Origin of the sequence: Streptomyces gilvus, from assembly GCF_022513565.1 — a bacterium.
Taxonomy (GTDB): Bacteria; Actinomycetota; Actinomycetes; order Streptomycetales; family Streptomycetaceae; genus Streptomyces; species Streptomyces gilvus.
In genome coordinates this window covers 1-113,832 of record NZ_JAKWBE010000017.1, presented here as the reverse complement: position 1 = coordinate 113,832, position 113,832 = coordinate 1, and the positions used below count along the sequence as shown (strand labels likewise).

Genomic DNA, 113,832 nt, shown 5'->3' with positions numbered 1-113,832 from the left:
TCGATGTAGCCGGGCGACAGGCAGTTGACGGTGATGCCCTTGGGGGCCAGCTCCGCCGCCGAGGTCCGGGTGAACATCTCCACGGCGGCCTTGCTCGCGCTGTACGCGGCGGCGCCGATCGCCGCCCGCCCGGCCACACAGGACGACACGTTGATGATGCGGCCACCCGCGCCCGTCGCACTGCCGGGCGCGGTCATCGGCGCGATCACCGCGCGTGTGCACAGGAAGACACCGGTCAGATTGGTGGCCAGCGTGGTGTTCCAGTCGGTCACCGACAGCCGGGCGATCTTGCCGTCACGGCTGACGCCGGCGTTGTTGACCAGGACGTCGATGCCGCCGAACGCCTCGACGGCGGCGGTCATCAGACCGGCCACCGACCGCTCGTCGGTGACATCCGTCTGGTGGTAGAGCAGCCGGCCGCCGTACTCGTCGGCCAACTCCTTGACGTCGTACGGGTTGCGCGCGGCGACCACCACCGAGGCACCCTCCGCGAGGCATGCCTCGGCGATCGCCCGGCCCAGGCCCCGCGTGCCGCCGGTGATGACGGCGGTCTGTCCGTCGAGCCTCATGGCTCCTCCAACTAGTGCGTGTGATGGGTGTGTTCGTGGGGCGCGGGCATGCGCGGCCCGTGCGTCAGTACCAGGTCAGCAGCGCCGCGCCCGCCGTCATGCCGCCGCCCACCGATGCCAGCAGCACCCGCTCGCCGCGCCTGAGGGGCCGCTCCCGATGGGTGGCGTGCAGGGTGAGCGGCACGGACGCGGCGACGGTGTTGCCGAGGTGCGGCGCGGTGTAGGCGACCCGCCGCGGGTCGATCCCCGCCTCCGCCACGAAGGTCTCCAGGAGCCTGGTGTTCGCCTGGTGGAAGACGAACCGGTCGATGTCCTCCAGGGCCAGCCCGCAGTCGTCGAGGGTCACGGCGGTCAGCTTCGCCAGCATCGACAGCGCGTAGTCGCGCACCGCCCGCCCGTCCATGCGGAAGAAGTGCTTCCCGGCGTCGCGGGCCTCCTCGTCGAGCGGCGTCCGGGTACCGCCGGCCTCCACCTCCACGTAGTGGTGGAACTCCCCGTCCGTGACCAGGTGCACCGACTGCAGGCCGTAGCCTTCGGGGACCGTGCCGAGCACGACGGCGCCCGCGCCGTCGCCGAACAGACTCACCGTGCGCCGGTCGGACCTGTCCATGATCGTGGAGAACATGTCGGCACCGACCAGCAGCACATGCTCACCGTGACGCCCGGCCCGCAGCAGCCCCTCGGCGACCGAGAGGCCGTACAGGAAGCCGCTGCAGACGGCGTTGATGTCGAAGGAGGGCAGCGCGGAGAGCCCCAGCTTGTGCTGGAGGATCGCCGCCGTGGACGGCTGCGGTACGTCCGGGGTGCTGGTCGCCACGACCAGCGCGCCGAGTTCGGCGCGCGCCTCGGGGCCGACGCCCTCCAGCGCCTCGCGGGCGGCGGGCACGGCGAGGTCGGACGTCGTGGTGCCCGGCTCGGCGTACCGGCGCTGAAGTATTCCGGTGCGCTCGGTCACCCAGGACTCGGGCATCCCCGTCCAGGTGCTGATCTGCTGGTTGTCGACGACCTTGTCCGGTATGTAGGAGCCGATCGACAGGACACCGACTGGCATGGTCCCTCTCCTGTTCCTGCGCTTGCGTGGGGTGGTGGACGAGGCGGCACGGGGCGTCAGTGACCCATGCCGAGCCCACCGCTGACCGGCAGCACGGCGCCGGTGATGTACGAGGCGTGCTCACCGGTGAGGAATCCGACGGCCGCCGCCACCTCCTCGGTGGTGCCGGGCCGGCCGAGCGGGGTCATCGCCAGGTACTGCTCAAGGCGGGCGGGGCGCACGTCGCGCAGCATGTCCGTCTCGACGAGGCCGGGGGCGACGACGTTGACGGTGATGCCACGGCCGCCCAGCTCCCAGGCGAGGGAGCGGGCGAGGCCCACGAGACCGGCCTTGGCGGCGGTGTAGTTGGTCTGGCCGGGCGAACCGGTGAACGCGACGGCCGAGGAGATGAGCACCAGTCGGCCCCAGCGCCCGCCGAGCATGCTCCGGGCGGCGTGCCGGGCGACCCGGATCACCGCCCGCAGATTGGTGTCGAGCACGGTGTCGACCGCCTCGTCGTCGAGCGCCAGCAGCAGCCCGTCCCGGGTGATCCCGGCGTTCGCGACCAGCACCTCGACATCGCCCTGCGCCGCCGCGACCTCCTTGAAGGCACGCTCCACCTGTTCCTCGTCGGTGACGTCGCAGCGCACCCCGAGCAGCCCGGTCGGCGGCTCACCGGTGCGGTAGGTGACCGCCACCCGGTCGCCGCGCGCGGCGAGCGAACGGGCGACGGCCAGACCGATGCCCCGGTTGCCCCCGGTGACGAGGACCGAACGGCCCGCGGGCGCACCGGCGTTCGTGGACCGCTGAGCCGTACTCACGCCGGGGTCACCACGATCACCGCGTTCTGGCCGCCGAAGCCGAAGGAGTTGTTCACCGCGGCGCCGATCTCCAACGGGCGTGCCTCCTTGGCCACGACGTCCACCCCGATGCCCGGGTCCTGACTCGTCAGGTTGGCGGTCGGCGGGACGAGGCGCCGCTCGACGGCGAGCACGGTGTACACCGCCTCGGCGGCTCCGGCCGCGCCCAGCAGATGACCCACGACACCCTTGGTGGAGGTGACGGCGGGCTGCTCGCCGAACACCCGGCGGATCATCCCGGCCTCGGTGATGTCGTTGAGCTGGGTGGACGTGCCGTGCGCGTTGATGTGGTCCACCTCGGACGGGTCGACCACGGCGTCGGCGAGCGCCGCCCGGACGGCCCGCTCGGCGCCGCCGCCCGTCGGATCGGGCGCCGACGCGTGATGGCCGTCGGCGGACGCGCCGAACCCGGACACCCGGGCCCGGATCCGGGCGCCCCGCGCCCGCGCGTCCTCGACCCGTTCCAGCACCAGCATGGCCGCGCCCTCGCCCGCGACGAAGCCGTCGCGGTCGGCGTCGAACGGGCGCGAGGCGGACGCCGGGTCGTCGCCCCGGGTGGACAGCGCGCCGGCCCGCGCCAGACTGGCCATCGCCGTCGGGGACATCGCCGCCTCGGCGCCGCCCGCCAGCACGATGTCGCAGACCCCGGCCTCCAGCAGGGCGCGGGCGTACCCGATCGCCGTGTTGCCGGACGCGCAGGCCGTGGACACCACCTGGTTGGGACCCAGGGCCTTGAGGTCCATGGCGATATAGCCGGCGGTCATGTTGACCGGCCCCATCACCATCAGCAGTGGGGAGACGAACTCCGGGCCGTCGGCCAGCCGGTTGCCGTGCTCCCGCTCGGCCGTGGACCAGCCGCCCAGCGACGTACCGACGACCACACCGACCCGGGGGCCCTCCCACGCGTCCGGGGCGAGTCCGGCGTCCGCCACCGCCTGCCGGGCCGCGACCACACCGAAGTGGCTGACCCGGTCCATGCGTACGGCGCTGCGCCGACCCAGCAGCGCCGCCGCGTCGAAGTCCGGTACACGACAGGCGAAGTCGACGGACAGGCCCGTGAGTTCGGGGTCGGTGGCCGCGGTGGACCGCCCCGACCAGACCCGTTCCACGTTGGCCTCGACGCCCAGACCGGCCGGGGTGACCAGACCGACTCCCGTGACGGCGACGTCGAATCGCCGGCCGCGCCCGGGACGCGCCTGTGTCCGGGTGTCCGTCATCGGGCCACCGCGGCCTTGGCGTCGATGACGGTCAGGACGTCGGCGAAGGTGTTGTCGGGGGTCAGCGCGGTCTCGTCGATCTGGACGCCGAACTCCTTCTGCACGATGACGCTGAGCTCGATCAGCGCGAGCGAGTCCAGGTCGAGGGCGTCGAAGGTGGCGGTGGTGTCGAGGTCCTCGGGAGCGACACCGAGCTTGTCGGTGACGAGGGTGAAGAGACGGTCCTGGTGTGCGGACATGGTGGATCTCCTTGATCGTGTGATTGCTCGTCGGTTGTCCGTCGGCTGTTCGTCGGTGCTGAAGCGGGGGCGTGCCGGACGGCCGGTCAGGGCCTGCCGACCACCACCGCCGTGAACGTGAACCCGCCGCCGCCGTTCAGCACGAGCGCGAACTGCCCGGGCTCCAGCAAATCGGTACGGGCCAGGTCGGCGAGGGAGGCGTTGAGATCACCGGAACCCACGTGCCCGGTGGCCCGGCCGAGGTCGAGCACCTCCGCGGAAGTGACGTCCCTCAGCGGAGGGATGTACGCCTCCTCCATGGCCTTGCTCCCCAGCCGGGGGATGACGGCGTGCCGCAGCCGGGGGTCGTCCGGGGCGAGTCCGGCGTCGGCCAGGCTCTCCTCCACGACGGCACGGATGCGCTCGGCGGCCGTCTTGAGGAAGAAGTCGACGCCGTACGCCTTGATGAACGCCCGCTTGGTGCGCCGTACGTCGATCATCGAACTGTGGCCCATGGGCGTCGCGTTGAGCTCGTCGTCACCCCGGTGCATGACTTCGAGTTCGGCCGCGACATCGGTCGCGAGGGAGTGCAGCAGCAGGTCCGGGGTGAGCGGGTGCGACGTCGCCGGGGACCCGGACGCCTCCGCCGCGCCGGCCATGCGGTGGACGAGGACGGCTGTGGCCGCGTCCCCCGCCGCCATGCCGTAGTCGCTGAGCCAGCGGTGCCAGCTCGGCATCAGGAACCGGTCGGCCGTCGTCACCAGCGCGGGCCCGGCGGCCGGGTCGCCCTGGAGACGGCTCGCGGCCAGTTCGATACCGATGGCCCCGCCGTTGCACTGCTGCAGCAGCCCGATCGGTACGGCGCGGTGGGCACCGAGCCGCCGGGCCACGTAGTGCGGGGCGGACCAGGCGTCATGGCCCTGGTGGTGGACGCTCGCGTGCAGGACCAGCGACAGCCGGCCGGCCGGGGCACCGGAGCGTTCGAGCACCTCCGTCGCGGCCTCGACGGCCATGTCCGGCGGCGCCGTGTGCTCGCTGACCGGCAGGGAGGTGTAGCCGAGTTCGCGGGCGGTACGGCTGTCGATGTCGCCGGCGGCCAGGGCGTCCTCGACCGTCTGCCGCTGTTGCGGGTACCAGGCCGCGGCGATCAGCCCGAGCGGTGAGTGCAGTCGCACGGACCGTCACCCGCCGTCCGCGGCCGTGGCCGCGTCCGCCGCCGGTGGAGCCGCAAGCCCGGCCACCGCGACGACGGCGGTGCAGACGGATGAGCCGTCCTGCTGGAAGTCGACGGTGAGGCGGTCGCCGCCGGAGGGGGTGGCGACGACCGCCACGGGACTGTCCAGCTCCACGAAGCGGCTGAAGGTGGCCTCGAAGGCGTACGCGTACCGCCGCTCGGCCGGCGCCCCGGCGACGAGCACCGCCGCCTGGCGGGCCGCCTCCATCAGGGCCATCGCCGGCACATGGTCCAGTGGGTGGTCGTACATCGCCGGGTGCTGCACGGGGACGTCGAGCAGGGCGGTCAAAGGAGCGGAGCCGCCCGGGTGTGTCACATCGGTCAGCACCACGTTCCCGGCCCGCTCACGACCCACGAGTCCGGGCGCCACGGGGACGCCTGTCCGCTCGTGCGGCATGTCGCAGGAGAGCGGTGGAACGGTTCCGCGGCTCTTCTCGCGGTGCGCCCCGTAACCGTCACGGCTGAGGTAACCGGCCACGATCCGGCTCGTCCCGGCAGGCCGGCCGCCGACGACGAACACGCACTCCAGCGTGGCGGCCAGCAGCCGCGTACCGCGCCGCTTGAGATCACGGGTGGTGACCTCGACGACGAACTCGTCCGGCGCCTCGCCCCGGGCCCGCAGCGCGGGCAACGCCGTGAACTCGGTGGTCCAGTCGCTGATCAGGAACGACGTGTCGTACGAGACCCCCAGCCACTGATGCGCCACGACGGTGACCGCCTGCCGGGCCGCCTCCAGGAGGAACAGCGGATCGAGCAGCGCGGGCCGCTGGGTGTGGTCGTTGTAGTAGCTGTGCGCGCGGGGCGCCTGGACCGCGACGGCGAAGGTGTCGTCGCCGATCCGTGCCGCGTCCGTGACGAAGACCTCCATGATGGCGCGGCGGTGCACCAGCACCCGGTCCATCGAACGCTGGTAGGCCGGTTCGGCCGCGGCCGGGGCAGCGCCCGGCCGCTCCTGCTCAGCAATGGTCATGCCCAGTCCCGTTCGTCGGTGGTTTCGTTCGGCGGCCCCCCGGGAGGCACGAAATCAGCCTCGCAGCCGCCTCTGAGGGCTCGGCCCAGAACACCGAGGGGTTCACTGACGGCTCCGCCACAGCTCGCCTGAGGCCGACGGCGGAGCCGATTCGAGAGCCGCTCGAGACTCACTGGAGAGACGGAAGGGACACGGCCCACAGAGAGCACAGGGAGAGGGGACAAGGAAAAGGGCCGCCCACCGGGGACGGCCCTTCACTGTTCTTCGCCATGCGGTCAGGACGGTGCGACCGCCAGGACGACCTTGCCGCGCACATGGCCGGTCGCGACCAGTTCGTGTGCCCGTGCCGCGTCGGCGAGCGGGAACTCGGCGCTGACATGGACCCGTACCTCGCCGCTGTCCGCCAGTGCCGCCAGTGCGGCGAGGTCGGCCGGGTCGGGGCGGACGAAGACGTAGCGCCCGCCCAGCCCGGTCACGTCGCCGGAGATGGACGCGAGGCGACCGCCCGGACGCAGCAGGGCGGGGGAACCGTGCAGCGTGTCACCACCCATCAGGTCGAAGACCGCGTCGACCCCCTCCGGGACCAGGGCCCGGACCCGGTCGCCGAGTCCGGGGCCGTATGTCACGGGCTCGACGCCGAGCGAGCGCAGGAACTCGTGGTTGCGCTCGCTCGCCGTGCCGATGACCCGGGCACCGAGAGCACGGCCGATCTGCACGGCGAGGGAGCCGACCCCGCCGGCCGCCGCATGCACGAGCAGTACGTCACCGCGGCCGACCTCCAGATGGCGGCGCAGCGCCTGGTAGGCGGTGAGGCCGGCGGCCGGAAGTCCGGCGGCGGCCCGCCAGTCGAGGGAGCGCGGCTTGTGGGCCAGGGTGCGCACGGGGGCGGCCACCAGTTCGCCGTACGTGCCGCGCTGCATGTGATCGGCGCGGACGTAGCCGACGACCTCGTCGCCCGGGGCGAACTCGGTGACGCCGAGGCCCACGCGCTCGACGACACCGGACAGGTCGCAGCCCATCACCATGGGGAAGTGCGACTCGAACCAGTCGTCGATATAGCCCTCCCGGATCTTCCAGTCTGCCGGATTGACCCCCGCGTACCACACACGGACGAGCACGACGTCCGGCCCTATCCGCGGCTCCGGGAGGTCCATGAGCCGAAGGACCTCCGGCCCTCCGTAACGCTGGATGGCGATGGCCTTCACCTGTGAACTCCCCTTCTTCCGACCGGCGTCGGCGCACCCATCGGGCGAAGGTGCCTCGTCCCCCGGGCGCTGCCACGCCGTACTATAGATGAGTGATAAGCCAGAGCTCTGCTTCACAAACGCCAATTGACATATGGTCGAGGACTCCGACAGAGTCGAGGCCATGCTCGTACTGTCCGCCACCGCCGGCAAGTTCGGCACGAACGTCCATATCGTCGCCGCGGGACCCGGATCGCCCTGTCTGATCGTCGACCCCGGGCACGACGCCGCCGACGCGGTCGCCGAGACCGTCCGCGCCCACCGGCTCGAACCCGAGGCGATCTTGATCACCCACGGCCACATGGACCACACCTGGGACGCGGTGCCGCTCGCCCGGCGCTATGGCATCGCCGCGTGGATCCACTCGGCCGACCGCTACCAGTTCGGTGCCCCGGCCAAGGGGCTGCCGGACACCTTCCCCCGCGAACTGCTCGTCGGCCACCCCGACCGGGAGCCCGACGAGGTCGCCGACCTGCCCGAACACGGCGGCGAACTGGCCTTCGCGACGGGCCGGGTCACGGTGCTCCACACCCCCGGCCACACCGGCGGCTCCGTGATGTTCCGCTTCGACGGCGCCGAGGCACCGCTGCTCGCCACCGGCGACACTCTGCTCGCCGCCGGCAAGGGGCGCGCGGACGCACCCGGCGCGAGCCCTCAGAGCCTGGACACCTCCCTCCGCATGATCGCCACCGCCTGTCCGGGCGACACCCGCCTGCTCACCGGACACGGCCCCACCAGCACCCTCAGCGAGACGGGAATCCGATGACGAACACCTCCCAGACCCCCGAAACCACTCAGACCCCCGAAACCACGATGCGCGCAGTCCGCTTCGAGTCCTTCGGCGGCCCCTCCGTCCTGACCGTCGCGGAGGCCCCGATACCGGAGGCACAGCCCGGCCGGGTCACCGTCGACGTCGAGTACGCGGGCGTGAACTTCGCCGAAGTGATGTTCCGCCGCGGCCAGTTCCCCGTGGACCTGCCGCACTTCCCGGGCCTTGAGGCGGTCGGCCGGGTCCGTGCCGTCGGCGCCGGCGTCACCGGCTTCGCGCCCGGCGACCGGGTGGCCGCCCTCACCCTGGGCGGCGGCGGAAACGCCGAGGTCGTCGAGGTGGGCGCGGAGCACACCGTACGGCTCGACGGCGAACTCGCCGAACTGGACGGCGCCCTGGCGGCCGGCGCCCTGTGCAACGTCACCACCGCACTGGGCCTGCTCACCTCGGCCGGCCACCTCGCCGAGGGGGAGACCGTGGTCGTCCTCGCCGCCGCCGGCGGAGTCGGCACGGCCGCCGCCCAGCTGGCCCGCTCGCTGGGCGCGACCACGGTGATCGGCGTGACCAGCACCCCGGCCAAGGCCGAGTACGCCCGCGGCTTCGGCTACGACAGCGTCGTGTCGTACGAGGAGATCGAACGGGAGGTGGCCGAGCGGACCGGTGGAGTGGGCGCCGACCTCGTTCTGGACTCGGTCGGCGGCGCGTTCCGCTCCTCCGTGACCGCCCTGCTGGCGGCCTTCGGACGGCATGTCATCTTCGGCAACGCGGCGGCGGAGGACGTCACCTTCGAGGGCAACCACCCCTGGTACACGAACAGTTCGCTCGTCGGCTACAACCTCGGCGGCGTTGCCGGCCGCGCACCCGCACTGCTCCGTGCCCACCTGGAACGCGCACTGACCGAGGTCGCGAAGGGCGGAGTTCGCGTCGACGTCAAGACACTGCCGCTGAAGGACGTCGTGCACGCCCACGAACTGCTGGAGACCCGGGCGTCCACGGGCAAGTACGTACTCGACGTCCGAGCCTGACCGCCGACGCCGACGCCGGCACCACCTCGCTTGTCCTTGATCCGACCCGCCAGCGTCAGCCCGAGCAGGTGCAGAATGCCCAAGCCGTACACCCGGTCGCGCCCCTCAAGGGTCGACTCGGCCTCAACGACCGCGCGGTTCACGATGGCCAACCCGCCAGCGAAGTCGCCCGAGTTGAGGAAGGGTCCGGCCTCATCGCGTGCGGCCTCCGTGGCGGCGATCGGGTGGGCACGCTCGGCGGCCAACCGTTGCTTCATAACGGCCAGCTCGGCGAGGTGCATCCACCGGAACGGGGCAGCAACCCAGTACATGACCGAGTACGTGTCGGCAACGCGGGTCCAGGCTCTCGCCCCGGCCCGCAAGGCGACATCGATACGCGCCGAGGCGGACAGCCTGAGCCTCTCCCTCACACACCAGCACCTGGGCCTGCCCGACGAGGCCCGCGGACATGCCGAACAGGCACTGAGCCTGGCCCGCGACCACTCCTTCCCCGTGGTGGAGGGCCACGCCCTGACAGCCCTTTCCGCACACGCCACAGCCGTCAAGCTCGGCCACGAGGCCCTGGCGGTACACCGCGAGACCGGCCACCGACTCGGCGAGGCCCGCACCCGCAGGGGACTCGCCCGCGCCCACCAGGAGACCGACGGCGCCACCGCTGAGCTGATGGGGCAGCAGGCCTTGGACATCTTCTCGGACATCGGCATGCCTGCGCAGGAGTAGGAGGACCTCGGTGACCGCATTTGTGCAGGGCACACACTTGCGGTGCTGGTCCACCAGAGCTTTCTCCAGACGGTTCCCGCATAGCTCGGCGCCATGTCGAGCAGGGCCGTGCCAGCGGCGTTGTGTGTGCCGACGCGGCGTCGCCGGCACCCGAGCAGGGGGACACGGTGACCGAATCCAGCGAAGGGATGCTTGTAGAGGCCCTACAGTGACCTCTGTTTGCCTCTCCATCTGGTTGACAGCGCCGCCGGGAGTCCAGCCCGGTCTCGCTGGTGCACCGGTGGCAAACCCTCCGGTGGACAGCCGGTGGACAGACGCCTTTGGACGGTGCAGCACGGGTCGGCACAGGCCAACGTGCTGCATGCGCTCTGATCAGCAAAAACGTCACGTAGGAACATGGCGAGGCACGACGCAACACGAACGCTCACGGTCTCGTAATGCGTAGGTCTCGGGTTCGAATCCCGAAGGCGGCTCTGTGGTGAACCCCAGGTCAAGCCTTTGACCTGGGGTTTCTTGTTTTCGTTGACCTTGGAATCCGGGCTATTCGGACACTTGTGGTCTACGCATCGTAATGCGTAGGTCGGGGTTCCACGAGATGTCGCCAGCGGTCGATCGCAAGGCTTTGACCTGTGGTTCCGGCTGCCGGGCCTCTTCCTGCTTCGGGGCGCGTTCCCTCAGACTCAGTGAGTGTCGGGCTCCGGGTCCGGCAGGGGGAGTTCGTCGAGGTCGAGGGTGAAGGTGCGGCCGTCGGCCAGGGGGATGGGGAGCTTGCCTGTGCCGTATGCGCGGGTGTGGGCGGTGCTGTAGCCGCTGGAGGTGGGCTCGGTGTGCAGGACGACTTCCCGGGCGTAGGGATCCACGACGAGGTAGACGGGGATGCCGTACCGGCCGTACTTCGCGGTGCAGTCGTCGTAATCCTTGCGTGCCGAGGACGTGGAGACGACCTCCGAGATCAACAGGACGTCCTCGAAGCTGTAGCGCTTGCCCTCCTTGCGCGCGTCCTCGCGCAGGATGGCCAGGTCGGGGGCAGAGTTCTCGTCGGCGGGGAAGTCGATGTAGACGTCCGAGGTGACCTTCGCGTGACGGCCGAGGGCGAGAGAGTCGATCTGCATCGACCTGATCGTGCTGGAGTGCTCTTCGCTCCGCGGGGTCATGATGATCTTTCCGTCGGCGCCGAAGAACACCACGTATCCCGCGGGGAACTCGGTGTGCGTGATCGCGTCGACACTCATGGACGGTGCTCCTTCCCGTGTGCCGTCATGATACGGCGGACAGAGCCGTCCCACGGGTGGACTTCCGTGGCGTGCGCTCACCACAGGGGGGAATCGGTCCGCACGAGCGGACGCCGTGACGCGGGGCGTGAGCTGGGCCCGTAGGTGTTCGGACCCAACAGCCGGCGTTGGGTGACTTCCAGGGGCGGCGGGCACCTTCCGGGTGGCCATGGGGTGGCCGGACGCCTTTGGACGTTGCCGTACGAGGTACCGGCGTCCGGTACGACGCATGTGGTTCGATCAGGCACAACGGCATCTGGCGGCATCAGTCGTCACCAGGGCCGGGCGGGCTGGATGAGCACCAGGTCCGCCGCTGTCCCGCCTGGGCCCGCCGGGTCACCCTCGCGATGCCGGCCCACGCCTTCCTCGCCGTCGTCCGCGCCGACGAACACGCACACCGGCCCACGCCGGACGACGTGATCCCGTTTGTCCTGCGACGAGATCTGCCGCCTCTTCATCGCGCTGGTCGTCCGGCCCGCCCGCGACACGGCCCACTCACTTGCCTGGTCCGACTGGCGCGGTCGCCCACCAGGCACGATCACGCACCAGTCACTACCGGAGGCGAACCGCATCCCCGACATCAAGATTACGAACTACTGCTGGAGGTGTGCCGCTTCACCAACGACGACCAGGGCAACCGCGTGACCACGGCGGCCGACGGCAGCACCGTCCGCACCGACACCTGGGACACCAACAACGCCCTGCCCCAGCTCGCCACCAACGCCGACGGCAGCGGCAAGCTGATCGCCGACAACTTCACCGCCCCGCTCGGACTGCCCCAGGCCGAACACACACCAGCAGCGGCACCGACTACGACCACCTCGACGGGAACGGCTCGGTCACCGACGTTACCGACGCAGGCGGAACCTCCCTGGTCCACTACACCTGCGACCCCTTCGGAACGCAGACGGCAACGCCGGTCGACGGCCAGACAGCACCGGCCGACACCTTCGGCTACACCGGCTGGCTCAACGACTCCATCCTGACCGGCAAGCTGGACCTGAGGGCCCGCACCCACGACCCGGCCACCGGCCGCTTCACCAGCACCGACCCGATCACCCTCCGCGTCACCGACCCCTACGTCAGCACCTACGTCTACAGCGACGACGCACCCACGTACGAGACCGATCCGAGCGGCGAGTCCGAGGCGCCGGGGCGCGGCTGGTGGGTCGGCGGCAGCACCTACCAGCACAACTTCGCGCTGGAGATGGCCTACGAGCAGGAAGTCGCCCGGTGCGGTGCGAACAACGTCTACGCCGACATCTCCGTCGCGAGGACCGTCACCGGCGGGCACGGACTGACGGTGCCCACCTACTGGAACGATGAAGCGAAACCGGATCTCATCGCCTTCGGTGTCCAGACGCCACGCGGAACCGGGTACGCCGTATGGGACGTCAAGCCCGCGTCGGCTTACGGGCGGAGTATCAAGAACTCGGTCGACAAACTCACCGGATACATCCACGGCTTCAGCAAGATGACGGGCTATCCCGTCGTGGCCGGCGGACCCCGTGGTCCCTGAGGCGCGCATCTATCCGACGGACCCCACCGGCGCGGAAGGGGTCATGACAATCTTCAACGGGGCCGAATGGAACCACTTCGGCATCCCGGAGCCGGTACCCGACCGCCTCTACCCCGCGTCCGACATCGCCCCGGTCTCGCTGACTCGGGCTGATCTCGGCGCCCGCGAGTACGACCCGGCCGGCCTCCACCGGCGGCGGGCTCGGTGTGCAGGACGACTTCCCGGGCACGGGGGTCCACGACGAGGTGGACGGGAATGCCGGACAGGCCCTACGAGCCTTCCGCGTGCCGGAGTCCGAGCTGGGCGCGGGCCAGCAGAGCCACCTCGATGTCCAGGCGGTTGTCGGCGAGCGGGTGGCCGAGCAGTTCCTCGGCCTTGCGCACGCGGTAGTGGACGGTGTTCTTGTGGACGTGCAGGCGTGCGGCGGCGTCGGTGAAACTGCCTCCCGCGTTGAGGAAGACCTGCACGGTCTCGCGCAGGCGGGCCGTGGCCTCGTCGTCGCGCATGAGGTCGCCGAGGACGCGCCCGGCCCACGCCCTGACGTCGGCGAGATGATCGACCAGGAGACCGGCCAGCGCGACCTGGGAGTGCAGGACGAGGGCGCGGTCGGGGCCGGCTCCGGTGGCGGCGACATCGCGGGCGCGCTGTGCGTCCCGGAACGTCTGCCGGAATCCGTCGAGGCCGGGAGACGGTTCGCCGATGGCGATGTGCAGTCCGGGGTGTTCACGGAGTTCGTCTTCGAGACGACCGGCGTCGAGGCCGGGCCTGCCGGTGGAGGAGATCCAGGCCCAGGAGGTCTGCTCGTCGGCGGAGATCGTCAGCGGCGCCTTTCCGGTGGCCGCCGCCAGCAGCGCGGCGCCCGCACGGAGTTGGGCCGTGACATGGCCGGCCGGTCCGGGGCCGGTCCAGATGACCGCGGCCAGGTGCCAGCCGCGCAGGGACGTCGACAGCGTCTTCTCGGCCGAGGCGAGGTCGAGTCCCTCGGTGTCGAGGACCGCGCGGACCTGGGCGGCGCGGGTGGCGTCGGAGCGGGCGTCCCACCGTCTGCGTTCGTTCTCGTAGATGTCGATGATGCGCTCGATGACCTGGTCGATGTAGCTGTTCACGAGGAGCGCGATCCGGCTCGTGGCCGCCAGTGCCTGGTCCGTGGGCAGGTCGAGACGCCCGAGCGTGGTCATGGCCCACTGCACGAACATGTGCTCGCCGAGCCGGTAGGCCCGCAGCAGGCTCTCCAGGGACAGGTCGTGCTGGGCGAAGCGGCGGGCGTACTCGGCCGCGGCCGGCGGCACGGTGATGTCGTCGAGGGAGATGTTCAGCGCGAGCATGTCGACGATGGCCGACAGGTTCGAGGAAGTGCTGGCGACCATCAGCCGGCGTACCGCGTCGTCGTGGCGGAACTCGGGGATGACGTCGACGAACATCGAGGTCATCTCGGCCGTCAGGTGCTCCAGTTCGGCCTGGATGCCCTTGGCGACATCCCGCACGACCTCGTCGACATGGGCGTTCATACCGGGACCGTACCCACTCGGGCGGCCGTTCGTTCCCTTTGTGACGGCGGCACAAAACGGCGGCCCCGCACTGGGACGCAAGCCCATGGCCGCCCGTGGGCGCTCTCCCTACCTTTTTCCTCACTACCTTTTTCACGGTGCGACTCAATGGTGAGGAAACGTGCTGCACATCTCCGCATTGCCGGATTCCCGGGCCGCCCGGAATCCCACGGGCCCCTGCATCGAGGACGACCACCGGCGACTCGACAACCAGGAATTCCTGACACGGGTCCACAACGCGGCCGCCGCCCTGCGTGCCCATGGAATAGGCGCGGGTGACGTGGTCGCCGCGGTTCTCCCGAACCGCCTGGAACTCGTCGTCATCATGTTCGCGGCATGGCGGCTGGGCGCCGCCGTCACCCCGGTCAATCCGGCGCTCACCGACCCGGAGGCCCGGCACCAGATCGAGGACTCCGGCGCGAAGGCGGTGATCGCCGACGACACCCGCGCCCTCGGAACACTGGACCTGGCCACCCTGGCGGAGCCGTCGAGCGGGGCCGAGCGCCCCGTCGCCCCCGCCTCGTCCGACTCCCTCGCCCTGATCATCTACACGAGCGGCACCACGGGACGCCCGAAGGGCGTGATGCTCGACCACGCCAACATCGCCGCCATGTGCCGGATGATCATCGATGGCCTCGGCCTGGACGAGACCGACCACAGCCTGCTGATCCTGCCGCTGTTCCACGTCAACGGGATCGTGGTGAGCGTGCTGTCGCCGCTGCTCGCGGGAGGGCGGGCGACGGTCGCGGGCCGGTTCGGCGCCTCGACGTTCTTCGCCTCGGTCGAACGCGTCCGGCCGACCTACTTCTCCGCGGTGCCGGCGATCTACGCGATGCTGGTGGCCCTGCCTGACGAGGTACGGCCGGACACCTCGTCCCTGCGCCGGGTGATCTGCGGGGCCGCACCGATGCCCGCCGAACTGATCGCCCGGTTCGAGAGCCGGTTCGGCGTGCCGGTCGTGGAGGGTTACGGCCTGTCCGAGGGGACCTGCGCCTCGACGCTGAACCCTCCGGGTGGGCTGCGAAAGCCCGGCACGGTCGGGCTCCCGCTGCCCGGTCAGGCCGTCGCCGTGATGGACGCCGACGGCAACCTCCTCGACGACGGCTCGGCGGGCGAGGTCGTGGTCCGGGGCCCGAACGTCATGCGCGGCTACCTCGGACTCCCCGAGGAGACGGCCAGGACGATCGTCGACGGCTGGCTGCACACCGGTGACGTCGGCCGTTTCGACGCCGACGGCTATCTCGTCCTGGTCGACCGGATCAAGGACATGATCATCCGGGGCGGGGAGAACATCTACCCCAAGGAGATCGAGAACGTCCTGCACGCCCACCCGGCGGTCCTGGAGGCGGCGGTGGTCGGCGCCCCCGATCCGGTCCTCGGCGAGGTCCCGGTCGCGCACGTCGTGCCCATGCCCGGCGCGGAGGTCACCGCCGACGACCTCATCGAGCACTGCCGCGGCTCGCTGGCCCGGATCAAGGTGCCGCTGACGGTGTCCCTCACCGAGGCCCTGCCGAGGAACCCGGTGGGGAAGATCGACAAACGGCGACTGCGTTCCTGAAAGTCCACTCGATTCCTTTCCGGGTGCGGTTCGGCGTGCCCGAAAAAAGTCGTAAAGAAAGGCTCCGCCATGGGGTTCAAAACAGGTGACTTTCCTCCCGTCGAGCCGGATGCATTCCTGGAGAAGCCACTTCAGGAACGTCTGAGAACGCTGGCCCTGCACTGGGTGGAATACGGCTTCGGGTCGCCGAAGATGATTCCGGCGACGTACGTGGTCAAGGTCCTCTTCCTCTACGTCCTCGCCGGGACCGCCCTGGCGACCTGGACCTCGGGGGTGGGCCCGTTCTGGGACGTCACGCACTGGTGGAACGAGCCGGTCGTCTACCAGAAGCTGGTCCTGTGGACGGTCTTCCTCGAAACGCTCGGGGTGGCCGGGTCCTGGGGCCCGATCGCCGGCAAGTTCAAGCCGATGACCGGCGGGATCCTGTTCTGGGCCCGGCCCGGCACCATCCGGCTGCGGCCGTGGAAGCGGGTGCCCTTCACGTCCGGGGACCGCCGTACGGTCGGCGACGTCCTGCTCTACCTGGCCTTCCTGCTGTCCCTGCTGCTGGCGATCGCCCTGCCCGGCGTGCCGGCGGCGTCGCTCACCGAGGCGCTCCCGGACAACACCTCCGGCCTGGTGCGCCCAGCTCTGCTCATCGCGCCGATCGTCCTGTACGTGCTGAACGGACTGCGGGACAAGACGGTCTTCCTGGCCGCCCGCGGTGAGCAGTACCTGCCAGCGCTGGTGTTCTTCGCCGTCCTGCCGTTCACCGACATGATCGTCGCGGCGAAGCTGCTGATCTGCGTGGTCTGGATCGGCGCCGGAGTGTCGAAGTTCGGGCTGCACTTCACCAACGTCGTCGCACCGATGGTCTCCAACAGCCCCTGCGTCCCGTCGAAGCGGATCAAGCGGCTGCACTACCGCGACTTCCCACGCGACATCCGCCCGTCGAAGGTGGCGACCTTCATGGCACACGTGGGCGGCTCGACCGTCGAGATCGTCACGCCGCTGGTGCTGCTGTTCTCCACGAACCGCTGGCTCACGCTCGCCGGCGTGGCGCTGATGGTCGTCTTCCACCTCTTCATCACGTCCACGTTCCCGCTGGCGGTGCCGTTGGAGTGGAACCTGCTGTTCGGCTACCTCTCGGTCTTCCTGTTCCTCGGCTTCCCGGCTGGGGACGGGTACGGCGTCGGCGACATGTCCTCACCCTGGCTGGCCGCCGGGATCGCCGCCGGCCTCGCGTTCTTCCCCGTTCTCGGCAATCTCCGTCCCGACCTGGTCTCCTTCCTGCCCTCGATGCGGCAGTACGCGGGCAACTGGGCCTCCGCGCTGTGGGCCTTCGCGCCGGGCGCGGAGGAGAAGCTGAACACGCTGCCCAACCGCCCGACCAAGAACCAGGTCGACCAACTCCAGGCGATGGGCTACCCGGCCGCGGTCGCCGAGATCACCATGCAGCAGACCATCGCCTGGCGGTCCATGCACAGCCAGGGCCGCGGCCTGTTCTCGGTACTGCTGAAGAACCTTCCCGACCTCGACCGACGCACCGTCCGGGAGGCCGAGTTCGGCTGCAACTCGCTGATCGGCTTCAACTTCGGCGACGGCCACCTGCACGACCTCAGCCTCATCGAGGCCGTGCAGGCACGGGTCGGCTTCGCCCCCGGGGAGTGGATCGTCGTATGGGTGGAGTCGCAGCCCATCCACCGCGGCATCCAGCACTACCAGGTGATCGACGCCGCGCTCGGGGTGATCGAGCGGGGTACGTGGAAGGTCGCCGACGCGGTCAGGGAGCAGCCGTGGCTGCCGAACGGTCCGATCCCGCTCGACGTCACCTGGACCAGCGAGCACGAGAAGCGCGAGCAGCTGGAGAGCAGGACGGCATGAGCACAGCGACCGTCGTCGGCGCCGGCCCCAACGGCCTCGCTGCCGCCGTCGCCCTGGCCCGGGAGGGTGTGCGGGTCACGGTGGTGGAGGCGGCCGACGAGATCGGCGGCGGCACGCGCTCCGGCGAGGCGATCCTGCCCGGACTGCTGCACGACCATTGCTCGGCCGTCCACCCGATGGCCGTCGGCTCGCCCTTCCTTCGGGAACTCGGCCTGGAACGCTACGGGTTGAAGTGGGCGCTGCCGGAGATCGACTGCGCCCACCCGCTCGACGGTGGCACGGCCGGGGTGTTGCATCGCTCGGTCGCCGAGACGGCCACGGGGCTCGGCGCCGACGGCCGGTACTGGCGGCGGCTGTTCGCAGGCCCGTCATCGTCGTACGACAGCCTGAGCGGGGACATCCTCGGCCCGCTGCTGCGTGTCCCCCGCCACCCGGTGCGGCTGGCCCGCTTCGGCGTCCCCGCCCTGGCGCCGGCGTCGCTGCTGGCGAGGACCTTCGCCACCGAGGAGGCCAGGGCCCTTTGGGGCGGGGTCGCCGCGCACGCCTTCCACCCCCTCGACCGTCCGCTCAGCGCGAGCATCGGGCTCGGCATCCTCACCGCCGGGCACCGGCACGGCTGGGCCGTCGCGGAGGGAGGCTCGCGCCGCATCACCGGCGCGATGGCGGCGCTGCTGCTCGACCTGGGCGGCAAGATCGAGACCGGCGTGCGGGTGCGGTCGGCCTCGGAGCTGCCGCCCACGGACGTGACCGTCTGGGATGTGGCACCCACGGCGCTGGCGGATCTCCTCGGCGACCGGCTGCCTCCCCGTGTCGCCCGGGCCTACCGCCGGTTCCGCTACGGCCCCGGGGCGTTCAAGGTCGACTTCGCGGTCGAGGGCGGTATCCCCTGGACCGCCCAGGCGGCGCGGCGGGCGGGCACGGTGCACGTCGGTGGCACGTTCGCCGAGATCGCCGCCACCGAGCGGGAGATCCACGCCGGGCGGATGCCCGAGCGGCCGTTCGTCCTGGTCGGGCAGCAGTACCTGGCCGACCAGGCACGGTCGGTCGGCGATGTGCACCCGGTGTGGACTTACGCCCACGTCCCGAACGGCTACACCGGCGACGCCACCGAGGCGATCACCGCCCAGATCGAGCGGTTCGCCCCCGGGTTCCGGGACCGGATCATCGGCACCGCCGTCCGCACCACCACTGGATTCGCCGCGTACAACCCGAACTACGTCGGCGGCAACATCATGACCGGCGCCAAGGACATCCCCCAGCTGATCACCGGACCACGCCTCACCCTCCAGCCCTACGACACCGGGCTGCCCGGCCACTACCTGTGCTCGGCGGCCACCCCGCCCGGCCCCGGCGCCCACGGAATGTGCGGCGCCCACGCCGCCGCACGGGCCCTGCGCCACCTGCGCGCCTGACACACCACCAACCCCCAGAGAAGGAGCCCGACATGTCCCGTCTCCAGGACAAGACCATCCTCATCACCGGTGCGGCGAACGGCATCGGCGCCGCCGCAGCCACCCGGTTCGCCGCCGAAGGCGCCACCGTGATCGCCACGGACATCGACGAGACGGCCGGAAAGGCCGTCGTCGAACAGATCACGGCGGCGGGCCGCAGCGCCGAGTTCCTCGCCCACGACGTGACGAGCGAGGACGCCTGGGTCCAGGTGACCGACCAGGTCCGCGCGGTCCACGGCCGGATCGACGTGCTGGTCAACAACGCCGGCATCTACCTCATCGCCCCGCTCGCCGACACCAGCGTCGAGGACTGGAACCGGCTCATGGCCGTCAACGTGACCGGCACTTTCCTCGGCATGAAGCACACCGCCCCGCACATGGCCGCCTCCGGAGGCGGGGCGATCATCAACCTCTCCTCGATCGCCGGGCTCGTCGGCGTCGCCGGCCACACCCTGTACGGCGCGAGCAAGGGCGCCGTCCGCACCATGACCAAGGACGTCGCCGCCGAGTACGCTGCCGCGAACGTCCGCGTCAACTCCCTGCACCCCACCTACGTCAACACCGCCATGGCCACCTACGGCGCCGCCGCCGCCGGGACCACCATCGAAGCCCTCGGCCCCGTCCTGTCCCCGCTCGGCCGGATCGCCGAGCCCGCCGACGTCGTCAACTTCCTGGTCTTCCTCGCCTCCGATGAGGCCGCCTACCTCACCGGATCCGAATACAACCTCGACGGCGGCGGCTCCACCCTGATCAGCGTCGGCTGACCACACTCCTGCCGCCGCGGGGGCGCTGATCCTGTTGCCCTGGTCGTATCGGGCGTGCCGCCTCAGCGAGCGTCGGTCTCCGGTTCCGGCACGGGGAGTTCTTCGAGGTCGAGGGTGAACCGGACCGCACCCCGGCGGGCCGTCTCATCCTGCGCGGCCCGGCCTTCACCTACTGGCCCGAGGTGCGCTCCCTGGTCGCCGCCGGTTTCGGCGTCTCTCCGGTGGCGGCCCGCGCCGCGGAGCACCATGTCCGCCCCGGTGTCGTCTTCGTCCCCTTCCGCGACGCCCCGGCCATGGAGTACGGCATTCTCGAACCCGCGGCCAAGCGCGCGCCGTGCGCCCGGCTCTTCGTCGAGTTCATCTCCGAACTCGTCGGTGTCACCGAAGCGGAGTCCTGAGCTCCGCTGGGACCGGCTGGTCCCGAGGTGTTCCGGTCTCATCGGTCCCGTCGGACGGTGAAGGTGGTGCCGGGGGCGGCGTAGTCGACGGGCCCGGTGAAGCGGGTGGCGGCGCGTGCCACCGCTTCCTGTGGGGTGAGGAAGCGGCCGACATGGGTGACGATCAGTCGGTTCGCGCCGGCTGCGGTGGCGGTCTCTCCGGCGTTCTCGGGGGTGTGGTGGACCTGTTCGCCTTCGGCCGGTGGCTGTGCGCTTTCGGCCTCGCACAGGAGCGCGTCACAGCCTTCGGCCAGTTCCGCGAGGCTGGTGCAGGGGGCCGTGTCGCCGGAATACACCAGCGAGGTGCTCGTCGTCTCGATGCGGACGGCGAAGGCCGGGATGCCGTGTGCCACCGCCCGGCTGGTCAGCCGGAGTGGGCCGAGGGTGGCCTGGTGCCCGTCGTACAGCTCGGTGACGTCGAAGGCGGATTCGACCGGGCTGCGGGTCGAGGTGTTGGTGAGAAAGCCGGCCAGCCGGTCGGCGATCCCCGCCGGGCCGTAGAGGGGGATCGGTGCGGTGAGACGGATGTCTGCGAACAGGGCACCGTAGTAGGCGGTGAGCAGGTCCGCGCTGTGATCGGCGTGCAGATGGGAGATCCAGATCGCGTCGAGCCGGTCCAGCGGGACGTATCGCTGGAGCGGGCCGAGCGTCCCGGTTCCGGCGTCCACCCAGATGCGGGTGCCCCCGCTCGACACCAGGTAGCCGGAGCACGGGTTGTCGGCGCTCGGGTACGGCGTCGCGCTTCCCAGGACGGTGAGACGGATGGGCTCGCTGTTCATCGGGTGATCTTAATGTCCGGGGTGTCGGTGTCGGGGAGTCAGTCGCGGTCGGGGCGGTAGTCGAGCCAGCGGCGGGTGCGGCCTGTCGACCTCTGGGAACCCGGCGAACAAGGACAGAGCTCAGTCCGTCCCGGAGTTCTTCAGGCCGTCGATCATCAGGGCGATCGTGAAGTCGAAGCGGTCGTGGACCGTCCCTGCCGTGAGCTCGGTGGCGTAGCGCTTTGTGTGGGGGAAGGCGTCGGGGAGCGCGGCGAAGCGGCGCAGGAGTTCGTCGCGGCTGACCACCCAGCCGTCGTCGCCGCGGCCGAGCCTGCTGCTCGCCAGGGAGACCTCGAGGCTGTGGGCGTTGACGTAGAGCATCAGGGAGTCGATCGCCCATGCGGCGGTCTGCGGGGCGATGCCCCCGGCGAGCAGGATCGCGAGCATCCCCTCGCTGAGGCGGAGTGTGTCCAGGTTGGACGGGGCGGCGGCGAAGGCCGCCCGGGAGATGCCCGGGTAGCGCAGGTACTGGTCGCGCAGCCGGGCGCAGACGCTCGTGATCTGCTGCAGCCAGGCGGCGGGGTCCGGCTCGGGCAGGTCGATCTCGGCGCACAGCCGGCCGATGAGCAGCTCGTCCAGGTCCTCCTTGTTGACCACGTGCGCGTAGAGCGAGGACGGTCCGGTCTCCAGCGCGCTCGCCACGCGCCGCATCGTCATGTCGGCCTCCTTCCCCGGCACGCCCAGCAGGCGCACGGCTGAGCCGCTGAGCCGCTGACCCGCTACCCCTCCGACCGCGGCGAGTGGACCGTCGTACCCACCTGCCCCCGCGGTGACGGCAAACGGGTGAGCCTGCTCGTACGGCGGCTCAAGACTTGGCATACGAAACGGCGTACTCAGGAAGTCCTTACCGTGAACGGCTAGCATCGCGGCCGACGTTGCCGACGGCGGATGGGATGAGCGCAATGGGGGACAGGGACGCGCCGAGGATCGCCGTCGCGGTGGTGACGATGGGCAACCGTCCCGACGAGGTGGACGCCCTGCTGGAGTCCGTCGCCAAGCAGGACCTCGCCCCCACCCGGATCGTGATCGTCGGCAACGGCTGCCCGCTGCCCGACTACGCGGCCCGGCTGGCCCTCCCCGGTGAGGTCACCCTCCTCGAGGTCGACGAGAACCTCGGCTGCCCCGGCGGCCGCAACGTGGCGCTCGCCCGGCTGCGGGAGTTCGGCGACGTGGACATCGTGGTCGAACTGGACGACGACGGCCTCCTCGTCGACGCCGACGTCCTCAGCCGCGTCGCCCACCACTTCGCCGCCGACCCCCGGCTCGGGATCGTCGGGTTCCGCATCGCGGACGAGCACGGCGAGACCCAGCGCCGGCACGTGCCCAGGCTCGGCGCGGCCGACCCGCTGCGCGGTGGTCACGTCACCGGGTTCCTCGGCGGCGGGCACGCCTTCCGTACCTCGATGCTGGATCAGATCGGTGACTGGCCCGCGGAGTTCTTCTTCGCCCACGAGGAGATCGACCTGGCGTGGCGGGCCGTCGACGCGGGCTGGCGCATCCTCTACGCGCCCGAACTCCTGCTCCAGCACCCCAAGACCTCACCGGCCCGGCACGCGATCTACTACCGCGTCAACGCCCGCAACCGCGTCTGGCTGGTCCGCCGCCGTCTCCCGCTGCCGCTCATCCCGGTCCACCTGGGCGTGTGGATGGCCGTGACAGTTCTGCGCAACCGCTCCCGGCCCGCCGCGCTGCGCGCCTGGTTCGGCGGTTTCGCGGAAGGCCTGCGGGAACCTGCGGGCGAACGCCGCCCCATGCGCTGGAGCACGGTGTGGCGCCTCACGCGCCTGGGGCGTCCGCCGGTCTTCTGAGCGGCGGCTCGCTGCCGGATGAGGGCTCGCTTGCGGATGAGGCGCGAACGGGGACGAGGATCCCGGTCGCTCACCTCCGCCGACCGGGACCCTCCGACGTCCCCCGGATCCGGCCGCGGCGGCGTCACTCCCCCGAGCATCGCGTTCTACGCGCGCACCCCCGGGCCGGCTCCGATGAAGTGATCACATCAGGTCGCGCCAACAGATCGCTAACATGTGGCCAGCGGTCCTCCGTGCCATCGTCCGCCACCTGGCGTGAAGTCGCCGCAGAGCGGTCGCGATCGGGCCGAACGGTAGCGGATCCCGGCGGGAACCGGTCAAGGAAAGGGTGGCGGGAAACCGCCGTGCGGAGGGCGGAATTCCGCCAAGAACGGTGGGTAGTTGGTGGCCATGGGGGAGTGGCGCGAACTGAGGTTCGGACTGCTCGGCTCGCCGGTTCTGTACGAGGCCCGGGGCGAGGCGTCCGCCGAGATGCTGTCCGTCGGCAGCCCCAAGCTCCGTACCCTGCTGGCCGCGCTGTTGTTGGAGGCCGGCCGGGTCGTCTCCGTCGAGTCGCTCAAGGACGCGCTGTGGGGTGGGGCCCCGCCCGCCTCCGCACAGGCCTCGCTGCACAACCACGTGGCCCGACTGCGCCGGCTGCTGGACGACCCCGAGCGGCTGCGGTCGGTGCCGCCCGGATACGTACTCCGGGTGGAACAGGGGGAGTTGGACGTCCATGTCTTCGAACGCCACTTCGCCACGGCACGAGGCGCGCATGCCGTCCGCAACTGGGAGCGGGTCGTGCGCGAGTGCGCGGCCGCGCTGTCCCTGTGGCGCGGCACCCCGCTCAGCGGGCTCCCCGCCGAACTCGGTGGCTACTCCTTCACCCAACGGCTCCAGGAATCCCGTCTCCTGCTCCTGGAATGGCGTTACGACGCCGAACTCGCCGTTCCCGACGCGCGCCCGGACACCCTGGTCCCCGAACTGACGGCCCTGACCACGGCCCACCCCCTCCGCGAGTCCTTCCACCGCCAACTCATGCTGGCCCTGCACCACACGGGCCGCCAAGCGGAGGCCCTGGAAGTCCACCGAGCCCTGCGCGCCCGCCTGAGAAACGACCTCGGCGTGGAACCGGGCCAAGCGGTGAGACAGACCCACGTACGCATCCTGCGATCCACCCAAACAGCCGCGGCCCCCGCCAACGACCCCACACCCGCCCAGGCAGCCACCGGCAACACCCCCAGCCCACCCGCGCCCGCGCCGACCGCCGATGGCACCGGGTCTGTGCCGGCGGCCACGGATGCGACGGGCACCTCGCCCGTGCCTGCGGTGGAGGCCGCGGATGCCGCCGGCACCCCGCACCGGTCCGCGCCGGCCGCCATGGATGCTGCGGGTACCTCGCCCGTGTCCGTGCCGGCCTCCGCCGATGGCACCGGCATCCCGCACCGGTCCGCGCCGACCGCGGATGGCACCGGCATCCCGCCCGTGTCCGCGCCGACCGCCAGGGATGCCACCATCACCCCGCACCCGTCCTCACCAGCCGCCGCGGAAGCCACCCGCACCTCGCGCGTGCCCGAGCCCGTCGCCGGGGATGCCACCGGCACCCCGCCCGCGTCCGCTCCCGCCGCCGCCGAAGCCGCCCGCACCTCCACCCCCAACTCCCACCCACCCGCGCCCGCCGACGTCCAATCCGCCCCACAGGGGCCACCCGCACCCGACGACGAGAGCGTCACGGGTGGTGCGGGTGGGAACGCGGACCCTGCCCCAAACTCACCCGCACCCGACGACGAGAGCGTCACGGGTCGTGCGGGTGGGAACGCGGACCCTGCCCCAAACTCACCCGCACCCGACGACGAGAGCGTCACGGGTCGTGCGGGTGGGAACGCGGACCCTGCCCCCAACCCACCCGCACCCCACGACGAAAGCGTCACGGATGGTGTCGCTGGGCCGCCGCCCCCCGCCCCCAACAAACCCGCACCGGCCCAACTCCCCCCACCCCCCGCCCACTTCACCGGCCGCACCGCCGAAACCGAAACCCTCCTCGCCGCAGCCGCTCAACTCCCCCCACTGACCGTCATCACCGGCATGCCCGGCATAGGCAAGACCGCCCTCGCCCTCCATGTCGCCCACGCCGTGAAAAATCGTTTCCCTGACGGCCAGCTCTACATCAACCTGCACGGCGCCACCCCCTGCATGACACCCCTCACCCCCATCCAGTCCCTCACCGCCCTCCTCCGCGACCTCGGCACAACCCCCCGGGACATCCCCGAACACCCCGACGCCGCCTCCGCCCTCCTGCGCACCCTCCTCGCCCCCACCCGCACCCTTCTCCTCCTCGACGACGCGGCGACCGCGGCACAAATACGCCCTCTCCTCCCCGCCGGCCCGGGCTGCGCGGTCATCGTCACCAGCCGTTCCCCCCTCACCACCCTCGACGGCGCCACCCGCCACCCCCTCACCCTCCTGAGCACGGAGGAAAGCGCCGCCCTCCTCCGAGCCGTCTCCGGCCGCGACACCCTCGACGCCACCCACCCCCTCGTGGAACTCACCGGCCGCCTCCCCCTGGCCCTGCGCGTCGTCGCCGCCCGTCTGGCCGCCCGCCGCGCCCTGACCCCCGACACCCTCGCGGGTCAACTCACCGCGAGCGGAAGCAGGTTGTCCCATCTGGAGTACGACGACCTCAGCGTCCGCCGCTCCCTTGCCGTCGCCCACGACTCCCTCGCCGCCTCCGACCGCGAGGCGGACCGTGATGCCGCCCTGCTCCTGCGCGGTGTCGGCGTCCTGGACCTGCCCACCTACGGCGCCCCGATCCTCGCCCGGCTGTCCGGCATCGACGATCACCGGGCCGAGGCCGCCCTGGACCGCCTGGTGGACGTCGCCCTCCTGGAGGAGACGACGTACGGCCGCTACGCCCCCCACGACCTGGTCCGCGACTTCACCCGCGAACTCTCCGCCGACGCACCGCGAAAGCACTCCGCCGGCGCCCCGCGTATGAACCCCGCCGACGCCCCGCGAGCGAACCCCACCGACGCCCCGCGAGCGAACCCCACCGACGCCTCACGAGAGCACCCCGCCAACGCCCCGCAAGAGCACCCCGCCGACTTCTCGCTCCGCTGGTACGCCGCCGTATCGGAACACGCCCTCACCGCCATCGTCCCCGCGGGCCCGGACCAGGACGACCGCCGCCGGCCGACGGACACCCAGCCCGCGGACCACGCCCCCTACGTCGACACCCTCCCCGCCTTCGAGTCCTCGGGACAGGCCTTCGCCTGGGCCGACACGGAGTTGGAGAACGTCGTGACGCTGGTACGGCGCCACGCCGACGACCCCGACCCGCGCCGGACCGCGTACCTCTCCACCCTCGTCCGCCTTCTCTTCCCCTACCTCCATCGCAGCGGCCGCGTGGCCGAGATGGAAGTGCTCGGGACGGCGGCCCTCGGGGTGGCCCGTCGGCTCGGCGACCCCGCGGCGGAGGCCTGCGCGCTGGTCGACCTCGCGGGCCTGCACTTCCTGACGGGCCGCCACCAGCGGGCCCTGGCCCTGACCGACCAGGCGCTCGCCCTGTGGCGCCGGCTGAACCGCCCCTCCTGGATCCGCCGTTGCCTCAACAACCGCGGTCTGCTCCTGGAAGGCCTCGGCCGCTACGAGGAGTCCGGCAGCGCCCTGCGCCAGAGCCTGGAGTACTCACGGCAGTTGAACGACCCGTACGGCGAGGCCGTCACCCACAGCCACCTGGGCAATCTCTACGAGCACACCGATCCCCGTGCCGCCATCGAGCAGCACCGGCGCTCCCTCGCCGTCGGCGACGAGATCGGTGCCGTGATCGTCCGCCACTCCGCCCACTGCAACATCGGCTACGCCCACCTCACCCTCGGCGAACCGGTCGCCGCCCTGCCGCACTTCGAGGAGAGCCTGCGCATCCTCGGCGGTCACGGCGACTGGCACGGCGAGTCCCAGACCCGCCTCGGCCTGGTCCGCGCCCTGCGCCTGCTCGGCCGTACCGAACGGGCCGTCGAGGAGTGCGAGCGGCTCCTGCGCCACGCCGACTCCCGCGCCGACCGCTACACCGGAGGTCTCGCCCGCCACCAGCACGGTCTGCTGCTCCGCGCGTCGGGCCGCGACGAGGAGGCCCGCGACCAGTGGCGGGCCGCCCTCAAGGCCCTGGAGGGAACGGACGAGAGGGCGACCGTGGCCGAACTCGGCGAGCTGCTCGCGCAACAGGGCTGATCACTTCGCGTCGGCATAGCACTCCACCACCGCCGTCGTGAACGGAAACCGCACCGGTGTCTCGCCGAACGTCAGCCGCCCCGCGAGCGCCGACGCCTCCCGGATCGCGTCGACCACCGCCCGCGACTCCTCCTCGGGACAGTGCACGATCACCTCGTCGTGCTGGAAGAAGACCAGCTCGGCCGCCATGCCCGCGCAGGACTGGCGCAACGCGGCCAGTAACAGCAGCGCCCAGTCCGCCGCGCTGCCCTGGACGACGAAGTTGCGGGTGAACCGGCCGCGCGCCCGCGCGTTGGTGGAGGCGTAGCCCGGCACCCACTCGGACCCGCCGCCGGACTCGGCCGGTTCGTCCTGCGGGATGCCCGCCTCCTCCGCGCCCTCGCCCGCCCCGACGGCCGGGGGACAGGTCCGCCCCAGCCAGGTGCGCACCAGCCGCCCCTCCTCGCCCGCGCGCGCCGCGTCGTCGACGTACGCCACCGCCTTGGGGAAGCGGCGTCTGAGCGCGGCGAGGTTCTTCAGCCCGTCGCCGGAGGTCTGCCCGTACACCGCGCCGAGCACGGCGAGCTTGGCCTGCGCCCGGTCGCCGGAGAAGGCCCGGTCGGACACCGACTGGTAGAGGTCGCTCTCCCGCCCGGCCACCTCCATCAGCCCGGGGTCGCGCGAGATGGCCGCCAGCACCCGCGGCTCCATCTGGTCGGCGTCGGCCACGACCAGCCGCCAGCCCGGGTCGGCGACGACAGCCCGCCGGATCACCTTGGGGATCTGCAGCGCCCCGCCGCCGTTGGTCACCCACCGGCCGGTGACCGTCCCGCCCGCCTGGAACTCCGGCCGGAACCGCCCCTCCCGCACCCAGTCCTGCAGCCAGGACCAGCCGTGGGCGACCCAGATCCGGTAGAGCTTCTTGTACTCGATCAGGGGCTTCACCGCCGGATGGTCGACGGACTCGATCTCCCACCGCCGGGTCGAGCGCACCTTGATCCCGGCCTGCGCGAAGGCCTTGATGACGTCGGCGGGCAGATCGGGCCGGACGCGGCGCCCGAAGGCGGCGGACACCTCGTCGGCCAGTTCCGCCAGGCGCCGGGGCTCGCCTCCGCCCGCGTAACGCTCGCCGAGCAGTTCGTGCAGCACCTGCCGGTGCACCTCGGCGCTCCAGGGCAGCCCCGCGTGGTTCATCTCGGTGGCGATCAGCATGCCCGCCGACTCGGCCGCGGTCAGCAGCCGCATCCGCTCCGGGTGCGCGGTGGCCTCGTGCCGGCGCTGCTGCTCGGCGTACACCGCGGCCAGGTCGGTGAGCGGCACCTGGACGGCCCGGGGCTCGAACAGCGAGGACTGGGAGCCCGGTTCGGCGGACCGCTGGGGCGGGTCGGGGGGTACGGGACCGCCGCGCAGCCGGGCCAGGGCGGCCGCCGCCGAGCGCGGTTCGCCGTGCCGCCCCTCGTGGCCGAGCAGCAGGGTCTCGGCGTCCTCGACGTCGTAGCACCGCTCGACCCGCACCCCCGCGGCGAGCAGGCGCGGGTACACCTCGGCCGTGGACCGCCACACCCACCGCGCGACCTCCGGCCGCTCCCGCACGGCCGCCGCCAGGTCCGGCTCGCGCCGCACGGGTCCGGCGGGCAGCCCGTCCGGACCGAGGGGGGCGATCTCCACGCCACCGTCCTCGGCCGGAGCGAGCGCCCAGCGGTCGGTCATGGTTGCGAGTGTGGCAGGAGGGTCTGACAACGGCCTCAGCCCGCGGTGGGCGGGGCCTGCAGATATCCCTTCAGCAGCTTCGCCAGCTCGGTCTCCGCCGTCTCCTTGCGGATGCCGAGGCCGGACAGCACCCCGGTGCCGTGCTCGAACTCCAGGCTGGCCAGCAGGATGTGCTCGGTGCCGATGTAGTTGTGGCCCAGGCGCAGGGCCTCGCGGAAGGTGAGCTCCAGGACCTTCTTCGCGTCCGAGGAGTACGGCACGAGTTCCGGGCCCTGCTCGGCGGCGGGCGGCAGCGCGGCCCGCGCGGCCTCGCGTACCGCGTCCAGCGAGACGCCCTGCGCGGTGATCGCCTTGGCGGCCAGCCCGTCCGGTTCGGCGAGCAGGCCGAGCACGAGGTGGGCGGGCACGACCTCGGTGTGGGGCGCGGCCTTGGCCTCGTTGTGCGAGGCCATCACCACGTTGCGGGCACGCGTCGTGTACCGGCCGAAGCCCTGGTTCGGGTCGAGGTCGGTCGACTCCTTGGGCACGAACCGCTTCTGCGCGGCCTGCCGGGTGACGCCCATGCTCTGCCCGATGTCGGTCCAGGACGCGCCCGAGCGGCGGGCCTGGTCCACGAAGTGGCCGATCAGGTGGTCGGCCACCTCGCCGAGGTGGTCGGCGGCGATCACGGCGTCCTGGAGCTGGTCCAGGGGCTCGGAGTGCACCTTCTTGATCGCCGCGATGAGGTCGTCGAGACGTACGGATGACGTGGTCGGGTTCGTCGACATGTGTCAACCTTAGGTTGACAGTGGCGGGGTGTCAACCTTGAGTTGACAGTCGGACGGCCAGCCCGGTGAAGACCGTCCCCGTGAAGATGTTGAGCGCCCGCGCCACCCGCCGGCTGCGGCGCAGCAGCGCCGAGAGCCTCCCGGACAGCAGGCCGACCGAGCCGTCCACCGCGAACCCCATCACCGTGATCGTCAGCCCGAACACCAGGAACTGCTCGCGCACATGGCCCAGTCCCGGGTCCACGAACTGCGGCAGGAAGGCCACGTTGAAGAGGATCACCTTGGGGTTGAGCAGATTGGTCACGGCCCCCTGCCAGAAGGCCCGCCGCCGCCCCGGCTCCGCCGCGCCGCCCTCCTCCGTCGGCACCCCGCGGTCCCGGAAGGCCTTGACAGCGAGGTACAGCAGATAGGCCGCTCCCGCCCAGCGCAGCGCGTGGTAGAGCGTCGGCAGCGAGAGGAACAGCGCCGACAGGCCGAGCGCGGCGGCCACCGTGTGCACGAACATCGCGCAGGCCACCCCCGCTGCCGCCAGCACCCCGGTCCGCGGCCCGCCACGACCGCCCATCGCCACGATGAACATCATGTCGGGGCCGGGAGTCACACAGAGCGCGAACGCGGCGACGAGGAAGGCCGCGTACGAAGACATGTCCACCATGCCGCCATGCTCGAAACCCGCCTCCGCCGCGCGCGAGCGAGTTTCGAGGACTGAGACGAGCCGGGGGCCGGTCCCGATGTCAGTGCCGCGTGTCACGATCGAGGGGTGAGTACAGCCAGCACCGTCGACCGGGCCTTCCGGGCCGCCCTCTACGCCGAGTCGGACACCGCCCTCGACACCGGCGCCTCCCTGCTGGCCGCCGACCCTGCCGCGGACGGGGAACTGGCGCGGCGGGGCCGGGAGTTCGTGGCGTCGGCCTGGCAGCGCGGCTGGCAGCCCGCCGACGTCGTACGGATCGTGCGGCGCGATCTGGAGGACGCGCATGTGCGGCTGGTGTCGGCGCTGATCCGCGCTCAGTCGCCGGACGACCGCCCCCGCGGCCCCCGCTGGAGGGCCCAGTTGGAGGAACTCGCCGAGGAACTGCCTGCCGGCACCGACCGCTTCACGCACGCGACCACCGCCCTGGAGCTGTACCGGCTGCTGCTGCGCCTGCCGTCCCTGGACCCGCTCGACGAGCACGAGCCCGCCCGCACGCCGGCCGCCCGCCCCGAGTCCCGCATGCTGGCCCGCATCCGCGCGCTGCTCGCCAAGGCGGAGGCGACCGGTTTCCCGGAGGAGGCGGAGGCCCTCACCGCCAAGGCGCAGGAGCTCACCGCCCGCCACAGCATCGACGAGGCGCTCCTCGCGGCCGGGACGCCGACGGCGGACGCCCCGGTCGCCTGGCGAATCGGCGTCGAGCCGCCGTACGAACAGGCGAAGGCGGTCCTGCTGGACGCGGTGGCGGCCGCCAACCACTGCCGTGCCGTGTGGAACGAACCCTTCGGCTTCTCCACGGTCGTCGGTTTCGCCGCCGACCTGGAGGTGGTCGACCTGCTCTACACCTCGCTCCTCGTCCAGGCCACGCACGCGATGACGAAGGCCGAGGCGGCCCAGCGCGCCGGCGGCCGCAGGCGCACCAAGACCTTCCGCCAGTCCTTCCTCGCGGCCTACGCCCACCGCATAGGCACCCGTCTCGAGAAAGCCGCCGAGATCCAGGTCACCGACGACCTGCTGCCCGTCCTGGCCTCCCGCGAGGTCGCCGTCACGACCGAGACGGACCGAATGTTCCCGAACACGACCACGAGCCGGCTGCGCGGGGTGAGCGACGCGGCGGGCTGGAGCGAGGGTGCCGAGGCCGCCGACCGGGCCCAGGTGGGGGCCCGGCCGCGGCTGCCGTGAGCCGGCGGCCCGTCAGTCGCCCGCCTGCGTGAGGGGCGTCACCGACGCTTGAGGAGCATCACCCTTGAGGGCGACCTCGCCGTAGGACCAGGCGAAGCTGTGGGCGGCCGTCGAGCCGGGCAGGGTGAACTTCGCGGTCTTCACCGCGAGGCTCTGCTTGCCGCCCGCCTCGCCCCGCGTGTACGTGATCGTGAACGAGGCCGTCGCGTCCTTGGCCAGCGTCAGCTTGGCCGGCTTCGCGCCCTTGTCGGCGGGGACCGTCTTCGAGGCGTCACCGGCGACGAGGTCGACGCCGGGGAAGCCGTTCAGCGTGCAGCTCGTGCCGCGGTTGGTGACCGTGACGGTGACGTCGCCGGTGTCCCCGGCCGACGGCGCCGCGCTGGCGGCGACCGAGACGCCGACCGTGCACCCGGCGCTGGTCGTGTTCGTTTTCGTGTTCTTGTCGCCGTCGTCTCCGCCGCCGTTGCTGTCGCAGGCGGTCAGGAGCAGGGCCGAGGCGAGGGCCGCGACGGCGAGCGGGGTGGTGCGCATGTGGTTCCTCTGGTGCTCAGGGGCGTGACGCCGCCGAACCTACTGCCCCGCACCGGCAGTCGGCAGCCCGGACGGCAGCTTGCCACCCTCCGCCTTGGTGTACGTCTCCTTGCCGAGCGACCCCGACCAGGTGATCTTCAGCGCCTTCCCGGAGACGGAGTCGACCATCCCGGTGGCACGCTTCTTGTCGCCGTTCGTGCAGGTCAGATGGAGCATCTGCATGCCCGCTTCGTTGCCCGCGGTCCCGCTGCACACGCTGCCGCCGGTGGAGAAGAGCGCGGCCTGCTTGCCGGTGATGACCAGTGCCACCGCCTTGCCGTCGGTCGTGGCGAGCCAGCTGCCCTGCAGAGCGTCGGCCTTGGTGGTCGACGCGCCGCTGGAGCCGCCCGTGCCGGCGCCGGAGGACGAGGCGGCCGACGAGGGGCTCGCCGAGGAGTCGTCCTTGGAGCCGCCACCGCCGCTGCACGCGCTCAGCGCGAGCACGCCCGCTAGACCCGCGGCGGCCGCGGCGATCCGCACAGGCCGACGCGGCGCCGTACGAGAGGGACGCGTGTGGGTCGCCGTAGTCACTGGTAGCTCCCAAGCTCTAGCGGACCGTGGCCGGCCACCACCCGACCGGCCGCAGCAAGCTACCAGCCGCGCCCGTCGATGCCATGGGGAGCGCCTGTGAGACTTAGCGGCAGGACTTGCGTACGCCCCGGTGAGCCGCGCGAGCGCCGCATACGCTCCGCTCGAGCGACTGAACGGTGGAACAGGAACGGCTCCCCGCGCGTCTGTTCCTAGTGGACGGGGGATGGCCGCCGGGGTTCGGGGAAGACGCCCGATCGAGCCGGTAAAGAGTCGTCAAAGCGGTAATCAAAGCTGTAACCATGGGACCACCCCCCGTGCACGTGCATCTGCTCATGCATCTGCACGTGAACAGGGTTATGATCCGGGTCAGTTGACCACTGCATCACTGGCCCCAAGGCCACCGCACCATCGGGGAGCGACCTGTGGACCACGACGTGTACAACGACGTGTACAACGGCATGGCGGCCACGGAGCTCGACGGGGTGGCCTGGCAGAAGAGCCGGCACAGCAACTCGCAGGGTTCCTGCGTGGAGTTCGCCCGGCTGCCCGGCGGCGACGTCGCCGTTCGCAACTCCCGCTTCCCCGACGGTCCGGCGCTGGTCTACACGCGCGCTGAGATAGAGGCGATGCTCCTGGGTGTCAAGGACGGGGAGTTCGACCACCTGGTCGCAGGCTGAAGGCCGGGCCGCCGACCTGCGACCCGGCCTGGTGACGCGCGTAGAGACACGGCGTCACGGAGCGTCGCCCAAGCTCACTCGGCGGACGCCTGCTGTACCTGCGGCAGCTGGAACAGGGCCCACACGACCTTGCCGCTGAGCGTGCCGGCCAGCGGGTGCCAGCCCCAGCCGTCGGCGAAGGAGTCGACCAGGAACAGTCCCCGCCCGGACTCCGCGGAGAAGTCCTCCGCCTCCCGCTCCACGGGAGAGTCCTGGCTGGGATCGCGGACCGCGCACACCAGTCGCTCGGTCCACCGCATCAAGTGCAGCCGCACGAGCGGCACTTGCTCCGCCGAGCAGACCGCGCCCGCGGGCAGGGCGTGCCGCAGGGCGTTGGTCACGAGTTCCGAGACGACCAGGCACACGTCGTCGAACCGCTCGCCGACGTCCCACTGGTCCAGGGTTCTCCGGGTGAACAGCCTTGCCTCGCGCACCGCTTCGTAGCGGGCGGGCAGAGCGCAGGTGGCGGCGTTGGACACGGCCGCGGGATCAAGCGGCGGAAGGCCCTGCCGTAACGGCTCGAGCATGGTCGATCCATTCGTCCCCATGCGAGGCACTCCCGGGAATTCGCGGTCGTTGCGATGCAGCGGATGCGCGAGACCATGGTTTCGGATGCGCGGTGCAGATGCAAGGTGCAGATGCACGTGCAGGTGACCGAATTGGACGTTCCCGTACCGCTTCTTGGTCATTTTTTCCGTCATCTTCTCTCCCGCTACTTGCCAACTCCTTCCCTCGAGCTGTGCGGAATCTTTGACTTCTTTCCATCTCTGTAATCGGACGAGTACTGCTCGGAGTGTTTTAGTGGCAGACTTCGGCCCCTGAAGGCGGTTGGGGAGGCTGGCGAACGTGAGCGTGGGAGAGCCCGGATCGGTGGTGCGGCGCATGCTGCTCGGCTCGCAACTCAGGCGACTGCGCGAGGCGCGCGGCATCACGCGCGAGGCGGCGGGTTACTCGATCCGCGCCTCGGAGTCGAAGATCAGCCGGATGGAGCTGGGCCGGGTGAGCTTCAAGACACGGGACGTGGAAGACCTGTTGACGTTGTACGGCATCACCGACGAGACGGAGCGCACCTCGCTGCTCTCCCTCGCGCGGGAGGCCAACGTGGCGGGCTGGTGGCACAGTTACTCGGACGTCCTGCCGAGCTGGTTCCCCACCTATGTCGGCCTGGAGGGCGCGGCCTCGCTGATCCGTGCGTACGAGGTGCAGTTCGTGCACGGACTGCTGCAGACGCCGGAGTACGCGCGCGCGGTGGTCAAGCGGGGCATGAGGGGCGCGAGCGAGTCGGACATCGAGAAGCGGGTGGAACTGCGCCTGGAGCGTCAGAAGTACCTCGTCTCGGAGAACGCCCCCGACTTCCACATCGTCCTGGACGAGGCCGCGCTGCGCCGCCCGTACGGCGACCGCCAGGTGATGCGCGGTCAGCTCCAGCATCTGATCGACGTCTCCGAGCAGCCGAACGTACGGCTGCAGATCATGCCGTTCAGCTTCGGCGGCCACGCCGGCGAGAGCGGTGCGTTCACCATCCTGTCCTTCACCGAGTCGGACCTCACCGACGTCGTCTACCTGGAGCAGCTGACCAGCGCCCTCTATCTGGACAAGGCCGAGGACGTCGCCCAGTACGAGAAGGCGCTCAAGGAGCTCCAGCGGGACAGCCCGGGGCCGGACGAGAGCCGGGACCTTCTACGGGGTCTCCTCCAACTTTCCTGAGGTTCTCCCCAGAAGTTCGCTCCACGTCCCCAACTCGCCTGCCCCGCACGTACGATGACGTGTGATCAGACCGTGACGTTGATCGTGTGTCTGCTAGTGATTTGGGGATCACATGTCGTCGTACTTCACCGACCTCGCCCAGCAGTACATCGACGGTGAGTGGCGCCCGGGGACCGGTTCCTGGGACATCATCGACTTCAACCCGTACGACAACGAGAAGTTGGCGTCGATCACGATAGCCACGGTCGACGAGGTCGACGAGGCGTACCGGGCGGCGGCCCGCGCCCAGAAGCAGTGGGCGAAGACCAACCCCTACGCCCGGCGCGCGGTCCTGGAGAAGGCGCTCGGACTGGTCGAGGAGCGCGAGCAGGAGATCGCCGAGGTGATCATCGCCGAGCTCGGCGGCACCCGGCTGAAGGCCGGCTTCGAGCTGCATCTCGCCAAGGAGTTCCTGCGCGAGTCGATCCAGTGGGCGCTGCGCCCCGAGGGGAAGATCCTTCCCTCGCCGGTCGACGGCAAGGAGAACCGCCTCTACCGCGTCCCGGTCGGCGTGGTGGGTGTGATCAGCCCCTTCAACTTCCCCTTCCTGCTGTCCATCAAGTCCGTCGCGCCCGCCCTCGCGCTCGGCAACGGCGTCGTCCTGAAGCCCCACCAGAACACCCCGATCACCGGCGGTGCCCTGGTCGGCAAGATCTTCGAGGACGCGGGCCTGCCGGGCGGGCTGCTCAACGTCGTCATCACGGACATCGCGGAGATCGGCGACGCCTTCATCGAGCACCCGATCCCGAAGGTCATCTCCTTCACCGGCTCCGACAAGGTCGGCCGGCACGTCGCCACCGTCTGCGCCGCGAACTTCAAGCGCTCGGTCCTCGAACTGGGCGGAAACAGCGCCATCGTGGTCCTCGACGACGCCGACATCGACTACGCGGTCGACGCGGCGGTCTTCAGCCGCTACGTCCACCAGGGCCAGGTCTGCATGGCCGCCAACCGCGTGCTCGTGGACCGTTCGATCGCCGACGAGTTCACCGAGAAGTTCGTCGCCAAGGTCAGGACCCTCAAGGTCGGCGACCCGAGCGACCCGCAGACGGTGATCGGCCCGGTCATCAACTCCTCGCAGGCGGACGCGCTCTCCTCCGTCGTCGAGCAGGCGATCGGCGAGGGCGCGACGGCCCTGGTGCACGGCACGACCACCGACAACCTGGTCGAGCCGTCCGTCCTGACCGGCGTCCCCGCCGACTCGGCCCTGCTGCGCCAGGAGGTCTTCGGCCCGGTCGCCTTCCTCATCCCCTTCGACGGCGAGGAGGAGGCCGTACGCATCGTCAACGACACGCCGTACGGTCTGAGCGGCGCCGTCCACACCGGTGACATCGAGCGGGGCGTCGAGTTCGCCAAGCAGATCGACACCGGCATGTTCCACGTGAACGACGGCACCGTCCACGACGAGCCCGTCGTCCCCTTCGGCGGCGAGAAGAACTCCGGCATCGGCCGCCTCAACGGCGAGGGGACCGTCGAGTGCTTCACCACGCAGAAGTGGATCTCGGTGCAGCACGGCAGGAGCGGGTTCCCGTTCTGATGCGTCCGGTCGCGCGGGCCGGCTGATTCGATTCCGGCTGATGCGTCCGGTCGCGCGGACCATCCAAAATCCGTTCGGTCGCGCGGGCCATCGAGGACAGAACCTGACCTCGATGGCCCGTAGTTTCCTGGGTGTCAGGGGGAGACCCCACAGCACCCGACGAAAGGCGGCCGGTCATGGTCACCCACGTTCCCGCGGAGGCCCGGGGAGACGAGCGCGGAGCGCTGCTCGCGTTCATCGAGGAGCAGCGCGGCGGCATCCGGCGCGCGCTGCTCGGACTGACCGAGGAGCAGGCCGCGAGCAAGCCCAGCGCCAGTGACCTCTCGCTCTCCGGTCTGCTCAAGCACGTCGCCGAGACGGAGCAGAGCTGGATCGCGCGCGCCAAGCAGGAGCCGCCGGCGATCCACCGGGATCCTTCCAACTGGCACGAGACCTTCCAGCTCATGGGCGACGAGACCGTCGAGTCCCAGCTCGCCCACTGGGAGAAGGTCGCCGCCGAGACCGAGGCGTACGTGCGCTCCGTACCGAGCCTCGACGACACCTTCCCGCTGCCGAACGACCCCTGGTTCCCGCCGGAAGGGCGGGTCTCCGTGCGCTGGCTCTGTCTGCACCTGATCCGCGAGACCGCCCGGCACGCCGGCCACGCCGACATCATCAGGGAGTCGCTGGACGGCGCGACCGCCTTCGAGCTGGTGGCGAAGGAGCAGGGCACCAGCTGGGGCTGACCCTCCCGGGTCCTACGCTGGCCCCATGTCAGCGATCCGTCTCCTCGTGCTCGGCGCGGTCCGCCAGCACGGGCGGGCCCACGGCTACCAGGTGCGGGGCGACCTGGAGTACTGGGGCGCCCACGAGTGGTCCAACGCCAAGCCCGGCTCGATCTACCACGCGCTCAAGCAGATGGCCAAGCAGGGCCTGCTGCACGCGCACGAGGTCGCGCAGTCCACGGCCGGCGGACCGCCGCGCACGGAGTACGAGATCACCGACCGGGGCACCGAGGAGTACTTCCGGCTGCTGCGCGAGGCGCTGACCTCGTACGACCAGAAGACGGACGTCAAGTCGAGCGCGATCGGCTTCATGGTGGACCTGCCGCGGGCCGAGGCGGTGTCCCTCCTGAAGGAGCGGATCCGGCGCATCGAGCGGTGGCGCTCGTCCGTCACCGAGCACTACGTGCCCGAGGACGGCCCCGAACAACTCGGCCACATCGGCGAGATCATGAACCTCTGGATCCACACGGCCGACGCCGAACTCGCGTGGATCCAGGGGTTGATCGGGCGGATCGAGGGCGGGGCGTACACGTTCGCGGGGGAGGGCGAGCCGTTCGTGGGCGTCCTCGCCGCCGACCAGGAGAACCCGTACGCCACCGGGGAGCGGCATCCGGAGGACGACCGCTAATCAAGTTTGACCAACCGGGTCGCGGGCATTAACGTCGAGTCAGTAATCAAGTTTGATTAGCTGGGACTGGCTCGATGGAGAGTGGGGGAGTGGCAGTGGCCGACACGGCAGTCATCGTCGAGGGGGTGCGCAAGGCCTATGGCGGCACGCCCGCGTTGGACGGGCTCGACCTCGCGTTCGCGCGCGGCACGGTGCACGGGGTGCTGGGGCCCAACGGCGCGGGCAAGACGACCCTGGTCCGGATCCTGTCCACCCTGCTGCGGCCCGACGCGGGCCGGATCGAGGTGGCCGGGCACGACGTCGTGGCCGAGGCCCGTGAGGTCCGTCGGCGCATCGGCCTGCTCGGCCAGCACGCGGCCCTGGACGAGCAGCTCGGCGGCCGGCAGAACCTGGAGATGTTCGGCCGGCTGTACCACCTGGGCGCACGCCACGCGCGCGTGCGGGCCGGCGTCCTCCTGGAGCGCTTCGGCCTCACCGACACCGGCCGCAAGCCGGTCCGCGCCTACAGCGGCGGCATGCGGCGCCGGCTGGACCTCGCCGCCTCCCTGATCCGGGACCCGGACGTGCTGTTCCTGGACGAGCCGACGACCGGCCTCGACCCCCGCGGCCGCGCCGAGGTGTGGGCGTCGGTCCGCTCCCTGGTCGGCGGCGGTACGACGGTCCTGCTCACCACGCAGTACCTGGAGGAGGCCGATCAGCTGGCCGACCGCATCTCGGTGGTCGCCTCCGGCCGGGTGATCGCCGACGGCACGGCCGACGAGCTCAAGGCGGCCACCGGCGGCGACCGCATCGACGTCGTCCTGCGCGACGCCGGTCAACTGGGCGCCGCGGTCGCCCTGTTGCCCTTGCCGAAGTCCGAGGTCACGGTCGACCCCGACCGCCGTCTGATCAGCGCCCCGGTCACCGACCGGATGGCGGCGCTCTCCGGTGTCGTACGCGCCCTGGAGGAGGCGTGTGTCGAGGCCGAGGACATCGCCCTGCGCCGCCCCACCCTGGACGAGGTGTTCCTGCACCTCACCGCCGACCGTGCCGAGGAGGCCGCATGGGCACCTACGCGCTGACCGACTCCTGGACCATGACCCGGCGCGAACTCGCGCACTGGGCGCGGCAGCCCGGCCGTCTCGTCGTCGGGCTGGTCTTCCCGGTGATGCTGCTGCTGATGTTCGCGTACCTGATCGGCGGCGGCCGCGGGGTGAGCGGGCCCTACCGCGACTACCTGATCCCCGGCATGCTCGCGCTGACCATGGCCTTCGGCCTGGAGGGCACGATGCTCGCGGTCACCCAGGACCTCGACAAGGGCGTCATCGACCGCTTCCGCTCCCTCCCCATGGCCAACGGCGCGGTCCTGGTGGGCCGTTCGGCCGCCGACATGCTCCAGTCGGCGCTGGGGCTGGCGATCCTCGTCGGCGTCGGGTACACGCTCGGGTGGCGCGTGCACGCCTCCCCGGGCGCGTTCCTGGGCGCCATGGGCCTGTTGCTGCTGCTGCGCTTCGCCATGCTGTGGATCGGCATCCATCTCGCGCTGGTCGCCGGGAGGCCGGAGCTGGTGCAGGCCGTGCAGATCCTGGTCTGGCCGGTCGGCTTCCTGTCCAACGCCCTCGCCGCGCCCGCCTCGATGCCCGACTGGCTGGGCACGGCCGTCGAGTGGAACCCGATGTCCCGCACCGCGACGGCCGTACGCGAGCTGCTGGGCGGCCCCGGCGGTGAGCCGGGGCACGTGTGGGCGGCCGTCCTGTGGCCGCTGGCCCTGCTGGCGGTGTTCTTCCCGCTGGCGGTACGGCGGTTCGCGCGCATGGACCGCCAATGACCGCTCGTGACTGGGCTAGTGATGGAAGCCGGTGGCCGCCTCCTTGTCCCGGGTCCACGGGTGCGGTTGCCGGCGCAGCTCCGGCAGCAGACGGGTCAGGTCCTCCACGAACAGGTCGGCGAGATCGGAGGAGAAACCGTTGCGGCACACGACCCGCAGCACGGACAGGTCCTGCCGGTTGGGCGGGAAGGTGTACGCGGGCACCAGCCAGCCGCGCTCCCGCATCCGCCGGGACACGTCGAAGACGTCGTACGACTCCACGCCCGGAGCCGTCGTGAAGGCGAAGACCGGCAGTTCGTCGCCCCGGGTCAGCAGCCGGAAGTCGCCCAGCTCCTCGACCCGGTCGGCGACGGACCGGGCCACGTCACGGGTGGTCTGCTGCACGGCTCTGTAGCCCTCGCGGCCCAGCCGCAGAAACGTGTAGTACTGCGCGACGACCTGGGCGCCGGGGCGGGAGAAGTTGAGCGCGAAGGTCGGCATGTCGCCGCCCAGGTAGTTGACGCGGAAGACGAGTTCCTCCGGAAGGGACTCGTTGTCCCGCCACAGCGCCCAGCCGACGCCCGGGTACACCAGCCCGTACTTGTGCCCGGAGGTGTTGATGGACGCCACGCGCGGGAGGCGGAAGTCCCACACCAGGTCCTCGTCGAGGAAGGGGGCGACCATCGCGCCGGACGCGCCGTCGACATGCACCGGGACGTCCAGGCCCGTGCGCTCCTGCAACGCGTCCAGGGCCGCGCACAGGTCCGCGATCGGCTCGTAGGAGCCGTCGAAGGTGGAGCCGAGGATGCCGACGACCCCGATGGTGTTCTCGTCGCACAGGTCGGCGGCGGCCCGCGGGTCGAGGTGGAACCGGTCGCCCTCCATGGGCACCTGGCGGGGCTCGACCTCCCAGAAGTTGCAGAACTTCTCCCAGCACACCTGGACGTTGACGCCCATCACGAGGTTGGGGCGGGCTCCCGGTGTCCGGTTCCGCTTGCTCCAGCGCCGTTTGAGGGCCATTCCGGCCAGCATGCACGCCTCGCTGGAGCCGGTCGTCGAACAGCCCACGGCGGCCGCCGGATCCGGCGCGTTCCACAGGTCGGCGAGCATCGCCACGCAGCGCCGCTCCAGCTCGGCCGTGCGCGGGTACTCGTCCTTGTCGATCATGTTCTTGTCCCGGCACTCCGCCATCAGGACACCGGCCTGCGGCTCCATCCACGTCGTGACGAACGTGGCCAGGTTCAGCCGTGAGTTGCCGTCCAGCATCAGCTCGTCGTGCACCAGCTGGTACGCCGTCGAGGGCGGCAGCGGAGCGTCCGGCAGCCGGTGTCTGGGCGGTGCCTCGGTCATGCCGCCGACCGGGTTGGCCTCCCCGAAGAAGGGGTTGACCGACACCTGGCGCTCTTCGGACTGTGCGGAACCCTTGTGCAGCGGCATGAGCGTGTCTCCTCGCGTCTGCTGATGAACGAGTGCCGACGCGGGACAGTTCCAGGGATCACCCGGGCCGGGCGGGTCCGCGGGCCGTCCCCGGAGAATCGGACTTGCACCTCACGCGACGTGAGGAGCCACCGTGGAGCGCGTACCGAGAAGGGAGCGGACGAAGTGAGCTACTCCGTGGGACAGGTCGCGGGCTACGCCGGCGTCACGGTGCGCACCCTGCACCACTACGACGCCATCGGGCTGCTCGTCCCGAGCGAGCGCAGCCACGCGGGGCACCGGCGCTACGGCGAGGCCGACCTCGACCGGCTGCAGCAGATCCTGTTCTACCGGGAGCTCGGCTTCCCGCTCGACGAGGTCGCGGCCCTGCTCGACGACCCGGACGCGGACCCGCGCGCGCATCTGCGCCGGCAGCACGAGCTGCTGACCGCCCGGATCGAGAAGCTGCGGAAGATGGCCGAGGCCGTGGAACACGCCATGGAGGCACGCACGATGGGCATCAACCTCACCCCGGAGGAACGCTTCGAGGTCTTCGGGGACAAGGACCCCGAGCAGTACGCCGAGGAGGCCGAGCGCCGCTGGGGCGGCACCGAGGCGTACGCCGAGTCACAGCGCCGGGCCGCCGGCTACACCAAGGCCGACTGGAAACGCCTGCAGGCCGAGGTGGACGACTGGAGCACGCGCTACGCGGCCCTGGTGTCCGCCGGTGAGCCGCCGACCGCCGAGGCGGCGATGGACCTCGCGGAGGAACACCGCCTGCACATCCACCGGTGGTACTACGGGTGCGGCTACGAGATGCACGGCTGTCTGGCCGACATGTACGTCTCCGACGAGCGCTTCAAGGCGTTCTACGACGCCATGCACCCGGGCCTCGCCGAACACCTCAGGGACGCGATCCACGCCAACGCGGCCCGGCACGCCGCGTGACGGTCCCGGCCCGGGGGCTCACTCCCGGGCCAGGACCACCGCGGTCCCGTAGGCGCACACCTCGGTGCCGACGTCGGCCGCCTCGGTCACGTCGAAGCGGAACATCAGCACCCCGTTCGCCCCACGCGCGCGTGCCTGCTCCACCAGCCGCTCCATGGCCTGGTTCCGGGTCTGCACCAGCGTCTTGGTGAGGCCCCTGAGCTCACCGCCGATCATCGACTTCAGCCCGGCCCCGATCTGGCTGCCGAGGTGCCGGGACCGCACGGTGAGGCCGAACACCTCACCGAGGACCTGCTGCACCCGGTACCCGGGAACGTCGTTCGTCGTCACGACCAACACATCCGGCTGGGGCCCCTGGCCGCCGCCGTACTCATCGATGCCCATGAGTCACAGCTTTGCCCCAGGAGGCGCACAGTGCATCCTGGGGACAGCGGTGGAACCTGGGGCGGACACCTGGCGTTGATACCTTTGTGCGCCCGTAGAAGGACGCCGTACCTTCCCCCAGCCCTCAGGGAGCCCGAGAACCGTGACGACGCTTGCCCTCGGCCCGAGCTGGCTCGATCCGAACTACCTCCTCGACACGTTCGGCATCTGGGGTCTGCTCCTGATCGTCTTCGCGGAGTCGGGCCTGCTCATCGGCTTCTTCCTGCCGGGCGACTCGCTGCTGTTCACCACGGGCCTGCTGATCACCACCGACCAGCTGAACTTCCCGCTGTGGGGAGCGATCGCCCTGATCTGCGCCGCCGCCGTCCTCGGCGACCAGGCGGGCTACATGTTCGGCAAGAAGGTCGGCCCCTCGCTCTTCAACCGCCCCGACTCCCGCCTCTTCAAGCAGGAGAACGTGGTCAAGGCGCACGAGTTCTTCGAGAAGTACGGCCCGAAGTCCCTGGTGCTGGCCCGCTTCGTGCCCGTGGTGCGCACCTTCACGCCGATCATCGCCGGCGTCAGCGGCATGAAGTACCGCTCGTTCGTGGTCTTCAACGTGATCGGCGGTGTCCTGTGGGGCGCCGGCGTCACTCTGCTCGGCTCCTGGCTCGGCAAGATCGAGTTCGTCAGGAACAACATCGAGGCGATCCTCATCCTGATCGTCCTCGTCTCGGTGGTCCCGATCGCCATCGAGTACCTGCGCGCCCGCTCGAAGGCGAAGAAGAACCCCGAGCGCGCCGCCCCCGAGCCCGTCCAGGAGCAGACCCAGCCCTTCCCGGTGGTCATGGACGACTCCACGACCCAGCTGCGCCGCATCCCGCCGGCCGACCAGCCCTATCAGCAGCCGTACGAGCAGCCGTACGACCCGAACCAGCAGCAGTACGCCCCGCAGTACCCCCAGCAGACCTACCCGCAGCAGCAGCCGTACGGCGGCGAGCAGCCCCAGCAGTACGGCGGCGGGCAGCCCCAGCAGCAGCCGTACGGCGCCGGGCAGAACGGCCAGTACCCCTACGACCAGGGGTACTAGAAACCACGGGTCCGCTTGGCGGCCCGGCGCTTCTCGGCCGAGCCGATCCGCAGGAACAGCCGGGAGATCTCCGAGCCCAGGTTGACCCCGATCGCGATGGCCATGGCGAGCGACGCGGCCGTGGCCAGCGACACCAGCCCCTTGTCGACGTTGTTCTGGGCGATCGACAGCAGCCCGAAGTATGTCGAGGAACCCGGCAGCAGAGGCCCGATCGCCGCCGTCGTGTAGGGCAGCGCGGAAGCGAACCGGTACCGGGACAGCAGCTGCCCGAACAGCCCCACGAGCCCGGCGGCGACGGCCGTGGAAGCGACCGGCGACAGCCCGCCGGGGTAGTTCAGGGCGCCGTACACACACCACGCGACACCGCCGTTGAGCGTCACCCACAGCACGGTCGAGCGCTCCTGCTGCAGCAGCACGGCGAACGTCAGCGACAGCAGCATCGAGGCGGCGATCTGCCACAGCGGCCGCTCGGCGATCTGCAGGGCCGCGTCCGGGTTCAGCTTGGCGCCCAGGTTCACCCCGAAGTACAGGACGACCAGCACGCCGGTGACGATCCCGACGAACAGGTAGACGACCTCCAGCAGCCGCGCCGACGCGGTGATGTAGAACCCGGTCAGCCCGTCCTGCACGCCCGCCACCAGTGCCCGCCCGGGGAGCAGCGCGAACAGCCCACCGGTGATGACCGCGGACGCCTTCACGTCCACATGGGCCACGGTCAGCGCGACCCCGATCGCCGCCGGGGGCATCGCGGCCACCGTGAACTGGTAGAACTCCGGCAGCCCGCGCCCCGCGCACAGCCACGCCAGCCGGTCGCCGAACATCGCCCCCAGCATGGCCGCGGCGAACACCACCAGATCACCGCCGACGAGCACGGAGGCGGCCCCGGCGAGCAGTCCGCTCGCGCCGGTCAGCACCCAGGTCGGATACGGGTGCCGGTTGCGCCGTATCTCCGCGAGCCGCCGGTAGGCCTCCTCCAGGGAGATGCTGGTCTCCGGGTCGCTGAGGTCGTCCACGAGCCGGAAGACGGCCGCCAGCCGCGTGTAGTCGGTGGCCCGCCGCCGCACGGTCCGGGAGGCCGTCACCGGGTCCTCCACCAGCGAGGGCTGGTAGGAGATCGACAGCAGCGTGAAGGTGACGTTCGGTTCACAGCGGTCCAGGCCGTAGGACCGGCACACCGCGAACATCGCGGCCTCCACGTCCTCCGCGCCCTCACCGCCGGCCAGCAGCAGCTCCCCGATGCGCAGCGTCAGGTCGAGCACGCGCGGGACGGCGGGACCGCCCTCCTCCACCTTCGGACCGGGCTCGGGGGCGGGCCGCTCGGCCAGCGGCATCCGCAGCATCGTGCGCATGCGGTCCTGCCAGGGCACGTCCTTGGTGAGGCTGACGACGGGTACGCCGGTCGCCGGGGTGAACGCGGCCGGGGCGTGCTTGCTGCTGTAGGTGCTGGGCGCGCTGAACGCGGATCCCTCGGGTTCGGCGTGCGGCGGCTGCGAGACGTCCAGCCCGTCCGGGACGGCGAACTCGGACGTGGTCTCCGGCTCGACGACCGTTCGGGGGGCGGCGAGCCCGGCCGGAAGGGCGAACTCCGATGTGATCTCGGGATCGAACGTGCCCCTCGCCTCGTCCGACTGCGGTTTGCGGTACTCCGCTTCCGTCACGTGCGCAACGCTCCCTGTACGACACCTCCTGCCGCCCTCAGTATGCGCACAGGCACACGAAGGGGCCGCACGCGCTTGCGTACGGCCCCTTCACGGGAGTTCGGGGCTCAGTGGCCGCCCTGCTCCTTGAACCGCTTGTAGGAGCGCTCGATCTCGGCCTCGGCGTCCGTGCGGCCGACCCAGTTGGCGCCCTCGACGGATTTGCCGGGCTCCAGGTCCTTGTAGACCTCGAAGAAGTGCTGGATCTCCAGCCGGTCGAACTCGGAGACGTGGTGGATGTCACGCAGGTGCTCCACGCGCGGGTCCGTCGAGGGGACGCACAGCAGCTTGTCGTCGCCGCCCGCCTCGTCCGTCATGCGGAACATGCCGATCGCGCGGCAGCGGATCAGACAGCCCGGGAAGGTCGGCTCGTCCAGGATGACCAGCGCGTCCAGCGGGTCGCCGTCCTCGCCGAGCGTGTTCTCGACGAAGCCGTAGTCGGTCGGGTAGGCGGTCGAGGTGAAGAGTCGACGGTCCAGGCGGATCCGACCGGTCTCGTGGTCCACCTCGTACTTGTTCCGCGAACCCTTCGGGATCTCGATCGTGACGTCGAACTCCACCGGTGGCTCCTCCATGATCAACACATAGTTCTGGTGGTTAAGTGTCCCTCACGCACGTGTGTGATCGCGAAAGGGGCTGGTGGTCGTGCCTGAACTGAGGCCTTGGCGAGCCGCGAGACCGCACGTGGTGCGGGTCGCGAACGCCGTACGACCGCGTCTGGCACGGGCCGCCGGGACCGTACGCCCGCAGCTCGAACGAGCCGCGAACGCCGCGCGTCCCCGCCTCGAACGGGCCGCGGCGGCCGCGCGACCGCGGCTCGCGCGGGTGCTGTCGGCGAGGCCGAAGACCACCGGGACCTGGCAGTACACCGCGGGTGCCGCCACCGCCGGTGTGGCGCTGGCCGTCACCGTGGTGACCGCCACCGGTCCCTGGGACTCCACCGGTCAGCGTACGGCCGAGGCGGACCGGGCGGTTGCCCTGGAACGCGCGGGTGGCGCAGATCACGGCCGTACATCCGATACGTCCGACAAGGCCGGGGCGCCCGAGCCCGCGCCGAGCGCCGCCTCGGTCCTGGTCGGCCTCGGCGGCTCGGCGAACACGGTGAGGTCCGCGCCGGTCGGACCGGCGCTCACCGACGTCCTTCGGCCGCTTCTCGGTGACGCGGCCCTCGGCGCCCAACGCGCCGCCGCGGTCGTCGACGTGACCACCGGCAAGCGCCTGTACGGCATCGGCGCCGACGTCCCCCTCACACCCGCCTCCACGACGAAGATCGCCACCGCGGTCGCCGCGCTGTCGGCGATGGGCGCCGACCATCGCCTCACCACGCGCACCGCCCTGGAACCGGACACCAGGGAACTCGTCCTCGTCGGCGGTGGCGACCCGACGCTGACGGCCCGCAAGGACACCGACGGCTGGGCGAGCCTGCGCGACCTGGCCGACAGGACGGCGACGGCCCTGAAGAAACGCGGCACCGACCGGGTCACGCTCTCCTACGACACCACCCTCTTCACCGGTCCCGCGCTGCACCCCATCGGCGTCGACGACAACCTCGCGCCGGTCAGCGCCCTGACGGCCGACGAGGGGCGCACGGACGACTCCACGAGCGGAACCGCGCACCGGGTGCCGGATCCGGCCGCCGACGCGGCGACGAAGTTCGCGGGCTTCCTGGCCGCGGACGGCATCCGGACGACGCCCCCGGGCCCGTCCAGGGCGACGGCCCGCGCCACGACGCTGGCCTCCGTCTCCTCGCCCCCGCTCTCCGACGTGGTCGAGCGCATGCTGACCAACTCCGACAACGACATCGCGGAGGCGCTGGCCCGTCAGACGGCCGTGGCGACGGGGAAGCCGGCGAGCTTCGACGGCGGCGCGGCGGCGATCGCCGCCCAGTTGAACAGGCTCCAACTGCCCTTGAAGGGCGCCCAGTTCCATGACGGCAGCGGTCTGAACCGGGCCGACAGGCTGACGGCCGACCTGCTGACGGCCCTCCTGGTCAAGGCCGGAGCCCCGGACCACCCCGAACTCCGCCCCGCCCTCACCGGCCTCCCCGTGGCGGGCTTCACCGGCACCCTCACCAGCCGCTACACCGACGGCGCGGCAGGGGTCGTACGAGCCAAGACCGGCACCCTGACCGGCGTGAACACCCTGGCGGGCACGGTGGTCGACCGGGACGGCCGGCTGCTGGCCTTCGCCTTCCTCGCGTCCGACACGACGAGCAAGGACGCGGCCCAGTCGGCGCTGGACCGCACGGCGACGGCCCTGGCGGCCTGCGGCTGCCGCTGACCCCTGCGGCACCGGCCCCGGCCCCGCGGTTCTCCGCGCCCTGCCCCCAGCGCGAACGCTCACGTACGGTTGACACATGACGAGCATCGGTGGTGCCGAGATGGTCGACTGGAATCTCGCGGTCGCGACCGCGACCCGGCTCGTGCGGCCGGGCCCCGACGTGAGCCGCGACGAGGCCCGAGCGGTCGTCGCGGAACTGCGCCGGCATGCCAAGGCCTCGGAGGAACACGTCCGCGGCTTCACCCGGATGGGCACGGAGGAGACCCACGACACCCCGATCCTGGTCGTCGACCGGCCCGGCTGGGTCCGGGCCAACGTCGCCGGCTTCCGGGAGATCCTCAAACCGCTGCTCGAGAAGATGCAGGAGCGGCGCGGCAGCAGCCCCGGCGGCGCGGTCCTCGGCGCGGTCGGCGGCAAGGTCACCGGCGTCGAACTGGGCATGCTGCTGTCGTTCCTGGCCTCCCGCGTCCTCGGCCAGTACGAGACCTTCGCCCCGGCCACCCGCGACCTGCCGGCCGGCGAGAACGGCGGCGGCCGGCTGCTCCTCGTCGCGCCCAACATCGTGCACGTGGAACGCGAACTCGACGTGCAGCCCCACGACTTCCGCCTCTGGGTCTGTCTGCACGAGGAGACGCACCGCACGCAGTTCAGCGCCGTGCCCTGGCTGCGCGACCACCTCGAGGGCGAAATCCAGTCGTTCCTGGGAGAGACCGACGTCGACCCGATGACCGTCCTGGAGCGCATCCGGGAGGCCGCCCAGTCTCTCGCGGGCGGGCGCCCCGAGGCCGAGGAGGACGACGGGGGGCGCTCCTTCGTGGAGATCGTGCAGACCCCCGCCCAGCGCGAGATCCTCGGCCGCCTCACCGCCGTGATGTCCCTCCTGGAGGGACACGCCGACTTCGTGATGGACGGAGTGGGCCCCGACGTCGTGCCGAGCGTCGCCGAGATCCGCGAGAAGTTCCAGCAGCGGCGAGCGAAGGGCGCCTCCCGGCTGGACATGGCGCTGCGCAAGCTGCTCGGCCTGGACGCCAAACTCAGGCAGTACCGGGACGGCGAGCGGTTCGTGCGGGCCGTCGTCGACCAGGTCGGCATGGACGGCTTCAACCGTGTGTGGACTTCCCCGAACACCCTGCCGACCAAGTCGGAGATCGCCAAACCGGCGGACTGGGTCGCGCGGGTGCACCGCAAGAGCGAGTCGTGAACGCCGTACGGACGTGGTGAACCGAATCCGGCCGACGGCAGGCGAACGCCCCTCCAATCACCCGTCCGAGGGACCGTGAGCCATGGGTAGGCGTGCAATGCTCGGGGAACGGCCCGGCTCTGTCACCATCGACACACTCTGAGTGACCGAACCTCGGGCTCACCCCCCGAAAACTTCATGAAGGGAACCGGACATGGGTCCCCATCCTGCGGTCGCGGCGATACGCCTGGCGGTCCGCCGCGTCCTTCACGACATCCTCAACGACGACCAGCCCCCCGCCGGGCGGACCGCGCACGAGCCCCCGCCCGCGCCGCTCGTGCTCGTGGCGTGCTCCGGCGGCGCCGACTCCATGGCGCTCGCCTCCGCCCTCGCCTTCGAGGCCCCCAAGCTCGGCATCCGCTGCGGCGGCGTCACCGTCGACCACGGACTGCAGCCCGGCTCCGATCTGCGCGCCGAGGAAGTCGCCCTGCGGCTGCGCGAGTTGGGCCTGGACCCGGTCGAGTCCGTCGCCGTGACCGTCGGCCGCGAAGGCGGCCCGGAGGCCGCCGCCCGCGACGCCCGGTACGCCGCCCTCGACGCGGCCGCCGCCCGCCACGGCGCCACCGCGATCCTGCTCGGCCACACCCGCGACGACCAGGCCGAGACCGTGCTGCTCGGCCTCGCCCGCGGCTCCGGCATCCGTTCCCTGTCCGGAATGGCCGCGGTCTCGGGGGCCGGCGGCCGTTACCGCCGCCCCTTCCTCGAACTCGACCGGCAGACCGCCCGCAAGGCCTGCATGGTCCAGTCGCTGCCCGTCTGGGACGACCCGCACAACGCCGACCCCGCCTACACCCGCTCGCGGCTGCGCCACGAGGGACTGCCCGCCCTGGAGAAGGCGCTCGGCAAGGGAGTCGTCGAGGCCCTCGCCCGTACCGCGCAGCTCTCCCGCGACGACGCCGACGCCCTCGACGCCTGGGCCCGCCAGGCCGAGGCCGCCGTGCGGGACAGCGCGGGCCTGCTGGAGTGCGCCAAGCTCTACGCCCTGCCGCCCGCGGTGCGCCGCCGCATTCTGCGCCAGGCGGCGATCGAGGCCGGCGCCCCGGCCGGCTCGCTGTTCGCCCGCCACATCGAGGAAGTCGACCGGCTGATCACCGGCTGGCGCGGCCAGGGAGCCATCAATCTCCCGGGCAAAGTCGTCGCCCAGCGCCAGGGTGGCAGACTGGTGATTCGGCAAGGCTGAATCTCATCCCGTTTTGTGCGGGATCCGGCCCCCATCCGGGGCCGGGCAGCCGGTGGGACGACCGAAAGTGATGCGGGTGGACGCGAAAGACATGGGTGCCGACCTCAAGCAGGTGCTCATCACCAAGGAAGAGATCGACGCGAAGCTCGTCGAGCTGGCCGCGAAGATCGACGCGGAGTACGCGGGCAAGGACCTGCTCATCGTCGGCGTCCTCAAGGGCGCGGTGATGGCCATGGCCGACCTGGCCCGGGCGCTGTCCACCCCCGTCACCATGGACTGGATGGCCGTGTCCTCGTACGGCGCGGGCACCCAGTCCTCCGGTGTGGTGCGGATCCTGAAGGACCTCGACACCGACATCAAGGGAAAGCACGTCCTGATCGTCGAGGACATCATCGACTCCGGGCTGACCCTGTCGTGGCTGATCAACAACCTCGGCTCGCGTGAGCCGGAGTCGCTGAAGATCTGCACCCTGCTGCGCAAGCCGGACGCCGCGAAGGTCGCCATCGACGTCGAGTGGGTCGGCTTCGACATCCCGAACGAGTTCGTCGTCGGTTACGGTCTGGACTACGCGGAGAAGTACCGGAATCTCCCGTTCGTCGGTACGCTCGCCCCCCACGTCTACGGCGGCTGAGACGGCCTTGGGGCCGAGCGAGCCGTCTTTGTAGGACGATCGGGAACCCCGGCGGGTTTCGCGCCGTTGGAGCATGCAGAGGCGGGAATGCCGGCCGTCCGGGCCGCCGAGTGCGGCTTCGGGCCACAATGCTGGGGTACCGTCAGAAGAACTGTCTTATCAAACTCACTATGGCAGGAGGGACGGGGCGACACCGCTCCGTATGGATGGACGTGAAGCGATACTTCCGTGGGCCGGTCATGTGGATCGTGCTGGCCGTCCTTGCCGTGGTCGTGTTGATGCAGGTCGTCGGCTCGTCCGGCGGCTACAAGACGGTGGACACCGGCCAGGTCGTGGCGGCGATCAACGACAACAAGGTGGAGAGCGTCAAGCTCACCACCGGCGATGAGCAGACCGTCAAGGCCCAGCTCAAGGACGGTTTCAAGGTCGAGGGCAGCTCGAAGATCCAGGCGAGCTACATCGGCGACCAGGGCGTGGCCATCGCCAACACGCTGCAGAACAAGTACCAGGACAAGCAGATCCCGGACGGCTACACCGTGTCGCCGTCCAAGCAGAACCCGTTCCTCGGCATCCTGCTCTCCCTGCTCCCCTTCGTCCTGATCGTGGTCGTCTTCCTGTTCCTGATGAACCAGATGCAGGGCGGCGGCTCCCGGGTGATGAACTTCGGGAAGTCCAAGGCCAAGCTGATCACCAAGGACACCCCGAAGACGACGTTCGCCGACGTCGCGGGCTGCGACGAGGCCGTCGAGGAGCTCCACGAGATCAAGGAGTTCCTGCAGGAGCCGGCCAAGTTCCAGGCCGTCGGTGCCAAGATCCCCAAGGGCGTGCTGCTCTACGGCCGCCCCGGTACCGGCAAGACACTGCTCGCGCGAGCCGTCGCCGGTGAGGCGGGGGTCCCCTTCTACTCGATCTCCGGTTCCGACTTCGTCGAGATGTTCGTCGGTGTCGGTGCCTCCCGGGTCCGTGACCTGTTCGAGCAGGCCAAGGCGAACGCCCCGGCGATCGTCTTCGTCGACGAGATCGACGCGGTCGGCCGCCATCGCGGCGCCGGCCTCGGCGGTGGTCACGACGAGCGCGAGCAGACGCTGAACCAGCTGCTCGTCGAGATGGACGGTTTCGACGTCAAGGGTGGTGTGATTCTCATCGCAGCCACCAACCGTCCGGACATCCTCGACCCGGCCCTTCTGCGTCCCGGCCGCTTCGACCGCCAGATCGCGGTAGACCCGCCGGACCTGCAGGGCCGCCTGGAGATCCTCAAGGTCCACCAGAAGGGCAAGCCGGTCGCCCCGGACGTCGACCTCGCGGCCGTCGCCCGCCGGACGCCGGGCTTCACCGGCGCCGACCTGAGCAACGTCCTCAACGAGGCCGCCCTGCTCACGGCCCGCAGCGACCGCAAGCTGATCGACAACTCCATGCTGGACGAGGCGATCGACCGCGTGGTGGCGGGCCCGCAGAAGCGGACCCGGATCATGTCGGACAAGGAGAAGAAGATCACCGCGTACCACGAGGGCGGACACGCCCTGGTCGCGGCGGCCTCCCCGAACTCCGACCCGGTCCACAAGATCACGATCCTCTCGCGAGGACGTGCTCTGGGCTACACGATGGTCCTGCCGGACGAGGACAAGTACTCGACCACCCGCAACGAGATGCTCGACCAGCTCGCCTACATGCTGGGCGGTCGCGCGGCCGAGGAACTGGTCTTCCACGACCCGACCACGGGCGCCGCGAACGACATCGAGAAGGCCACCGCCACGGCCCGCGCGATGGTCACCCAGTACGGCATGACCGAGCGTCTGGGCGCCATCAAGTTCGGCGGCGACAACACCGAGCCGTTCCTCGGACGTGAGATGGCTCACCAGCGCGACTACTCGGAAGAGGTCGCCGCGCTGGTGGACGAGGAAGTCAAGAAGCTCATCGAGAACGCGCACAACGAGGCCTGGGAGATCCTGGTCGAGAACCGCGACGTCCTCGACAACCTCGTCCTGCAGCTGCTGGAGAAGGAGACGCTGGGCAAGGAGCAGATCGCCGAGATCTTCGCTCCCATCGTCAAGCGCCCGCCGCGTCCGGCCTGGACCGGCTCCTCCCGCCGCACGCCGTCCACCCGTCCGCCGGTGCTCTCCCCCAAGGAGCTCGCCCTGACGAACGGCGCCAACGGCGCGACCCCGGCGATCAGCACCGCCAAGGCGACGGCGACGGAACACACGCCGGTGACCGAGCCCGCCCCGGAGGAGCGTCCCGACAGCTGACGTCCCTTCCGTCCCACCGGGACCGGAATAAGTGCGCGCGCCCCCCAGGTTCTAGCCTGGGGGGCGCGGCGTTTTCAGCCATGCCGCAGATGAGGCGCGTGGCCTACACGCGTGACCCGCACAGGAACGAGGCACCGCACATGACCGACCCCGTGACGCTGGACGGCGAGGGCACGATCGGCGAGTTCGACGAGAAGCGGGCCGAGAACGCCGTGCGCGAACTCCTCATCGCGGTCGGCGAGGACCCGGACCGCGAGGGGCTGCGGGAGACACCGGCGCGGGTGGCGCGGGCGTACCGGGAGCTCTTGGCGGGGCAGAGTCAGGAGCCCGAGGATGTCCTGACCACCACGTTCGACCTTGGGCACGACGAGATGGTCCTGGTCAAGGATATCGAAATCGTAAGTTTGTGCGAACACCACATGCTGCCGTTCCATGGCGTGGCTCACGTGGGATACGTTCCGGCCGAAAGCGGCAAGATTACGGGCCTGTCGAAGCTCGCACGGTTGGTTGAGGTGTTTGCCCGCCGTCTGCAGGTGCAGGAACGACTCACCACGCAGATCGCCGACTCCCTCATGCGGATCCTCGAGGCCCGAGGCGTGATCGTCGTTATCGAGGCCGAGCATATGTGCATGTCGGTGCGCGGGATCCGCAAGCCGGGTGCCAAGACCACGACGTCGGCGGTACGTGGTCAGCTTCGGGACGCCACGACCCGTGCCGAGGCAATGAGCCTGATACTGGCACACTGACCTGCTGAGGCAGTACGTGGGCGGGGACGCGCACCACATGCGGCAGCGTTTTCCTCGTGTGAGCTGACAGCCGGCCTTCACGCGGTACCTTCCAGCGCGAGCGGCACTCGCTGCAGCTCAGGGAGTCCATGTGGACCCCGGTCCACGAGGTACGGCGGCGCACAACCAAGGACAGGCCCTTCACCCTCTACAGCTATCGCCTTGACCCCCGCCCAGGCTTTCTGGTCAACGGACACCTCGTCCGTCAGGCCTGGTAACGGCGTGCACGTCAGTCAGGCCGTCGAGGCCGCGCCGTTGTTGTTCTCGTCGTCGTCCGGGAGCTTGCAGACACGCTCCAGAAAGATGGCCGCCGCTATGACCGCGATGCCCGCCACCACCGAGAAGCCGGCGTAGATCGCCTGGTCGCGGCGGGCCGGGATGTCGAGGAGCTCAAGGAGGAAGACGCCCGTGCCGCCGTACATCCCGGCGACCAGGGCGGCGACCAGGGCGCTGGACTGGCCGAAGACGACCGCGCGGGCCGCCATCAGGGGGTCCACGCCCTTCGCCTCGGGATCACGCTCGCGCTGGGCCTTGAGCCGGCCGCGGATCGAGAGCGCCGTGGCCGTGAGGACCACGGCGATCAGCGCGAGCACGATGGGGGCGGCCAGCGGGACGCTCGGCAGGGTACCGATCGAGTTCCACAGGCGGGCGCCCGCCCAGGACAGGACTCCGGCCACGAAAAACACTCCGGCCAGCACCCTGATGCGCAGCTCTCTCACGGTGTCCCTTCAGCTCCCCCGGGTCGCGGGATCGTCCCGCCGACGGTGGTCGTGGTGACCTCTCGCCCTGACCTTAACGACTACTCGGGCAGGTGGAGTTCCAGGTCCTTGCGGGGCGTCACCCCGTCGCGGGTGACGGCGCCGAGGAGATCGGCGACCGCGCCCCGGCCCGGCAACTGCGCCTCGGGCTCCAGGTCGTACCAGGGAGCGAGGACGAAGGCCCGTTCGTGGGCGCGCGGGTGGGGGAGGGTGAGCTGCGGGTCGTCGTCGACGACGTCGGCGTACGCGACGATGTCGACGTCGAGGGTGCGGGCGCCCCAGCGCTCGTCCCGGACCCGGTGGAAGGCCTCCTCGACCGCGTGCGCCCGCTCCAGCAGCGAGGACGGGGGCAGGGTGGTCTTCAGCAGGATCACCGCGTTGAAGTACGCCGGCTGGCTGCCGGTCTCCACGCCCCACGGCTCCGTCTCGTACACCGGCGACACGGCCTTCACGCGGACGCCGGGGGTGTCCTCGAGGGCGTCGATGGCGCCCTGGAGGGTCTCCAGGCGGTTGCCGAGGTTGGCGCCGAGGGAGATCACGGCCCGTTTCGGGTTGTGCAGGGTCGTGTCGGCGGCGTCCACCTGTCGCACCACGGAGGCGGGTACCGGCTGTACGGTCGGGTCGCTGTGCCCCTCGGTGAAGAACGCGGTCATACTCGGCTCCGGGTGATGGTGACGGTCACGTCGTCGAAGGGGACGGTGATCGGCGCGTCCGGCTTGTGGACGCGGACCTCGACCTCCTGGACTCCCTCGTGCTTCAGACAGGTCTGGGCGATGCGCTCGGCGAGCGTCTCGATGAGGTTGACGGGCTCGCCCTCGACGACGGCCACGACCTCCTCCGCCACGATGCCGTAGTGCACGGTCTTCGCCAGGTCGTCGTCGGCCGCGGCCGGACGGGTGTCGAGGCCGAGGACGAGGTCCACGACGAAGGTCTGGCCCTCCTCGCGCTCCTCGGGGAACACCCCGTGATGCCCACGGGCCCTCAGGCCGCGCAGCGCGACACGATCCACGCGAATCACTCCTGCAGTCGTCGGTGAAGGCCGGTCACCGCCGTGTGCGGGCGGCACACCGGCCTCGAACGAATCTACCCGCGGGCACTGACAGGGCCGGGCCACGGGCCCGCGGGCCCGAGCCGGGGCCAGGAGGTTTCATCGTCTGTTTCCCCTTGGGGAACCCGGTGGCTCACGGGTTGGTAGCCGCCCTTACCCGGCCGTCGTGATTCCAACCACTTCTTGCTCCCGGTGGGTGTTCCGGGCGCCGGCGGACGGTCTCGGCCCGCGGATGTCCTCACCGGGCGACTACCCCGTCAGGACGGGGTGTCCTCGTCCTCGGCCTCGTCGTTTTCGGCCAGAACGGGGGAGGCATGGTGGGACCACAGCTTCCAGCCGTCGGGGGTGCGGCGGAAGACGTTGGTCGCGACCACCAGCTGGCCCACCAGAGGGCCCAGCTCCTCGTCGCCCCGGGGGGCCGGGCCGCCGCTGAGGATGTTCTCGGTGCAGGTGACCAGGGCGGTGTCGCCGGTGACCGAGACATGCACGTCGGTCAGGAAGAACTGGATGTAGTCGGTGCTCGCCATGATCAGCGCGTACGACCTCAGGACCTCGCCGCGACCGGTCAGCACGGGCCAGCCCGGGTGCACGCAGGACACCACGCCGGTGTCCGCCGGGTCGTGGTACTCCTCGTCGACGCCCAGGTCGGCGGGGGTCAGCCAGAGTGAGGACACCTCCTCGAAGTCACCGCGTTCCAGTGCCTCGTAGAACGCGGTGTTGGCCGCCTCCACCTGCTCGACATCGGTGTGGGGGGCGCTCACCGGGCTCCTTCTGAGCCGTGGGGGCCGCGCGCGCCGGGCGGGGGCGGCGCTTGACCGGGGGAGGGGGCGCGCTTTTCGGCGTGGGCGCCGGCCGTGTGGGGGGTGGGGTGCTCGGGGGGTGCGGTGTGAGCGCCCGGCACGCACTCCATGCCGTGCGCCTCGCGTGCGGTGTCGGCGCCCGGCGTGCGCTCCGCGTCTCGCTCCCCGGGCGTAGGGGCGGCGCCCGGCGCGTTCTCCGTCCCGCGCGCCTGTTCCACGGCGTGGGCGACCCGTACCGCGTCCGCTGTCGCGCGGACCTCGTGCACGCGGACCGCCCACGCGCCGGCCTGTGCGGCGAGCGCGGAGACGGCGGCCGTGGCGGCGTCGCGCTCGCGCGCGGGCGGGGGCGCGCCCTCCGGGCCGGCGAGCACGCGTCCCAGGAACCGCTTGCGGGAGGCGGCGACGAGCAGGGGGCGGCCGAGACCGAGCAGACGGTCGAGGTGGGCCAGCAGCACGAGGTCGTGCTCGGCGTCCTTGGAGAAGCCGAGACCGGGGTCGACGACGATCCGGTCGGGCGCGATGCCGCCGGCGAGGACGGCGTCCACGCGCGCGTGGAGTTCGTCGACGACCTCGGCGACGACGTCCTCGTACACGCCCCTGACGTTGCCGCCCTCCAGGAAGCCCCGCCAGTGCATGACGACGAACGGGGCGCCCGAGGAGGCGACGACGGGGATCATCGCGGGGTCGGCGAGGCCGCCGCTGACGTCGTTGACGAGGGCCGCGCCCGCGGCGAGGGCCTGCTCGGCGACGGACGCGCGCATGGTGTCGACGGAGACCGTGACGCCCTCGGAGGCGAGGCCGCGCACGACGGGGACGACACGCCTGAGCTCCTCGGCGGCATCGACGCGGGTGGCGCCGGGGCGGGTGGACTCGCCGCCGACGTCGACCAGGTCCGCGCCCTCGGCGACCAGCTCCAGGCCGTGCTTGACGGCGGCCGTGGTGTCGAAGAAGCGGCCGCCGTCGGAGAAGGAATCCGGTGTGACGTTCACGACTCCCATGACCGCGCAGCGCTCCCACTGCGGAAGGCCCGCGACGCGCCCGCGTCCGCTCTGCTTGCTCATATGTTCAGCGTAGGCCCCGCAACGGGCCCGAAGACGCCGCGGCCCGGCCGGAGGCCCCGGGGACGGGGCGGCTCTCCGGCCGGGCCGGCATCGCACACGTGAACCGGGACGTCACGCGACTCGGGCTCGGGCGTCCCTCTCCGGCACGGTGTGGGCACACGCGCGTGCGGGCTTCTGGCGGCGGCGCAGGAAGCGCGGCAGCGGCAGGGCCAGGTTGACGAAGCCCTCGGCCTGCATCGCGGCGAGACCGATGCGCGGCAGGTCCGCGGAGGCCCGGTAGACGACGAAGCGCGGCTCCCAGCGGGGCTGGAACTTGGCGTTGAACTTGTACAGGGACTCGATCTGGAACCAGCGGGAGAGGAACACCAGCAGTCCGCGCCAGGCGCGCAGCACGGGGCCCGCGCCGATCTTCTCGCCCCGCGCGAGGGCGGAGCGGAACATCGCGAAGTTCAGCGAGACACGGGTGATGCCGAACTTCGGTGCCGCCTGGAGGGCGGCGACGATGAGCAGTTCGTTCATGCCGGGGTCGGCCGAGCGGTCGCGGCGCATCAGGTCGAGGGAGGCGCCGTCCGTGCCCCAGGGCACGAAGTGCAGGATCGCCTTCAGGTCGCCGTAGGGGCCGGGCTCGGGGTCGGCCTTGTGGGCGGTGGCGATCAGGCAGTCGCCGTCGGAGGCGTCGCCGATCCGGCCCAGGGCCATGGAGAAGCCGCGCTCGGTGTCCGTGCCGCGCCAGTCCTCGGCGGCCTGCCGGATGCGCTCCAGTTCGGCGTCGCCGAGGTCACGGACACGTCGTACCCGGGTCTCGTAACCGGCGCGCTCGATGCGCTTGACCATCTGGCGCACGTTGCGCATCGCTCGGCCGGCGAGGGAGAAATCCGCCACGTCCACCACCGCCTCGTCGCCCAGTTCCAGGGCGTCCAGGCCGGTCTCGCGGGTCCACACCTCGCCTCCCGTCTCCGAGCAGCCCATGACGGCCGGGGTCCAGGAGTGCGCGCGTGCCTCGTCCATGAAGCGCTCGATGGCGCCCGGCCAGGCCTCGACGTCGCCGATGGGGTCGCCGCTGGCGAGCATCACACCGGACACGACGCGGTAGGTCACCGCCGCCTTGCCGCTGGGCGAGAAGACCACGGCCTTGTCGCGCCGCAGCGCGAAGTGGCCGAGGGAGTCGCGGCGGCCGTGCTTGTCCAGCAGCGCCCGCAGGCGTGCCTCGTCCTCCTCCGTCAGGCGCGCCGCCGGGTGTTCCGGCCGGAAAGCCAGGTAAATGGTGGTGACCGCGGTGAGCAGTCCGAGGGCGCCGAGGGAGAAGCCCACCGTCCAGGAGGTGTTGCCCTGGTAGTCGACCGGGCCCTCGAAGCCGAACAGGCCGTACAGCACGTGGGTGATGCGGTCGGCCAGGCTCGGGTCGCCGACCATGCGGTTCGGGTGGACGCTGACGATGACCAGGCCGAGGGCGAGGGAACCGGCGCTCATGAGGACGAAGTTGGCGAGCGCGCGCCACCTGCTGCGCGGGTCGGGCAGCGCGGAGAACTGGTCGCGGTGGCGCAGCAGCGGCGCGAGCAGTGCCGCCGAGATGATCACGCCGATCAGGGAGTGGCGGTACGTGAACTGCGCCACGGCGCCCGCCGGCAGCAGCGCCACCGCCGCGCGCCACGCCCGCCGCTTGCCGCGCCTCAGGCCGTGCGCGAGCAGCAGCAGGAGGATGCCCGCGCTCAGCGAGAGGGCCGCCGCGAAGGGACCGAACGACCCGGGGAGCACCTCGGCCATGCTGTGCATACGGCTGTGCCGGAAGCGCGGGAAGACGCCCGCCGCGATGTCCAGAACGCCCACCAGCGCGCACGCTCTGGCGACGAGTACCGGTACGGCCTCGGGGCGCGGACCTCGCAGTACGCGCCGCGTGTTGCGTACGCGGGAGGGAACCCCACCCGACATTTCCTCATCTGTCCTGACAGACATCGCATCCCGTAGTTCTGCGAGAGACCTTGGACCCGGTGCCGTTCTGGGCATCCGGCGACATTGCGCCCTCTAGGACGGTGTCTCGGGGGGAGAGGTTCCTTCCTCCCCTCAAAGCCGGTCCAAAGGACGGGAAAAGTCCCGGACAAGCCCTTGCGAAGGGGTGGTGCTCCGGGGAAAACCCGCAGGCAGGAAGATAGGTCATGGGTCTTACGAGCAACAAGGTGCTGGCGCTCGCGGTCCTGTTCGCCGTGCTGCTGTTCGTCGGCACGGTGTGGCTGTGGCCACGGCTGGCACGGCGGAACTGGCGGGCCGTCAGCGGTCGCGTGGGTCTGCTGTTCGGTACCCAGCTGGCACTCTTCGCGTCGGTGGGCCTCGCCGCCAACCAGGCCTTCGGGTTCTACGCGAGCTGGGCGGACCTGTTCGGCCAGGAGAAGGAACAGGGCGTGGTCGTCAACCACACCGCGCCCGGCGGCTCCGGCGGTCCCCTGGAGGTGATCGACACGGCACGCGTGCGTGGCCCGGGCGGTGCCCGGCCGCAGACCGGCGGAGAGATCCAGAAGGTCGACATCGTGGGCCGCAGGACGCACATCGCCACGCCCGCGTACGTCTATCTGCCGCCGGAGTACTTCCAGCCCCGTTATCGCGCGCGTACGTTCCCCGCGACCGTCGTGCTGACCGGATATCCGGGCACCGCGCAGGCGCTCGTGGACAAGCTGCACTACCCGCGCACGGCACAGGAGCTCGCCAAGGACGGCCGTATGCAGCCGATGATCCTGGTGATGCTGCGGCCCACCGTCGCACCGCCGCGGGACACCGAGTGCGTGGACATCCCGGGCGGCCCGCAGACGGAGACGTTCTTCGCCAAGGACCTCCCCGACGCCGTGCTCGCGCACTACAGGGTGGGCAGGAAGCCCGGGAGCTGGGGCATCATCGGCGACTCCACGGGCGGCTACTGCGCACTGAAACTCGCCATGCACCACCCCGGCTCCTACGCGGCGGGCGCGGGCCTTTCGCCGTACTACAAGGCGCCGGTCGACCCGACCACGGGCGATCTCTTCCACGGCGACAAAGGGCTGCGCAACCGCGCCGACCTGTGGTGGTGCCTCAAACACCTGCCCGCCCCGGACACCTCACTGCTCGTCACCAGCAGCCGGACCGGGGAATCCAACTACAAGTCGACGCTGAAGTTCATAGAGCGAGTTCAGGCCACGAACCTGACCCGGATCTCCTCGATCATCCTCGACAGCGGGGGGCACAACTTCAACACCTGGCGGCGGGAGATTCCGGCGACGCTGCAGTGGATCAGCGGGCGGCTGAGTGACCGGTGACCAGGGTTCCGACAGGAAATGATCTTGCGAATTCGACGGGCCGCAATTCCTGATGCGCTGTGAACGTTTCGTTATGGCTGTGTTTTTACGGGGCGGGGCGCCAACGCTCGCCTACGCGCGGTAAGTTTCTGGCCATGCCACGTGGACGTCACCGCCATTCCCCGCCTTTGCACAGGCTGCTGCCTCCGTCGGCGATCGCAGGCGTCTCCCTTGTCTGCGCCTTCGGTCCCTGGGTGTTCTCGGAGCCCGCCGCGCTCCGCGTCATAGCCGCGTTCGCCGCCGCCACGGCCGTGATCGGGGCGGCCGTCATGCGCCGCTGGGACGCACAGGCCGGCAAGCAGGTCGCCGACCTCACGCGCGCGCGTGCGAGCGACGAGTGGCGGCACGAGGAGCGGGTCGCCGAACTGGAGACGGACCTCGAGGAGTCGCGCGAGCTGCGCGCCAAGCTGGAGCAGCGGCTGCGGGCCAAGCGCGCGGAGCTGGCGGGCCTGCGCAACGAGCACGCGGCGCTGCTGCGGCGGTACGCGACCGCGGAGACCGAGCGGGCGAGCGCCCTGGAGGGCCGCCGTCTGCTCGAGATAGAGGCCGCGGCTCCCGACACGCACGCGCTGCCGCCCGTGGCGGCTACGGAGACCGAGGTTGTGGCTGCCTCGGCTCAGGGCGAGGACGGCACGGACGAGAAGGCGCGGACCGCCGGGGTCTTCTCCCCGGAGGGCTCCCAGCTGTTCCTGCGGGCCAAGGAGGCGCTGAAGAAGTTCGACGACGGTGACGGTCCCGCGCAGGAGGACGTTGCCGACGACGTCGAGGCCGAGGTGGCGGAGGAGACGGACGCCGACGCCGAGGCCGAGTCAGTGGTCGCCGCGCAGGACGAGGCCGATGCTGCGGAGCAGGATGAAGCCGCGCCCGAGGACGACGACTCCCCGAAGGGCGGCGGGTCGCCCAAGGGGGACGGCCCGTCGAAGGGCGACGGCTCCCCGAAGGGCGAGCCCGTGAAGGTGCGGACCGCGACGGCCGAGGACTCCGCCGCCACCCCCGCCGAGGAGGGCGCCGCCCCCGCCGACGGCACCGAGGCCGCGGCTCAGGAGGACGAGGCGCAGGGGCAGCCCGTGGCGGTCGACGGGCATGAGCACGCGGCCGCCACCACGCCGGCGGAGCCCACCCGCTCCGCGCAGCCCGTACAGCAGCCCTCCGGGCACTTCGTGGCGCCGACCGCGGTGGCCGTCGTACCGGCGACGCCCGCGCGGCGCCCGGCGGTCGAGGGCGGGTTCGACTTCTTCGGAACGAAGCAGGAGACGGCGCCTGCCGCCCTGGACGCCGTGCAGAACGAGGACCTGGCCGACGTGGTCGGCCAGGAGGCGCTCGCCGTGCACAAGGCCGAGGCCGAGGCGCAGTTCAAGCCGGCCGACGAGGACGCGCGGGGTGTCGGCCAGGTGATCGACCTGACCGCGCACGACGAGACGGAGCGGATCGACCTGCAGGGCCTGCGCAGCGCGGTCTCCTGAGGCGGGGTGTTCGCACGGCGCGCGGTCCTGAGTCCGGGCGCTGGCGCGGTGCCGTCTTGTGCGGCCGGGGGCTTGCGCGGTGCGCGGTCGTGTGGGCGGGTGCTTGTGTGGCGCTCTCTTCTGCGGCCGGGTGCTTGCGGGGTACGCGGTCCTGAGGGCAGGTGCTTGCGCGCGGTAGGCGGTCGTGTGGCCGGGTGCTTGCGTGGCGCCGTCTTCTGCGGCCGGGTGCTTGCGGGGTACGCGGTCCTGAGGGCAGTGCTTGCGCGCGGTAGGCGGTCGTGTGGGCGGGTGCTTGCGTGGCGCCGTTTTCTGCGGCCGGGTGCTTGCTGGGCGCAGGCACTCAGCCCCGGTGCTTGCGCGGCACGCGGTCCTGCAGCCGGGCGCCTGCACGGAACGCGGTCCTGAGGGCGGGTTTCTGCGCGGTGCCGTTTGCTGAGTCGGGTGCTTGCGTGGCGCCGTCTTCTGTAGCCGGGTGCTTGCGGGGTACGCGGTCCTGAGTCCGGGCGCTGGCGTGGTGCCGTCTTGCGCGGCGCGCGGTCCTGCGGCCGGGGGCTTGCGCGGTACGCGGTCCGCAGCCGGGCGCCTGCGCGAAACGCGGTCGTGAGGGCGGGTGTCTGCGCGGTGCCGTTTGTTGAGGTCGGGTGCCGGACCACGGTGCCGGACGGACCGCCTACTGGGCCATCCAGCGGTCCGGTGGTGCGTCCCGGCGGCCCGTGCGGGACCGTTCCGCCTGAGCGCGCAGCAGCTCCGCCGCCTCCCTGGCATCCCTCAGCCGGGCCGTGACGGTCTTGTTGGCCCCCGTGTCCACGTGGACGTCGGCGAGCCGCCACAGCCGCTTCCACGGCCCCTGGACCAGCCGAACGCTCTGCACCTTCGCGTGCGGAACGAGCGCCAGCCGGCGGCGCAGCAGCCCGTGCCGGGCCGCGAACACCCCCTCGCTGACGACGAGTCCGTATCCGCGCCACCACAGCGGCAGGCACCGACCGGCCCGTCGAGGCGGGCGGGACAGCGCGGCGGACGCCGGCACGGTCACCCCCGGCAGCACGCGCGCTACGACGGACTCGGCGACCTCGCGCGGAGCGACCGGCACCAGCACGGAGTTGGACGAACCGGCCACGTCCAGCTCCACCCGCACCCAGCCCAGCCGCCGCCACAGCAGCGGTTCGACGATCCGTACGGTCTGCACGCGCCCGGGCGGCACGGTCTCGTGCGTGCGGTCGAGCAGGCCGTGGTCGATGCGCAGTCCGTCCGGGGACTCGCCCACCGTCCAGTCGTACTCGCTGACGAAGCGGCCCACACTGCTCGCTCCGGCCGCGCCCAGCAGGGGCAGGGCGGTGGCGAGGACCGTCCACACGCTGTGGGTGGCCAGCCACAGCAGGGGCGGTACGACGAGGGCGGCGGCGAGGGCGCCCCAGGTGGCGCCCGTCAGCACGAGGGACAGCGCGAGGTGGAGCGGGGGCGTGTGCAGGATCTCGCGCGCCGGAGCCTCTCCGACCTCGTGCGCCGTCTCGGGGGCGAACCCGGCGGCGCGCGCGAGCAGTTCCGCGCGCAGCGCACGCGCCTCGCGCTCCCCGAGGAAGGCGAGTTCGTCCTTCTTGGCCGTGCCTATGACGTCGAGTTTCAGCTTGGCGACGCCCGCCACGCGCGCGAGGAGCGGCTGGGTGACGTCCACGGCCTGGATCCGCTCGAGCCGGATGTGCGCGGTGCGGCGGAACAACAGGCCGGTACGGACGCGCAGTTCGCTGTCCGTCACCGCGAAGTGCGTGAACCACCAGCTGAGGAAGCCGTACAGGGCGGCGGCCGGTATGAGGACGGCGAGTGCGATCAGCAGGGTCGTGGTGGTCAGGCGGGTCAGCTGGCGCTGCGCCTGGTCCGGGTCGTGCACGGCCCACCCGATGAGCACGGCCACCGGCGCCCACGCCCGCCTGAGGGGCGTCACGGGATGCAGCCGCCGCTCGGTGACGGGTTGCCGCGCGCGTACGGCGTCGTCGACGCCCGGCGCCGTCACAGACCCGCCGATCGGGCCTCGCCGAGCTCGGTGAGCCGGTCGCGCAGCCGTTCCGCCTCGGCCGGGTCGAGACCCGGGATGGTGGCGTCGGTCGCCGCGGCCGCGGTGTGCAGCTGCACGCTGGCCAGACCGAAGTGCCGCTCGACGGGCCCGGAGGTCACCTCGACCAGCTGCATGCGCCCGTACGGCACGACGGTCTCCTCGCGCCACAGCACGCCCCGGCTGATCAGCAGGTCGTCGGCGCGCTCGGCGTACCGCCAGGAGCGCCAGTTGCGGCCCAGCAGCACCCAGCCCCAGGCGATGAGCGCGAGCGGCACCAGCGCGAAGGCCGCCCAGGCGGGCCCGACGAGCAGACCGAGCAGCAGACCGACCGCCAGCGCGATCAGCCCCAGCCACACCACCAGCAGCAGCCGCCGCATCCGCAGCAGCCCGGGCGGCAGCCCGGTCCACTCCGGCTCCCCCGCCCCGTCCGCCCTTGTGCCCGCGCCCCGCGGGCTCCCCGTCTCCATACGGCCAGCGTACGTAGGAGAGACTGTGTTCATGACTCCTACGACGGAGACCATGGTCGGTATCGGCGGCGCCGCGGAGAGCACCGACATGGTGCTCAATATCGGACCGCAGCACCCGTCCACGCACGGCGTACTGCGGCTGAAGCTGGTGCTGGACGGCGAGCGCATCATGCGCGCGGAGCCGGTGATCGGGTACATGCACCGCGGCGCGGAGAAGCTCTTCGAGGCGCGCGACTACCGCCAGATCATCATGCTCGCCAACCGCCACGACTGGCTGTCGGCCTTCTCGAACGAGCTGGGAGTCGTCCTCGCCGTCGAGCGCATGCTCGGCATGGAGGTCCCCACGCGCGCGGTGTGGACGCGCACGCTGCTCGCCGAGCTCAACCGGGTGCTCAACCACCTGATGTTCCTCGGCTCCTATCCCCTGGAACTCGGCGGGATCACACCGGTCTTCTACGCGTTCCGGGAGCGGGAGGTCCTCCAGAACGTCATGGAGGAGATCTCCGGCGGTCGTATGCACTACATGTTCAACCGTGTCGGCGGTCTCAAGGAGGACCTGCCGGCCGGCTGGGCCGCACGCGCGCGTGCCGCCGTCGCGGGGGTGCGCTCGCGCATGGACCGGTTCGACGACCTGGTCCTCGGCAACGAGATCTTCCGGGGGCGCACCCGGGACGTGGGCGCGCTGGCACCCGGGACCGTGCACGCGTACGGCGTCAGCGGGCCGATCGCGCGTGCCTCGGGCGTCGACTTCGACCTGCGGCGCGACGAGCCCTATCTCGCGTACGGGGAGCTGCAGGACGTCCTGAAGGTCGTCACCCGGCAGGAGGGCGACTGTCTCGCCCGCTTCGAGGTGCTCCTGGAGCAGACGCACAACGCCCTCGACCTCGCCGACGCCTGCCTCGACCGCCTGGCCGACCTGCCGCCCGGCCCGATCAACCAGCGGCTCCCCAAGGTCCTCAAGGCGCCCGAGGGCCACACCTACGCCTGGACCGAGAACCCGCTCGGCATCAACGGCTACTACCTCGTCAGCAAGGGCGAGAAGACGCCGTACCGGCTGAAGCTGCGCTCGGCGTCCTACAACAACATCCAGGCACTCGTGGAGCTGCTGCCGGGGACACTGGTGGCGGACATGGTGGCGATCCTCGGGTCGCTGTTCTTCGTGGTCGGGGACATCGACAAGTAGGTCACACGGGGGTTTCGGGCGCGTCCGTGTTTTCGGGCTTGTCCGTGACGTCGAGCGGGTCCGCCGTTCCGACCGGCTGGAGCAGCCACCCGAAGTCGCCGAGGCCGCCGGGCGCGGTGAGTTCCGCGGCCTCACCGGCGCTCGCGAGGGCGCGCACGTAGGCGGCGGGTTGTGCGGAAGCGAGTGCGAGCGGGGGGCGTGAGCCGACGATGCCCAAGGCGCGCAGAGCGTCGCGCTGCCGCAGAACGCGCCCCTGTCGCCCAGCGAGCGCCGCGGAGCGCGCCGCGCACGCGTCCAGCGCCACATGAGCCGTGACGTCGTGCTTCCCGTCGGGTACGGGCGCCGTTTCCCGCCCCGCGCGGAAGCCCGTGAGGGTGCCGAACAGGGGGCGCGTCTCCCGGGTGTGCGCGTAGTCCACGGCGACCGCGAGCCCCCGGTCGAGCGCCGCCACCGCACCCGCCCACGCCTCGTCGCGCGGCAGGCCGATCTCGGCCCGCAGGCCTTCCTCTCCCGGCAGCGGCCACCAGCGCGCGAGCCAGTCCGCCTCGTCGCCGCCGACCGGGTCGCCGAGACGCTCCGTGCCGTCCTGTCGCACCAGAACCGTGCGCGGTACGCCGTCCTCGTCCACCTCGGCGACGTCCAGCGGAACGTTGTCGAGCCACTCGTTGGCGAAGAGCAGCCCGGTGCGGCCCCGGGGCGCCTCGGGGAGCCATTCGACGCGGTCGTCGAGGCCGGAGGGGCGGTCGGCGAGTTCGACGGCGCAGGCACGCACGCGTGGCAGCACGTCCGCGGGCAGCGCGGCCAGGACACCGGTGACCAGCTCGCCGCGCCCCGCCGCCATGTCGACGAAGTCGAGACGGGCGGGCCGGCCCAGGGCCTCGTCGACGCGGCACAGCAGCCGGGCCACGGCCTCCGCGAACAGCGGCGACGCGTGCACGGACGTACGGAAGTGTCCGGCGGGGCCCTCGGGGCGGCGATAGAAGCCGCCGGGCCCGTACAGGGCCGCCTGCGTCGCCGCCCGCCAGCCGCGCCACTCCTCTGCCGTATCTTTCGTCACCGGGCCAGGCTAGGCGCACCGAGGAACACAGCCTCCACCTTGGGGAGTACGCGCGGCGGATGCGGATCGACCCTCCGGTTGACCCCTGCACGCATCCCGCTTCCCTACGCTGGGTTACGTGCAGCGCCTCTATGACTTCCTCCGCAGACACCCGACCGGGGTCGACTCCTTCTGGGCCGTCTTCCTGTTCGGCGTCTCTCTGGCGAGTGGAGCCGGCCATCGGGACACCCCGGGCACCGGGTCACCGGCCCTGATCGTTCCGATCGCGCTGCTGCTGTGCCTGGCGATCGCGCTGCGCCGGCGCATGCCGGAGAAGATGCTGCTGCTGATGATCGCCCTCGGCGTGGCGCAGCTCGCGCTGGACGTGGCGACGCAGGTCGCCGACTTCGCCATGCTGGTGATCGTCTACACCGTGGCCGTGATGGGCGCCCGCTGGGCCTCCCGGCTCGCCCTGGCCGTGGGGCTGTCGGCCGCGACCTTCGCGGAGTTCCGCTGGCCGGTCGAGCACTCCAGCACCCTCGGCCATGTGGCGATCGTGATCTTCCAGACGGTGCCGTTCGCGCTGGCCTGGGTGCTGGGCGACTCGATCCGCACGCGGCGTGCGTACTTCGCGCAGCTGGAGGAGCGCGCCGCCCGGCTGGAGAAGGAGCGCGAGGCGCAGGCCAAGGTCGCGGTCGCGGCCGAACGCGCCCGGATCGCACGCGAGCTGCACGACGTGGTCGCGCACAACGTGTCGGTGATGGTGGTGCAGGCCGACGGCGCCGCCTACGTCCTCGACGCCGCCCCCGACCAGGCCAAGAAGGCGCTGGAGACGATCTCCTCCACGGGCCGCCAGGCCCTCGCCGAGATGCGCCGCCTGCTGGGCGTGCTGCGCACCGGTGAGCACAAGGAGGTCGGCGAGTACGTCCCGCAGCCCGACGTCGAGCAGATCGACGAGCTGGTCGAGCAGTGCCGCACCTCCGGTCTGCCGGTCGACTTCAAGGTCGAGGGCACCCCGCGTCCGCTGCCCAGCGGCGTCGAGCTGACGGCGTACCGCATCGTGCAGGAGGCGCTGACCAACACCCGCAAGCACGGCGGGCCCAACGCGGGCGCGAGCGTGCGGCTGGTCTACTTCGACGACGGGCTCGGGCTGCTCGTCGAGGACGACGGCAAGGGCGCCCCGCACGAGCTGTACGAGGAGGGCGGCGCCGACGGACAGGGCCACGGCTTGATCGGGATGCGCGAGCGGGTCGGGATGGTCGGTGGAACCCTGGACGCCGGCCCGCGCCCGGGCGGAGGATTCCGCATCAGTGCCCTGCTGCCGCTCAAACCGGCGCACTGACGTTTTCGCACGCCCCCTGTTGACACCTGTAACACTGCTGAAGACGGACACGGAAGAGGCTTCGATGACGATCCGCGTGATGCTCGTCGACGACCAGGTGCTGCTGCGCACCGGGTTCCGGATGGTGCTCGCCGCACAGCCGGACATGGAGGTCGTCGCGGAGGCGGGGGACGGCGTCGAGGCCCTTCAGGTGCTGCGCTCGACGGCCGTGGACGTCGTCCTCATGGACGTCCGCATGCCCAAGCTGGACGGCGTGGAGACGACCCGCCGCGTCTGCTCGGAGCCGGACCCGCCGAAGGTGCTGATCCTGACCACCTTCGACCTCGACGAGTACGCCTTCTCCGGGCTCAAGGCGGGCGCGTCCGGCTTCATGCTCAAGGACGTGCCGCCCGGCGAACTCCTCGCCGCCATCCGCTCCGTGCACAGCGGTGACGCGGTGGTCGCGCCGTCGACCACGCGCCGGCTGCTCGACCGGTTCGCGCCGATGCTGCCGAACGCCGGGAAGGAGCCCCAGCACAAGGAACTGGAGCGGCTCACCGACCGCGAGCGCGAGGTCATGGTGCTGGTCGCGCAGGGCCTGTCCAACGGCGAGATCGCGGCCCGCCTGGTGCTCTCCGAGGCGACCGTGAAGACCCACGTGGGGCGCATCCTGACCAAGCTGGGCCTGAGGGACCGCGTGCAGGTGGTGGTCCTCGCGTACGAGACGGGGCTGGTGCGCGCGGGCGGGCACGGCTGATCCACGCACGCGTGACGCCCGCGTAACCGCCGCCCCCTAGGGTCTGCGCATGCTCCTGTGGATCAACGGCCCCTTCGGGGGCGGCAAGACGCAGACCGCGCACGAGCTCCAGCGGCGCCTGCGGGGCAGCGTGATCTGCGACCCCGAGCACGCCGGCTTCGGTCTGCGCCGGATGCTGCCGCCCGAACTGCGGGGCGACTTCCAGGACCTGACCGCCTGGCGGCAGGGCGTGGTCGAGGTGCTCGACCTGGCGCTGACCAAGCACGACGGCGTGGTGATCGCGCCCATGACGGTCACGGACCCGGGCCACTTCGCCGAGACGGTGGGCCGGCTGCGCGAACTCGGCCACGACGTACGGCACTTCGCCCTCCTCGCCCAGCGCGAGACTGTCCTGAAGCGGCTGCGGGAGCGCGGCTTCGGGCACCTCCTTCAGTACGTCGGCGGCAAGAACGCCGGCCTGGGCAGGGAGACCTGGGCGGTACGACAGCTCGACCACTGTCTGGAGCGACTGCGGGAGCCGGAGTTCGCCGAGCACCTGTGGACCGACCACTCGACCGTGCCGAAGACGGCGGACCGTATCGCCGTGCTCGCCGGACTGACGCTGCGGCCCAACAACGAGGGAGCGCTGCGGACACGGCTCCGGCAGGCGGGCGTGGGGATCCGGCACATCCGGTTCGACTGAGCCGGCCGCTCAGCGCAGGACGCCCTCCAGGAAGTCGCTGCCCAGCCGGGCCACGACCGCTATGTCCAACTGGTGCTGCACATAACGGCCCCGGCGGCGCGTGGTGATCAGACCCGCCTTCTTCAGCACGCCCAGGTGACGGGATATCTCCGGGGCCGTCATGCCGTGCGCCTGGGCCAGCTCGCTGGTGGTGTAGGCGCTGCGGGCCAGATAGCGGCAGATCCGCATCCGTACGGGGTGGGACAGTGCGGTCATCCGCAGGGCGAGCTGCTCGACCGAGGGCGGGGCGGCGAGCTCCGGGGAGCCGACCGGGTAGTGCAGCACCGGCTGCCAGCCGGGCCGGTACAGGACGGACAGATGGGGCCGGCCGAGGCAGGTCGGGACGAGCAGCAGGGTGCCGTCCTCGGTGGCCGTGCGCCCCACGCTCAGCTTGTCGACCGTGATCCGCTCGCCGCCCTCGTCGAGCGTGACGGCCGGCGACACGGCGGTCAGCGCCTCCGCGAGGCCCTTGCGGCGCAGCAGGTCGGTCTTGTGGCGGGCGTCCGCGGTGAGCTGGTGGCGCAGCCGGGACCAGGTCTCGGCGAAGAACGCCTCGTCGCAGTCCTCGAGGAACTGACGCAACCAGGCCCTGATTCCGGGCGGGTCGGACAGCAGCAGCTCGGTGAACCGCTGCTGGCGCGGACCCCGCGCGGCGGCCAGCTCCAGGGCGCGCCGGGCCAGCTCGGCGTCGACGAGCCAGCCGGGCCCGACGCCGTAGGACGTCGCGCAGCTGAACTCCAGCGCGGCGTCGACGAACTGCTCGTCCGTGAGCTTGTCCAGCAGGTCCAGTTCCTCGGCGAGCGTGGGCCCGGGCAGGGCGGTACCGCCGGGGATGCCCGCGTACGGCAGGAACAGGTCCGAGAACGTCGTCGTCCACAGGAAGTCCGCCTCGCACATCCGGTCGGCCAGATGCGGATCCAGGCCGGCCGTGACGCCCGTCACCCAGCCCTGCAGGCCCGGGTGGTGGCCCGGCTCGGACAGCGTGTGCAGCGCCATGCCGAGCTCGGCCAACGGGGAGGGCACGACGGCGACCCTCTCCGGCCGCAGCCCCGCGATGTCGATCCGCACGCTCATGCCCTCATGGTGCACCCCACCACTGACAAGGCCGTCGCCGATTGACGACGCCCGTCAATCGAGGGCCCGCCCCGGGACACTGGGCCCCTGGCAGACAGCGACGCACTCCGCGCCAGCCGCCGTCACGACAGCGGAGGGCTCGTTACTGCGCCCCAGGCGCCCCGCATAGACAGGCGGCGAACTCCGCAACGGCTGCCGTCACGAGAGTCGAGAGCCGTCACCGTGCCCCGGCGTCCCGGGCAGGGGGCGGTGGACTCCGCGACGGCTGCCTTTCCGTCGGTCGCTCACGTCAATCGTGGCCTGTCACGGTGCCCTGGCGTCCCGGGCAGGGGGCGGTGGACTCCGCGACGGCTGCCTTTCCGTCGGTCGGGGGTCCGTCGCTGTGCCCTGGGCGCTCCGGGTAGGCGGGCGGCGAACTCCGCGACGGCTGCCGTCACGAGAGTCGAGAGCCGTCACGGTGCCCTGGCGTCCCGGGCAGGGGGCGGTGGACTCCGCGACGGCAGCCTTTCCGTCAGTCGGGGGTCCGTCGCTGTGCCCCGGCGTCCCGGGTAGGCGGGCGGTGAATTCCGCGACGGCTGCCTTCACGTCAGTCGGGGGCCCGTCACGGTGCCCCGGGTGGACCGGGCAGGCGGGCGGTGAATTCCCCGACGGCTGCCTTCACGTCGTCGGTCGTCCACTCCAGGCCGGCGGCGCGTACCCCGACCTCGGTGACCGACAGGCCCGGGCCCTTCTCGTCCCAGGAGTCGGCGAACAGCAGCGTGCCCGTCTCCTCGCCCTGCCGGATCGCCGCCTCCGAGACGACGTCGACGTCGTAGGGCAGCCAGACCTGGAAGTCGTGCGTGTGCGGCCGTTCCGGGTGGACGCGCGCCCACGGCACCCCGGCCGCCGCGAAACCCTCGCGCAGCGCCTCGGCCACCACGCGCGCGTGGGCGACGTAATCGGGCAGCCGGGGAAGTTCCCGCTCCAGGCCGGCGAGCGCGGACAGGGCCGTCGGGAACTGCTGGAAGACCTGGCCGCCGTACCGGTGGCGCCAGATCTTCGCCTCGTCGGTCAGCGTCCTCGGACCGGCGAGCGCGGCTCCGCCGAGGCCGCCGAGGGACTTGTAGAACGACACGTAGACGCTGTCCGCCAGGCCCGCGATCTCGTCCAGGGGGCGGCCGAAGTGGACGGTGGACTCCCACAGGCGCGCGCCGTCGAAGTGCACCACCGCGTCGCGCTCGCGCGCCGCCTCCACCACCTCGGTGAGCTCCTCCCAGGAGGGCAGCACGAAACCGGCGTCCCTGAGGGGCAGTTCGAGCATCAGCGTGCCGAAGGGCTCCGCGAGCTCGCGTACCTCGTCGGCTCTCGGCAGCCGGGGCTCGCTCGTCACGCGGACCGGACGCAGACCGCTGACCTGGCTGAACGCGTCCCGCTCGTGCACCTCGGGGTGGGCGAGGGCGTGCAGGGCGACGGCGGGGTTGCCGGTGCGGCCCGCCCAGCAGCGCAGGGCCACCTGCTGGGCCATCGTGCCCGTCGGGAAGAACGCGGCGGCCTCGGTGCCGAGCAGTTCGGCGACCTTCCGCTCCAGGGCCTCGACGACCCCGTCGCCGTAGATGTCCGCCGGCTCGTCCAGGTCGTAGACGTCGTCGAGGCCGTCCAGCAGCGCCAGACGCTCGCGGAGCGTGCCCAGGAATCCGGGGCGCGCGAGCACATGCTTGGCGCCCCGGTACGCGCTGATGCGCCGTTCGCGCCGGCGCCTGCGCCGCTCCTCGTCGGTCACCGGCTCCTCCGGACGTTCCGTCTGCTCCGCCGCATCGCTCATGGCCGGGATCATGCCCGCCCGGAATCCGCGCGGCACCCGGATTTCCACGGGCCCTCGCCGGGACGGGCGCGGTGTGCGGTAACCCACAGCCTGTGGACGACCGGCCGCCCCTCGGACGGATAGCGTTAACATGACGAGAAATCGTCCGGTACCCGGAGCGGACTGGAACGGGAAGGCCACCGTCGCGTGAGTACAAGCCAACAGCCAGACCCCAGGGACCGCCCCGCGCGGCTCACCGTCGGCGTCGTCGGCGCCGGCCGTGTGGGCCCCGCGCTGGCCGCGTCCCTCCAGCTCGCCGGGCACCGCCCGGTGGCCGTCTCCGGGGTCTCCACCGCCTCCCGCAGGCGGGCCGCGCAGCTGCTCCCCGACGTGCCGCTCGTCCCGCCCGCCGAGGTGCTGGAGCGCGCCGACCTGGTCCTGCTCACGGTCCCGGACGACACCCTGCCCGGACTGGTCGAGGGTCTCGCCGAGACCGGGGCCGTACGACCGGGCCAGCTGCTCGTGCACACCTCCGGGCGGTACGGCGCCAAGGTCCTCGATCCCGCCCTGCGCGCGGGCGCGCTTCCGCTGGCCCTGCACCCCGCCATGACCTTCACCGGCACGCCCGTGGACGTCCAGCGGCTGGCCGGCTGCTCCTTCGGGGTCACCGCGCCCGACGAGCTGCGGCTGGCCGCCGAGGCCCTGGTGATCGAGATGGGCGGCGAGCCGGAGTGGATCGCCGAGGAGATGCGCCCGCTCTACCACGCGGCCCTCGCGCTGGGCGCCAACCACCTGGTCACGCTGGTCGCCCAGTCGATGGAGCTGCTGCGCGCGGCCGGTGTCGAGGCGCCCGACCGGATGCTCGGCCCGCTGCTCGGCGCCGCCCTCGACAACGCCCTGCGCTCCGGTGACGCGGCCCTGACCGGCCCGGTCGCGCGCGGGGACGCGGGCACGGTCGCCGCGCACGTCGAGGAGCTGCGCCGGCACGCCCCGCAGGCCGTCGCCGGCTACCTGGCGATGGCCCGCGCGACCGCCGACCGGGCGCTCGCCCACGGGCTGCTGAAGCCGGAACTCGCCGAGGACCTCCTCGGTGTACTCGCCGACGGGACCAACGGCGCCGAGGGAGAGGCCCGATGACCACCACCCTGCTGAGCACCGCGGCCGAACTCCACGCACGCGCGCGTGCCGGACGCCGCGTCGTCGTGATGACCATGGGCGCCCTGCACGAGGGCCACGCCACCCTGATCCGCACCGCGCGCGAGATCGCCGGGACGGACGGCGAGGTCGTCGTCACCGTCTTCGTCAACCCGCTGCAGTTCGGCAAGGGCGAGGACCTCGACCGCTATCCGCGCACCCTGGACGCCGACGTGAAGCTCGCCGGACAGTCCGGCGCGGACGTAGTGTTCGCCCCCGCCGTGGACGAGGTCTACCCGGGCGGCGAGCCCCAGGTGCGGATCAGCGCGGGCCCCATGGGGGAGCGCCTGGAGGGCGCCTCCCGCCCCGGCCACTTCGACGGCATGCTCACCGTCGTCGCCAAGCTGCTGCACCTCACCCGCCCCGACGTCGCCCTGTACGGCCAGAAGGACGCCCAGCAGCTCGCCCTGATCCGCCGCATGGTGCGCGACCTGAACTTCGGCGTCGAGATCGTCGGCGTGCCCACGGTGCGCGAGGAGGACGGCCTCGCCCTGTCCAGCCGCAACCGCTACCTGTCGCCCGCCGAGCGGCGCACGGCGCTCACGCTGTCCCGCGCGCTGTTCGCGGGCCGCGACCGGCACGCGGCGCAGGAGGCGCTGCGCGCCCGCGCACGCGAGGTGCCCGCCACGCACGCGCGTGCCGAAGCCCTCAGCGCCATAGGGGAGTCCCGCGCCGCGGCCGACGCGCACGCCGTCGCGAAGTCCCTCCCGTCCTCCGCCACCGCCCCGGGTGCGGACGCCGCGCGGGGCACCTCCTACGGCGCCCCGTCCGCCGTCCGCGCGGCCGCCCGGCTGGTCCTCGACGACGCCGCGCGTCTGTCGCCGCCGCTCGAACTGGACTACCTCGCCCTCGTCGACCCCGCCGACTTCACCGAGATCGGGGACGACTTCACCGGCGAGGCCGTCCTCGCCGTCGCCGCCCGGGTCGGGACGACCCGGCTGATCGACAACCTCCCTCTCACCTTCGGGAAAACCTTCGGAGCCGCCTCGTGACCAGCACAGGCATACGACTGCACGCGCCCGCACCGGGCTGGGCCATCTCCGCCGACGTGGTGGTCGTCGGCTCCGGGGTCGCCGGCCTGACCGCGGCCCTGCGCTGCGAGGCCGCCGGCCTGAACACGGTCGTCGTCACCAAGGCCCGTCTCGACGACGGCTCCACCCGCTGGGCGCAGGGCGGCGTCGCCGCGGCCCTCGGCGAGGGCGACACCCCCGAACAGCACCTGGACGACACCCTGGTGGCCGGCGCGGGCCTGTGCGACGAGGAGGCCGTACGGATCCTCGTCACGGAGGGCCCCGACGCCGTACGCCGTCTCATCGCGACCGGCGCGCACTTCGACGAGTCCGAGGCCGGCGACCTGGCGCTGACACGCGAGGGCGGTCACCACCGCCGCCGTATCGCGCACGCCGGCGGAGACGCGACCGGCGCGGAGATCTCCCGGGCGCTCGTCGAGGCGGTACGCGCGCGTGGGCTGCGCACGATCGAGAACGCGCTCGTGCTGGACCTGCTGACGGACGCCGACGGCCGTACGGCGGGCGTGAGCCTGCACGTGATGGGCGAGGGCCAGCACGACGGCGTGGGCGCCGTGCACGCCCCCGCGGTCGTGCTCGCGACCGGCGGCATGGGCCAGGTCTTCTCGGCGACCACCAACCCGTCGGTCTCCACCGGCGACGGCGTGGCGCTCGCCCTGCGCGCGGGCGCCGAGGTCAGCGACCTGGAGTTCGTGCAGTTCCACCCGACCGTGCTGTTCCTCGGCCCGGACGCCGAGGGCCAGCAGCCCCTGGTCTCCGAGGCCGTGCGCGGCGAGGGCGCGCACCTGGTCGACGCCGACGGGGTGCGCTTCATGGTGGGGCAGCACGAACTGGCCGAGCTCGCGCCCCGGGACATCGTCGCCAAGGGCATCATGCGCCGTATGCAGGAGCGGGACGCCGAGCACATGTTCCTCGACGCCCGGCACTTCGGCGCCGACATGTGGGAGCACCGCTTCCCGACCATCCTCGCCGCCTGTCGCGCCCACGGCATCGACCCGGTCACCGACCCCATCCCGATCGCCCCGGCCGCCCACTACGCCTCCGGCGGCGTGCGCACCGACTCCCGGGGCCGTACGACCGTCCCGGGTCTGTACGCGTGCGGCGAGGTCGCCTGCACCGGCGTGCACGGCGCCAACCGGCTCGCCTCCAACTCCCTCCTGGAAGGCCTCGTCTACGCCGAGCGCATCGCCGCCGACATCGCGGCGGCCCACGCGGACGACGGCCTCCACGCGCGCGTGCCCGAACCCGTCGACCGCCCGGAGAAGCCCGCGCACCCGCTCCTCGCCCCGGAGGCCCGGTTCGCGATCCAGCGGATCATGACCGACGGCGCGGGCGTCCTGCGCTCGGCCGACTCCCTCGCCAAGGCCGCCGACCAGCTCCAGCAGCTGCACACCGAAGCCCGCGACGCCCTTGACGAGAACGGCAAGACCGCCGAGCCCGGCGTCGACACCTGGGAGGCCACCAACCTCCTGTGCGTCGCCCGCGTCCTGGTCGCCGCGGCCCGCCTGCGCGAGGAGACGCGCGGCTGCCACTGGCGCGAGGACCACGCCGACCGCGACGACACGGCATGGCGCCGGCACATCGTCGTACGGCTGAATCCGGACCGCACACTCGCCGTGCACACCACCGATACCGCAGACTTCCCCCCGACCCAGCAGCCACAGCAGCGCCTCCAGGAGCAGTGACAGAAGTGAGCACCCCCGACCTCCCCCTCGTGTCGAACGGCGGCTGCGGCGACGGCTGTGCCTGCGGCGCCGACACCGACGCCGAATACCTGGAGTGCGGCCTCGACCCCGCGCTCGCCCAGCTCCTGGCCGACGCCGGACTCGACCCCGTGGAGGTCGAGGACATCGCCAACGTCGCCATCCAGGAGGACCTCGACCACGGCGTGGACGTGACCACGGTGGCGACCATCCCCGAGGACGCCGTCGCCACCGGCGACTTCACCGCGCGCGAGGCGGGTGTCGTGGCGGGCCTCAGGGTCGCCGAGGCGGTGCTCTCCGTGGTGTGCACGGACGAGTTCGAGGTCGAGCGGCACGTCGAGGACGGCGACCGCGTGGAGGCCGGGCAGAAGCTGCTGTCGGTCACCACGCGCACGCGTGACCTGCTCACCGGCGAGCGCAGCGCGCTGAACCTCCTGTGCCGGCTGTCCGGCATCGCGACCGCCACGCGCGCGTGGGCGGACGTACTGGACGGTACGAGGACCAAGGTCCGCGACACCCGCAAGACGACTCCGGGGCTCCGCTCGCTGGAGAAGTTCGCCGTCCGCTGCGGCGGGGGCGTCAACCACCGGATGTCGCTGTCGGACGCGGCCCTCGTCAAGGACAACCACGTGGTCGCCGCCGGCGGGGTCGGGCAGGCCTTCAAGGCCGTACGGGAGGCCTTCCCGGACGTGCCGATCGAGGTCGAGGTCGACACCCTGCACCAGCTGCGCGAGGTCGTCGACGCGGGCGCCGACCTGATCCTGCTGGACAACTTCACGCCCGGCGAGTGCGAGGAGGCCGTCGCGATCGTGCACGGCCGCGCCGCGCTGGAGGCCTCCGGACGGCTCACCCTGGACAACGCCAAGGCCTACGCGGACACCGGCGTCGACTACCTCGCCGTCGGCGCCCTCACCCACTCCTCGCCGATCCTCGACATCGGTCTCGACCTGCGAGCGGCGGAGTAGGTACCGGCCATGCTGCTGACGATCGACGTGGGCAACACCCACACCGTCCTGGGCCTCTTCGACGGGGAGGACATCGTCGAGCACTGGCGCATCTCCACGGACGCGCGCCGCACGGCGGACGAACTGGCGGTGCTGCTGCAGGGCCTGATGGGGATGCACCCGCTGCTCGGCGACGAACTGGGCGACGGCATCGACGGCATCGCCATCTGCGCGACCGTCCCCTCCGTGCTGCACGAGCTGCGCGAGGTGACCCGGCGCTACTACGGCGACGTGCCGGCCGTGCTCGTGGAGCCGGGTGTGAAGACCGGGGTGCCGATCCTCACCGACAACCCCAAGGAGGTCGGCGCCGACCGCATCATCAACGCGGTCGCCGCCGTCGAGCTGTACGGGGGACCGGCGATCGTCGTCGACTTCGGTACGGCCACGACCTTCGACGCGGTCTCCGCGCGGGGGGAGTACATCGGCGGCGTGATCGCCCCCGGTATCGAGATCTCCGTCGAGGCGCTCGGCGTGCGGGGTGCGCAGCTGCGGAAGATCGAGGTGGCCAGACCCCGCAGCGTGATCGGCAAGAACACGGTCGAGGCGATGCAGTCCGGCATCATCTACGGCTTCGCCGGACAGGTCGACGGGGTCGTCAGCCGGATGGCCCGGGAGCTCGCGGACGACCCGGACGACGTGACCGTGATCGCGACCGGCGGACTGGCGCCGATGGTGCTCGGGGAGTCCTCGGTCATCGACGAGCACGAGCCCTGGCTGACGCTGGTCGGGCTGCGGCTGGTGTACGAGCGGAACGTGTCCCGGATGTGAGCCGCACAGGGGGAGCAACCGGGTGGCCCGGTCGCGCCACACCGCTCCCCTATGTCGGGTTTGTCTGATTAGCGCGTATCGTCGCCGCATGCCCACGCCATACGGATCCCGCGGCGGCATGGCGTTCGGCGCGGAGGAGCTGCGTGTGCTCCGCCGCGCCCTCGCCCTCGCCCTCCATCCCCGCCCCGCCTCAGCCGAGGACGTCCAGGACTGTCTCCGGCTCGCCGAGTCGCTCGACGAGGCGATGCACGAGGGGGCGAGGCTACGGGCCTTCCTGGTGGCCGATCTCGGCCGCTACCGCGCCGCGCTGCCCGGAACCGCCGCCGGCTACCTCACGCTCCTCGAGGAGGCGCTGGCCGCCGGTTACCGGCCGCAGCCCGACGATCTGGCCGCCCTGCGCGCACTGCGGGCCAATCCGGTCGCCGCGCTGCTCCTCGACCGCTGCCAGGTCCTCGCCGAACAGGACGTACGAGCCCGTCTGGCGCGCGGTACGGCCCGCACGGCCCCCGCGGCCGTCCCGGCCTCCCGCACGCGCCTGACGGCCCTCCCCGGCGGCCTCTCGGCCCACGCGGACCCCAGGACCGCCGCCCCGGTCGCCGACGCCGGCCAGGACCCGGCGCGGAAGCCCGAGAAGAAGCCGGCGCAGAAGCCGGCCCCCAAGCCCACTCCGGCCGCCCCGAAACCGACCCGCCCCATCCCCACCCCGGGCGAGGTCTTCCCCCGCCGCAAACCCACCCCCCCACCCCCGGCAAACCCCCCACACCAGCTCACCGCGGTCTGACCCCTGCGGCCCGGCAGATCCGCCTCGGCAGCTCGCCGCAGTCGCCCTGTTCCCTCCGCCCCGGCGGGCCCGCGGCAGCTCACCGCGGTCTGACCCTTTCGCCCCTGTCGACCCGACCAAGCGCCCCGTCGGCCCGTTCGGGCCGCTTGGTCGACCCCGGACCGGTTGTCCGGTGGGGGCTGGCTACTCTGGATTCATGGACTACGTCTCCGCGCTCGTGCCGCCGGTCGTCATGGCCGTGTTCTTCATCGGGCTGATCAGGGTGATCGTGAAGACCCAGGGCGGGGCCAACAAGGCCAAGGAGGACGCGGCGGTCGACGCGGCCATCGCGCGTGCGGAGGCCGCCCAGCAGGCCCCCGCCAAGACCGACGGCTGAGCGGCCCGCCCCCGCTTCCCCGGCGTACGGCTCGCACCTCAGAGTCGTACGCCCTTTTTGTTGCTGTTTGCCAGTGAAAGCGCACGTCCGGCACGCGAATGTGGAGTTCTCCCACTATTGTGCTGAGCTGTGCCTCGCCCATTGGGAGAACTCGAAGACGCGGTCATGACGCGGGTGTGGAAGTGGAACCGCCCGGTGACCGTTCGAGAAGTCCTGGAAGACCTTCAGCAGGAACGGTCCATCGCGTACACCACGGTGATGACCGTTTTGGACAATCTCCATCAGAAGGGCTGGGTGCGCCGTGAGGCGGAAGGCCGGGCCTATCGATATGAGGCGGTCTCCACCCGGGCCGCCTACGCCGCCGCCCTGATGAACGACGCCTGGTCCCAGAGTGACAACCCCGCGGCCGCTCTCGTCGCCTTCTTCGGGATGATGAGCGAGGAACAGCGCCAGGCCCTGCGAGACGCCGTACGGATCGTGCAAGGGCCCGAACAGCCGGCGGAAACACCCGAACCCCCGGATGGCGAGGAGAACCCCGGCTCCGCACCGGGCGACGACGGGCGATAGCGTCCGCTCATGTCAGCAGCAAGCCCCGAAGGCCCCGAAGTCAGCGCTAAAGCCATCACCGTCCGGCGGGCCCGTACCAGCGATGTCCCGGCCGTGCGCCGTCTCCTTGACGCCTACGTCCGCGGTGGCATCCTGCTCGACAAAGCGACCGTCACCCTTTACGAGGACATCCAGGAGTTCTGGGTCGCCGAACGCGACGACAACGCCGAGGTGGTCGGCTGCGGCGCGCTGCACGTGATGTGGGAAGACCTCGCGGAAGTGCGCACTCTCGCGGTGAAGCCCGGCCTGAAGGGCGCCGGCGTCGGCCACCAGTTGCTGGAGAAGTTGCTGCACACCGCGCGCTGGCTGGGCGTTCGCCGCGTTTTCTGCCTCACCTTCGAAGTGGACTTCTTCGGCAAGCACGGCTTCGTCGAGATCGGTGAGACACCGGTCGACACGGATGTCTACGCGGAGCTGTTGCGTTCCTATGACGAGGGCGTCGCGGAGTTCCTCGGTCTCGAACGGGTGAAACCCAACACCTTGGGCAACAGCCGGATGCTTCTGCATCTGTGATCACCGATCACTGCAGAGTATTCGACGGGCTTCGACGGCCACCCTTGCCCACGGTCCCTATGTCCGAAACGCGCATCTTCCCTGTCAGCCGGGGACTGCCCTCCCGCTGTCGAGGGGTTTGTGTTTTTCCGGCAAAAGCGGTTTGCTTTCCGACGTACTGCAGTACTGCATATAACAGGGGACGGCGAAACGGCGGACGCCGCAGACCCCCGGCCCTCAAGTTTTGGATGAAAGGAAATCCGGTGGCACAGAAGGTTCAGGTCCTTCTTGTCGACGACCTCGACGGCGGCGAGGCGGACGAGACCGTCACGTTCGCGTTGGACGGCAAGACGTACGAGATCGATCTCACGACCGCCAATGCGGACAAGCTTCGCGGCCTTCTCGAGCCTTACGTGAAGGGTGGTCGCCGTACCGGAGGCCGCTCCGCGGGTGGGCGTGGAAAGGCGCGCGCGACCTCCGGAGGCAGCCAGGACACCGCGCAGATCCGCGCGTGGGCCAAGGAGAACGGTTACGAGGTCAACGACCGCGGCCGTGTTCCGGCGTCCATTCGCGAGGCCTACGAGAAGGCCAACGCCTGATCACCGGCCCGGGAGGCTGCCGGCCGCGCGCACGCGCGTCGCAGCCACAGCCGGTGGCACTGCGTTGCCACCGTGTCCACGAGTCGTACGAGATCGGGGGCGCCCCCACCGCCCCCCAGGGCCGACAACGTCGGCAGCGAGGCCTCGACCTCGCACCCCGGCCCGGGGGGCCGCAGCCACACGGCGGCCCCCTGCAGGGAACCCACGCGGCCCGGCGGGAGCCGTAGGGCCTCCTCCGGGCGGAGAGCTTCTTCCCGGCGCAAGGCTGCTTCCGGGCGGAGAGCTTCTTCCCGGCGCAAGGCTGCTTCCGGGCGGAGAGCTTCTTCCCGGCGCAAGGCCGCTTCCGGGCGGAGAGCTTCTTCCCGGCGCAAGGCCGCTTCCGGGCGGAGAGCTTCTTCCCCGCGCAAGTTCGCCTCCGGGCGGAGAACCTCTTCCCGGCTCAAGGCCTCTCCCGGATGTAGGGCCTCCCCCCGCCGCGGGACTGCTCCGGGGCGTACCGCTTCGGGTGGCAGTGGCGCGTCCATGACTCCGCCCTCTCCGGTCGCCGTCAGGTCCAGCGCCAGTGGGCCCCACTCCAGCCACTCCAGGAGGCCCGGGAGTTCCTCCGCGCTGCCCGCGGCCACCAGCAGCCGCATCCTGTCGCCGCACACCGCGACCGGGGACGCCGGCGCGAGATGGCGCAGGCCCGCCCGGCCCGCCTCGGCAGGGACCTCCAGAACGTCGAAACGTTCCCCCACCCGCAGCCGCACCGGATGTCCTGGATTCTCCGGATCCGCGGGCACCGTCGGCCACCCCAGTTCGTTCTCGTACCACCGGCGGACATGATCGCCGGGAGCGTCGGCCGGATCGAGCGGCCGGCGAGGAAGCGGGACGATCGTGCGGTCCGTCGGGAGGGAGGGAGGTGTTGCCTGTGAGTGGCTGCCAACCATGTACATCGCAACCGCCGAATGGCCCAGGAAGTTACGCTGGGTGCTCTCGTGCATGCGCGGAGTGCCGGCAGAGGGGGCGTGCGGGGGTGCGGCTGAGCGCAAGGTTGTTCGCCCATAGCGGAGGGACGGGGGGCGTACGGCATGGAGTGTCAGTGCGAGCGGGTAAGACATCCCTAGTGGGAGGGGGCGACACGCAGGGCAGGACGTCTCACGTTCGCCATCGGCGTACTGATGGTGAGGGTAACTGCCTGGCCTGCGGGAACATCGTCTCGCACCATCGGGTTGGAGCAGATGTCGGCGTGAGCGGGGTCAGGAGGCCATCGACGGTGTCGGCAGTTGGAATGAGCGGTCCCCGCTTGCGGGACTAAGCTGCGGAAGGACAGGGAGGGGAAGTTCCCCCCACTGCCTGACCGCTCTGAGGAGCGATTAACGATGTTCGAGAGGTTCACCGACCGCGCGCGGCGGGTTGTCGTCCTGGCTCAGGAAGAAGCCCGGATGCTCAACCACAACTACATCGGCACCGAGCACATCCTCCTGGGCCTGATCCACGAGGGTGAGGGTGTCGCCGCCAAGGCCCTTGAGAGCCTCGGGATTTCGCTCGAGGCGGTCCGCCAGCAGGTGGAGGAGATCATCGGCCAGGGCCAGCAGGCCCCGTCCGGGCACATCCCCTTCACCCCCCGTGCCAAGAAGGTCCTGGAGCTGTCGCTCCGCGAGGCCCTTCAGCTGGGCCACAACTACATCGGCACGGAGCACATCCTGCTCGGCCTGATCCGTGAGGGCGAGGGCGTCGCCGCCCAGGTCCTGGTCAAGCTGGGCGCTGATCTCAACCGGGTGCGGCAGCAGGTCATCCAGCTGCTCTCCGGCTACCAGGGCAAGGAGACCGCCACCGCCGGCGGGCCTGCCGAGGGCACCCCCTCGACGTCCCTGGTCCTCGACCAGTTCGGCCGGAACCTCACCCAGGCCGCTCGTGAGTCCAAGCTCGACCCGGTCATCGGGCGCGAGAAGGAGATCGAGCGGGTCATGCAGGTGCTGTCCCGCCGTACCAAGAACAACCCGGTCCTGATCGGTGAGCCCGGCGTCGGCAAGACCGCCGTCGTCGAGGGCCTCGCCCAGGCCATCGTCAAGGGCGAGGTGCCCGAGACCCTCAAGGACAAGCACCTCTACACCCTGGACCTCGGCGCGCTGGTCGCCGGCTCCCGCTACCGCGGTGACTTCGAGGAGCGCCTGAAGAAGGTGCTCAAGGAGATCCGCACCCGCGGCGACATCATCCTGTTCATCGACGAGCTGCACACGCTGGTCGGTGCGGGTGCCGCCGAGGGCGCCATCGACGCCGCTTCGATCCTGAAGCCGATGCTGGCCCGCGGTGAGCTGCAGACCATCGGCGCCACCACGCTGGACGAGTACCGCAAGCACCTGGAGAAGGACGCGGCCCTGGAGCGCCGCTTCCAGCCCATCCAGGTCGCCGAGCCGTCCCTGCCGCACACGATCGAGATCCTCAAGGGTCTGCGCGACCGGTACGAGGCCCACCACCGCGTCTCCATCACGGACGAGGCGCTGGTCCAGGCGGCCACCCTGGCCGACCGCTACATCTCGGACCGCTTCCTGCCGGACAAGGCGATCGACCTGATCGACGAGGCCGGTTCCCGGATGCGCATCCGCCGGATGACGGCTCCGCCGGACCTGCGCGAGTTCGACGAGAAGATCGCGGGCGTGCGCCGCGACAAGGAGTCCGCGATCGACTCGCAGGACTTCGAGAAGGCCGCCTCCCTGCGCGACAAGGAGAAGCAGCTCCTGGCCGCCAAGGCCAAGCGGGAGAAGGAGTGGAAGGCCGGCGACATGGACGTCGTCGCCGAGGTCGACGGCGAGCTGATCGCCGAGGTCCTGGCGACCGCTACCGGCATCCCGGTCTTCAAGCTGACCGAGGAGGAGTCCTCGCGTCTGCTGCGCATGGAGGACGAGCTCCACAAGCGGGTCATCGGCCAGGTCGACGCCGTCAAGGCGCTGTCGAAGGCGATCCGTCGTACGCGCGCGGGTCTGAAGGATCCGAAGCGTCCCGGTGGTTCGTTCATCTTCGCCGGTCCGTCCGGTGTCGGTAAGACCGAGCTGTCCAAGGCGCTCGCCGAGTTCCTCTTCGGTGACGAGGACGCGCTGATCTCCCTCGACATGTCGGAGTTCAGCGAGAAGCACACGGTGTCGCGTCTCTTCGGTTCGCCCCCCGGCTACGTGGGTTACGAAGAGGGCGGCCAGCTGACCGAGAAGGTCCGCCGCAAGCCGTTCTCCGTCGTCCTCTTCGACGAGGTCGAGAAGGCCCACCCGGACATCTTCAACTCGCTGCTGCAGATCCTGGAGGACGGTCGTCTGACCGACTCCCAGGGCCGGGTCGTGGACTTCAAGAACACGGTCATCATCATGACGACCAACCTCGGCACCCGGGACATCTCCAAGGGCTTCAACCTGGGCTTCGCGGCCTCGGGTGACACGAAGACCAACTACGAGCGCATGAAGAACAAGGTCCAGGACGAGCTCAAGCAGCACTTCCGGCCCGAGTTCCTCAACCGCGTCGACGACGTGGTCGTCTTCCCGCAGCTGACCCAGACCGACATCCTCGCGATCGTCGACCTGATGATCAGCAAGGTGGACGAGCGCCTCAAGGACCGGGACATGGGCATCGAGCTCTCCCAGTCCGCCAAGGAGCTGCTCTCCCAGAAGGGTTACGACCCCGTGCTGGGTGCCCGGCCGCTGCGCCGCACCATCCAGCGCGAGATCGAGGACACCCTCTCGGAGAAGATCCTCTTCGGCGAGCTGCGCCCCGGTCACATCGTGGTCGTGGACACGGAGGGCGAGGGCGAGACCAAGACCTTCACCTTCCGCGGCGAGGAGAAGTCGGCCCTGCCGGACGTCCCGCCGATCGAGCAGGCGGCCGGCGGAGCCGGTCCGAACCTGAGCAAGGAGGCGTAAGCCTCACGGCGACGCCAAGAGGGGCCGGTGCCTTCGGGCACCGGCCCCTTCGTCATGCCTGTTCGTCATGCCTCCCCGCGGCTACGACAACTGGCCGTCGTAGTCCGGGAGTTTGAAGGTCTTGTCGGCGTGGCCGCCCGAGAGGTCGGTGGCGCTGTTGCCGATGTTGGCGATGATGTCGTAGCCCTTGTTCTCGATGTCGACGCGCTGGGCGGTCTTGTAGGCGGCGACGTCCTTGAAGAGGTCGAGGAAGCCGCGGACGTAGAGGCCGGAGACCTGGTAGCCGTCGTACTCGAGGTTGTACTCCGTGGGCGCGGCGATGATGCCGGGGCGGGCCGTGACGAAGAACAGGGAGACGCCGTGCTCCTGGGCGTACTTCGCGACGTTCAGGACCGGCTTGTTGGCCGGCTGCGGGTAGCTGAAGCCGAAGTCGGTCTCCAGCGTGGTGTTGTCGACGTCGAAGACGATCGCCTGCTTCTCGCCGGACGCGGCTGCGACGCGCTGCTGGATGTAGGGCAGTGCCTGGTCCATCACGGTCTGGCAGTCCTTCTGCCAGGTGGCGTAGTCGACCTGCGTGGTGCTCGTCGCCGCGTTGGCGGGAGCGGCCAGCGCCACCAGGGCCGAGGCGGAGACTGCGATGACGGCGGTGCGGCGCGCCCAGGGGCGTCGTCGTGTCATGGGGGGTCCTCTCGCGTCCGTATGTCGTTGTCCTGTGCATGTTCGAGGGCGAGGGTGGCGCGAGGGGAACCGTAGGGTTACTGGCTGGTAAGTGGCCAGAGACGTGCGTCACATGAGGCGAGGTTTTCCGTCGGGCCTTCTGGTGGCGGCCGGTGACATGAGGCACAGGCGATTTGTCCGTTACTAGGGCTGATAGTGGGATGTAGCCGCTTTCATGCCGGGACGGAATGGGATTTCCGCCGGCCATTACTAGAGAACGCCGTAGATGCCCTGTTTTGGGCTTTCTGGGGGTCCGGGTTACCAAGGGATGGCCCATCCGGCGGACGTCGTGCGCCGGGTGGTTTTCTCTGTCGCCGACCCCCCGAGGTTTCGATGTCCCTGCGTGTCCCGTTCCGTTCTTCCCGTACGTCCCCGCTGCGCACCCGCGCGGCCGTCCTGGCCGCCGGCCTCGGGGCGTCGGTCGTCCTGGGGGCCGGAGTCGCGGTCGCGGCCGACACCACGGCCGCCTCCAGTGCCGCGAGTGCCGTCCAGGCCCAGGCCGCCGCGCAGGCCAAGGCCGCCAAGGCAGCCGAGGCCGCCGCCGCCAAGGCCGCGGCCAAGCAGAAGGCCGCCGCCATCGCCAAGGCCAAGGCCGCCGCGGCCAAGAAGGCCGCCGCCGCGAAGAAGGCCGCCTCCTGGGTCCACCCGGTGCGCAAGTACACGCTCTCCGCGAAGTTCGCCCAGGCCGGCACCATGTGGCAGCACACCCACAGCGGGCAGGACTTCGCCGTCCCCAGCGGCACCGAAGTCGTCGCCGCGCACGGCGGCACCGTGGTCAAGGCCGGCGGCAACGGCGCCGGTGACGGACCCGCGTACGGCAACGCCATCGTGATCAAGCACGGCAACGGCACCTACTCGCAGTACGCCCACCTGTCCCGCATCGACGTCAGGGTCGGCCAGATCGTCCGCACCGGCCAGCACATAGCCCTGTCCGGCAGCACCGGCAACTCCACCGGCCCGCACCTGCACTTCGAGATCCGCAGGACCGCCAACTACGGTTCGGCGATCGACCCGGTGGCGTTCCTGCGCGCCCAGGGGCTCAGCCTCTGAGGGCACCCGAGGGCCCTGGGAAGGCGTCTCTAAGAGGCCTCCACCGCTGTCTGCATGCCCGCGTGGGCCTGGGCCACCAGGTCCCACGCGACCTCCAGGACCGCCTGGTTCTTCTCCTCGTCGGTGCCCGGCAGGTCGTTGAGCGCGAACATGCCGGCGTGCATCGTGAAGACCGCGCTGACGCAGCGGACCTGGTCCACGAGGGTGGCGTCCGGGTCGATGAGGATGTCCCGCATGCCCATCATGCGGTGGCGGAACGTCTCGCCGATGCGCAGTTCCTTCACCGCCGCCTGGTTCTCCTGCATGAAGCGGAAGAGCGGGCGGGCCTCGGACAGCGCCTCGTGATACCGGCGGACGATCTCCCGCTTGGTCTCCAGCGTGTGGGGCTCTCCCTTGCCCCACTCGATCAGGTCCTCGATGGGCTGGGAGAGGTCCTCGAAGATGCTGACGAGGATCTCTTCCTTCGTCTTGAAGTGGTAGTACAGCGCCGCCTTGGTGACGTCCAGGCGCTCGGCGATCTCGCGCAGCGAGGTCTTCTCGTAGCCCTGTTCGGCGAAGAGTTCGAGCGCCACGTCCTGGATGCGCTGGCGAGTGTCTCCGCGGCGCTGCCGCTTGGTGCCGTCCATCGTGCCGCCCATTGTCGCGCTCCTCACGCCCCCTGCTGCCTTACTTGCCGCCCGACTAGTAAACTTACTTGACGCCCGGCTAGTTACGGGTCTACCTTCATCAGTGTAGTCAACTAGCCGGGCGGCAAGTAAGTGGCCGGTCGGGGGGAAGTGCCGCAGGCAGGTGTAGGGGAGTGGGCATGATGGCGGACACAGAGACAGTCGAGGCCAAGCCGGACAAACAGCCGAAGAGCGTGCGCGTGGTGCTGCTCGCGCTCATGATCACGATGATGCTGGCGATGCTCGACAACATGATCGTCGGCACCGCGATGCCGACGATCGTGGGCGAACTCGGCGGCCTGGAGCACCTGTCGTGGGTGGTGACGGCGTACACGCTGGCCACCGCGGCGGCGACCCCGGTCTGGGGCAAGCTCGGTGACATGTTCGGGCGCAAGACCACGTTCATGACCTCGATCGTGATCTTCCTGATCGGCTCCGCGCTCAGCGGCATGGCCCAGAACATGGGCGAGCTCATCGGCTTCCGGGCCGTGCAGGGTCTCGGCGCCGGCGGTCTGATGGTCGGCGTCATGGCGATCATCGGTGACCTGATCCCGCCGCGGGAGCGGGGCAAGTACCAGGGCATGATGGCCGGCGTCATGGCCATCGCGATGATCGGCGGACCGCTGGTCGGCGGCACCATCACCGACAACTGGGGCTGGCGCTGGGCGTTCTACATCAACCTGCCGCTCGGCGTGGTCGCGCTCGGTCTGATCAGCGCGGTGCTGCACCTGCCGAAGAAGCGGTCCAAGGCCGGCATCGACTACCTCGGCGTGGTCCTGCTGACGGTCGGCATCACCGCCATCGTCCTCGTCACCACCTGGGGCGGCTCGGAGTACTCCTGGACCTCCGCGCGGATCATGGAGCTGATCGGCATCGGCGTGGCCGCGCTGATCGGGTTCGTGTTCTGGCAGACCAAGGCCGCCGAGCCGGTCGTACCGCTGCACATCTTCCGCAGCCGCAACTTCACGCTGATGTCGGTCATCGGCTTCATCACCGGTTTCGTGATGTTCGGCGCGACGCTGTACCTGCCGCTGTACCAGCAGTCGGTGCAGGGAGCCTCGGCGACCAACTCCGGTCTGCTCCTGCTGCCGATGCTCGGCGCGATGCTGGTCACCTCCATGGTGGCCGGGCGCGTGACCACCAACACCGGCCGCTACAAGATCTTCCCGATCGTCGGCAGCGCCCTGATGATCGTCGGTCTGTACCTGCTGTCCACCATGGGCACCGGCACCTCGCGGTTCACCTCTGGTGTGTTCATGGCGGTCGTCGGTCTGGGCATGGGCTGCCTGATGCAGGTCACCATGCTGGTCGCGCAGAACAGCGTCGAGATGAAGGACATGGGCGTGGCGTCCTCCTCGACGACCCTGTTCCGGACCCTCGGCTCCTCCTTCGGCGTCGCGATCATGGGCGCGCTGTTCAACAACCGGGTCCAGCACGTGATGGCCGAGCGGGCCGGCTCGGTGGGCGCGAAGATCACCGAGAAGTCGGCGTCGCTGGACGCGAAGAGCCTGGCGAAGCTGCCGGCGGTGGCCCGCGAGGCGTACCAGCACGCGGTGTCCGCGGGCACCCACTGGGCGTTCCTGCTCGGCTCCGTGGTGGCCGTCGTCGCCCTCGTCGCGGCGGTGTTCGTGAAGGAGGTCGCGCTGCGGGGAGCGGGACCGAAGCCGGAGGGTAGGGACGAGGGCGCCCCGGTGCAGCCGCCGGTCGTCGAGGCCGTCTGACCCGACAGTGAGCCGAAGGCCCCCGGATGGTGTCCGCCCCGGGGGCCTTCCTCATGCCCGCGGCCACGGGGGCCGTTGTCAGTGCCGCGTGCCACCATCGGGTTCATGGACACACTGCGCCAGCTGCGGCCGGCCAAGGACGCCATGGATCGGGACTGGTCCGATCCGGAGCTGGCAGCAGGCGCAGCTCCGGGTGGCGATGGAGGGGGCCCGGGGCGGCCGGCACCCCGGCCCTCACCTTCTGCAGGCCCGAACAGATCCTCGCCCTGGCCCGCGAGGCAGGCTTCCGGGAGACCCGGCACGTGTCGGCGGAGGATCTGGAGAAGCGGTACTTCCGGGACCGGACGGACGGGGTACGGCCGTCACGGGGGGAGGAGCTGTTGGTCGCCGGGACGTGAGAGGGCGGGCGGCGCAGATCGGGGCGGAGCCCTGACCTACGGCAGCAGCGGATAGCTGCCCGTGTTCGTCGGGGCGTGTTCGGGGAGCCAGAGGACCGCTACCGCGCCCTCCGCCGGGACGTGGGCCGGGGCGCCCGCCGGGCGGACGTTGCGGAAGGTCAGACGGGCGCCCAGGACCCGGGCCTGGCCCGCCGCGATGGTCAGCCCAAGGCCGTGGCCGTGCCCGGCGCGGTCGGCGCTGCCCGTGCGGAAGCGGCTCGGGCCGTCGGCGAGCAGGTCGGCGGGGAAACCGGGCCCGTGGTCGCGGACGCGGATGACACGGCCCTCGACGGTGACCTGGATGGGCGGCTTGCCGTGCCGGGCGGCGTTGGCGAGCAGGTTGAACAGGACCCGCTCCAGTCGGCGCGGGTCGGTCGTGACCATCGACTCGTGCACCACCCGCACCTCGACGTCCGGGTCCTTGGCCGCCACCCGCCGGGCGACGAACTCGCCGAGCATCAGATCCTGCAGCTCGGCCCGCTCGGAGGCCCCGTCGAGCCGGGCCACCTCCAGGACGTCCTCGACGAGCGTGCGCATGGCCTTCGCCCGGTCCAGGACCAGCTCGGTCGGACGGCCCGGCGGGAGGAGTTCGGCGGCGGTGAGCAGCCCCGTCACCGGTGTGCGCAGCTCGTGCGCGATGTCGGCGGTCACCCGGCGCTCCGCCTCCAGCCGCTGCTGCAACGCGTCCGCCATGGCGTCCACCGCGCTCGCGAGGTCGTCGGTCTCGTCCCGTACGACCCCGCCGATCGCGTCCCGCACCCGCACGTCCGGCTCACCCCTGGCGACCTGGTTGGCCGCGGCCGCCGCCTTGCGCAGCCGCCGTGAGAGCTGTCCGCCGATGAGCACGCCGAGCGCGCTGCCGCCGAGGACGACCGCGATGGAGCCGATGACCAGGGCCTGGTCGAGGTCGTTGAGGATGTCCGTGCTGCGGTCGGTCCACCCGGTGTGCAGCGACAGCACATGCCCGCCCTTGACCGGCACGGCCGCCCAGATGTCCGGAACTCCGTTGCGCCGGTCGGTGACATAGGTCGCCCGGCGCCCCTGCTCGACCTTCTCCCGCAGCGGCGACGGCAGGTCCGGGGCGTCCTGCTGGACGTTGGGGAAGTTCACCCGGCCGGACAGCTCGTAGCTGCGCTGGGCGATCTGGAGCCGCTCGTCCGCGAGGTCGCGCGCGTTGTCCAGCATCGAGACCCGGGCCGCGTTGTGCACGACCAGGCTCAGCACGATCGCGACCAGCGCCCCGACCAGCGCGATGGCCGCGCTAAGTTTCCAGCGCAGCCCGGTACTGAGGTTCCAGCGCAGCCCCGTACGGACGCCGCCCGTGTCGTGGCCCGTCCCCGGGTTCCGGAAGATCCCCCGCATGTCCTCGACGTCCCCGCTCAGGCCTTCAACTTGTAGCCGAAGCCGCGGACCGTCTCGATCCGGTCCTGGCCGATCTTCGTACGCAACCGCTGCACATGGACGTCCACCACCCGCGTGTCCCCGCCCCAGCCGTAGTCCCACACCCGCTCCAGCAGCTTGTCGCGCGACAGGACCGTGCCCGGCGCGGAGGAGAACTCCAGCAGCAGCCGCATCTCGGTCGGGGTCAGCCCCACCGGCTGCCCGGCCCGGCGCACCTCCATGCCCTCGGTGTCGATCTCCAGTTCGCCGAAGGTCAGCACCCCGCCGGAGACCTCGGGGGCGTGGTCGTCGCCCTTGTCCCCGCCGCCGGCGTGCCCGAAGCGCCGCAGCACCGCGCGGATCCGCGCGACCAGGACCGCTCCGTCGAAGGGCTTGGTCACGTAGTCGTCGGCGCCCGCCTCCAGGCCCAGGACCACGTCGATGGAGTCGGCCCGCGCCGACAGCATGATCACCGGCACGGTCGACTCGTCGCGGATACGGCGGCACAGGCTGACGCCGTCGAGGCCGGGCACCATGACGTCGAGCAGCGCGATGTCGGGCCGGTCCGCCCGGAACGCCTCCAGGCCCGACAGGCCGTCGGGCATCGCGGTGACCGCGAAACCGTCCCGCTCGAGGGCGAGCTGGGTGGCCTCGCGGATGACGTCGTCGTCCTCGACGAACAGGACGTGGGTCTGGTCTGCCATCCCGGTGCTCTCAGTTCTCGTGTCGGTCGTGGCGTACGTACTGCTGGTGGATCGCTGCGAGCGGGCCGAACGGTTCACGAGCGTCACTTCGACGGCGAGGCGCCGCTCCCGACGGCGTTGCTGTAGTCGTTGTGCGTGCGGTACTCCTCGGTGAAGCGGCCCGCGGCCCAGCGGTACGTGATCACGTTCTCGCCGGACGGACTCGACACCGGGTCACCCTTCTCGTACACCTGTTTGGTCACCACCAGGTCGCCGCGGTCTATCTCCGCGTAGACCGGAGGTTCCTCGGCCTGGAACACATTCTCGTACCGACCGTCCTGCTCGCGATACACATATGAGCCGACTCCGACAGCGTCCCCGCAGGTCAGCACATTCACCACGACGTCGTCCGACGGGCCGCCGGTCAGTTCCCCGTACGACACGTCGACCGGGTACTCGTCGGCCACGCACGGCTTCAGCTCGCGCTTGACCTCCGCCGAGACCTGCGGATCGTCCTTGACCAGCTTGACCGCGTCCACGCGCGTGGTCTGAGCGGGGGAGGGGGTGGGCGTGGCCGCGGCGCCGGCCACCGAGTCGGCGTGCGCCGGGCCCTCGTCACGCGCGCCGGTGCCGCCGGTGGCGCAGCCGGAGGCGAAAAGGCCGAGGGCGGCGAGCACGGTCACCGCCGTGAACGCCGCCTGCAGGTTCGCCCGGTCCGGGGTGGACCGCCCCGTGCCGGTCAGGCCGCCGTGCAACGCTCCCGCTCCTCATCCTCCAGCGCGCGTGCGTCCAGGTCACGGCTCTCCAGCTCCTCGCGGAGCCGGGCGAGCGCCCGGTGCAGCGTGCTCTTGACCGTTCCGGCCGACATGCCGAGGGCGGCGGCCGTCTCCTCCGTGGACATCTGCTCCCAGTGTCGCAGTACGACAACACTGCGCTGTTTCGGAGCGAGAACTTTCATGATGTCCATAAGAAGCGCCCGGTCCGCGTGCTGCTCCGTGGCGTCGTCGACGGACGCGTCCGGCAGCTGCTCGGTCGGGACCTCCTCCAGCTTGCGCGCCCGCCACCACTCCGTACGGGTGTTGATCATCACCCGGCGCAGATAGGCGTCCGCGAGCCGCTTGTCCGCGATGCCCTCCCAGCGGCCGTACGTCCGCACCAGCGCCGTCTGGAGGAGGTCCTGGGCGTCCGTCGGGTCCGGGACCAGCCGGCGGGCACTGCGCAGCAGCGCGTCCTGCCGGGTGCGGACGTACTCCTCGAACTCGAGCACCTCGCCCTGCGCCATGTCGAACCGCCTCCTGAATCCCCGTTACCGCGCGGCCCCTCGCCGGCGGTGTCCTTCGTGGGAATGAAGCTACGGAGGCGTTGTCACGGCGCTGTCCGAGCCAGCCCTCGGCTGGCAATCAGCTGTACGTCGGTTGTGTAACGAACATGGGAACGGGGTAAAGGAGCGCACCAGTTGGCGCCGCTATGGGGCGATTTGGCGCTGCGGTGCCTGTGAGGTTACGGCGGGTTACGTCAACGGCAGCCGATACGAACCCCCGGGAAGGGGCTCCACGAGTCCGTCCGCGACGAGCCCGTCCAGCGCCCGCGCCCGCTGCACCGGCTCGTGCCACACCCGGTCCAGCACCGCCTGCGGGACGGGCGCGTGCGCCTCGCGCAGCACCGCGAGCAGCTTGCCGCGCACCTGACGGTCGGTACCGGCGTACGTCTGCCCCTTGCGCGCCGGTCCCTCGTGCTCCGGCTTGCCCGCGAGCCGCCAGGCGCACAGCGCGGCGATCGGGCAGCGGTGACAGGACTCGTTCTTCGCGGTGCACACCAGCGCGCCGAGTTCCATGGAGGCGGCGGCCCAGCGCGAGGCGACGCGCTCGTCCTCGGGCAACAGGGCGCGGGCGAGCTTGCGTTCGGCGGCGGTGGTGGCGTTCGGCGGGTACTGGACGCCGGTGACGGCGCGCGCGAAGACCCGGCGGACGTTGGTGTCGAGGACCGCGTGCCGCTGCCCGTACGCGAAGGAGGCGACGGCCGCGGCCGTGTACTCGCCGATGCCGGGCAGCGCGAGCAGCTGCGCGTGATCGGTGGGTACGTCGCCGCCGTGCCGTTCCGTTATGGCGACCGCGGCGCCGTGCAGACGCAGGGCGCGGCGCGGGTAGCCGAGCCGGCCCCAGGCGCGGACGGCCTCGCCGGGGGCCTCCTGGGCCAGGTCGGCGGGGCGCGGCCAGCGGGCCAGCCACTGCTCGTAGACCGGCAGGACGCGGCTGACCGGGGTCTGCTGCAGCATGAACTCGCTGACCATCACGCCCCAGGGGCCGGCCTCCGGGCGGCGCCACGGCAGGTCGCGGGCGTGTTCGTCGAACCAGTCGATGACGGGGGAGTGCAGTGCGGTGTGGGGGGCTTGGGTCTCGGGGGTGTTCGTGAGCGCAGTCATGGCCTTCTGATCCTGCCACGGCCCGCCACGGATGGGCGGCTTTGCCCGGCGCCGGTGGGTGGGTCGCCGATTCCGGGATGATGATCCGGAAAAGTTGACGTAGTGGCGGCGGGTGGGGCAAGCGAACGCAGCGATCTCTCGTACAGTTTGCGCCGTGGGATCTCTGCGCAATCCTGTCGGGCCGCTTCCCTCCACCATCTACTGGCGCCGGAGGGTCGTACTGCTGTCCGTTCTCGCCCTGTTGGCGCTGCTGATCACCTGGATCGTGACGTCGGGCGGCGGAGGCGGCAAGAAGGACGACGGCTCGAAGGGCAGGACGCCCGCGCCCACCATCACGGCGGGGCCGTCGAGTTCGGGTCCCGCGATCAGTCAGGCGCCCGGCGGGCGTGACGACTCGGGCGGCACGGGATCCGGCGGGTCGGGCTCCGGTGGGAGTTCGGGATCGGGCTCGGGCTCGGACGGCGGGTCCGGTGCCGGGTCGTCGGGCGGTGCCGGTGGTTCCGGTGGTACGGAGGGGTCCGGCGGCGGTGCCGGCGGCTCGGGTACCGGGGCCGGGGTGAGCCAGGCAGACACGATTCCGGCTGGCTCCACGCTGCCCAACTGCACGGCGAGCGCGGTCCGGTTGAGCGTGCGCAGCCTGCACAACACCTACGGCCCCGGTGACACGCCCACCCTCCTGCTGACCGCGAAGAACGTCTCCGGGCAGGACTGCAAGGTGGATCTCGGGCCGAAGAGCGCGGTGTTGACGATCTCGCAGTCGGACAGCAGCGACGACTACTGGTCCTCCGCCGACTGCCCGAAGACCTCCGGCAGCCTGCTCTTCCGGGCACCGGCCGGCAGCAGCATCACGTACACCGTCAAGTGGGACCGCAAGCCGAGCGCCCCCAACTGCGCGACCCCGCCCGCGGGTTCGGCCGGGGCGGGCACGTACCTGGTGGAACTGACGGCCGCCGGGTACGGCAAACAGCAGACGTCCTTCGTCCTGAACGACGACTGAGACCGGGCCCGGCCGCACGGTATCCGGGAGGATGACGGTCCCGCTGAACCCACCGCGTCGGCCGGGTGGCGTCCGTCAGTGGGAGGTGGCGCCGGCGGGCCTGCGGCTATACGTACCGTTCCAGGATCGAGCTCTCCGCCAGGCGGGACAGGCCCTCGCGGACGCTGCGGGCCCGGGCCTCGCCCACGCCGTCCACGGTCTGGAGGTCGTCGACGCTTGCCGCGAGGAGCTTCTGGAGGCCGCCGAAGTGTTCCACCAGCCGGTCGATGATGGCGCCGGGCAGGCGGGGGACCTTGGCGAGCAGGCGGAAGCCGCGCGGGGAGACCGCCGAGTCCAGCGCCTCCGGTGAGCCGGTGTAGCCCAACGCCTTTGCCACCGTGGTCAGTTCGAGCAGCTCGGCGTGGCTGAGGGCGTCGAGCTCGTACAGCGCCTCGTCGACCGTGCGGGAGCGCTTCGCGGTGGGCTCGGGGACGTAGTCGCGCACGACCAGCTCGCGCTCGGGCTCCACGCCGGCGATCAACTCGTCCAGCTGGAGGGCGAGGAGACGGCCGTCGGTGCCCAGTTCGACCACGTATTCGGCGATTTCGGTGGCGATGCGGCGGACCATCTCCAGACGCTGGGCGACGGCGGAGACATCGCGGACCGTCACCAGGTCCTCGATCTCCAGCGCCGAGAGCGTGCCCGCCACCTCGTCCAGCCGGAGCTTGTAGCGCTCCAGGGTCGCGAGCGCCTGGTTGGCGCGGGACAGGATCGCCGCGGAGTCCTCCAGGACGCGGCGCTGCCCGTCGACGTACAGCGCGATCAGCCGCATCGACTGGGAGACGGAGACCACGGGGAAGCCGACCTGCTTGGAGATCCGGTCCGCCGTGCGGTGCCGCGTTCCGGTCTCCTCCGTCGGGATCGTCGCGTCCGGCACGAACTGCACGCCCGCCCGCAGGATCTTCGACAGGTCGGAGGAGATCACGATGCCGCCGTCCAGCTTGCACAGCTCCCGCAGGCGCGTGGCCGTGAACTCCACGTCCAGCACGAAACCGCCCGTGCACATGGCCTCGACGGTCTTGTCGAAGCCCAGCACGATGAGTCCGCCGGTGTTCCCGCGAAGCACGCGCTCCAGGCCGTCACGCATCGCCGTGCCGGGAGCCACGGCGCTCAGAGAGGCGCGCATCAGGCCATCGGCACCGGAACTCCCGCCGGACTTTCCGGGAGCTGCCGCCCGGTCGTTGGCTGCCACTGCACTCCTCCGGTCGCAGGTTCTGGGGCGCCCCCGTGTCGCACATTCTGTTCGTACGGACGGGCGAGACCAGGGCAAAGTCTACCGGCGGTCCTCCTCGTCCCGTGGGGCCTCTCGGCGACGAGAGCGGGGAAGGACCCTCAGAGCGTCCCCTATGTCCGCCACTTCCAGGACCTTCATGCCCGTGGGGATCTTGCCCGGATCGCCCGGCACCAGGGCGTGCGTGAAGCCCAGACGGTGCGCCTCGGCGAGCCGGCGCTGGACGCCCGTGACCCGTCTGACCTCGCCCGCGAGGCCCACCTCGCCGATCGCGACGAGGTTCTTCGGCAGCGGGGTGTCACTGGCCGCGGAGGCCAGCGCGAGGGCGATCGCGAGGTCGGCGGCGGGCTCGGACAACTTCACACCGCCGACCGTCGCGGAGTAGATGTCCCGCTTGCCGAGCGCGCTGATCCGGCCCCGCTGCTCCAGGACGGCCAGCATCATCGAGACACGCGAGGTCTCCAGGCCGGAGGTGGTGCGGCGGGGGGAGGGGATCTGCGAGTCGACGGTGAGTGCCTGGACCTCGGCGACCAGGGGGCGGCGGCCCTCCAGGGTGACCGTCAGACAGGTGCCCGGGACCGGTTCGTCACGTCGTGTCAGGAAAAGTCCGCTCGGGTCGGCGAGGCCCGTGATGCCCTCGTCGTGCAGCTCGAAGCAGCCGACCTCGTCCGTGGTGCCGTACCGGTTCTTGACGCCCCGCACCAGGCGCAGGCGCGCGTGCCGGTCGCCCTCGAAGTTCAGGACGACGTCCACGAGGTGCTCCAGCAGCCGGGGGCCGGCGATGGCGCCGTCCTTGGTGACATGGCCCACAAGGAGGGTGGACATGCCCCGCTCCTTGGACGCGCGGATGAGCGCGCCGGCGACCTCGCGCACCTGCGCCATGCCGCCGGGGGCGCCGTCGATCTCGGGGGAGGCGACGGTCTGCACGGAGTCGAGGATGAGCAGGGAGGGCTTCACCGCGTCCAAGTGGCCGAGCACGGCGGCCAGATCGGTCTCGGCGGCGAGATACAGATCGTCGTGGATGGCCTTGATGCGGTCGGCGCGCAGCCGGACCTGGCTCGCCGACTCCTCACCGGTGACGTAGAGGGTGCGGTGCTCGTCGCTCGCCGACTTGGCCGCCACGTCCAGCAGGAGCGTGGACTTGCCCACACCGGGTTCGCCCGCTAGCAGCACCACCGCGCCGGGCACCAGACCGCCGCCGAGCACCCGGTCCAGCTCGGGCACGCCGGTGGAGCGGGCCGTGGCCTGGCGGCCGTCGACCTGGCCGATGGGCAGCGCGGAGGTGGTCACGCGCCCCGGTGCCGTCGTACGGACCGCGGGCGCGCCGTATTCCTCGATCGTCCCCCACGCCTGGCACTCGGGGCAGCGACCGAGCCACTTGGCCGTCTGCCAGCCGCACTCGGTGCAGCGGTAGGACGGGCGGTCCTTGGTGGTCTTGGTACGGGCAGCCATGTCGAGAACCGTAACCGCCGCCACTGACATTGAGGACCCGCCCACCGGCGAAGCAGCCGCCGACCGCGAGGACACCGGTGCCACGAACCGTGCCGAGGAGCCCCGCGCCGGGCTGAATCGCTTGGCCGACCGCGCGTCGAGGGGCGCCTGCGTCGGGCTGAACCGCTCGGCCGACCGCGCCGGCGAGCCCCCACCCCGGGCCCAACCCCATCCGCCGCGCCCCGGACCGGACGCGGAACGAACCGTTTCTGTCCCCGATTGAGGGATCGTTTCACCCGTACGGAGTAAATGTGTTCAAGGGGGCAGAAGGTCCCGCGCTTCGCGCCCTACGGTCCACGGATGATGAGCAGCACTCCGGAGACCTCGACCCGCATCACCGGCGCACACCGGGCACGCAGGGAGGCGCGTGACCGTGCCGCGGCGCGCGCGTTGGCGCAGCGGCCGCCCGTGCGCTACGAGCCGTATCTGGACGGGCTGTTCACCTACTGCCTGTCCGTGCTGTGCGACCACGACACCGCGACCGAGGCCGTCGGCGACGTCCTCGCGCTCGCCGAGAAGCGCCGCGGCCCGCAGTCGGCCGCGGACCGCCGGGCGTGGCTGTACGCGCTGGCCCGCTGGGCGTGTCTGCGCAAGCTGGCCGAGGCCAAGCAGAAACGTCAGGGCACGCACGCGGCGGGCCGCTCGGCCGCCGAGCAGCAGCAACCACCCGTCGCCGAGGAGGTCCAGGAGGAGCGCCGGCGTGAACTCGCCCTGCTCGCCTGGCCGGAGGCCGCCGGCACCACCCCGGAGCAGCGCGAGGCGCTGGAACTCGCGGTGCGCCACCACCTCACCGCCCATGAGGTCGCCGCCGTCATCGGCATGGACCTCGCGGCCGCCCGCGAACTGCTGGCCGCCGCCGCCTGCGAGGTGGAGCGCACCCGCGCGGCCCTCGCCGTCGTGGAGAGCGGCGGCTGCCCCGGCGTCGCCCGGCTCACCGGCGACGAGCAGCTCGTGCTCAGTTCCGCCCTGCGCAAGGAACTCGTCCGGCACGTCGACGACTGCCCGCGCTGCCGTCGCGGAGCCGAGCGGGCGATCCCGGGCCGCTGGCCCGGCGCGACGGTCACCCCGGCCGAGCTGCCCGTCCTGGAGGCCCCGCGCGCGGAGCTGCGGATGACGTTCGCGCACCACGCACGCGCGCGTGGCGCCGCCGTACCGCGCTTCGACCGGCGCGGCTTCCCCATGGACCCCAAGGACCGCGCCGCCCGCCGCGACCGGCTGCGCGCGCGTGCCGTCACCACGACCGTCGTGGCCACCGTCGTCGCCGCCCCGGTGCTCGCCCTGTGGGCCGCCTACCGGGGCGCACCCGATGCCGAGGGCGCCGACGGCCGCTCCGCCACCGCCAGCGAGGCGCACGGCCCCGGCACCCTCGACGGCGAGGCGGCCGGCTCCGGCTACGAGAACGCCGGGAACGCCAGCACCAGACCCGACGGCCGCTTCCGCAAGCACGCCAAGCCCGAAGTCTCCGTGGAGGTCATCAGCGTCGTCGGCGCCGGCCGCAAGGACGCGGGCCACCTCGACGTGTCGGCGGTCAACGACGGAGACACCACCCTCATCACCCTCGCAGCGACCGGTTCCACGCCGGTGCGCTGGTCAGCGAGCACGAGCTCCGCCTGGCTCTACCTGAGCCAGTCCTCGGGAACCCTCGCACCGGGCCAGACGTTGACGATCAAGGTGTACGTCGACCATCTGCGCGAGCCGTCCGGCACCTGGAGCGCGCGCGTGGCGATCGCACCGGCCGGCGCCGTCGTCTCCATCGGCGGCTACGGCACCGCGCCCGGCCCCGGCCACGGCAGCCCCAGCAGTCCGCCCCCGGCAGACCCCGATCCGACCCCGACGAGCACGGCACCCTCCGACCCCCCGCCGAGCGACCCGCCCTCGTCCCCCGACCCGACCCCGACACCCACCGGCTCCACCCCGTCCGACCCGGGCGGCCCGACGCCACCGCCCGACAGCGGCACGCCGAACCCGACCGTGTCGTAGACCCAGGTCTCAGGCGACGGGATCGGCGGGATGGGGCGCCAGCAACGGCAGCTGCGAGGCCAGCCGCTGCTCGCACAGCTCCACCAGACGGTCGTAGCCGGCCTTGCCCATCAGCTCGGTCAGCTCCGCCCGGTAGGACACGTACACGGGATCGCCCGCGCCGTGCGCCGAGGTCGCCGACGTGCACCACCAGTGCAGGTCATGGCCGCCCGGACCCCAGCCCCGGCGGTCGTACTCACCGATCGACACCTGCAGCACCCGCGTGTCGTCGGGCCGGTCGATCCAGTCGTAGGTCCGCCGGATCGGCAGCTGCCAGCACACGTCCGGCTTGGTCTCCAGCGGCTCGCGGCCCTCCCGCAGGGCCAGGATGTGCAGCGAGCAGCCCGCGCCGCCCGCGAACCCGGGGCGGTTCTGGAAGATGCAGGAGCCCTGGAAGGGGCGGGTCTGCCGGTCGCCGTCCTCGTCCTCGGAGACCCAGCCGCCCCGCAGCCCCTCGTCGCGGTGCTGCCAGATGTCCGGGGTGAGCCTCGCCACATGTTCGGCGACGCGCTTCTCGTCGTCCTCGTCGGAGAAGTGGGCACCCAACGTGCAGCACCCGTCGTCCGCGCGGCCGGCCTGGATGCCCTGGCAGCCGCTGCCGAAGACGCAGTTCCAGCGAGAGGTCAGCCATGTCAGATCGCACCGGAAGACCTGCTCGTCGTCCGCCGGATCAGGGAACTCCACCCACGCGCGCGGGAAGTCGAGGCCCTTCTCGTCGGCCTCCCGGAGCTGCTTCGGCAGCTTGGCCTTCTTCGCCGGCCTCACCTGTGAAGAACCCTTGGCGGACTTGTCGTCCTTCGCCCTTTTCGTCTTTGGCACAGGACCAGCGTACGGCCCCCGCAGCCCCATGGAATACGGAGGACCGCCCAGGTGGCAGTAGCGTTCCGTACATGAGACTCGGTGTCCTCGACGTGGGATCGAACACGGTGCACCTGCTGGTGGTGGACGCGCACCCCGGCGCGTGCCCGCTGCCCGCGCACTCGCACAAGGCGGAACTGCGCCTCGCCCAACTCCTCGACGACAGCGGAGCGATCGGCCCCGCGGGCGTCGAGAAACTGATCGACGTCGTCCAGGGCTGTCTGCAGGCCGCCGAGGACAAGGGCGTGGAGAACTTCCTGCCCTTCGCGACCTCCGCGGTGCGCGAGGCCAGCAACGCCGATGACGTCCTCGCGCGCGTGCAGGCCGAGACCGGTGTCGAGCTGCAGGTCCTCACCGGCGAGGAGGAGGCCCGCCTCACCTTCCTCGCGGTCCGCCGCTGGTTCGGCTGGTCCGCGGGAAAGCTGCTCGTCCTGGACATCGGCGGCGGCTCCCTGGAGATCGCCTACGGCATCGACGAGGAACCCGACGCGGCCGTCTCCCTCCCCCTCGGCGCCGGCCGCCTCACCGCGGGCTGGCTCCCCGGCGACCCCCCGGACGCCGAGTCCATACGCTCCCTGCGCCGCCACGTCCGCGCCCAGATCGCCCGCACGGTGGGCGAGTTCAGCCGCTTCGGCGCCCCCGACCACGTGGTCGCCACCTCGAAGACCTTCAAGCAACTGGCCCGCATCGCCGGCGCGGCCCGTTCCACGGAAGGCCTCTACGTCCAACGCGAACTCAAACGAGAGTCCCTGGAGGCGTGGGTACCGCAGCTGGCGGGCATGTCGGCGGCCCAGCGGGCCGAACTCCCGGGCGTGAGCGAGGGCCGAGCCGGCCAGCTCCTCGCGGGCGCCCTGGTGGCCGAGGGCGCGATGGACCTGTTCGGCGTGGAGAGCCTGGAGATATGCCCCTGGGCCCTGAGGGAGGGCGTCATCCTGCGTCGCCTCGATCACATGGGCTCCGTGTAGATGCCTTTCAGGGGCGCGGGGCTGTGACATCAGCGACTCCGTCGCGGGGCGCGAGCAACCACACATCACCCGCACCCGCCCGTGGCGAACACCACAACGGCGAACAGGCACCCGGCCCCCAGCCCACCGCACCCCGTAACCTGTCCCCCATGGCGGAGCCAGTGTGCATCCCGGATGCGAAGGTCGCGCTGTCCACGGCCTCGGTCTACCCGGAGTCCACGGCGACGGCCTTCGAGATCGCCGCGCGCCTCGGGTACGACGGAGTCGAGGTCATGGTGTGGACCGACCCGGTCAGCCAGGACATCGAGGCGCTGCGCAGACTCAGCGACTACCACCGCATCCCGATCCTGGCCGTCCACGCCCCCTGCCTGCTCATCACCCAGCGGGTCTGGTCGACCGACCCCTGGGTCAAGCTGCAGCGCGCCCGGGCGGCGGCCGAGAAGCTCGGCGCGAGCACCGTCGTCGTGCACCCGCCGTTCCGCTGGCAGCGCCAGTACGCGCGCGACTTCGTCACCGGGATCTGGCGCATGGCGAACGAGACGGACGTGCGATTCGCCGTCGAGAACATGTACCCCTGGCGCTACCGCGACCGCGAGATGCTCGCCTACGCCCCCGACTGGGACGTGACGAAGGAGGACTACCGCCACTTCACGATCGACCTCAGTCACAGCGCCACGGCCCGCTCCGACGCGCTGCACATGGTCGACCGCATGGGCGACCGCCTCGGCCATGTCCACCTGGCCGACGGAAAGGGGTCGGCGAAGGACGAGCACCTGGTTCCCGGCCGTGGCTCCCAGCCCTGCGCCGAGCTGCTGGAACGGCTCGCGCTGACCGGCTTCGACGGCCATGTCGTCATCGAGGTCAACACCCGGCGCGCCATGTCAGGCGCCGAACGCGAGGCCGACCTCGCGGAGGCGCTGGCCTTCACGCGGCTGCACCTCGCGTCGGCGGTGAAGGTGCCCCGGCCGTGACCGACACCACCTCCCGGCGCCGGGGACGTCGCCCCCGAACCGAATCCGCCGACACCAGGGACCGGATCCTGACCGTGGCCCGCGAGGAGTTCTCCGAACGCGGGTACGACAAGACGTCCGTGCGGGGGATCGCGAAGGCGGCCGGTGTGGACTCCGCCCTGGTGCACCACTACTTCGGCACCAAGGAACAGGTCTTCGCGGCGGCGATCGAGGTCGCCTTCGCCCCCGCGCTGAACGCGCCCGAGGCGGTGGCCGACGGCCCGCTGGACGGCGTCGGGGAGCGCCTGACCCGCTTCGTCTTCGGCGTCTGGGAGAACCCGACGACCCGTACGCCCCTGCTGGCGATCCTGCGCTCCGCCGTCAACAACGAGACCGCCGCCGCCGTCTTCCGCCGCCTGGTCGCCTCCCAGCTGCTGCGCCGCATCGCCGCCCAGCTGGACGCGCCGGACGCCGAGCTGCGCGCCGAACTGGCGGCCGCGCAGCTGGTGGGGTGCGCGATGATGCGGTACGTGATCAAGCTGGAGCCGCTGGCCTCGGCGGACATGGAGCAGGTGATCGCGCGGGTGGCACCGGTGGTGCAGGGCCATCTGACCGGGAGCTGACCGTACGACCCCGTGGGGGCCGCCGTACAACCCCCTGGGGGCCGCTGCACGACCCCGTGGGGATCGCCGTACGACCCCGTGGGGATCGCCGTACGACCCCGTGGGGGCCGCCGAGACGGCCGTCCCGTATTCCGGACACCGCGTCCCGACCCCTGGATGACGGGCGTAGTCTCGGTAGCAGCCCTATCTGTCTGAAGGAGCGAGCGACGATGCCCGAGCTGAGGTCCCGCACAGTCACCCACGGCCGCAACATGGCGGGCGCCCGCGCCCTTATGCGCGCCTCCGGTGTACCCGGTGCGGACATCGGCCGCAAGCCGATCATCGCGGTCGCCAACTCCTTCACCGAGTTCGTGCCGGGCCACACGCACCTGTCGCCGGTCGGGCGGATCGTCAGCGAGGCGATCACCGAGGCGGGCGGCATCCCGCGCGAGTTCAACACGATCGCCGTGGACGACGGCATCGCGATGGGCCACGGCGGCATGCTGTACTCCCTGCCCTCCCGCGACCTGATCGCCGACTCGGTCGAGTACATGGTCGAGGCGCACTGCGCCGACGCCCTGGTCTGCATCTCCAACTGCGACAAGATCACGCCGGGCATGCTGATGGCGGCCCTGCGCCTGAACATCCCGACGGTGTTCGTCTCCGGCGGCCCCATGGAGGCCGGCCGGGCGACCCTGGTCGACGGCACGGTCCGCACGCTCGACCTGGTCGACGCGATCTCCGACGCCGTCAACGACAAGATCTCGGACGAGGACATCCTCCGTATCGAGGAGAACGCCTGTCCGACCTGCGGCTCCTGTTCCGGCATGTTCACCGCCAACTCGATGAACTGCCTGACGGAGGCCATCGGCCTCTCCCTCCCCGGCAACGGCTCGGTCCTGGCCACCCACACGGCCCGCAAGCAGCTCTACGTCGACGCTGCCCGCACCGTCATGGACATCACCCGCCGCTACTACGAGCAGGACGACGACACGGTCCTGCCCCGCTCCATCGCCACCTTCGCGGCCTTCGAGAACGCGATGGCGCTGGACATCGCGATGGGCGGCTCGACCAACACGATCCTGCACCTGCTGGCCGCGGCCCAGGAGGCGGGCGTCCCCTTCGGCCTGAACGAGATCGACGCGGTCTCGCGCCGGGTGCCCTGCCTCGCCAAGGTCGCCCCGAACGTCGCGAAGACCCGCACGTACTACATGGAGGACGTGCACCGCGCCGGCGGCATCCCCGCCCTGCTCGGCGAGCTGCACCGCGGCGGCCTCCTCAACGAGGACGTCCACTCGGTGCACAGCCCCTCGCTGGCCGACTGGCTGAAGACCTGGGACGTGCGCGGCGGCTCCCCGTCCCCCGAGGCGGTCGAGCTGTGGCACGCGGCCCCCGGCTGCGTCCGCTCCGCCGAGGCCTTCTCCCAGTCCGAGCGCTGGGAGGCCCTGGACGAGGACGCGGCGGAGGGCTGCATCCGCTCCGTCGAGCACGCGTACTCCAAGGACGGCGGCCTCGCGGTCCTCAAGGGCAACCTCGCGGTCGACGGCTGCGTGGTGAAGACGGCCGGCGTCGACGAGTCCATCTGGACCTTCGAGGGCCCGGCGGTCGTCTGCGAGTCGCAGGAAGAGGCCGTCGAGAAGATCCTCAACAAGCAGGTCACGGACGGCGACGTGGTCGTCATCCGCTACGAGGGCCCCAAGGGCGGCCCCGGCATGCAGGAGATGCTCTACCCGACGTCCTTCCTGAAGGGCCGCGGTCTCGGCAAGACCTGCGCCCTGATCACCGACGGCCGCTTCTCCGGCGGCACATCGGGCCTCTCCATCGGCCACGCCTCGCCCGAGGCGGCGTCCGGCGGCACGATCGCCCTCGTCGAGAACGGCGACCGCATCCGCATCGACATCCCGAACCGCACGATCGAGCTCCTGGTCGACGCCGAGGAACTCGCCCGCCGCGAGCAGGCCCTCGGTGGCGTCTACGCCCCCAAGTCCCGCGAACGCAAGGTCTCAGCAGCCCTGCGCGCCTACGCGGCGATGGCGACGAGCGCGGACAAGGGCGCGGTGCGGGACGTCTCAAAGCTGGGCTGAGACGCACTGCCCTGACTGAAGCTGGGGCCGTCCCTGCCGGGGCGGCCCCTTCCGCATGCCTTCCCGGAGCGTCACCAGCCCGACGGATCCCGCGCATCCACAGCGAAGACGGTGCCGTCGGGGGCGGTGGCGTAGACGTGGTTGTGGGCGAGGACGGGGGTGGGGAGGGCGGCCATCACCTGGTCCGAGTTCTTCCCGAGCCGGGCCCGCGTCTGCCCGAGGAGCTCTCCGTTGCGGGCGTCCACCGCCAGCAGACGCCCGTCGGCAGCGGTGACGTACACATGCCTCGCGTCGACGGCGGGCACGGAACCGCGGCTGACGGACGTCTCCAGGTGCCACAACCGCTTGCGCGCGGCCATGTCGACGGCCTCCAGGGAACCACCGGAGCCCAAGAGGTAGACGACGTTCCCGTGTACGGAGGCTCGGGCGCCGAACCGGGGCACCGGCAGGGGCATCCGGCGCACCGACTTCGACTCAGGGTCGTAGCGTACGAGCGCCTTCGTGGCGCCGGTGGCGTTGTCGACGACGAGGAAGTAGACCGGTCCGCCCGAGGAGCCGACCGGCTTGAGGGTCCCTTTCAACAGTGCGTTCCAGCGCACGTCCCCGGTCGCCGGATCGAGTGCGGTGACCCGGGTTTCCGGCCCGGCGCCAGAGGTGATGGTCGCGTAGGCGAGGCGATCACCGGCGAACGAGGCGAAGTAGGGCGTGCCCTGGCCGGGGACCCGGTGTCGCCACTTCGTCGTGCCGGAGGCGCTGTCGACGGCGGTGACCGTGCCGTCGGAGCCGGTGAGCAGAAGCACGCCGTCGGCGAGTTGAAGTCCGTTGTTCGCGGTCATGTTCCGCTGCCAACGCGCCTTGCCCGTAGTCGGGTCGAGGGCTTCCAGCCGCCCGGTGTCATCCGTCAGAGGCTGCACGAGGCCGCCCGAAAGGGCCGGAGGCCCGCTCCTGGGCGTGGCGGCGACCGAGTGCCGCCACAGCAGGGCACCGTCGGAGGCCGCCAGGGCGAAGACCACGCCGGTCTGTCCGCAGATCAGCTTCCCGGCGCCGAAGACACAGTCGGGCATCCCTCCGTCGGCGACCACGGGCTTCGCCGCCCACTCACCGAACCGCGCCGCCGTGCTGGTCGGTTCGGCACCAGGTGCCTTCTCGCTGCCCTTGCCGAGCAAGGGGAGGGAGGCGAGTGCTCCTCCGGCCACAAGGAGAAGCGCGACGGCCCCCAGGAGCGCCTTTCTGCCCCGGCGACTCCCGGGCTCGGGTTTCCTCTCCGCCTGCGGTCCGGGCCTCGCCTCGTCGATGGCCCGCTGCGCCGGTATGAAGGCCTGCGTGTCGTACGAGGCCGCCACCGCCCGCAGCTCGCGCATCAGTTCGTCGGGCGTGGGCCGGTCCTCGGGTTCCTTGGCCAGACAGCGCAACACCAGCGGTGCGAGGTTCTCCGGTACGTCGGTCAGGTCGGGTTCGTCGTGGACGACCTGGTAGGCGACGATGTACGGGCTGTCGGAGTCGAACGGGCCGCGTCCCGTCGCCGCGTGCACCATCACGGATCCGAGCGCGAAGATGTCGGCGGCCGGCCCCACCTCTCGTGGCCGCCGGAACTGCTCGGGTGCCATGAAGGGCGGCGTACCGATCAACTTCCCGGTCTCGGTCCGCAGTTCGCTGTCCTTTGGCCGGGAGATGCCGAAGTCGATGACCTTCGGACCGTCCTCGGCGAGCAGTACGTTGCTGGGTTTCAGATCCCGGTGCACGACGCCGACCCGGTGAATGTCGCGCAGCGCCTCGGCCAGTCCGGCCATCAGCCGCCGCAGCTGGGCGGGAGGCATGGGGCCGTTCCGCTTCACCTCTTCGGAAAGCGTCGGACCCGGGATGAACTGCGTGGCCATCCAAGGACGTTCGGCCTCGGGATCAGCGTCGACGACAGGTGCCGTGAAAGCGCCGCTCACCCTTCGGGCGGCGGCTACTTCCTGTCGGAACCTTCCCCTGAACTCGGGGTCCTTGGCGAAATCCGCGTGGACGACCTTCACCGCGAGCTTCATCCCGGAGGTGCTGCGGGCCAGATGCACGACACCCATGCCACCCGACCCGAGGCATGACTCGAGACGGTAGTGGCCGGCGTACTCGGGAAGTTCCGCTTCCGCGCCCGCTCCGGTGTTGCGCTCAGGCGCCATGGGACCTCCCCCGTGCTGTTCGTCCGCACGCGCGACGCACGGAGCCTAGTCGATGCGTCGGACGAGACAGAGGCGGCGTGCTGGCTTCCGCGTGCGAGTTGCGTACATGTGTTTCATGGCGTGTTTTAGGGGAATCAATGGGGCCCCATGACAGTCATGGGGCTCAACGGGGGAGGTTCGCATGTCTGTTGACCATGCCGAAGAAGCAGATGGCGTCGAGGCGGCGGCCGCCGCGACTGTACAGACCTATCCGGTCGCGCCCGGCGTCCGACTCAATGTCCGCAGTGGCCCCGGCACCAACTTCACGATCGTGCGGGTGCTTCCCGAGGGCTCCCACGTCCCGATCTTCTGCCAGTCACCGGGCACCACGGTGACCGGTCCGTACGGCACCTCGAAGATCTGGGACAACATCGACGACGGCGAGTACGTCTCCGACGCCTACGTCCTGACCGGCAGCGACGGCTACGTGGCCTCTCGCTGCGGCTGACTCTCCAGAAGAGGATCCCGATGACATCCGGAAGACGCAGATTCGTCCTGTTCGCCAGTGCCGCCGGAGCCCTTCTCATGGTGATGGGCTCGGCGGCCACCGCCGACGCGGCCTCGCTGCGCTACTACGACACCGCTCCCGGCATCCGTCTCAATGTCCGCAGTGGCCCCGGCACCCAGTACGGCATCGTCCGCGTTCTGCCCGAGGGCGCGAAGGTGCCGATCTTCTGCCAGACCCCGGGCACGACGGTCTCGGGCTACTACGGCACCTCCAACATCTGGGACAACATCGACGACGGCGAGTTCGTGTCCGACGCCTACGTCAACACCGGCAGCGACGGCTACGTAGCCTCCCGCTGCGGCTGACCCGTCCGGTCCCGGAGGGAGCCCGCCCCGGCCCCGGAGCCATAATCGTCACGTGAGCGACGAAAACGGCACCCCGGCAGCCCCGGCGGGCTCCACCGGTCCCCGCGCAGAACCGATCCGCTTCTTCAGCACGACCTGGGTGAACCACGACAACGGCTACCCCCTCCGCCGCATCGGCGCGGCCACCGGCTCCCTCGTCGCCGCCGTGGCCGCCTGCCTCGTCCTCGCCTTCGCCTACCAGGGGCTCCAGATCGCCGACAGCGGCGCCTTCGTCACCGCGCTGGTCGTCGTCATGTTCGCCGTCTGCAGCGCCCTGGCCTTCCGCCACACCTGGGAGTCCTTCACCCGGCGCCCCGACCCGGACCGCCAGGCCTCCCTGCGCGGCCTGCTCGCCATCGGCTTCGTCGGCTCCCTCCTCGCCTACTTCTTCCGCTCCCTCACCGAGGCCCCCGGCGAGACACTCCACCGCGAGGAGTACGAGGCCGCGCTCAAGCAGCACCAGAAGCGCACCGTCCGCCGCACGGGCAACCCCTCCAGGAAGCGCCGCCGTTCGTAGCGTCCCCCTCTCACCAGAAAATCACTGCTGCGTACAACCAGCGCGGGCCACCATGGCCGTATGACGCTGCATCCGGACGCCACCAGGGCCCACTCCTTCAACGCGGCCGCCGCCCAGTACGCGGCGAACCGCCCCGCCTACCCCACCTCCCTCTTCGACGCCGTCGAGGAGCTCGCCGGCCGCCCCCTGACCGGAGCCCGGGTCGCGGACGTCGGGGCCGGCACCGGTATCGCCACCGCCCTGCTGCACGCTCGCGGAGCCGCTGTGCTCGCGGTGGAACCCGGCGACGGCATGGCGGCCCAGTTCCGCCGCACCCTCCCCGACGTCCCCCTCGTCCGCGGTGACGGCAACGCCCTCCCGCTCGCCGACCACTCCGTCGACTTCCTCACCTACGCCCAGGCCTGGCACTGGACCGACCCGACGCGCTCGGTGCCGGAGGCCCGGCGAGTGCTGCGGCCCGGCGGGGCGCTCGCCCTCTGGTGGAACCGGGATCCCGCCGACGTCCCCTGGATCACCGAGCAGTCCGAGCGCATACGGCACCACTTCCGCGGCCGGCACGCCAACAAGCAGGGCGCCGGCGCCCTCCGCACGGAGCGCGCCTTCAACGGCGCCGAGGACGTTCCGCCCCACGCCCATCGCGTCGTGCGCTGGAGCCGCAGGATCCCCGTCGACACCCACCTCGCCAACATCGGCAGCCACTCGATCTTCCTCGTCCAGGACAAGGAGACGACCAACGCCTTCCTCGCCGAGGAGCGAGAGCACCTGCTGCGGATCTTCCCCGACGGCACGGTCGAGGAGGTCTACGACGTCCTGCTGATCGTCGCCACACCCTGAAGCCCTGGCGCGGCGGCCGGGCTGGACTTCCAACGACGCGCCAAGCGCGCAAGCGATGCCTCCCCCCTTCGGCACTTGACGCCTCCGGCCGCCCGCGAGGATTATTCATCGCATGATGAATTACGCGTCCGCGCGAAGCGACCCCCCGGGCGATCCCGCCGTCCGCGCCGAAGACCTCACCGTCGTCCGCGGCCCCCGCACCGTCCTGCGCGGCCTCGGCTTCACCGTCCCGCGTGGCCAGATCACCGGCCTGCTCGGCCCCTCGGGCTGCGGCAAGTCGACCCTGATCCGCTCGATCGTCGGCACCCAGGCCAAGGTCACCGGCACCCTGGAGGTCCTCGGCCGCCCCGCCGGCCACCCCACCCTGCGCACCCGCATCGGCTACGTCACCCAAGCCCCCTCCGTCTACGACGACCTCACCGTCCGTCAGAACCTCGACTACTTCACCGCGATCCTCACCCCGAACCGCAGCTCGGCCCACCGCCGCCAGGACGTCGACCGCGTGCTCGCCGACGTCGACCTCACCAGCCACGCCGACGCCCTCGCCGGGAACCTCTCCGGCGGCCAGCGCAGCCGCGTCTCCCTGGCCGTGGCCCTGCTGGGCACACCGGAACTCCTCGTCCTGGACGAGCCCACCGTCGGCCTCGACCCCGTACTCCGCCGCGACCTGTGGAACCTCTTCCACTCCATCGCCGCCGACCGCGGCACCACCTTCCTCATCTCCTCCCACGTCATGGACGAGGCCGAGCGCTGCCACCGCCTGCTGCTGATGCGCGAGGGCGAGATCCTCGCCGACGACAGCCCTGACGCCCTGCGCACCCGCACCGGCGCCGACACCGTCGAAGCAGCCTTCCTGCACCTGGTCGACCAGGCCACAACGGCCGCCCGCGAGAAGGAGACCACCCGATGAGCACCGCGACCGCGCCCACCACGACGGCCGGGCCCGCCGCCCCCCGCGCCCTGAACCTCTCCCGCACCACCGCCACGGCCGCCCGCGTCCTGCGCCAGCTGCGCCACGACCCGCGCACCATCGCGCTGATGCTCCTCGTCCCCTGCGTGATGCTGGTCCTGCTGCGCTACGTCTTCGACGGCAGCCCGCACACCTTCGACAACATCGGCGCCTCACTCCTCGGCATCTTCCCGCTGATCACCATGTTCCTGGTGACCTCGATCGCCACCCTGCGCGAACGCACCTCCGGCACCCTCGAACGTCTCCTCTCCATGCCCCTCGGCAAGGGCGACCTGATCGCCGGCTACGCCCTCGCCTTCGGCACCATCGCGATCATCCAGTCCGTCCTCGCCACCGCCCTCGCGCTCTGGGCCCTCGGCCTGGACGTCACCGGCAGCCCCTGGCTCCTGCTCCTGGTCGCCCTCCTCGACGCCCTGCTCGGCACCGCCCTCGGCCTCTTCGTCTCCGCCTTCGCGGCCTCCGAGTTCCAGGCCGTCCAGTTCATGCCGGCCGTGATCTTCCCCCAACTCCTCCTCTGCGGCCTGTTCACCCCCCGCTCCACCATGCACCCCGTCCTGGAGGCCATCTCCGACGTCCTGCCCATGTCCTACGCCGTCGACGGCATGAACGAGGTCCTCAAGCACACCGACATGACCGCCACCTTCGTACGCGACGTCCTCGTCGTGGCCGGCTGCGCGCTGCTGGTGCTCGGCCTCGGAGCGGCCACCCTGCGCCGCCGCACCACGTGACCACCCACCGGACAACCGAGCCGCACACCCACCCCCGGTGCGAGGATGAACCCGGACGACGCAACCCCCCGGAGGCATCCGCGCCATGACCCAGAAAGTCGCAGTCCTCGGCACCGGCAAGATCGGCGAAGCCCTGCTCAGCGGAATGATCCGCGGCGGCTGGGCCCCCACCGACCTCCTGGTCACCGCCCGCCGCCAGGAACGCGCCGAGGAACTCCGCACCCGCTACGGAGTCACCCCCGTCAGCAACCCGGAAGCCGCCAAGACCGCCGACACCCTGATCCTCACGGTCAAGCCGCAGGACATGGGCACCCTCCTCGACGAACTCGCCCCGCACCTCCCCGCCGACCGCCTGGTCATCAGCGGCGCCGCGGGCATCCCCACCTCCTTCTTCGAGGAGCGCCTGGTCGCGGGCACCCCCGTCGTCCGTGTCATGACGAACACCCCCGCCCTCGTCGACGAGGCGATGTCCGTCATCTCCGCCGGCACCCACGCCACCGCCGACCACCTCGCCCACGCCGAGGAGATCTTCGGCGCCGTCGGCAAGACGCTGCGCGTCCCCGAGTCCCAGCAGGACGCCTGCACCGCCCTCTCCGGCTCCGGCCCGGCCTACTTCTTCTACCTGGTCGAGGCCATGACCGACGCCGGCATCCTGCTCGGCCTGCCCCGCGACAAGGCCCACGACCTGATCGTCCAGTCCGCGATCGGCGCCGCCACCATGCTCCGCGACAGCGGCGAACACCCGGTCAAGCTCCGGGAGAACGTCACGTCCCCGGCTGGCACCACCATCAGCGCCATCCGCGAACTCGAGAGCCACGGCGTACGGGCCGCCCTCATCGCCGCCCTCGAAGCCGCTCGCGACCGCAGCCGCGAACTGGCCTCCGGCAAGAAGGACTGACCCGCACGGAGGGCCACAGACACCGAGACAGGGAGCCACCGGCGCACGCGGACACCGGCGTCGGCCCGCGCCGCTATCCGGCGGTGTTCAGCACCACGTCGGCAGCGGCGCCGGTATCCGAAACGGCCGGCAGCAAGCCGATCGCCCGATACGCGGCATCCACGGTCGGCCGGGCCATCGCCCGTGCCTTCTCCGCACCATCCCGCAACACCCCCTCCACATAGCCAGGATCGGCGCACAGCGCCCTGTGCCTCTCCTGCACGGGCCTCAAGACCTCGACCACGGCCTCCGCGGTGTCCTGCTTCAAGGACCCGTACGACTCATATACACCGCTCAGGTCCTCGGGGTTCCCACCCGTGCAGGCGGCCAGGATCTCCAGCAGATTCGCCGACCCGGGCCGCTCCTCCCGGTCGTAGACGACCTCCCGCCCGCTGTCGGTCACGGCCCGCATGACCTTCTTGCGCACCACGTCCGGCTCGTCGAGCAGATAGACGACGCCCAGCCCGGACTCGTCGGACTTCCCCATCTTCCGCGTCGGCTCCTGCAGGTTCATCACCCTCGCACCGACCGCCGGGAGCGTCGCCCGCGGAACCGTGAACGTGTGGCCGTAGCGCTGGTTGAACCGCACGGCCACATCCCGCGCCAGCTCCACATGCTGCTTCTGGTCCTCGCCGACCGGCACCTCGTCCGTGCCGTACGCCAGGATGTCCGCCGCCATCAGCACCGGATACGTCAGCAGCGACAGCCGCACACTCCTTCCCCGGGCGGACTCCTTCGCGGCCTTCTCCTTGTACTGGACCATGCGCCGCATCTCGCCGTCGGTCGCCACACACTCCAGCAGGTACGACAGCCGCGCGTGCTCGTCCACATGGCTCTGTACGAAGAGGGTGCACAGTTCGGGGTCCAGGCCCGACGCCAGCAGCAGCGTCGCCGCCTGCTGACTCAGTCTGCGCACCCGCGCCGGATCGTGCTCCACGGTCAGCGCGTGCAGATCGACGACACAGAACAGCGCGTCGGCCTGATGCTGGTCGGCCGCGGCCCACCGCCGCATGGCTCCCAGATAGTTCCCCAGGGTCAGGTGTCCGGTCGGCTGGATACCGCTGAAGACCCGTGCCATCTCCACTCCTTCTCCGTCGCGGCCCGCCGTCCCGGTCGGCCGCCCCTCGGAGATCCGGAGGAGATACGAGAACGGCCGCCGAGGCGGCGGCCGTTGAGTGCATACGCGAGTTCGGCCGCCGTCAGGCGGCCCACCACTGCTGGCTACACGTACGCGTTGTCATGGCAGCCAGCGTACGCCGCCGAGGTGCGGACCGGCAGCGAGTTGACACACCCAGGACAGATCCGTAAGGTTCTTCGAGTTGTCCGACGTGAGAGCCGACTCCGGTCGGTCCCCGGACAGCCATTCCGCAGGTACCAACCACTAGTCGACTGCCGTCGAACAGGCCGCCGTCGTTTTATTGGTATGCGTATTTGCGAAATGAGGAATCCGCGTTCGAAAGGACGTGAGCCCCCGATTAGCGCGGGGGCCGGGAATCCGCTAAAGTCTCACTCGTCGGAACGGCCCAACGGTCGGGAAGACAACCCCCTCTGACTTGGAATCAGACGCCGAAAGGATCTGATAGAGTCGGAAACGCAAGACCGAAGGGAAGCGCCCGGAGGAAAGCCT

103 protein-coding genes and 4 pseudogenes (1 of these 107 only partly in view) are annotated in these 113,832 nt (G+C 71.2%); 60 read left to right on the top strand and 47 right to left on the bottom strand.

Translation table 11 applies throughout. The features are described from left to right. The 8 genes from MKW14_RS25335 to MKW14_RS25300 all read right to left on the bottom strand — a co-directional run. Positions 1-569, bottom strand: the 5' portion of a protein-coding gene (locus MKW14_RS25335; RefSeq protein ID WP_240865580.1) for an SDR family NAD(P)-dependent oxidoreductase. The gene continues 190 nt to the left of window position 1, outside the view; the window shows 569 of its 759 coding nt (coding positions 1-569); it begins with the start codon at positions 567-569; the stop codon falls past the left edge of the window. A 64-nt stretch (positions 570-633) separates the two neighbouring features. Next, entirely contained in the window at positions 634-1,620 is a 987-nt protein-coding gene (locus MKW14_RS25330; RefSeq protein WP_240865578.1) for a 3-oxoacyl-ACP synthase III family protein, read from the bottom strand. Positions 1,621-1,676: 56 nt separating this feature from the next. Beyond that, positions 1,677-2,420, bottom strand: a complete 744-nt coding sequence (locus MKW14_RS25325) for an SDR family oxidoreductase (RefSeq protein WP_240865577.1) — start codon at positions 2,418-2,420, stop codon at positions 1,677-1,679. Continuing rightward, entirely contained in the window at positions 2,417-3,676 is a 1,260-nt protein-coding gene (locus MKW14_RS25320) for a beta-ketoacyl-[acyl-carrier-protein] synthase family protein (RefSeq protein ID WP_240865575.1), read from the bottom strand. Before MKW14_RS25320 ends, MKW14_RS25325 begins: the two co-directional genes overlap by 4 nt. Beyond that, on the bottom strand, positions 3,673-3,915 hold the full coding sequence (locus MKW14_RS25315; RefSeq protein WP_240865572.1) for an acyl carrier protein: 243 nt from the start codon (positions 3,913-3,915) through the stop codon (positions 3,673-3,675). Before MKW14_RS25315 ends, MKW14_RS25320 begins: the two co-directional genes overlap by 4 nt. Positions 3,916-4,001: 86 nt before the next feature. Next, the gene (locus tag MKW14_RS25310) at positions 4,002-5,069 is read right to left on the bottom strand and encodes a ketoacyl-ACP synthase III family protein (RefSeq protein WP_240865570.1); all 1,068 of its coding nucleotides are present in this window, start codon (positions 5,067-5,069) and stop codon (positions 4,002-4,004) included. 6 nt (positions 5,070-5,075) lie between these two features. Then, the gene (locus MKW14_RS25305) at positions 5,076-6,098 is read right to left on the bottom strand and encodes a ScbA/BarX family gamma-butyrolactone biosynthesis protein (RefSeq protein WP_240865568.1); all 1,023 of its coding nucleotides are present in this window, start codon (positions 6,096-6,098) and stop codon (positions 5,076-5,078) included. A 275-nt stretch (positions 6,099-6,373) separates the two neighbouring features. Then, entirely contained in the window at positions 6,374-7,303 is a 930-nt protein-coding gene (locus MKW14_RS25300; protein ID WP_240865566.1) for an NADP-dependent oxidoreductase, read from the bottom strand. 163 nt (positions 7,304-7,466) lie between these two features. Between MKW14_RS25300 and MKW14_RS25295 the strand changes: the two genes are divergently transcribed. The 3 genes from MKW14_RS25295 (at position 7,467) to MKW14_RS25285 (ending at position 9,856) form a co-directional block, all read left to right on the top strand. Then, positions 7,467-8,108: an MBL fold metallo-hydrolase gene (locus tag MKW14_RS25295; protein WP_240865564.1), complete on the top strand. Its 642-nt coding sequence runs from the start codon at positions 7,467-7,469 to the stop codon at positions 8,106-8,108. Further along, entirely contained in the window at positions 8,105-9,136 is a 1,032-nt protein-coding gene (locus tag MKW14_RS25290) for a quinone oxidoreductase family protein (RefSeq protein ID WP_240865561.1), read from the top strand. The genes MKW14_RS25295 and MKW14_RS25290 overlap by 4 nt, the downstream gene beginning before the upstream one ends. A 309-nt stretch (positions 9,137-9,445) precedes the next feature. Further along, complete coding sequence (locus tag MKW14_RS25285; RefSeq protein WP_240865560.1) at positions 9,446-9,856, top strand: tetratricopeptide repeat protein; 411 nt, start codon at positions 9,446-9,448, stop codon at positions 9,854-9,856. A 680-nt stretch (positions 9,857-10,536) separates the two neighbouring features. Here MKW14_RS25285 and MKW14_RS25280 read toward each other — a convergent pair. Next, entirely contained in the window at positions 10,537-11,088 is a 552-nt protein-coding gene (locus MKW14_RS25280) for a Uma2 family endonuclease (protein ID WP_240865557.1), read from the bottom strand. A 224-nt stretch (positions 11,089-11,312) separates the two neighbouring features. On the opposite strand from MKW14_RS25280, the pseudogene MKW14_RS41585 reads away from it, so the two are divergent. Together MKW14_RS41585 and MKW14_RS25275 are read left to right on the top strand one after the other, a co-directional pair. Then, positions 11,313-11,698, top strand: a pseudogene (locus MKW14_RS41585) (IS701 family transposase); the annotation flags it as partial. 36 nt (positions 11,699-11,734) lie between these two features. Beyond that, entirely contained in the window at positions 11,735-12,646 is a 912-nt protein-coding gene (locus MKW14_RS25275) for an RHS repeat-associated core domain-containing protein (protein WP_240865554.1), read from the top strand. A gap of 269 nt (positions 12,647-12,915) precedes the next feature. On the opposite strand, the gene MKW14_RS25270 is transcribed toward MKW14_RS25275, so the two are convergent. After that, complete coding sequence (locus tag MKW14_RS25270; protein WP_240865552.1) at positions 12,916-14,154, bottom strand: RsbRD N-terminal domain-containing protein; 1,239 nt, start codon at positions 14,152-14,154, stop codon at positions 12,916-12,918. A gap of 160 nt (positions 14,155-14,314) precedes the next feature. Between MKW14_RS25270 and MKW14_RS25265 the strand changes: the two genes are divergently transcribed. The 5 genes from MKW14_RS25265 (at position 14,315) to MKW14_RS25245 (ending at position 20,227) form a co-directional block, all read left to right on the top strand. After that, positions 14,315-15,751 (top strand): class I adenylate-forming enzyme family protein, encoded by a 1,437-nt coding sequence (locus tag MKW14_RS25265; protein WP_240865551.1) that lies wholly within the window; start codon positions 14,315-14,317, stop codon positions 15,749-15,751. Between the two features lie 69 nt (positions 15,752-15,820). Next, the gene (locus tag MKW14_RS25260; protein WP_240865549.1) at positions 15,821-17,614 is read left to right on the top strand and encodes a DUF3556 domain-containing protein; all 1,794 of its coding nucleotides are present in this window, start codon (positions 15,821-15,823) and stop codon (positions 17,612-17,614) included. After that, on the top strand, positions 17,611-19,026 hold the full coding sequence (locus MKW14_RS25255; RefSeq protein ID WP_240865547.1) for a phytoene desaturase family protein: 1,416 nt from the start codon (positions 17,611-17,613) through the stop codon (positions 19,024-19,026). The genes MKW14_RS25260 and MKW14_RS25255 overlap by 4 nt, the downstream gene beginning before the upstream one ends. Before the next feature lie 32 nt (positions 19,027-19,058). Next, positions 19,059-19,829, top strand: coding sequence for an SDR family NAD(P)-dependent oxidoreductase (locus MKW14_RS25250; RefSeq protein WP_240865545.1), 771 nt, complete (start codon positions 19,059-19,061; stop codon positions 19,827-19,829). A 182-nt stretch (positions 19,830-20,011) separates the two neighbouring features. Next, complete coding sequence (locus MKW14_RS25245) at positions 20,012-20,227, top strand: type 2 periplasmic-binding domain-containing protein (RefSeq protein WP_240865542.1); 216 nt, start codon at positions 20,012-20,014, stop codon at positions 20,225-20,227. Positions 20,228-20,265: 38 nt separating this feature from the next. Here MKW14_RS25245 and MKW14_RS25240 read toward each other — a convergent pair whose 3' ends face one another. Both MKW14_RS25240 and MKW14_RS25235 read right to left on the bottom strand, forming a co-directional pair. After that, the gene (locus MKW14_RS25240) at positions 20,266-21,045 is read right to left on the bottom strand and encodes an MBL fold metallo-hydrolase (RefSeq protein WP_240865540.1); all 780 of its coding nucleotides are present in this window, start codon (positions 21,043-21,045) and stop codon (positions 20,266-20,268) included. A gap of 120 nt (positions 21,046-21,165) precedes the next feature. Further along, positions 21,166-21,741 (bottom strand): TetR/AcrR family transcriptional regulator C-terminal domain-containing protein, encoded by a 576-nt coding sequence (locus tag MKW14_RS25235; RefSeq protein ID WP_240865538.1) that lies wholly within the window; start codon positions 21,739-21,741, stop codon positions 21,166-21,168. Between the two features lie 245 nt (positions 21,742-21,986). Between MKW14_RS25235 and MKW14_RS25230 the strand changes: the two genes are divergently transcribed. Continuing rightward, on the top strand, positions 21,987-22,892 hold the full coding sequence (locus tag MKW14_RS25230) for a glycosyltransferase family 2 protein (protein ID WP_240865536.1): 906 nt from the start codon (positions 21,987-21,989) through the stop codon (positions 22,890-22,892). 390 nt (positions 22,893-23,282) lie between these two features. Beyond that, positions 23,283-27,098, top strand: a complete 3,816-nt coding sequence (locus tag MKW14_RS25225; protein WP_240865673.1) for a BTAD domain-containing putative transcriptional regulator — start codon at positions 23,283-23,285, stop codon at positions 27,096-27,098. On the opposite strand, the gene MKW14_RS25220 is transcribed toward MKW14_RS25225, so the two are convergent. Genes MKW14_RS25220 through MKW14_RS25210 form a run of 3 tightly spaced genes read right to left on the bottom strand, consistent with a single transcriptional unit; the run spans position 27,099 to position 30,209 of the window. Then, entirely contained in the window at positions 27,099-28,787 is a 1,689-nt protein-coding gene (locus MKW14_RS25220; protein WP_240865534.1) for a bifunctional 3'-5' exonuclease/DNA polymerase, read from the bottom strand. A 35-nt stretch (positions 28,788-28,822) separates the two neighbouring features. Further along, positions 28,823-29,554, bottom strand: a complete 732-nt coding sequence (locus MKW14_RS25215; RefSeq protein WP_240865532.1) for a Clp protease N-terminal domain-containing protein — start codon at positions 29,552-29,554, stop codon at positions 28,823-28,825. A 31-nt stretch (positions 29,555-29,585) separates the two neighbouring features. Further along, positions 29,586-30,209 carry a LysE family translocator gene (locus MKW14_RS25210; protein ID WP_240865530.1) on the bottom strand — a complete coding sequence of 208 codons (624 nt, stop codon included), beginning with the start codon at positions 30,207-30,209 and terminating at the stop codon, positions 29,586-29,588. A 105-nt stretch (positions 30,210-30,314) separates the two neighbouring features. Between MKW14_RS25210 and MKW14_RS25205 the strand changes: the two genes are divergently transcribed. After that, positions 30,315-31,427, top strand: a complete 1,113-nt coding sequence (locus tag MKW14_RS25205) for a DUF2786 domain-containing protein (protein ID WP_240865527.1) — start codon at positions 30,315-30,317, stop codon at positions 31,425-31,427. A gap of 12 nt (positions 31,428-31,439) precedes the next feature. Here MKW14_RS25205 and MKW14_RS25200 read toward each other — a convergent pair whose 3' ends face one another. Then, positions 31,440-31,958 (bottom strand): DUF4232 domain-containing protein, encoded by a 519-nt coding sequence (locus MKW14_RS25200; RefSeq protein WP_240865521.1) that lies wholly within the window; start codon positions 31,956-31,958, stop codon positions 31,440-31,442. A 39-nt stretch (positions 31,959-31,997) separates the two neighbouring features. Then, a complete protein-coding gene (locus MKW14_RS25195) occupies positions 31,998-32,477 on the bottom strand; it encodes a hypothetical protein (protein WP_240865520.1) in 480 nt (159 codons plus the stop codon). A gap of 473 nt (positions 32,478-32,950) precedes the next feature. Between MKW14_RS25195 and MKW14_RS25190 the strand changes: the two genes are divergently transcribed. Beyond that, positions 32,951-33,205, top strand: a complete 255-nt coding sequence (locus tag MKW14_RS25190) for a DUF397 domain-containing protein (RefSeq protein WP_133044265.1) — start codon at positions 32,951-32,953, stop codon at positions 33,203-33,205. Positions 33,206-33,279: 74 nt separating this feature from the next. Here MKW14_RS25190 and MKW14_RS25185 read toward each other — a convergent pair whose 3' ends face one another. Further along, positions 33,280-33,792, bottom strand: a complete 513-nt coding sequence (locus tag MKW14_RS25185) for an ATP-binding protein (RefSeq protein WP_374116592.1) — start codon at positions 33,790-33,792, stop codon at positions 33,280-33,282. Positions 33,793-34,114: 322 nt separating this feature from the next. On the opposite strand from MKW14_RS25185, the gene MKW14_RS25180 reads away from it, so the two are divergent. From MKW14_RS25180 to MKW14_RS25155, 6 genes are all read left to right on the top strand, one after another. After that, positions 34,115-34,951, top strand: a complete 837-nt coding sequence (locus MKW14_RS25180) for a Sco1979 family transcriptional regulator (RefSeq protein ID WP_502628181.1) — start codon at positions 34,115-34,117, stop codon at positions 34,949-34,951. Between the two features lie 112 nt (positions 34,952-35,063). After that, positions 35,064-36,524: an aldehyde dehydrogenase family protein gene (locus MKW14_RS25175; RefSeq protein ID WP_240865515.1), complete on the top strand. Its 1,461-nt coding sequence runs from the start codon at positions 35,064-35,066 to the stop codon at positions 36,522-36,524. Between the two features lie 176 nt (positions 36,525-36,700). Beyond that, positions 36,701-37,249: a DinB family protein gene (locus tag MKW14_RS25170; RefSeq protein ID WP_240865514.1), complete on the top strand. Its 549-nt coding sequence runs from the start codon at positions 36,701-36,703 to the stop codon at positions 37,247-37,249. A 25-nt stretch (positions 37,250-37,274) separates the two neighbouring features. After that, on the top strand, positions 37,275-37,916 hold the full coding sequence (locus MKW14_RS25165; RefSeq protein WP_240865511.1) for a PadR family transcriptional regulator: 642 nt from the start codon (positions 37,275-37,277) through the stop codon (positions 37,914-37,916). 95 nt (positions 37,917-38,011) lie between these two features. Further along, a complete protein-coding gene (locus MKW14_RS25160) occupies positions 38,012-38,977 on the top strand; it encodes an ATP-binding cassette domain-containing protein (protein WP_308314627.1) in 966 nt (321 codons plus the stop codon). Continuing rightward, positions 38,959-39,723, top strand: coding sequence for an ABC transporter permease (locus tag MKW14_RS25155; RefSeq protein ID WP_240865508.1), 765 nt, complete (start codon positions 38,959-38,961; stop codon positions 39,721-39,723). The genes MKW14_RS25160 and MKW14_RS25155 overlap by 19 nt, the downstream gene beginning before the upstream one ends. Positions 39,724-39,738: 15 nt before the next feature. Here the strand turns inward: MKW14_RS25155 and gad are convergent, their stop codons facing one another. Then, positions 39,739-41,139, bottom strand: a complete 1,401-nt coding sequence (gad, locus tag MKW14_RS25150) for a glutamate decarboxylase (RefSeq protein WP_240865506.1) — start codon at positions 41,137-41,139, stop codon at positions 39,739-39,741. Positions 41,140-41,304: 165 nt separating this feature from the next. Between gad and MKW14_RS25145 the strand changes: the two genes are divergently transcribed. Next, entirely contained in the window at positions 41,305-42,066 is a 762-nt protein-coding gene (locus MKW14_RS25145) for a MerR family transcriptional regulator (RefSeq protein WP_240865504.1), read from the top strand. Between the two features lie 18 nt (positions 42,067-42,084). Here the strand turns inward: MKW14_RS25145 and MKW14_RS25140 are convergent, their stop codons facing one another. Then, entirely contained in the window at positions 42,085-42,450 is a 366-nt protein-coding gene (locus MKW14_RS25140) for a YbjQ family protein (protein ID WP_133044272.1), read from the bottom strand. A gap of 142 nt (positions 42,451-42,592) precedes the next feature. Between MKW14_RS25140 and MKW14_RS25135 the strand changes: the two genes are divergently transcribed. Continuing rightward, positions 42,593-43,519, top strand: a complete 927-nt coding sequence (locus MKW14_RS25135; protein WP_240865503.1) for a DedA family protein — start codon at positions 42,593-42,595, stop codon at positions 43,517-43,519. Here MKW14_RS25135 and MKW14_RS25130 read toward each other — a convergent pair. Both MKW14_RS25130 and MKW14_RS25125 read right to left on the bottom strand, forming a co-directional pair. Further along, positions 43,516-45,177 (bottom strand): threonine/serine exporter family protein, encoded by a 1,662-nt coding sequence (locus MKW14_RS25130; protein ID WP_240865501.1) that lies wholly within the window; start codon positions 45,175-45,177, stop codon positions 43,516-43,518. The genes MKW14_RS25135 and MKW14_RS25130 overlap by 4 nt on opposite strands. A gap of 107 nt (positions 45,178-45,284) precedes the next feature. After that, positions 45,285-45,776, bottom strand: a complete 492-nt coding sequence (locus MKW14_RS25125) for an inorganic diphosphatase (protein WP_029394330.1) — start codon at positions 45,774-45,776, stop codon at positions 45,285-45,287. A gap of 124 nt (positions 45,777-45,900) precedes the next feature. Here MKW14_RS25125 and dacB point away from each other — a divergent pair, with 124 nt between their 5' ends. The 6 genes from dacB (at position 45,901) to folE (ending at position 53,539) form a co-directional block, all read left to right on the top strand. Beyond that, positions 45,901-47,496 carry a D-alanyl-D-alanine carboxypeptidase/D-alanyl-D-alanine endopeptidase gene (dacB, locus tag MKW14_RS25120; RefSeq protein WP_240865665.1) on the top strand — a complete coding sequence of 532 codons (1,596 nt, stop codon included), beginning with the start codon at positions 45,901-45,903 and terminating at the stop codon, positions 47,494-47,496. 76 nt (positions 47,497-47,572) lie between these two features. Next, the gene (locus MKW14_RS25115) at positions 47,573-48,697 is read left to right on the top strand and encodes an Rv3626c family coenzyme F420 biosynthesis-associated protein (protein WP_240865498.1); all 1,125 of its coding nucleotides are present in this window, start codon (positions 47,573-47,575) and stop codon (positions 48,695-48,697) included. 193 nt (positions 48,698-48,890) lie between these two features. Beyond that, entirely contained in the window at positions 48,891-49,916 is a 1,026-nt protein-coding gene (gene tilS, locus MKW14_RS25110) for a tRNA lysidine(34) synthetase TilS (protein ID WP_133044277.1), read from the top strand. A 70-nt stretch (positions 49,917-49,986) separates the two neighbouring features. Then, positions 49,987-50,547, top strand: a complete 561-nt coding sequence (hpt, locus tag MKW14_RS25105) for a hypoxanthine phosphoribosyltransferase (protein ID WP_240865661.1) — start codon at positions 49,987-49,989, stop codon at positions 50,545-50,547. A gap of 206 nt (positions 50,548-50,753) precedes the next feature. After that, complete coding sequence (gene ftsH / locus MKW14_RS25100; RefSeq protein WP_240865496.1) at positions 50,754-52,793, top strand: ATP-dependent zinc metalloprotease FtsH; 2,040 nt, start codon at positions 50,754-50,756, stop codon at positions 52,791-52,793. A gap of 140 nt (positions 52,794-52,933) precedes the next feature. Continuing rightward, on the top strand, positions 52,934-53,539 hold the full coding sequence (gene folE / locus MKW14_RS25095) for a GTP cyclohydrolase I FolE (RefSeq protein WP_240865494.1): 606 nt from the start codon (positions 52,934-52,936) through the stop codon (positions 53,537-53,539). 272 nt (positions 53,540-53,811) lie between these two features. On the opposite strand, the gene MKW14_RS25090 is transcribed toward folE, so the two are convergent. The 6 genes and pseudogenes from MKW14_RS25090 to MKW14_RS25065 form a co-directional block, all read right to left on the bottom strand. Further along, a complete protein-coding gene (locus MKW14_RS25090) occupies positions 53,812-54,297 on the bottom strand; it encodes a DUF3180 domain-containing protein (protein ID WP_240865492.1) in 486 nt (161 codons plus the stop codon). Between the two features lie 80 nt (positions 54,298-54,377). Continuing rightward, complete coding sequence (folK, locus tag MKW14_RS25085) at positions 54,378-54,989, bottom strand: 2-amino-4-hydroxy-6-hydroxymethyldihydropteridine diphosphokinase (protein ID WP_240865489.1); 612 nt, start codon at positions 54,987-54,989, stop codon at positions 54,378-54,380. Then, a complete protein-coding gene (gene folB, locus MKW14_RS25080; RefSeq protein WP_240865488.1) occupies positions 54,986-55,345 on the bottom strand; it encodes a dihydroneopterin aldolase in 360 nt (119 codons plus the stop codon). Before folB ends, folK begins: the two co-directional genes overlap by 4 nt. Before the next feature lie 296 nt (positions 55,346-55,641). After that, complete coding sequence (locus tag MKW14_RS25075) at positions 55,642-56,145, bottom strand: nuclear transport factor 2 family protein (protein WP_240865487.1); 504 nt, start codon at positions 56,143-56,145, stop codon at positions 55,642-55,644. A 227-nt stretch (positions 56,146-56,372) separates the two neighbouring features. Next, positions 56,373-57,245: pseudogene (gene folP / locus MKW14_RS25070) on the bottom strand (dihydropteroate synthase); the annotation flags it as partial. Between the two features lie 111 nt (positions 57,246-57,356). Next, a complete protein-coding gene (locus MKW14_RS25065) occupies positions 57,357-59,174 on the bottom strand; it encodes a phosphatidylglycerol lysyltransferase domain-containing protein (RefSeq protein WP_240865486.1) in 1,818 nt (605 codons plus the stop codon). Between the two features lie 224 nt (positions 59,175-59,398). Here MKW14_RS25065 and MKW14_RS25060 point away from each other — a divergent pair, with 224 nt between their 5' ends. Next, positions 59,399-60,526, top strand: a complete 1,128-nt coding sequence (locus MKW14_RS25060; protein WP_240865485.1) for an alpha/beta hydrolase — start codon at positions 59,399-59,401, stop codon at positions 60,524-60,526. A 134-nt stretch (positions 60,527-60,660) separates the two neighbouring features. Continuing rightward, positions 60,661-62,028, top strand: a complete 1,368-nt coding sequence (locus tag MKW14_RS25055) for a hypothetical protein (RefSeq protein ID WP_240865484.1) — start codon at positions 60,661-60,663, stop codon at positions 62,026-62,028. Positions 62,029-62,698: 670 nt separating this feature from the next. On the opposite strand, the gene MKW14_RS25050 is transcribed toward MKW14_RS25055, so the two are convergent. Next, positions 62,699-64,036, bottom strand: a complete 1,338-nt coding sequence (locus MKW14_RS25050; RefSeq protein WP_240865483.1) for a PH domain-containing protein — start codon at positions 64,034-64,036, stop codon at positions 62,699-62,701. After that, entirely contained in the window at positions 64,033-64,545 is a 513-nt protein-coding gene (locus tag MKW14_RS25045; protein WP_240865481.1) for a PH domain-containing protein, read from the bottom strand. The genes MKW14_RS25050 and MKW14_RS25045 overlap by 4 nt, the downstream gene beginning before the upstream one ends. Before the next feature lie 31 nt (positions 64,546-64,576). Here MKW14_RS25045 and MKW14_RS25040 point away from each other — a divergent pair, with 31 nt between their 5' ends. After that, on the top strand, positions 64,577-65,728 hold the full coding sequence (locus MKW14_RS25040) for an NADH-quinone oxidoreductase subunit D (RefSeq protein ID WP_240865480.1): 1,152 nt from the start codon (positions 64,577-64,579) through the stop codon (positions 65,726-65,728). 1 nt (position 65,729) lies between these two features. Here the strand turns inward: MKW14_RS25040 and MKW14_RS25035 are convergent, their stop codons facing one another. After that, a complete protein-coding gene (locus tag MKW14_RS25035) occupies positions 65,730-66,785 on the bottom strand; it encodes an SAM-dependent methyltransferase (RefSeq protein ID WP_240865479.1) in 1,056 nt (351 codons plus the stop codon). A gap of 118 nt (positions 66,786-66,903) precedes the next feature. On the opposite strand from MKW14_RS25035, the gene MKW14_RS25030 reads away from it, so the two are divergent. From MKW14_RS25030 to MKW14_RS25020, 3 genes are all read left to right on the top strand, one after another. Then, positions 66,904-68,106 (top strand): sensor histidine kinase, encoded by a 1,203-nt coding sequence (locus MKW14_RS25030; RefSeq protein WP_240865478.1) that lies wholly within the window; start codon positions 66,904-66,906, stop codon positions 68,104-68,106. A 64-nt stretch (positions 68,107-68,170) separates the two neighbouring features. Beyond that, on the top strand, positions 68,171-68,842 hold the full coding sequence (locus MKW14_RS25025; RefSeq protein ID WP_240865477.1) for a response regulator transcription factor: 672 nt from the start codon (positions 68,171-68,173) through the stop codon (positions 68,840-68,842). Positions 68,843-68,891: 49 nt separating this feature from the next. Further along, positions 68,892-69,524: an AAA family ATPase gene (locus MKW14_RS25020; RefSeq protein WP_240865476.1), complete on the top strand. Its 633-nt coding sequence runs from the start codon at positions 68,892-68,894 to the stop codon at positions 69,522-69,524. 9 nt (positions 69,525-69,533) lie between these two features. Here the strand turns inward: MKW14_RS25020 and MKW14_RS25015 are convergent, their stop codons facing one another. Together MKW14_RS25015 and MKW14_RS25010 are read right to left on the bottom strand one after the other, a co-directional pair. Continuing rightward, complete coding sequence (locus MKW14_RS25015) at positions 69,534-70,637, bottom strand: DUF5937 family protein (protein ID WP_240865475.1); 1,104 nt, start codon at positions 70,635-70,637, stop codon at positions 69,534-69,536. Between the two features lie 601 nt (positions 70,638-71,238). Further along, positions 71,239-72,438 (bottom strand): threonine aldolase family protein, encoded by a 1,200-nt coding sequence (locus tag MKW14_RS25010; RefSeq protein ID WP_240865474.1) that lies wholly within the window; start codon positions 72,436-72,438, stop codon positions 71,239-71,241. A gap of 186 nt (positions 72,439-72,624) precedes the next feature. Here MKW14_RS25010 and MKW14_RS25005 point away from each other — a divergent pair, with 186 nt between their 5' ends. From MKW14_RS25005 to MKW14_RS24960, 10 genes are all read left to right on the top strand, one after another. Then, positions 72,625-73,554 carry a Rossmann-like and DUF2520 domain-containing protein gene (locus MKW14_RS25005; RefSeq protein WP_240865473.1) on the top strand — a complete coding sequence of 310 codons (930 nt, stop codon included), beginning with the start codon at positions 72,625-72,627 and terminating at the stop codon, positions 73,552-73,554. Next, positions 73,551-74,603, top strand: coding sequence for a pantoate--beta-alanine ligase (gene panC / locus MKW14_RS25000; protein ID WP_240865472.1), 1,053 nt, complete (start codon positions 73,551-73,553; stop codon positions 74,601-74,603). The genes MKW14_RS25005 and panC overlap by 4 nt, the downstream gene beginning before the upstream one ends. Beyond that, positions 74,600-76,324, top strand: coding sequence for an L-aspartate oxidase (locus MKW14_RS24995; RefSeq protein WP_240865471.1), 1,725 nt, complete (start codon positions 74,600-74,602; stop codon positions 76,322-76,324). Before panC ends, MKW14_RS24995 begins: the two co-directional genes overlap by 4 nt. A gap of 5 nt (positions 76,325-76,329) precedes the next feature. Further along, positions 76,330-77,307, top strand: coding sequence for a carboxylating nicotinate-nucleotide diphosphorylase (gene nadC / locus MKW14_RS24990; protein WP_240865470.1), 978 nt, complete (start codon positions 76,330-76,332; stop codon positions 77,305-77,307). A 9-nt stretch (positions 77,308-77,316) separates the two neighbouring features. Continuing rightward, a complete protein-coding gene (locus MKW14_RS24985; protein WP_133044299.1) occupies positions 77,317-78,114 on the top strand; it encodes a type III pantothenate kinase in 798 nt (265 codons plus the stop codon). A 118-nt stretch (positions 78,115-78,232) separates the two neighbouring features. Beyond that, on the top strand, positions 78,233-78,895 hold the full coding sequence (locus tag MKW14_RS24980; protein WP_240865659.1) for a hypothetical protein: 663 nt from the start codon (positions 78,233-78,235) through the stop codon (positions 78,893-78,895). Between the two features lie 196 nt (positions 78,896-79,091). Beyond that, positions 79,092-79,271: a hypothetical protein gene (locus MKW14_RS24975; RefSeq protein WP_240865468.1), complete on the top strand. Its 180-nt coding sequence runs from the start codon at positions 79,092-79,094 to the stop codon at positions 79,269-79,271. A 141-nt stretch (positions 79,272-79,412) separates the two neighbouring features. Beyond that, positions 79,413-79,838, top strand: coding sequence for a BlaI/MecI/CopY family transcriptional regulator (locus MKW14_RS24970; RefSeq protein ID WP_276621708.1), 426 nt, complete (start codon positions 79,413-79,415; stop codon positions 79,836-79,838). A 9-nt stretch (positions 79,839-79,847) separates the two neighbouring features. Next, entirely contained in the window at positions 79,848-80,390 is a 543-nt protein-coding gene (locus MKW14_RS24965; RefSeq protein WP_240865465.1) for an amino-acid N-acetyltransferase, read from the top strand. Between the two features lie 242 nt (positions 80,391-80,632). Further along, complete coding sequence (locus MKW14_RS24960) at positions 80,633-80,968, top strand: histone-like nucleoid-structuring protein Lsr2 (protein WP_240865463.1); 336 nt, start codon at positions 80,633-80,635, stop codon at positions 80,966-80,968. Here MKW14_RS24960 and MKW14_RS41810 read toward each other — a convergent pair. Together MKW14_RS41810 and MKW14_RS41805 are read right to left on the bottom strand one after the other, a co-directional pair. After that, positions 80,947-81,186, bottom strand: a pseudogene (locus tag MKW14_RS41810) (SCO3374 family protein); the annotation flags it as partial. The gene MKW14_RS24960 and the pseudogene MKW14_RS41810 sit on opposite strands and share 22 nt — an antisense overlap. A 222-nt stretch (positions 81,187-81,408) precedes the next feature. Next, positions 81,409-81,897 (bottom strand): annotated as a pseudogene (locus MKW14_RS41805) (SCO3374 family protein); the annotation flags it as partial. A gap of 432 nt (positions 81,898-82,329) precedes the next feature. On the opposite strand from MKW14_RS41805, the gene MKW14_RS24950 reads away from it, so the two are divergent. Continuing rightward, entirely contained in the window at positions 82,330-84,855 is a 2,526-nt protein-coding gene (locus tag MKW14_RS24950) for an ATP-dependent Clp protease ATP-binding subunit (RefSeq protein ID WP_133044305.1), read from the top strand. A gap of 81 nt (positions 84,856-84,936) precedes the next feature. Here MKW14_RS24950 and MKW14_RS24945 read toward each other — a convergent pair whose 3' ends face one another. Continuing rightward, positions 84,937-85,533: an HAD family acid phosphatase gene (locus tag MKW14_RS24945; RefSeq protein ID WP_240865461.1), complete on the bottom strand. Its 597-nt coding sequence runs from the start codon at positions 85,531-85,533 to the stop codon at positions 84,937-84,939. A gap of 372 nt (positions 85,534-85,905) precedes the next feature. Here MKW14_RS24945 and MKW14_RS24940 point away from each other — a divergent pair, with 372 nt between their 5' ends. Beyond that, positions 85,906-86,622 (top strand): M23 family metallopeptidase, encoded by a 717-nt coding sequence (locus MKW14_RS24940; protein WP_240865460.1) that lies wholly within the window; start codon positions 85,906-85,908, stop codon positions 86,620-86,622. A 29-nt stretch (positions 86,623-86,651) separates the two neighbouring features. On the opposite strand, the gene MKW14_RS24935 is transcribed toward MKW14_RS24940, so the two are convergent. After that, positions 86,652-87,260 carry a TetR/AcrR family transcriptional regulator gene (locus MKW14_RS24935; RefSeq protein WP_240865459.1) on the bottom strand — a complete coding sequence of 203 codons (609 nt, stop codon included), beginning with the start codon at positions 87,258-87,260 and terminating at the stop codon, positions 86,652-86,654. 170 nt (positions 87,261-87,430) lie between these two features. Between MKW14_RS24935 and MKW14_RS24930 the strand changes: the two genes are divergently transcribed. Continuing rightward, positions 87,431-89,008, top strand: a complete 1,578-nt coding sequence (locus MKW14_RS24930) for an MDR family MFS transporter (RefSeq protein WP_240865655.1) — start codon at positions 87,431-87,433, stop codon at positions 89,006-89,008. A 434-nt stretch (positions 89,009-89,442) separates the two neighbouring features. Here the strand turns inward: MKW14_RS24930 and cseC are convergent, their stop codons facing one another. From cseC to MKW14_RS24900, 5 genes are all read right to left on the bottom strand, one after another. Further along, positions 89,443-90,807, bottom strand: a complete 1,365-nt coding sequence (cseC, locus tag MKW14_RS24920; RefSeq protein ID WP_240865458.1) for a two-component system sensor histidine kinase CseC — start codon at positions 90,805-90,807, stop codon at positions 89,443-89,445. 17 nt (positions 90,808-90,824) lie between these two features. After that, complete coding sequence (gene cseB, locus MKW14_RS24915) at positions 90,825-91,529, bottom strand: two-component system response regulator CseB (RefSeq protein WP_240865457.1); 705 nt, start codon at positions 91,527-91,529, stop codon at positions 90,825-90,827. An 83-nt stretch (positions 91,530-91,612) separates the two neighbouring features. Continuing rightward, positions 91,613-92,263 carry a hypothetical protein gene (locus MKW14_RS24910; RefSeq protein ID WP_240865456.1) on the bottom strand — a complete coding sequence of 217 codons (651 nt, stop codon included), beginning with the start codon at positions 92,261-92,263 and terminating at the stop codon, positions 91,613-91,615. Further along, positions 92,248-92,790 (bottom strand): SigE family RNA polymerase sigma factor, encoded by a 543-nt coding sequence (locus MKW14_RS24905; protein ID WP_240865454.1) that lies wholly within the window; start codon positions 92,788-92,790, stop codon positions 92,248-92,250. The genes MKW14_RS24910 and MKW14_RS24905 overlap by 16 nt, the downstream gene beginning before the upstream one ends. A gap of 228 nt (positions 92,791-93,018) precedes the next feature. Continuing rightward, positions 93,019-93,930 carry an iron-sulfur binding domain-containing protein gene (locus MKW14_RS24900; RefSeq protein WP_240865453.1) on the bottom strand — a complete coding sequence of 304 codons (912 nt, stop codon included), beginning with the start codon at positions 93,928-93,930 and terminating at the stop codon, positions 93,019-93,021. A 154-nt stretch (positions 93,931-94,084) separates the two neighbouring features. Between MKW14_RS24900 and MKW14_RS24895 the strand changes: the two genes are divergently transcribed. Beyond that, positions 94,085-94,927 carry a hypothetical protein gene (locus MKW14_RS24895; RefSeq protein WP_240865452.1) on the top strand — a complete coding sequence of 281 codons (843 nt, stop codon included), beginning with the start codon at positions 94,085-94,087 and terminating at the stop codon, positions 94,925-94,927. A gap of 106 nt (positions 94,928-95,033) precedes the next feature. Here MKW14_RS24895 and disA read toward each other — a convergent pair whose 3' ends face one another. Together disA and radA are read right to left on the bottom strand one after the other, a co-directional pair. Continuing rightward, positions 95,034-96,158 carry a DNA integrity scanning diadenylate cyclase DisA gene (disA, locus tag MKW14_RS24890; protein WP_240865451.1) on the bottom strand — a complete coding sequence of 375 codons (1,125 nt, stop codon included), beginning with the start codon at positions 96,156-96,158 and terminating at the stop codon, positions 95,034-95,036. Between the two features lie 81 nt (positions 96,159-96,239). Next, positions 96,240-97,649 carry a DNA repair protein RadA gene (gene radA, locus MKW14_RS24885; protein ID WP_240865448.1) on the bottom strand — a complete coding sequence of 470 codons (1,410 nt, stop codon included), beginning with the start codon at positions 97,647-97,649 and terminating at the stop codon, positions 96,240-96,242. A gap of 339 nt (positions 97,650-97,988) precedes the next feature. Between radA and MKW14_RS24880 the strand changes: the two genes are divergently transcribed. Further along, on the top strand, positions 97,989-99,668 hold the full coding sequence (locus MKW14_RS24880) for a BACON domain-containing protein (protein WP_240865446.1): 1,680 nt from the start codon (positions 97,989-97,991) through the stop codon (positions 99,666-99,668). 9 nt (positions 99,669-99,677) lie between these two features. Here the strand turns inward: MKW14_RS24880 and MKW14_RS24875 are convergent, their stop codons facing one another. Then, on the bottom strand, positions 99,678-100,526 hold the full coding sequence (locus tag MKW14_RS24875) for a DUF3109 family protein (RefSeq protein WP_240865445.1): 849 nt from the start codon (positions 100,524-100,526) through the stop codon (positions 99,678-99,680). Positions 100,527-100,597: 71 nt separating this feature from the next. On the opposite strand from MKW14_RS24875, the gene MKW14_RS24870 reads away from it, so the two are divergent. From MKW14_RS24870 to ilvD, 4 genes are all read left to right on the top strand, one after another. Continuing rightward, complete coding sequence (locus MKW14_RS24870; RefSeq protein ID WP_240865444.1) at positions 100,598-101,530, top strand: Ppx/GppA family phosphatase; 933 nt, start codon at positions 100,598-100,600, stop codon at positions 101,528-101,530. A gap of 149 nt (positions 101,531-101,679) precedes the next feature. Continuing rightward, positions 101,680-102,501, top strand: coding sequence for a sugar phosphate isomerase/epimerase family protein (locus MKW14_RS24865; RefSeq protein WP_240865443.1), 822 nt, complete (start codon positions 101,680-101,682; stop codon positions 102,499-102,501). Then, entirely contained in the window at positions 102,498-103,103 is a 606-nt protein-coding gene (locus MKW14_RS24860) for a TetR/AcrR family transcriptional regulator (protein ID WP_240865442.1), read from the top strand. The genes MKW14_RS24865 and MKW14_RS24860 overlap by 4 nt, the downstream gene beginning before the upstream one ends. Before the next feature lie 209 nt (positions 103,104-103,312). Then, positions 103,313-105,166: a dihydroxy-acid dehydratase gene (gene ilvD, locus MKW14_RS24855; RefSeq protein ID WP_240865441.1), complete on the top strand. Its 1,854-nt coding sequence runs from the start codon at positions 103,313-103,315 to the stop codon at positions 105,164-105,166. A 71-nt stretch (positions 105,167-105,237) separates the two neighbouring features. On the opposite strand, the gene MKW14_RS24850 is transcribed toward ilvD, so the two are convergent. Beyond that, a complete protein-coding gene (locus MKW14_RS24850; RefSeq protein ID WP_240865440.1) occupies positions 105,238-107,328 on the bottom strand; it encodes a serine/threonine-protein kinase in 2,091 nt (696 codons plus the stop codon). 181 nt (positions 107,329-107,509) lie between these two features. On the opposite strand from MKW14_RS24850, the gene MKW14_RS24845 reads away from it, so the two are divergent. The 7 genes from MKW14_RS24845 (at position 107,510) to proC (ending at position 112,166) form a co-directional block, all read left to right on the top strand. Continuing rightward, the gene (locus tag MKW14_RS24845; RefSeq protein ID WP_240865439.1) at positions 107,510-107,815 is read left to right on the top strand and encodes an SH3 domain-containing protein; all 306 of its coding nucleotides are present in this window, start codon (positions 107,510-107,512) and stop codon (positions 107,813-107,815) included. A 20-nt stretch (positions 107,816-107,835) separates the two neighbouring features. Beyond that, positions 107,836-108,180: an SH3 domain-containing protein gene (locus tag MKW14_RS24840; protein ID WP_240865438.1), complete on the top strand. Its 345-nt coding sequence runs from the start codon at positions 107,836-107,838 to the stop codon at positions 108,178-108,180. Positions 108,181-108,232: 52 nt separating this feature from the next. Next, positions 108,233-108,736, top strand: coding sequence for an EamA/RhaT family transporter (locus tag MKW14_RS24835; RefSeq protein WP_240865437.1), 504 nt, complete (start codon positions 108,233-108,235; stop codon positions 108,734-108,736). Positions 108,737-108,796: 60 nt separating this feature from the next. After that, entirely contained in the window at positions 108,797-109,570 is a 774-nt protein-coding gene (locus MKW14_RS24830) for a class I SAM-dependent methyltransferase (RefSeq protein WP_240865436.1), read from the top strand. 112 nt (positions 109,571-109,682) lie between these two features. Beyond that, positions 109,683-110,480 carry an ABC transporter ATP-binding protein gene (locus tag MKW14_RS24825; protein WP_240865435.1) on the top strand — a complete coding sequence of 266 codons (798 nt, stop codon included), beginning with the start codon at positions 109,683-109,685 and terminating at the stop codon, positions 110,478-110,480. Continuing rightward, the gene (locus tag MKW14_RS24820) at positions 110,477-111,268 is read left to right on the top strand and encodes an ABC transporter permease (protein WP_240865434.1); all 792 of its coding nucleotides are present in this window, start codon (positions 110,477-110,479) and stop codon (positions 111,266-111,268) included. Before MKW14_RS24825 ends, MKW14_RS24820 begins: the two co-directional genes overlap by 4 nt. An 85-nt stretch (positions 111,269-111,353) precedes the next feature. Next, entirely contained in the window at positions 111,354-112,166 is an 813-nt protein-coding gene (gene proC / locus MKW14_RS24815; RefSeq protein ID WP_240865433.1) for a pyrroline-5-carboxylate reductase, read from the top strand. A 73-nt stretch (positions 112,167-112,239) separates the two neighbouring features. Here proC and trpS read toward each other — a convergent pair whose 3' ends face one another. Beyond that, positions 112,240-113,283: a tryptophan--tRNA ligase gene (gene trpS / locus MKW14_RS24810; protein ID WP_240865431.1), complete on the bottom strand. Its 1,044-nt coding sequence runs from the start codon at positions 113,281-113,283 to the stop codon at positions 112,240-112,242. Between the last annotated feature and the right edge of the window lie 549 nt (positions 113,284-113,832).

Excerpts from the sequence above, each read along its gene's own strand:
- MKW14_RS24900 (WP_240865453.1), bottom strand. The coding sequence starts at position 93,930 with ATGACTGCGCTCACGAACACCCCCGAGACCCAAGCCCCCCACACCGCA.
- MKW14_RS25305 (WP_240865568.1), bottom strand. The coding sequence starts at position 6,098 with ATGACCATTGCTGAGCAGGAGCGGCCGGGCGCTGCCCCGGCCGCGGCC.
- folK (WP_240865489.1), bottom strand. The coding sequence starts at position 54,989 with ATGACCGCGTTCTTCACCGAGGGGCACAGCGACCCGACCGTACAGCCG.
- MKW14_RS24830 (WP_240865436.1), top strand. The coding sequence starts at position 108,797 with ATGACGCTGCATCCGGACGCCACCAGGGCCCACTCCTTCAACGCGGCC.
- MKW14_RS25230 (WP_240865536.1), top strand. The coding sequence starts at position 21,987 with ATGGGGGACAGGGACGCGCCGAGGATCGCCGTCGCGGTGGTGACGATG.
- MKW14_RS25315 (WP_240865572.1), bottom strand. The coding sequence starts at position 3,915 with ATGTCCGCACACCAGGACCGTCTCTTCACCCTCGTCACCGACAAGCTC.
- MKW14_RS25045 (WP_240865481.1), bottom strand. The coding sequence starts at position 64,545 with ATGGAGACGGGGAGCCCGCGGGGCGCGGGCACAAGGGCGGACGGGGCG.
- ftsH (WP_240865496.1), top strand. The coding sequence starts at position 50,754 with ATGGACGTGAAGCGATACTTCCGTGGGCCGGTCATGTGGATCGTGCTG.
- MKW14_RS24940 (WP_240865460.1), top strand. The coding sequence starts at position 85,906 with ATGTCCCTGCGTGTCCCGTTCCGTTCTTCCCGTACGTCCCCGCTGCGC.
- MKW14_RS24935 (WP_240865459.1), bottom strand. The coding sequence starts at position 87,260 with ATGGGCGGCACGATGGACGGCACCAAGCGGCAGCGCCGCGGAGACACT.
- proC (WP_240865433.1), top strand. The coding sequence starts at position 111,354 with ATGACCCAGAAAGTCGCAGTCCTCGGCACCGGCAAGATCGGCGAAGCC.
- MKW14_RS25055 (WP_240865484.1), top strand. The coding sequence starts at position 60,661 with ATGCCACGTGGACGTCACCGCCATTCCCCGCCTTTGCACAGGCTGCTG.
- MKW14_RS24980 (WP_240865659.1), top strand. The coding sequence starts at position 78,233 with ATGGCGTTCGGCGCGGAGGAGCTGCGTGTGCTCCGCCGCGCCCTCGCC.
- MKW14_RS24845 (WP_240865439.1), top strand. The coding sequence starts at position 107,510 with ATGTCTGTTGACCATGCCGAAGAAGCAGATGGCGTCGAGGCGGCGGCC.
- ilvD (WP_240865441.1), top strand. The coding sequence starts at position 103,313 with ATGCCCGAGCTGAGGTCCCGCACAGTCACCCACGGCCGCAACATGGCG.
- MKW14_RS24945 (WP_240865461.1), bottom strand. The coding sequence starts at position 85,533 with ATGACACGACGACGCCCCTGGGCGCGCCGCACCGCCGTCATCGCAGTC.
- MKW14_RS25280 (WP_240865557.1), bottom strand. The coding sequence starts at position 11,088 with ATGAGTGTCGACGCGATCACGCACACCGAGTTCCCCGCGGGATACGTG.
- MKW14_RS25015 (WP_240865475.1), bottom strand. The coding sequence starts at position 70,637 with ATGAGCGTGCGGATCGACATCGCGGGGCTGCGGCCGGAGAGGGTCGCC.
- gad (WP_240865506.1), bottom strand. The coding sequence starts at position 41,139 with ATGCCGCTGCACAAGGGTTCCGCACAGTCCGAAGAGCGCCAGGTGTCG.
- MKW14_RS25235 (WP_240865538.1), bottom strand. The coding sequence starts at position 21,741 with ATGACGATGCGGCGCGTGGCGAGCGCGCTGGAGACCGGACCGTCCTCG.
- MKW14_RS24965 (WP_240865465.1), top strand. The coding sequence starts at position 79,848 with ATGTCAGCAGCAAGCCCCGAAGGCCCCGAAGTCAGCGCTAAAGCCATC.
- MKW14_RS25290 (WP_240865561.1), top strand. The coding sequence starts at position 8,105 with ATGACGAACACCTCCCAGACCCCCGAAACCACTCAGACCCCCGAAACC.
- MKW14_RS25250 (WP_240865545.1), top strand. The coding sequence starts at position 19,059 with ATGTCCCGTCTCCAGGACAAGACCATCCTCATCACCGGTGCGGCGAAC.
- MKW14_RS24820 (WP_240865434.1), top strand. The coding sequence starts at position 110,477 with ATGAGCACCGCGACCGCGCCCACCACGACGGCCGGGCCCGCCGCCCCC.
- MKW14_RS25155 (WP_240865508.1), top strand. The coding sequence starts at position 38,959 with ATGGGCACCTACGCGCTGACCGACTCCTGGACCATGACCCGGCGCGAA.
- MKW14_RS24905 (WP_240865454.1), bottom strand. The coding sequence starts at position 92,790 with ATGGCGCAGGGCGAGGTGCTCGAGTTCGAGGAGTACGTCCGCACCCGG.
- tilS (WP_133044277.1), top strand. The coding sequence starts at position 48,891 with ATGGGTCCCCATCCTGCGGTCGCGGCGATACGCCTGGCGGTCCGCCGC.
- MKW14_RS25115 (WP_240865498.1), top strand. The coding sequence starts at position 47,573 with ATGACGAGCATCGGTGGTGCCGAGATGGTCGACTGGAATCTCGCGGTC.
- MKW14_RS24950 (WP_133044305.1), top strand. The coding sequence starts at position 82,330 with ATGTTCGAGAGGTTCACCGACCGCGCGCGGCGGGTTGTCGTCCTGGCT.
- MKW14_RS25060 (WP_240865485.1), top strand. The coding sequence starts at position 59,399 with ATGGGTCTTACGAGCAACAAGGTGCTGGCGCTCGCGGTCCTGTTCGCC.
- MKW14_RS25175 (WP_240865515.1), top strand. The coding sequence starts at position 35,064 with ATGTCGTCGTACTTCACCGACCTCGCCCAGCAGTACATCGACGGTGAG.
- MKW14_RS25220 (WP_240865534.1), bottom strand. The coding sequence starts at position 28,787 with ATGACCGACCGCTGGGCGCTCGCTCCGGCCGAGGACGGTGGCGTGGAG.
- MKW14_RS25260 (WP_240865549.1), top strand. The coding sequence starts at position 15,821 with ATGGGGTTCAAAACAGGTGACTTTCCTCCCGTCGAGCCGGATGCATTC.
- MKW14_RS25010 (WP_240865474.1), bottom strand. The coding sequence starts at position 72,438 with ATGAGCGATGCGGCGGAGCAGACGGAACGTCCGGAGGAGCCGGTGACC.
- MKW14_RS25170 (WP_240865514.1), top strand. The coding sequence starts at position 36,701 with ATGGTCACCCACGTTCCCGCGGAGGCCCGGGGAGACGAGCGCGGAGCG.
- MKW14_RS24975 (WP_240865468.1), top strand. The coding sequence starts at position 79,092 with ATGGACTACGTCTCCGCGCTCGTGCCGCCGGTCGTCATGGCCGTGTTC.
- MKW14_RS25040 (WP_240865480.1), top strand. The coding sequence starts at position 64,577 with ATGACTCCTACGACGGAGACCATGGTCGGTATCGGCGGCGCCGCGGAG.
- MKW14_RS25210 (WP_240865530.1), bottom strand. The coding sequence starts at position 30,209 with ATGGTGGACATGTCTTCGTACGCGGCCTTCCTCGTCGCCGCGTTCGCG.
- trpS (WP_240865431.1), bottom strand. The coding sequence starts at position 113,283 with ATGGCACGGGTCTTCAGCGGTATCCAGCCGACCGGACACCTGACCCTG.
- MKW14_RS24840 (WP_240865438.1), top strand. The coding sequence starts at position 107,836 with ATGACATCCGGAAGACGCAGATTCGTCCTGTTCGCCAGTGCCGCCGGA.
- MKW14_RS25215 (WP_240865532.1), bottom strand. The coding sequence starts at position 29,554 with ATGTCGACGAACCCGACCACGTCATCCGTACGTCTCGACGACCTCATC.
- MKW14_RS25270 (WP_240865552.1), bottom strand. The coding sequence starts at position 14,154 with ATGAACGCCCATGTCGACGAGGTCGTGCGGGATGTCGCCAAGGGCATC.
- MKW14_RS25330 (WP_240865578.1), bottom strand. The coding sequence starts at position 1,620 with ATGCCAGTCGGTGTCCTGTCGATCGGCTCCTACATACCGGACAAGGTC.
- hpt (WP_240865661.1), top strand. The coding sequence starts at position 49,987 with ATGCGGGTGGACGCGAAAGACATGGGTGCCGACCTCAAGCAGGTGCTC.
- MKW14_RS24880 (WP_240865446.1), top strand. The coding sequence starts at position 97,989 with ATGATGAGCAGCACTCCGGAGACCTCGACCCGCATCACCGGCGCACAC.
- MKW14_RS25065 (WP_240865486.1), bottom strand. The coding sequence starts at position 59,174 with ATGTCGGGTGGGGTTCCCTCCCGCGTACGCAACACGCGGCGCGTACTG.
- cseB (WP_240865457.1), bottom strand. The coding sequence starts at position 91,529 with ATGGCAGACCAGACCCACGTCCTGTTCGTCGAGGACGACGACGTCATC.
- cseC (WP_240865458.1), bottom strand. The coding sequence starts at position 90,807 with ATGCGGGGGATCTTCCGGAACCCGGGGACGGGCCACGACACGGGCGGC.
- MKW14_RS25185 (WP_374116592.1), bottom strand. The coding sequence starts at position 33,792 with ATGGGGACGAATGGATCGACCATGCTCGAGCCGTTACGGCAGGGCCTT.
- MKW14_RS25200 (WP_240865521.1), bottom strand. The coding sequence starts at position 31,958 with ATGCGCACCACCCCGCTCGCCGTCGCGGCCCTCGCCTCGGCCCTGCTC.
- folE (WP_240865494.1), top strand. The coding sequence starts at position 52,934 with ATGACCGACCCCGTGACGCTGGACGGCGAGGGCACGATCGGCGAGTTC.
- MKW14_RS25240 (WP_240865540.1), bottom strand. The coding sequence starts at position 21,045 with ATGAACAGCGAGCCCATCCGTCTCACCGTCCTGGGAAGCGCGACGCCG.
- MKW14_RS25025 (WP_240865477.1), top strand. The coding sequence starts at position 68,171 with ATGACGATCCGCGTGATGCTCGTCGACGACCAGGTGCTGCTGCGCACC.
- MKW14_RS25225 (WP_240865673.1), top strand. The coding sequence starts at position 23,283 with ATGGGGGAGTGGCGCGAACTGAGGTTCGGACTGCTCGGCTCGCCGGTT.
- MKW14_RS25285 (WP_240865560.1), top strand. The coding sequence starts at position 9,446 with ATGACCGAGTACGTGTCGGCAACGCGGGTCCAGGCTCTCGCCCCGGCC.
- MKW14_RS25165 (WP_240865511.1), top strand. The coding sequence starts at position 37,275 with ATGTCAGCGATCCGTCTCCTCGTGCTCGGCGCGGTCCGCCAGCACGGG.
- MKW14_RS24850 (WP_240865440.1), bottom strand. The coding sequence starts at position 107,328 with ATGGCGCCTGAGCGCAACACCGGAGCGGGCGCGGAAGCGGAACTTCCC.
- MKW14_RS24930 (WP_240865655.1), top strand. The coding sequence starts at position 87,431 with ATGGCGGACACAGAGACAGTCGAGGCCAAGCCGGACAAACAGCCGAAG.
- MKW14_RS25140 (WP_133044272.1), bottom strand. The coding sequence starts at position 42,450 with ATGGGCATCGATGAGTACGGCGGCGGCCAGGGGCCCCAGCCGGATGTG.
- radA (WP_240865448.1), bottom strand. The coding sequence starts at position 97,649 with ATGGCTGCCCGTACCAAGACCACCAAGGACCGCCCGTCCTACCGCTGC.
- MKW14_RS24870 (WP_240865444.1), top strand. The coding sequence starts at position 100,598 with ATGAGACTCGGTGTCCTCGACGTGGGATCGAACACGGTGCACCTGCTG.
- MKW14_RS25255 (WP_240865547.1), top strand. The coding sequence starts at position 17,611 with ATGAGCACAGCGACCGTCGTCGGCGCCGGCCCCAACGGCCTCGCTGCC.
- MKW14_RS25295 (WP_240865564.1), top strand. The coding sequence starts at position 7,467 with ATGCTCGTACTGTCCGCCACCGCCGGCAAGTTCGGCACGAACGTCCAT.
- MKW14_RS24825 (WP_240865435.1), top strand. The coding sequence starts at position 109,683 with ATGATGAATTACGCGTCCGCGCGAAGCGACCCCCCGGGCGATCCCGCC.
- MKW14_RS24865 (WP_240865443.1), top strand. The coding sequence starts at position 101,680 with ATGGCGGAGCCAGTGTGCATCCCGGATGCGAAGGTCGCGCTGTCCACG.
- MKW14_RS24985 (WP_133044299.1), top strand. The coding sequence starts at position 77,317 with ATGCTGCTGACGATCGACGTGGGCAACACCCACACCGTCCTGGGCCTC.
- MKW14_RS25020 (WP_240865476.1), top strand. The coding sequence starts at position 68,892 with ATGCTCCTGTGGATCAACGGCCCCTTCGGGGGCGGCAAGACGCAGACC.
- MKW14_RS25320 (WP_240865575.1), bottom strand. The coding sequence starts at position 3,676 with ATGACGGACACCCGGACACAGGCGCGTCCCGGGCGCGGCCGGCGATTC.
- panC (WP_240865472.1), top strand. The coding sequence starts at position 73,551 with ATGACCACCACCCTGCTGAGCACCGCGGCCGAACTCCACGCACGCGCG.